The organism is Rhizobium sp. CB2179 (genome assembly GCF_057653455.1).
The window spans coordinates 1,290,164-1,405,506 of sequence record NZ_CM172781.1 but is presented as its reverse complement, the minus strand read 5'-3'; the positions used below and the strand labels follow the sequence as shown (position 1 = coordinate 1,405,506).

The 115,343-nt window shown below is 60.9% G+C and carries 102 protein-coding genes, 4 tRNA genes and 1 riboswitch (1 of these 107 cut by a window edge); of the genes, 44 read left to right on the top strand and 62 right to left on the bottom strand.

Annotation, left to right across the window (positions count from 1 at the left end; translation table 11 throughout):
* Positions 1-64: 64 nt before the first annotated feature.
* The 3 genes from prfB to AC244Q_RS06980 form a co-directional block, all read right to left on the bottom strand.
* Positions 65-1,196, bottom strand: a protein-coding gene (prfB, locus tag AC244Q_RS06990; RefSeq protein WP_012756997.1) for a peptide chain release factor 2 whose coding sequence is annotated in 2 segments (ribosomal slippage) — positions 65-1,126 and positions 1,128-1,196 — 1,131 coding nt in all. Because the reading frame shifts where the segments join, the coding sequence is not laid out codon by codon here.
* Between the two features lie 103 nt (positions 1,197-1,299).
* The gene (locus tag AC244Q_RS06985) at positions 1,300-3,759 is read right to left on the bottom strand and encodes a penicillin-binding protein 1A (protein WP_017993637.1); all 2,460 of its coding nucleotides are present in this window, start codon (positions 3,757-3,759) and stop codon (positions 1,300-1,302) included.
* A 360-nt stretch (positions 3,760-4,119) separates the two neighbouring features.
* The gene (locus AC244Q_RS06980) at positions 4,120-5,376 is read right to left on the bottom strand and encodes an N-acetylmuramoyl-L-alanine amidase (RefSeq protein ID WP_017993635.1); all 1,257 of its coding nucleotides are present in this window, start codon (positions 5,374-5,376) and stop codon (positions 4,120-4,122) included.
* 624 nt (positions 5,377-6,000) lie between these two features.
* Here AC244Q_RS06980 and AC244Q_RS06975 point away from each other — a divergent pair.
* The gene (locus AC244Q_RS06975; RefSeq protein ID WP_012756994.1) at positions 6,001-8,862 is read left to right on the top strand and encodes an Rne/Rng family ribonuclease; all 2,862 of its coding nucleotides are present in this window, start codon (positions 6,001-6,003) and stop codon (positions 8,860-8,862) included.
* A 407-nt stretch (positions 8,863-9,269) separates the two neighbouring features.
* Here AC244Q_RS06975 and AC244Q_RS06970 read toward each other — a convergent pair whose 3' ends face one another.
* On the bottom strand, positions 9,270-10,928 hold the full coding sequence (locus AC244Q_RS06970; protein WP_017993634.1) for an acyl-CoA dehydrogenase family protein: 1,659 nt from the start codon (positions 10,926-10,928) through the stop codon (positions 9,270-9,272).
* A gap of 179 nt (positions 10,929-11,107) precedes the next feature.
* Between AC244Q_RS06970 and AC244Q_RS06965 the strand changes: the two genes are divergently transcribed.
* From AC244Q_RS06965 to rpmG, 9 genes are all read left to right on the top strand, one after another.
* A complete protein-coding gene (locus AC244Q_RS06965; protein ID WP_012756992.1) occupies positions 11,108-12,064 on the top strand; it encodes an aspartate carbamoyltransferase catalytic subunit in 957 nt (318 codons plus the stop codon).
* Positions 12,061-13,350, top strand: coding sequence for a dihydroorotase (locus AC244Q_RS06960; RefSeq protein WP_012756991.1), 1,290 nt, complete (start codon positions 12,061-12,063; stop codon positions 13,348-13,350). Before AC244Q_RS06965 ends, AC244Q_RS06960 begins: the two co-directional genes overlap by 4 nt.
* Positions 13,351-13,428: 78 nt before the next feature.
* Positions 13,429-14,049 (top strand): glycerol-3-phosphate 1-O-acyltransferase PlsY, encoded by a 621-nt coding sequence (plsY, locus tag AC244Q_RS06955; RefSeq protein WP_012756990.1) that lies wholly within the window; start codon positions 13,429-13,431, stop codon positions 14,047-14,049.
* Positions 14,049-15,191, top strand: coding sequence for a DNA-processing protein DprA (gene dprA, locus AC244Q_RS06950; protein ID WP_012756989.1), 1,143 nt, complete (start codon positions 14,049-14,051; stop codon positions 15,189-15,191). Before plsY ends, dprA begins: the two co-directional genes overlap by 1 nt.
* 248 nt (positions 15,192-15,439) lie before the next feature.
* Positions 15,440-18,094: a type I DNA topoisomerase gene (gene topA / locus AC244Q_RS06945; RefSeq protein WP_113545954.1), complete on the top strand. Its 2,655-nt coding sequence runs from the start codon at positions 15,440-15,442 to the stop codon at positions 18,092-18,094.
* A gap of 1 nt (position 18,095) precedes the next feature.
* A complete protein-coding gene (rnr, locus tag AC244Q_RS06940) occupies positions 18,096-20,468 on the top strand; it encodes a ribonuclease R (protein WP_113545955.1) in 2,373 nt (790 codons plus the stop codon).
* Positions 20,469-20,591: 123 nt separating this feature from the next.
* Positions 20,592-21,044 carry a DUF983 domain-containing protein gene (locus tag AC244Q_RS06935; RefSeq protein ID WP_113545956.1) on the top strand — a complete coding sequence of 151 codons (453 nt, stop codon included), beginning with the start codon at positions 20,592-20,594 and terminating at the stop codon, positions 21,042-21,044.
* Positions 21,045-21,298: 254 nt separating this feature from the next.
* Positions 21,299-22,483: an MFS transporter gene (locus tag AC244Q_RS06930; protein WP_017993630.1), complete on the top strand. Its 1,185-nt coding sequence runs from the start codon at positions 21,299-21,301 to the stop codon at positions 22,481-22,483.
* A gap of 92 nt (positions 22,484-22,575) precedes the next feature.
* Positions 22,576-22,743, top strand: coding sequence for a 50S ribosomal protein L33 (gene rpmG, locus AC244Q_RS06925; protein WP_003547442.1), 168 nt, complete (start codon positions 22,576-22,578; stop codon positions 22,741-22,743).
* A gap of 747 nt (positions 22,744-23,490) precedes the next feature.
* On the opposite strand, the gene AC244Q_RS06920 is transcribed toward rpmG, so the two are convergent.
* Together AC244Q_RS06920 and AC244Q_RS06915 are read right to left on the bottom strand one after the other, a co-directional pair.
* The gene (locus AC244Q_RS06920; protein ID WP_113545957.1) at positions 23,491-24,864 is read right to left on the bottom strand and encodes a PleD family two-component system response regulator; all 1,374 of its coding nucleotides are present in this window, start codon (positions 24,862-24,864) and stop codon (positions 23,491-23,493) included.
* An 18-nt stretch (positions 24,865-24,882) separates the two neighbouring features.
* Complete coding sequence (locus AC244Q_RS06915; protein WP_003547430.1) at positions 24,883-25,254, bottom strand: response regulator; 372 nt, start codon at positions 25,252-25,254, stop codon at positions 24,883-24,885.
* Between the two features lie 132 nt (positions 25,255-25,386).
* Between AC244Q_RS06915 and AC244Q_RS06910 the strand changes: the two genes are divergently transcribed.
* Together AC244Q_RS06910 and AC244Q_RS06905 are read left to right on the top strand one after the other, a co-directional pair.
* Positions 25,387-25,695 carry a DUF3572 domain-containing protein gene (locus AC244Q_RS06910; RefSeq protein WP_003558471.1) on the top strand — a complete coding sequence of 103 codons (309 nt, stop codon included), beginning with the start codon at positions 25,387-25,389 and terminating at the stop codon, positions 25,693-25,695.
* A gap of 2 nt (positions 25,696-25,697) precedes the next feature.
* Positions 25,698-26,372, top strand: coding sequence for a hypothetical protein (locus AC244Q_RS06905; RefSeq protein ID WP_113545958.1), 675 nt, complete (start codon positions 25,698-25,700; stop codon positions 26,370-26,372).
* On the opposite strand, the gene AC244Q_RS06900 is transcribed toward AC244Q_RS06905, so the two are convergent.
* Complete coding sequence (locus AC244Q_RS06900; RefSeq protein ID WP_032996306.1) at positions 26,347-26,934, bottom strand: GNAT family N-acetyltransferase; 588 nt, start codon at positions 26,932-26,934, stop codon at positions 26,347-26,349. The two genes, AC244Q_RS06905 and AC244Q_RS06900, sit on opposite strands and share 26 nt — an antisense overlap.
* Positions 26,935-27,010: 76 nt before the next feature.
* Here AC244Q_RS06900 and AC244Q_RS06895 point away from each other — a divergent pair, with 76 nt between their 5' ends.
* Together AC244Q_RS06895 and AC244Q_RS06890 are read left to right on the top strand one after the other, a co-directional pair.
* Complete coding sequence (locus tag AC244Q_RS06895; protein WP_026157318.1) at positions 27,011-28,303, top strand: DNA polymerase IV; 1,293 nt, start codon at positions 27,011-27,013, stop codon at positions 28,301-28,303.
* Between the two features lie 92 nt (positions 28,304-28,395).
* Positions 28,396-29,655 carry a L,D-transpeptidase family protein gene (locus AC244Q_RS06890; RefSeq protein WP_017993626.1) on the top strand — a complete coding sequence of 420 codons (1,260 nt, stop codon included), beginning with the start codon at positions 28,396-28,398 and terminating at the stop codon, positions 29,653-29,655.
* Positions 29,656-29,666: 11 nt separating this feature from the next.
* Here the strand turns inward: AC244Q_RS06890 and dnaE are convergent, their stop codons facing one another.
* A complete protein-coding gene (dnaE, locus tag AC244Q_RS06885) occupies positions 29,667-33,164 on the bottom strand; it encodes a DNA polymerase III subunit alpha (RefSeq protein WP_017993625.1) in 3,498 nt (1,165 codons plus the stop codon).
* Positions 33,165-33,668: 504 nt separating this feature from the next.
* Between dnaE and AC244Q_RS06880 the strand changes: the two genes are divergently transcribed.
* Together AC244Q_RS06880 and AC244Q_RS06875 are read left to right on the top strand one after the other, a co-directional pair.
* Positions 33,669-34,133 (top strand): DUF5680 domain-containing protein, encoded by a 465-nt coding sequence (locus AC244Q_RS06880; RefSeq protein WP_113545959.1) that lies wholly within the window; start codon positions 33,669-33,671, stop codon positions 34,131-34,133.
* 272 nt (positions 34,134-34,405) lie between these two features.
* The gene (locus AC244Q_RS06875) at positions 34,406-35,335 is read left to right on the top strand and encodes an IS110 family RNA-guided transposase (protein WP_113545960.1); all 930 of its coding nucleotides are present in this window, start codon (positions 34,406-34,408) and stop codon (positions 35,333-35,335) included.
* Between the two features lie 203 nt (positions 35,336-35,538).
* Here AC244Q_RS06875 and AC244Q_RS06870 read toward each other — a convergent pair whose 3' ends face one another.
* From AC244Q_RS06870 to AC244Q_RS06750, 25 genes are all read right to left on the bottom strand, one after another.
* Positions 35,539-36,222 carry an ABC transporter ATP-binding protein gene (locus AC244Q_RS06870; protein WP_012756976.1) on the bottom strand — a complete coding sequence of 228 codons (684 nt, stop codon included), beginning with the start codon at positions 36,220-36,222 and terminating at the stop codon, positions 35,539-35,541.
* Between the two features lie 14 nt (positions 36,223-36,236).
* On the bottom strand, positions 36,237-37,541 hold the full coding sequence (locus AC244Q_RS06865) for a lipoprotein-releasing ABC transporter permease subunit (protein WP_012756975.1): 1,305 nt from the start codon (positions 37,539-37,541) through the stop codon (positions 36,237-36,239).
* A gap of 15 nt (positions 37,542-37,556) precedes the next feature.
* Positions 37,557-38,879: a proline--tRNA ligase gene (gene proS / locus AC244Q_RS06860; RefSeq protein WP_012756974.1), complete on the bottom strand. Its 1,323-nt coding sequence runs from the start codon at positions 38,877-38,879 to the stop codon at positions 37,557-37,559.
* A gap of 590 nt (positions 38,880-39,469) precedes the next feature.
* A complete protein-coding gene (locus AC244Q_RS06855) occupies positions 39,470-39,745 on the bottom strand; it encodes a DUF1467 family protein (protein WP_012756973.1) in 276 nt (91 codons plus the stop codon).
* 113 nt (positions 39,746-39,858) lie between these two features.
* Positions 39,859-40,263, bottom strand: coding sequence for a methylmalonyl-CoA epimerase (gene mce / locus AC244Q_RS06850; RefSeq protein ID WP_012756972.1), 405 nt, complete (start codon positions 40,261-40,263; stop codon positions 39,859-39,861).
* 2 nt (positions 40,264-40,265) lie between these two features.
* Positions 40,266-41,936, bottom strand: coding sequence for a ribonuclease J (locus tag AC244Q_RS06845; protein WP_012756971.1), 1,671 nt, complete (start codon positions 41,934-41,936; stop codon positions 40,266-40,268).
* Positions 41,937-41,953: 17 nt separating this feature from the next.
* Positions 41,954-42,718, bottom strand: coding sequence for a biotin--[acetyl-CoA-carboxylase] ligase (locus AC244Q_RS06840; RefSeq protein ID WP_012756970.1), 765 nt, complete (start codon positions 42,716-42,718; stop codon positions 41,954-41,956).
* Positions 42,718-44,163: an NADH-quinone oxidoreductase subunit NuoN gene (gene nuoN / locus AC244Q_RS06835; RefSeq protein ID WP_128406373.1), complete on the bottom strand. Its 1,446-nt coding sequence runs from the start codon at positions 44,161-44,163 to the stop codon at positions 42,718-42,720. Before nuoN ends, AC244Q_RS06840 begins: the two co-directional genes overlap by 1 nt.
* An 18-nt stretch (positions 44,164-44,181) precedes the next feature.
* Positions 44,182-45,693 carry an NADH-quinone oxidoreductase subunit M gene (locus AC244Q_RS06830; RefSeq protein ID WP_017993623.1) on the bottom strand — a complete coding sequence of 504 codons (1,512 nt, stop codon included), beginning with the start codon at positions 45,691-45,693 and terminating at the stop codon, positions 44,182-44,184.
* Entirely contained in the window at positions 45,693-47,693 is a 2,001-nt protein-coding gene (nuoL, locus tag AC244Q_RS06825) for an NADH-quinone oxidoreductase subunit L (RefSeq protein WP_012756967.1), read from the bottom strand. The genes AC244Q_RS06830 and nuoL overlap by 1 nt, the downstream gene beginning before the upstream one ends.
* 7 nt (positions 47,694-47,700) lie before the next feature.
* Positions 47,701-48,009 (bottom strand): NADH-quinone oxidoreductase subunit NuoK, encoded by a 309-nt coding sequence (nuoK, locus tag AC244Q_RS06820; protein ID WP_003547388.1) that lies wholly within the window; start codon positions 48,007-48,009, stop codon positions 47,701-47,703.
* A gap of 23 nt (positions 48,010-48,032) precedes the next feature.
* Positions 48,033-48,647 (bottom strand): NADH-quinone oxidoreductase subunit J, encoded by a 615-nt coding sequence (locus AC244Q_RS06815; RefSeq protein ID WP_003547387.1) that lies wholly within the window; start codon positions 48,645-48,647, stop codon positions 48,033-48,035.
* Positions 48,648-48,791: 144 nt separating this feature from the next.
* On the bottom strand, positions 48,792-49,283 hold the full coding sequence (gene nuoI, locus AC244Q_RS06810; protein ID WP_003547385.1) for an NADH-quinone oxidoreductase subunit NuoI: 492 nt from the start codon (positions 49,281-49,283) through the stop codon (positions 48,792-48,794).
* 40 nt (positions 49,284-49,323) lie between these two features.
* Positions 49,324-50,367: an NADH-quinone oxidoreductase subunit NuoH gene (gene nuoH, locus AC244Q_RS06805; protein WP_012756965.1), complete on the bottom strand. Its 1,044-nt coding sequence runs from the start codon at positions 50,365-50,367 to the stop codon at positions 49,324-49,326.
* A gap of 12 nt (positions 50,368-50,379) precedes the next feature.
* Positions 50,380-52,461 (bottom strand): NADH-quinone oxidoreductase subunit NuoG, encoded by a 2,082-nt coding sequence (gene nuoG / locus AC244Q_RS06800; RefSeq protein WP_113545963.1) that lies wholly within the window; start codon positions 52,459-52,461, stop codon positions 50,380-50,382.
* A 218-nt stretch (positions 52,462-52,679) separates the two neighbouring features.
* Positions 52,680-53,360 carry a 5' DNA nuclease gene (locus tag AC244Q_RS06795; protein ID WP_012756963.1) on the bottom strand — a complete coding sequence of 227 codons (681 nt, stop codon included), beginning with the start codon at positions 53,358-53,360 and terminating at the stop codon, positions 52,680-52,682.
* Between the two features lie 2 nt (positions 53,361-53,362).
* The gene (gene nuoF / locus AC244Q_RS06790) at positions 53,363-54,667 is read right to left on the bottom strand and encodes an NADH-quinone oxidoreductase subunit NuoF (protein WP_003547378.1); all 1,305 of its coding nucleotides are present in this window, start codon (positions 54,665-54,667) and stop codon (positions 53,363-53,365) included.
* 10 nt (positions 54,668-54,677) lie between these two features.
* The gene (locus AC244Q_RS06785) at positions 54,678-55,844 is read right to left on the bottom strand and encodes an NADH-quinone oxidoreductase subunit E (RefSeq protein ID WP_017993620.1); all 1,167 of its coding nucleotides are present in this window, start codon (positions 55,842-55,844) and stop codon (positions 54,678-54,680) included.
* Positions 55,845-55,860: 16 nt separating this feature from the next.
* Positions 55,861-56,133 carry a hypothetical protein gene (locus AC244Q_RS06780; RefSeq protein WP_012756961.1) on the bottom strand — a complete coding sequence of 91 codons (273 nt, stop codon included), beginning with the start codon at positions 56,131-56,133 and terminating at the stop codon, positions 55,861-55,863.
* Positions 56,133-57,323, bottom strand: coding sequence for an NADH-quinone oxidoreductase subunit D (locus AC244Q_RS06775; protein ID WP_012756960.1), 1,191 nt, complete (start codon positions 57,321-57,323; stop codon positions 56,133-56,135). The genes AC244Q_RS06780 and AC244Q_RS06775 overlap by 1 nt, the downstream gene beginning before the upstream one ends.
* 64 nt (positions 57,324-57,387) lie before the next feature.
* Entirely contained in the window at positions 57,388-57,990 is a 603-nt protein-coding gene (locus tag AC244Q_RS06770; protein ID WP_128406372.1) for an NADH-quinone oxidoreductase subunit C, read from the bottom strand.
* Between the two features lie 18 nt (positions 57,991-58,008).
* The gene (locus tag AC244Q_RS06765) at positions 58,009-58,593 is read right to left on the bottom strand and encodes a NuoB/complex I 20 kDa subunit family protein (RefSeq protein WP_012756959.1); all 585 of its coding nucleotides are present in this window, start codon (positions 58,591-58,593) and stop codon (positions 58,009-58,011) included.
* Positions 58,584-58,949: an NADH-quinone oxidoreductase subunit A gene (locus tag AC244Q_RS06760; RefSeq protein ID WP_010055493.1), complete on the bottom strand. Its 366-nt coding sequence runs from the start codon at positions 58,947-58,949 to the stop codon at positions 58,584-58,586. Before AC244Q_RS06760 ends, AC244Q_RS06765 begins: the two co-directional genes overlap by 10 nt.
* Before the next feature lie 246 nt (positions 58,950-59,195).
* Positions 59,196-59,272 (bottom strand) — tRNA-Asp (locus AC244Q_RS06755).
* Between the two features lie 84 nt (positions 59,273-59,356).
* Positions 59,357-59,433: transfer RNA gene (locus AC244Q_RS06750), tRNA-Asp, on the bottom strand.
* 403 nt (positions 59,434-59,836) lie between these two features.
* On the opposite strand from AC244Q_RS06750, the gene AC244Q_RS06745 reads away from it, so the two are divergent.
* The 3 genes from AC244Q_RS06745 (at position 59,837) to AC244Q_RS06735 (ending at position 60,942) form a co-directional block, all read left to right on the top strand.
* Positions 59,837-59,912, top strand: a tRNA-Val gene (locus tag AC244Q_RS06745).
* Positions 59,913-60,013: 101 nt separating this feature from the next.
* Positions 60,014-60,412: a hypothetical protein gene (locus tag AC244Q_RS06740; RefSeq protein ID WP_012756958.1), complete on the top strand. Its 399-nt coding sequence runs from the start codon at positions 60,014-60,016 to the stop codon at positions 60,410-60,412.
* A 317-nt stretch (positions 60,413-60,729) separates the two neighbouring features.
* Positions 60,730-60,942, top strand: a complete 213-nt coding sequence (locus AC244Q_RS06735; RefSeq protein WP_012756957.1) for a hypothetical protein — start codon at positions 60,730-60,732, stop codon at positions 60,940-60,942.
* Between the two features lie 111 nt (positions 60,943-61,053).
* Here AC244Q_RS06735 and AC244Q_RS06730 read toward each other — a convergent pair whose 3' ends face one another.
* The gene (locus AC244Q_RS06730) at positions 61,054-61,602 is read right to left on the bottom strand and encodes a glutathione peroxidase (RefSeq protein WP_012756956.1); all 549 of its coding nucleotides are present in this window, start codon (positions 61,600-61,602) and stop codon (positions 61,054-61,056) included.
* A 130-nt stretch (positions 61,603-61,732) separates the two neighbouring features.
* Complete coding sequence (locus AC244Q_RS06725; RefSeq protein ID WP_012756955.1) at positions 61,733-62,086, bottom strand: hypothetical protein; 354 nt, start codon at positions 62,084-62,086, stop codon at positions 61,733-61,735.
* Between the two features lie 168 nt (positions 62,087-62,254).
* Here AC244Q_RS06725 and AC244Q_RS06720 point away from each other — a divergent pair, with 168 nt between their 5' ends.
* The gene (locus AC244Q_RS06720) at positions 62,255-62,860 is read left to right on the top strand and encodes a class I SAM-dependent methyltransferase (RefSeq protein ID WP_011651366.1); all 606 of its coding nucleotides are present in this window, start codon (positions 62,255-62,257) and stop codon (positions 62,858-62,860) included.
* A 5-nt stretch (positions 62,861-62,865) separates the two neighbouring features.
* Here the strand turns inward: AC244Q_RS06720 and AC244Q_RS06715 are convergent, their stop codons facing one another.
* Entirely contained in the window at positions 62,866-63,267 is a 402-nt protein-coding gene (locus AC244Q_RS06715) for a (R)-mandelonitrile lyase (protein ID WP_012756954.1), read from the bottom strand.
* A gap of 237 nt (positions 63,268-63,504) precedes the next feature.
* On the opposite strand from AC244Q_RS06715, the gene AC244Q_RS06710 reads away from it, so the two are divergent.
* Positions 63,505-64,491 (top strand): aldo/keto reductase, encoded by a 987-nt coding sequence (locus tag AC244Q_RS06710; protein ID WP_012756953.1) that lies wholly within the window; start codon positions 63,505-63,507, stop codon positions 64,489-64,491.
* Between the two features lie 74 nt (positions 64,492-64,565).
* Here the strand turns inward: AC244Q_RS06710 and AC244Q_RS06705 are convergent, their stop codons facing one another.
* The 6 genes from AC244Q_RS06705 to clpP form a co-directional block, all read right to left on the bottom strand.
* Complete coding sequence (locus AC244Q_RS06705; protein WP_171815678.1) at positions 64,566-66,776, bottom strand: esterase-like activity of phytase family protein; 2,211 nt, start codon at positions 66,774-66,776, stop codon at positions 64,566-64,568.
* A gap of 73 nt (positions 66,777-66,849) precedes the next feature.
* Positions 66,850-67,770, bottom strand: a complete 921-nt coding sequence (gene ribN, locus AC244Q_RS06700) for a riboflavin transporter RibN (protein WP_431674246.1) — start codon at positions 67,768-67,770, stop codon at positions 66,850-66,852.
* An 82-nt stretch (positions 67,771-67,852) separates the two neighbouring features.
* A riboswitch (FMN riboswitch) is annotated at positions 67,853-68,007 on the bottom strand.
* Positions 68,008-68,129: 122 nt separating this feature from the next.
* Positions 68,130-68,405 carry a DNA-binding protein HupB gene (hupB, locus tag AC244Q_RS06695; RefSeq protein ID WP_003547346.1) on the bottom strand — a complete coding sequence of 92 codons (276 nt, stop codon included), beginning with the start codon at positions 68,403-68,405 and terminating at the stop codon, positions 68,130-68,132.
* Positions 68,406-68,611: 206 nt separating this feature from the next.
* Positions 68,612-71,029, bottom strand: a complete 2,418-nt coding sequence (gene lon / locus AC244Q_RS06690) for an endopeptidase La (protein WP_012756950.1) — start codon at positions 71,027-71,029, stop codon at positions 68,612-68,614.
* Positions 71,030-71,430: 401 nt separating this feature from the next.
* Positions 71,431-72,708, bottom strand: coding sequence for an ATP-dependent Clp protease ATP-binding subunit ClpX (gene clpX / locus AC244Q_RS06685; protein ID WP_003547337.1), 1,278 nt, complete (start codon positions 72,706-72,708; stop codon positions 71,431-71,433).
* Positions 72,709-73,011: 303 nt separating this feature from the next.
* Complete coding sequence (gene clpP, locus AC244Q_RS06680; protein WP_012756949.1) at positions 73,012-73,641, bottom strand: ATP-dependent Clp endopeptidase proteolytic subunit ClpP; 630 nt, start codon at positions 73,639-73,641, stop codon at positions 73,012-73,014.
* Positions 73,642-73,930: 289 nt separating this feature from the next.
* On the opposite strand from clpP, the gene AC244Q_RS06675 reads away from it, so the two are divergent.
* Both AC244Q_RS06675 and AC244Q_RS06670 read left to right on the top strand, forming a co-directional pair.
* Positions 73,931-75,346, top strand: a complete 1,416-nt coding sequence (locus AC244Q_RS06675; protein ID WP_206641072.1) for a GGDEF domain-containing protein — start codon at positions 73,931-73,933, stop codon at positions 75,344-75,346.
* A gap of 61 nt (positions 75,347-75,407) precedes the next feature.
* A complete protein-coding gene (locus AC244Q_RS06670) occupies positions 75,408-76,652 on the top strand; it encodes a cytochrome P450 (RefSeq protein ID WP_128406370.1) in 1,245 nt (414 codons plus the stop codon).
* Between the two features lie 25 nt (positions 76,653-76,677).
* On the opposite strand, the gene pstB is transcribed toward AC244Q_RS06670, so the two are convergent.
* The 8 genes from pstB to AC244Q_RS06630 form a co-directional block, all read right to left on the bottom strand.
* Entirely contained in the window at positions 76,678-77,484 is an 807-nt protein-coding gene (gene pstB, locus AC244Q_RS06665; RefSeq protein ID WP_128406369.1) for a phosphate ABC transporter ATP-binding protein PstB, read from the bottom strand.
* The gene (gene pstA, locus AC244Q_RS06660) at positions 77,481-78,338 is read right to left on the bottom strand and encodes a phosphate ABC transporter permease PstA (protein ID WP_113545968.1); all 858 of its coding nucleotides are present in this window, start codon (positions 78,336-78,338) and stop codon (positions 77,481-77,483) included. The genes pstB and pstA overlap by 4 nt, the downstream gene beginning before the upstream one ends.
* Positions 78,339-78,340: 2 nt before the next feature.
* Positions 78,341-79,318 (bottom strand): phosphate ABC transporter permease subunit PstC, encoded by a 978-nt coding sequence (pstC, locus tag AC244Q_RS06655; RefSeq protein WP_012756944.1) that lies wholly within the window; start codon positions 79,316-79,318, stop codon positions 78,341-78,343.
* Between the two features lie 87 nt (positions 79,319-79,405).
* Positions 79,406-80,428, bottom strand: a complete 1,023-nt coding sequence (gene pstS / locus AC244Q_RS06650) for a phosphate ABC transporter substrate-binding protein PstS (RefSeq protein ID WP_113545970.1) — start codon at positions 80,426-80,428, stop codon at positions 79,406-79,408.
* A gap of 349 nt (positions 80,429-80,777) precedes the next feature.
* The gene (locus AC244Q_RS06645; protein WP_128406368.1) at positions 80,778-82,907 is read right to left on the bottom strand and encodes a bifunctional diguanylate cyclase/phosphodiesterase; all 2,130 of its coding nucleotides are present in this window, start codon (positions 82,905-82,907) and stop codon (positions 80,778-80,780) included.
* A 228-nt stretch (positions 82,908-83,135) separates the two neighbouring features.
* Entirely contained in the window at positions 83,136-83,480 is a 345-nt protein-coding gene (locus AC244Q_RS06640; protein WP_128406367.1) for a cupin domain-containing protein, read from the bottom strand.
* Positions 83,481-83,503: 23 nt separating this feature from the next.
* The gene (locus AC244Q_RS06635; protein ID WP_128406366.1) at positions 83,504-84,787 is read right to left on the bottom strand and encodes an O-acetylhomoserine aminocarboxypropyltransferase; all 1,284 of its coding nucleotides are present in this window, start codon (positions 84,785-84,787) and stop codon (positions 83,504-83,506) included.
* 116 nt (positions 84,788-84,903) lie between these two features.
* Positions 84,904-85,332 (bottom strand): CoA-binding protein, encoded by a 429-nt coding sequence (locus AC244Q_RS06630; protein ID WP_017993605.1) that lies wholly within the window; start codon positions 85,330-85,332, stop codon positions 84,904-84,906.
* A gap of 120 nt (positions 85,333-85,452) precedes the next feature.
* Between AC244Q_RS06630 and AC244Q_RS06625 the strand changes: the two genes are divergently transcribed.
* Positions 85,453-85,776: a hypothetical protein gene (locus AC244Q_RS06625; RefSeq protein WP_026157315.1), complete on the top strand. Its 324-nt coding sequence runs from the start codon at positions 85,453-85,455 to the stop codon at positions 85,774-85,776.
* A gap of 476 nt (positions 85,777-86,252) precedes the next feature.
* Positions 86,253-87,089, top strand: coding sequence for an EamA family transporter (locus tag AC244Q_RS06620; RefSeq protein ID WP_113545972.1), 837 nt, complete (start codon positions 86,253-86,255; stop codon positions 87,087-87,089).
* Here the strand turns inward: AC244Q_RS06620 and AC244Q_RS06615 are convergent, their stop codons facing one another.
* Both AC244Q_RS06615 and AC244Q_RS06610 read right to left on the bottom strand, forming a co-directional pair.
* Positions 87,090-87,920: an enoyl-CoA hydratase gene (locus AC244Q_RS06615; RefSeq protein WP_128406365.1), complete on the bottom strand. Its 831-nt coding sequence runs from the start codon at positions 87,918-87,920 to the stop codon at positions 87,090-87,092.
* A gap of 95 nt (positions 87,921-88,015) precedes the next feature.
* Positions 88,016-88,246, bottom strand: coding sequence for a DUF1127 domain-containing protein (locus tag AC244Q_RS06610; protein ID WP_128406364.1), 231 nt, complete (start codon positions 88,244-88,246; stop codon positions 88,016-88,018).
* A gap of 94 nt (positions 88,247-88,340) precedes the next feature.
* Between AC244Q_RS06610 and AC244Q_RS06605 the strand changes: the two genes are divergently transcribed.
* The 7 genes from AC244Q_RS06605 to AC244Q_RS06575 all read left to right on the top strand — a co-directional run bounded on the left by AC244Q_RS06605 (position 88,341) and on the right by AC244Q_RS06575 (position 95,110).
* Positions 88,341-89,219 (top strand): LysR family transcriptional regulator, encoded by an 879-nt coding sequence (locus AC244Q_RS06605; protein ID WP_128406363.1) that lies wholly within the window; start codon positions 88,341-88,343, stop codon positions 89,217-89,219.
* A gap of 315 nt (positions 89,220-89,534) precedes the next feature.
* Positions 89,535-89,999, top strand: a complete 465-nt coding sequence (gene rplM, locus AC244Q_RS06600; protein WP_003558420.1) for a 50S ribosomal protein L13 — start codon at positions 89,535-89,537, stop codon at positions 89,997-89,999.
* A 1-nt stretch (position 90,000) separates the two neighbouring features.
* A complete protein-coding gene (gene rpsI, locus AC244Q_RS06595) occupies positions 90,001-90,468 on the top strand; it encodes a 30S ribosomal protein S9 (RefSeq protein ID WP_003558419.1) in 468 nt (155 codons plus the stop codon).
* 306 nt (positions 90,469-90,774) lie between these two features.
* Complete coding sequence (gene cml, locus AC244Q_RS06590) at positions 90,775-91,962, top strand: CmlA/FloR family chloramphenicol efflux MFS transporter (protein WP_128406362.1); 1,188 nt, start codon at positions 90,775-90,777, stop codon at positions 91,960-91,962.
* A gap of 216 nt (positions 91,963-92,178) precedes the next feature.
* Complete coding sequence (speB, locus tag AC244Q_RS06585; protein WP_113546003.1) at positions 92,179-93,141, top strand: agmatinase; 963 nt, start codon at positions 92,179-92,181, stop codon at positions 93,139-93,141.
* Positions 93,142-93,201: 60 nt separating this feature from the next.
* Positions 93,202-94,134, top strand: a complete 933-nt coding sequence (gene argC, locus AC244Q_RS06580; protein ID WP_128406361.1) for an N-acetyl-gamma-glutamyl-phosphate reductase — start codon at positions 93,202-93,204, stop codon at positions 94,132-94,134.
* A 184-nt stretch (positions 94,135-94,318) separates the two neighbouring features.
* The gene (locus AC244Q_RS06575) at positions 94,319-95,110 is read left to right on the top strand and encodes a sulfite exporter TauE/SafE family protein (protein ID WP_003558410.1); all 792 of its coding nucleotides are present in this window, start codon (positions 94,319-94,321) and stop codon (positions 95,108-95,110) included.
* A 25-nt stretch (positions 95,111-95,135) separates the two neighbouring features.
* On the opposite strand, the gene AC244Q_RS06570 is transcribed toward AC244Q_RS06575, so the two are convergent.
* Positions 95,136-96,239: a COX15/CtaA family protein gene (locus AC244Q_RS06570; protein WP_012756930.1), complete on the bottom strand. Its 1,104-nt coding sequence runs from the start codon at positions 96,237-96,239 to the stop codon at positions 95,136-95,138.
* A gap of 114 nt (positions 96,240-96,353) precedes the next feature.
* Between AC244Q_RS06570 and AC244Q_RS06565 the strand changes: the two genes are divergently transcribed.
* A complete protein-coding gene (locus AC244Q_RS06565; protein ID WP_012756929.1) occupies positions 96,354-96,563 on the top strand; it encodes a DUF2842 domain-containing protein in 210 nt (69 codons plus the stop codon).
* A 223-nt stretch (positions 96,564-96,786) separates the two neighbouring features.
* Positions 96,787-98,028 carry a GNAT family N-acetyltransferase gene (locus AC244Q_RS06560; RefSeq protein WP_128406360.1) on the top strand — a complete coding sequence of 414 codons (1,242 nt, stop codon included), beginning with the start codon at positions 96,787-96,789 and terminating at the stop codon, positions 98,026-98,028.
* 4 nt (positions 98,029-98,032) lie between these two features.
* On the opposite strand, the gene AC244Q_RS06555 is transcribed toward AC244Q_RS06560, so the two are convergent.
* A complete protein-coding gene (locus AC244Q_RS06555; RefSeq protein ID WP_128406359.1) occupies positions 98,033-100,213 on the bottom strand; it encodes a GumC family protein in 2,181 nt (726 codons plus the stop codon).
* 189 nt (positions 100,214-100,402) lie between these two features.
* On the opposite strand from AC244Q_RS06555, the gene AC244Q_RS06550 reads away from it, so the two are divergent.
* The 4 genes from AC244Q_RS06550 to AC244Q_RS06535 are packed head-to-tail and all read left to right on the top strand — an operon-like array spanning position 100,403 to position 105,012.
* Positions 100,403-100,978 carry a polysaccharide biosynthesis/export family protein gene (locus tag AC244Q_RS06550; protein ID WP_012756926.1) on the top strand — a complete coding sequence of 192 codons (576 nt, stop codon included), beginning with the start codon at positions 100,403-100,405 and terminating at the stop codon, positions 100,976-100,978.
* A 3-nt stretch (positions 100,979-100,981) separates the two neighbouring features.
* Entirely contained in the window at positions 100,982-102,151 is a 1,170-nt protein-coding gene (locus AC244Q_RS06545) for a glycosyltransferase (RefSeq protein ID WP_012756925.1), read from the top strand.
* 57 nt (positions 102,152-102,208) lie between these two features.
* Positions 102,209-103,771, top strand: coding sequence for an undecaprenyl-phosphate glucose phosphotransferase (locus AC244Q_RS06540; RefSeq protein WP_128406358.1), 1,563 nt, complete (start codon positions 102,209-102,211; stop codon positions 103,769-103,771).
* The gene (locus tag AC244Q_RS06535; RefSeq protein WP_128406357.1) at positions 103,768-105,012 is read left to right on the top strand and encodes an O-antigen ligase family protein; all 1,245 of its coding nucleotides are present in this window, start codon (positions 103,768-103,770) and stop codon (positions 105,010-105,012) included. Before AC244Q_RS06540 ends, AC244Q_RS06535 begins: the two co-directional genes overlap by 4 nt.
* A 27-nt stretch (positions 105,013-105,039) precedes the next feature.
* On the opposite strand, the gene AC244Q_RS06530 is transcribed toward AC244Q_RS06535, so the two are convergent.
* From AC244Q_RS06530 to AC244Q_RS06520, 3 genes are all read right to left on the bottom strand, one after another.
* Positions 105,040-105,873: a carbohydrate ABC transporter permease gene (locus tag AC244Q_RS06530; protein ID WP_003558393.1), complete on the bottom strand. Its 834-nt coding sequence runs from the start codon at positions 105,871-105,873 to the stop codon at positions 105,040-105,042.
* A complete protein-coding gene (locus tag AC244Q_RS06525; protein WP_113545979.1) occupies positions 105,873-106,766 on the bottom strand; it encodes a carbohydrate ABC transporter permease in 894 nt (297 codons plus the stop codon). The genes AC244Q_RS06530 and AC244Q_RS06525 overlap by 1 nt, the downstream gene beginning before the upstream one ends.
* A 125-nt stretch (positions 106,767-106,891) precedes the next feature.
* Complete coding sequence (locus AC244Q_RS06520) at positions 106,892-108,229, bottom strand: extracellular solute-binding protein (RefSeq protein WP_128406356.1); 1,338 nt, start codon at positions 108,227-108,229, stop codon at positions 106,892-106,894.
* A gap of 177 nt (positions 108,230-108,406) precedes the next feature.
* Here AC244Q_RS06520 and AC244Q_RS06515 point away from each other — a divergent pair, with 177 nt between their 5' ends.
* The 4 genes from AC244Q_RS06515 (at position 108,407) to AC244Q_RS06500 (ending at position 111,342) form a co-directional block, all read left to right on the top strand.
* Positions 108,407-109,021 carry a GNAT family N-acetyltransferase gene (locus AC244Q_RS06515; protein ID WP_113545981.1) on the top strand — a complete coding sequence of 205 codons (615 nt, stop codon included), beginning with the start codon at positions 108,407-108,409 and terminating at the stop codon, positions 109,019-109,021.
* A 547-nt stretch (positions 109,022-109,568) separates the two neighbouring features.
* Complete coding sequence (locus tag AC244Q_RS06510) at positions 109,569-110,750, top strand: ROK family transcriptional regulator (RefSeq protein WP_012756919.1); 1,182 nt, start codon at positions 109,569-109,571, stop codon at positions 110,748-110,750.
* Positions 110,751-110,823: 73 nt separating this feature from the next.
* On the top strand, positions 110,824-111,117 hold the full coding sequence (locus AC244Q_RS06505) for a helix-turn-helix domain-containing protein (protein ID WP_003547265.1): 294 nt from the start codon (positions 110,824-110,826) through the stop codon (positions 111,115-111,117).
* Positions 111,118-111,192: 75 nt separating this feature from the next.
* The gene (locus tag AC244Q_RS06500) at positions 111,193-111,342 is read left to right on the top strand and encodes a hypothetical protein (protein ID WP_012756918.1); all 150 of its coding nucleotides are present in this window, start codon (positions 111,193-111,195) and stop codon (positions 111,340-111,342) included.
* Positions 111,343-111,345: 3 nt separating this feature from the next.
* Here the strand turns inward: AC244Q_RS06500 and AC244Q_RS06495 are convergent, their stop codons facing one another.
* Complete coding sequence (locus tag AC244Q_RS06495) at positions 111,346-111,558, bottom strand: hypothetical protein (protein ID WP_012756917.1); 213 nt, start codon at positions 111,556-111,558, stop codon at positions 111,346-111,348.
* Between the two features lie 197 nt (positions 111,559-111,755).
* On the opposite strand from AC244Q_RS06495, the gene AC244Q_RS06490 reads away from it, so the two are divergent.
* Positions 111,756-111,989 (top strand): DUF982 domain-containing protein, encoded by a 234-nt coding sequence (locus AC244Q_RS06490; protein WP_113545982.1) that lies wholly within the window; start codon positions 111,756-111,758, stop codon positions 111,987-111,989.
* Between the two features lie 6 nt (positions 111,990-111,995).
* On the opposite strand, the gene AC244Q_RS06485 is transcribed toward AC244Q_RS06490, so the two are convergent.
* Complete coding sequence (locus tag AC244Q_RS06485) at positions 111,996-112,214, bottom strand: hypothetical protein (RefSeq protein ID WP_113545983.1); 219 nt, start codon at positions 112,212-112,214, stop codon at positions 111,996-111,998.
* 536 nt (positions 112,215-112,750) lie between these two features.
* Between AC244Q_RS06485 and AC244Q_RS06480 the strand changes: the two genes are divergently transcribed.
* Positions 112,751-113,383, top strand: a complete 633-nt coding sequence (locus AC244Q_RS06480) for a class I SAM-dependent methyltransferase (protein WP_113545984.1) — start codon at positions 112,751-112,753, stop codon at positions 113,381-113,383.
* A 185-nt stretch (positions 113,384-113,568) separates the two neighbouring features.
* Here the strand turns inward: AC244Q_RS06480 and AC244Q_RS06475 are convergent.
* The 3 genes from AC244Q_RS06475 to AC244Q_RS06465 all read right to left on the bottom strand — a co-directional run.
* A tRNA-Pro gene (locus AC244Q_RS06475) sits at positions 113,569-113,645 on the bottom strand.
* Between the two features lie 98 nt (positions 113,646-113,743).
* Complete coding sequence (locus AC244Q_RS06470) at positions 113,744-114,412, bottom strand: HAD family hydrolase (protein WP_012756913.1); 669 nt, start codon at positions 114,410-114,412, stop codon at positions 113,744-113,746.
* A gap of 113 nt (positions 114,413-114,525) precedes the next feature.
* Positions 114,526-115,343, bottom strand: partial view of a tetratricopeptide repeat protein gene (locus AC244Q_RS06465; RefSeq protein ID WP_128406374.1) — the final stretch only. Its footprint extends 1,558 nt past the window's final position; only the last 818 of its 2,376 coding nucleotides appear in the window; its start codon lies beyond the right edge, outside the window; its stop codon occupies positions 114,526-114,528.

Below are 115,343 nucleotides of genomic sequence, written 5' to 3'. Positions count from 1 at the left end.
AGCCTTCCAAAACAAAAAAGCCCCGTCTCCGGGGCTTTGTTACTTCAATCTATCGTCAATCCGATCAGTCGACATCCTCGACGACCGCATCGGCGGCGCCGCTGATGCGATGGGCAAGTGCTGCTTCCATGAACTCGTTCAGGTCGCCGTCGAGAACGTCGTCCGGCGCGCTGCTGGCGACGCCGGTGCGCAGGTCCTTGACCATCTGATAGGGCTGCAACACGTAGGAGCGGATCTGGTGGCCCCAGCCGATCTCCGTCTTGGAAGCGGCTTCGGCACTGGCGGCGTCCTCACGCTTCTTCAATTCGGCTTCATACATGCGGGCACGCAGCATGTCCCAGGCCTTGGCGCGGTTCTTGTGCTGCGAGCGCTCCTGCTGGCACTGCACGACGATGCCCGTCGGGATATGCGTGATGCGCACGGCCGAGTCGGTGGTGTTGACGTGCTGGCCGCCGGCGCCCGACGAACGATAGGTATCGATGCGGCAGTCGCTTTCGTTGATCTCGATCTGGATCGAGTCGTCGACAACCGGATAGACCCAGATCGACGAGAAGGAGGTGTGGCGGCGCGCATTGCTGTCGTAGGGCGAGATGCGCACCAGCCGGTGTACGCCCGATTCCGTCTTCAGCCAGCCATAGGCATTATGACCCTTGACGAGCAGTGTCGCGGACTTGATGCCCGCCTCTTCGCCATCATGGACTTCGAGAAGCTCGACCTTGAAGCGCTGGCGTTCGGCCCAGCGGGTGTACATGCGCAAAAGCATGTTCGCCCAGTCCTGGCTTTCGGTGCCGCCGGCGCCGGAATGGACTTCGAGATAGGTGTCGTTGCCATCGGCTTCGCCGGAGAGCATGGCTTCCACCTGGCGGCGCGCGGCCTCGGCCTTCAAGGCCTTCAGCGTGTCTTCGGCTTCCTTGACGACGCTCTGGTCGCCCTCTTCCTCACCAAGCTCGATCAGCTCGATATTGTCGTTCAGCTGCTGTTCGAGCTGCTTGACGCCGTTGATGCCGTCATCGAGCTGCTGGCGTTCGCGCATCAGCTTCTGCGCTTCGGAAGCGTCGTTCCAGAGGTTCGGATCCTCTGCCTTGTTGTTCAACCAGTCCAGCCGTCTTATCGCTTGGTCCCAGTCAAAGATGCCTCCTCAGCAGGGTGATAGCCTGCTTGGTTTCATCGACCACGTTTTCGATTTCCGCTCGCATTTTCCTGCTTCTCTGTCTCGGTCTTCTTCAGGTGCTGGTGACATAGAGACGCCCGCCGCGGATGTAAAGGGCCGCAGCGGGCGTATAAAATTCAGGCCCTCGGTCAGAACAGGCCGGGCGTGCCGGTCTGGACGGCCTGGTTCGCCTGCGGCGAAGTCTTCAGGATTTCCTCCGGCGCCATGGTGCTGTCCATGCCGATCACGGAGAAGCTGTCGGCCGGGCCGGTGCCGGGCTTGAAGGCCTCGATGATGGTGTTCGGATCGCCTTCGCCGGCCGCCATGCCGGTCTTGCGGTCGATCGAAATCAGGTTCATGCCTGATGGAATGACGAACTTCGATTCCGGCGTGTCCTTGACGGCTGCCTGCATGAATTCGTTGAAGATCGGGGCGGACAAGACGCCACCGGTGCCGCCGCGGCCGAGCGGGGCCGGCGTATCGAAGCCCATATAGAGGCCTGCGACCAGATCCGGCGTGAAGCCGACGAACCAGGCATCCTTCTCGTCATTGGTGGTGCCGGTCTTTCCGGCGACGTCGCGACCGCCGAGATCGATCTTGCCGGCAGCGGTGCCGCGCTGGATGACGCCCTGCATCATCGAGGTGATCTGGTAGGCGGTCATCGGGTCGAGAACGGTTTCGCGATTGTCGACGATATTCGGCTCTTCCTGGTTCTGCCAGTCGCCGGCGTTGCAGCCCTCGCAGAGACGCTCCTCATGCTTGAAGATCGTCTTGCCGTAGCGGTCCTGGATGCGGTCGATCAATGTCGGCTTGATCTGCTTGCCGCCATTGGCGATGACCGAATAGGCCGAGACCATGCGCAGCACCGTCGTGTCGCCGGCGCCGAGCGACATGGAGAGAACCGGCAGCATGTGATCATAGATGCCGAAGCGCTCGGCATATTCGGCGACGATGTTCATGCCGAGATCGTTGGCGAGGCGCACCGTCATCAGATTGCGCGAATGCTCGATGCCCGAACGCAGCGTCGACGGGCCGCCGGATTCGCCGCCGTAGTTTTCCGGCCTCCAGACCTGGCCGCCCGAGACGATCTCGATCGGCGCGTCCATGATGACCGAAGCCGGCGTATAACCATTGTCCATCGCCGCCGCGTAGACGAAAGGCTTGAACGAGGAGCCCGGCTGACGCATCGCCTGGGTGGCGCGGTTGAACTCGGACTGGGCGTAGGAGAAGCCACCGACCATGGCGAGCACGCGGCCGGTCTTCGGATCCATGGCGACCAGACCACCTTGCACCTTCGGCGGCTGCTGCAGGCGATAGGAGGTCGACGCGTTGTCACCGAGCTTTGCGACATAGACAACGTCACCGGGGGACACGGCGCCGACCGGCGATTTCGTGGTCTTGCGGGCGCCGTCGGCCGAACGGAAGGCCCACTGCATGTTCTTGGCGTCGATCGTGCCGCGCTGGCGATCGGCCTCAACCTTGCCGCTTCCATCCTTGCCCGGCTGTAGGCCGATGTCGACGTTCGAGTCGGATACGGCGAGTACCACGGCAAGCCGCCATTCCGGCACATCGGACAGTGCGGGAATATCGGCAAGCGCTTTGCCCCAATCACCGCTCGCATCGATCTGCTTGATCGGGCCGTGGAAACCGCGGCGCTCGTCGTAAGTGACCAGACCGTCCTGCAGCGCCTTGCGGGCAGCGAGCTGCATCTGCGGATCGAGCGACGTGCGCACCGAAAGGCCGCCCTCATAAAGGACCTTTTCGCCGTACTGGTCGATCAGTTGGCGGCGCACGGCTTCGGCGAAAAAATCCGAAGCAAAGAGCGAGGGGCCGGTGGTGCGGGCGGTGACGCCGAGCGGCTGCTTCTTGGCTTCCTCGCCGTCAGGCTGGCTGACATAGCCGTTCTCGACCATCCGGTCGATCACCCAGTTCCGACGCTCGAGCGCAGCTTCCGGATGGCGGAACGGATGGTAATTGGCAGGACCCTTCGGCAGCGATGCCAGATAGGCGGCTTCGGCGACGGTCAGTTCGGTGACGGATTTGTTGAAATAGGTGAGTGCTGCGCCGGCGATGCCATAGGAATTCAGGCCGAAAAAGATCTCGTTCAGGTAGAGTTCGAGGATCTTGTCTTTGCTGTAGGCCTGCTCGATACGGAAGGAGAGGATCGCTTCCTTGATCTTGCGGTCGATCGTCTGGTCCGAGCTCAAAAGGAAATTCTTGGCCACCTGCTGGGTGATTGTCGAGGCACCGACCGGGCGGCGGCCGGAACCGAAATTCTGCAGGTTGACGAGGATTGCGCGGCCGAGACCGGTGAGATCAACGCCCGGGTGATTGTAGAAATTCTTGTCTTCGGCCGACAGGAAAGCGGCCTTCACGCGGTCGGGAATAGCCTGGATCGGCAGGAAGAGACGCTTTTCCTTGGCGTATTCGGCCATCAGAGCGCCGTTGCCGGCGTGCACGCGGGTGGTCACCGGCGGCGCATAGCTGTTCAGAACGGCATAGTCCGGGAGATCCTTCGCGACATTGGCGAGATAGATGGCAATACCCGCCGCCGCGACCAGAAACAGGACGCAGGCCATTCCGAAGAAATATCCAAGAAGTCTAACCATATTTCAGCTACCGGTCTCTTCGATCTTCAATCGGCGCAGCCGCAACGATTGCACAGATCAAGGCAATTTGCACGTTGCGCGGCTTACTCTATGAGCGCTACCGCCACAAGCCGAATTCCGCGCCTCAGGCTGCGAAACATAAGCCGGAGTAACGGCGTGAATGTGAGCAAAATAGGGCTGTCTGCGCCGCATTCACCGCTGCGGCCGCGTTTCATTAGAACTGTCACATCCAAGCAACGCCCGGCGCCGCCGTCAATCTGAGGTATCTTGCTCAGAATTTGATTCATGCGGCGCACTTAAATCTTTGTTTTCATGCATGTCGCCGTACTGCAACCGCTACAGATCTTTAGGCGGCGGCCGTCAGCCGCCATTCGCCATGACGGCGGCGCGGTATCGCTTGACTGCGTCGGTCAAGAGACCGGCGATCTTGCCGCGCCAGGCCTCGTCGAGCAGCAGTTTCTCGTCCTCGGCATTCGAGAGGAAGCCGATCTCGAGAAGGATCGACGGCACGTCAGGCGCCTGCAGCACGCGGAAGCCGGCATGACGGTGCGGATTGTTGATGGTGCCGACCTGATCCTTGAAAGAATTCAGCACGCTCTCGGCCAGCGAGATCGAGAAGGCCTGCGTCTCGCGCCGCGTCAGATCGAGCAGGATGTCGGCAACCTCCGGCGGCTCGGCGACCGTCTCCTTGCCGGCGATCTGGTCGGAGAGGTTTTCACGTTCAGCAAGGTCGGCGGCGAGCTTGTCGGATGCCTTGTCGGAGATCGTGTAGACGGTCGCGCCGCGGATATCCTTCTGCTTCAGCGTGTCGGCATGCAGCGAAATGAAGAGGCCGGCATGATTCTGGCGGGCGATCAGCACACGCTGCGAAAGCGACAGGAACTCGTCATCTTCGCGCGTCAGGAAAGCCTTGATGCCCGGTTCCTTGTTCAGCCGGTCGGTCAAGGCCTTCGCGAAGGCAAGCGTCACCTGCTTTTCCTCGGTCTTGGTGTCGACGCCGATCGCGCCGGTGTCGATGCCGCCATGGCCGGCGTCGACGGCGATGACGAAATCGCCGGGCGCAGCCTTTTGCGGTGCCGGAATGGCGCTCGTCGTCTGAGCCGCCTCAGTCCGGTCGCTCCAGGATTGCGTCTTCACCAGTTCGGCAAAGGCCTTCTTGTCGATCATCTCTGCATCGAGCACGAGGCGATGGCCGTTGCCCGTCTCATCGGCCTGCACCTTGGCAAGCGCCAGCTTCACCGGCCCTGTCGTCGTCAGCACGATGCGGGCGCTCTCTTCGTCCATCTTGCCGTAGCGGATATCCTTGAACAGGCCGCGGGCGGCAAGATCCTTCGCCGCAAAACCGAAGGCGGTCGCCGGCAAGTCGACGACGATGCGTTCCGGATTGGCGATATAGTGGACGGAGAAACGCGGCTCGCGATCGAAATCGATGACGATGCGGGTCCTTGCGTCGTCGCCGACGATGCGCGCGCCATAGGCAAGCAGCGGATCCTTGGCCTCGACGGAGCTGGCAGCTGCCGGCAGCAGACTAACGACCAGAAGCGCCGCCAGAACCCGCCTTGCGAATGTCGATCGCCGCGCTGCGGATTTCGCCGCGATCCGAGCCCTCTTAAACAATAAACCGCCACACCCTATCTGTATTGCGATGGACCCGACGCGGCTGCGGCCAACGTCCCTGTGACGAAACACCCGCTGCAGCCTGCCGAATCGCGATCACTTTATCCCCAGCTTCTATGCGTTGCGAAATCCATCAATATTATGGCACATTTGGCTTTTCCCTTGCTATTGTGACACAGAAAACATACAACGAATTTCAGGGTAAAGTGTTGACGGGATAGAGTCGCCGCGAAGGCTGCCAGCCAGATCAGGACCTGGCGCCACACCGGTCATCGTCCGCCGTCTCATGCGCTTAATCCCTAGAACTGGATCCTGATTTTCCGGCTTATTGTCGGAATTCATTGGTGGATCAGCCACCACGCTCTCAGGGAGCAAACTCATCGGACCCGAACGGGTCTTCGTATTTGTCGATCACGCTTGGTTGTTGATGGTTTCGCAGCAGGTTTTATCTGAAGTGTACAGGCCCCGGACCGAAATGGTTCCGGCTGCGGTCTGGCTGCTGCCCTCCCCCTCGCATCAGGCGCGACTTTCATTATCCGGCGCGGCTACAGTGGACCGCATTCTTTCTGTCTCAACAGCAGTCGGGAATGCGCTCTCGCGGCCACGCCGAGGAGCACAGCTTACATGGCAGACAAAATGCTTATCGATGCGTCTCACGAGGAAGAGACGCGCGTCGTTGTCGTTCGCGGGAACCGCATAGAAGAATTTGACTTCGAGTCCCAGCACAAGAAGCAGATCCGCGGCAACATCTATCTTGCAAAGGTAACGAGGGTCGAACCCTCGCTGCAAGCCGCCTTCGTCGATTACGGCGGCAACCGGCACGGTTTCCTGGCCTTCGCCGAAATCCATCCCGACTATTATCAGATACCGCTTGCCGACCGTCAGGCGCTGCTTCGGGCCGAAGCCGAGGAGCATCGCCGCGACGAAGACGTCGAGCATGTCGAAACCGCGCCGATGGTCGATCTTTCCAAGCAGGATCAGCCGGATGTCGGCATCGCGCCGGAAGCGGCTGCCGTAACGGAAGAGACCGCAGCGGTAGAGGCCGCGGCATCGCCCGAGGCCGCCGAGGAAGCGCCGGCCAAGAAGGCAAGGCCGCGTCGCAGCCGCAAGAAGGCAGCCGAACCGGTTGCCGAAACGACCGCGACCGAGGACGCTGTTCCCACAGACGTCGAAGCCGAAGGCGCGTCGAGCGTCGACAATGAGGATGACGGTTCGACCGGCGGCGCGATGGCCGCGATGGTGGAAACCGACTCGATCTCCGAGGACGTCGATACCAGCAAGCGTCGCCACGATGACGACGACGATGATGACGATCACGGTGAAGAAGAAGTCATCGAATCCGTCGGCGCCGAAGACGCGATGGAAGAAGTGCCGGACCGCGTGCAGCGCAAGCCGCGCAAGCAGTACCGCATCCAGGAAGTCATCAAGCGCCGCCAGATCCTGCTCGTGCAGGTCGCCAAGGAAGAGCGCGGCAACAAGGGTGCAGCCCTTACCACCTATCTCTCGCTCGCCGGCCGCTATTCGGTTTTGATGCCGAACACGGCGCGCGGCGGCGGCATTTCCCGCAAGATCACCAATCCTGCCGACCGCAAGCGCCTGAAGGAAATCGCGCGCCTGCTCGAGGTGCCGCAGGGCATGGGCGTCATCCTTCGCACCGCCGGTGCCAACCGCACCAAGGTGGAGGTCAAGCGCGACTTCGAATATCTGATGCGCCTTTGGGAGAACGTGCGCACGCTGACGCTGGCGTCCACCGCTCCCTGCCTCGTCTACGAGGAAGGCTCGCTGATCAAGCGTTCGATCCGCGACCTCTACAACAAGGATATCAGCGAAGTCATCGTTTCCGGCGAAGAAGGCTATCGTGAAGCGAAAGACTTCATGAAAATGCTGATGCCGAGCCATGCCAAGGTGGTTCAGCCCTATCGCGACATCCATCCGATCTTTTCGCGTTCCGGCATCGAGGCTCAGCTCGACCGCATGCTGCAGCCGCAGGTGACGCTGAAGTCCGGCGGCTATCTGATCATGAACCAGACCGAAGCGCTGGTTTCGATCGACGTCAACTCCGGCCGCTCGACCCGCGAACATTCGATCGAGGACACCGCGCTGCAGACGAATCTGGAGGCTGCAGACGAAGTCGCCCGCCAGCTTCGCCTTCGCGACCTTGCCGGCCTGATCGTCATCGACTTCATCGACATGGAAGAGAAGCGCAACAACCGCGCCGTCGAGAAGAAGCTGAAGGAATGCCTGAAGAACGACCGTGCCCGCATCCAGGTCGGCCGGATCTCGCATTTTGGCCTGCTCGAAATGTCGCGCCAGCGCATCCGCGCTTCGGTTCTCGAATCGACGACGCAGGTCTGCTCGCATTGCGGCGGCAGCGGCCATGTGCGTTCGCAGTCCTCCGTCGCCCTGCATGTCCTGCGCGGCATCGAGGAATATCTGCTCAAGAACACCACGCACAACATCACCGTGCGCACCACGCCTGACATCGCGCTCTACCTGCTCAACCACAAGCGCCAGACGATCATCGATTATGAGAGCCGCTTCGGCGTTGCGATCATCATCGATGCGGACGGCTCGGTCGGCGCGCAACATTTCGCGATCGATCGCGGCGAGCCGGTGGAAAACCCGGTCAAGATTGAAACCCTCTTCAACTTCGCAGCCATTCCCGAGGATGACGACGACGACATCGTCATCGAAGTGGATGAGGAGGAAGACGAGGAACTCGAGGAAAAGCCGGCCGTTTCCGAGCGGCCCGTCGCGGCCCGCGCGGAAAGCGAAGCCGACGGCAATCGCAAGCGCAAGCGCCGCAGGCGCCGCCGCGGCCGCAACGGCAATGCCGAACAGCCGCTATCAGCGACAGGCGAAGCCGGCGACGAGGATGAGGACGGCGACGACGAGGGTGGCGAAGGTGATGAAAACACCGAAGCCACGCCCGAGACACGTGCCGAAAGCGAGGAATCGCAGCGCCGCAAGCGGCGCCGTCGCGGCAAGCGGGGCGGCCGTCGCAATCGCGCCGAGGATGGTTCGGAACTGACGGCTGGCGAAGCCGGTGAAGACAATGGCGGCGACGAGGACGAAGGCGACGACGTTTCGAACGACGGCGCTCCGAGCGAAGCCGTAGCGGTCGAGGCGATTGCCGAACAGGCCGACGAAGGCCAGGCCGCGATGGCAGCCGTCGAGAGCGCGCCTGTCATAACCGAAGAGGTGAAGCCCGCCCGTGCCCGCGGCCGCCGCAAACCGGCCGCAGCGCCGGTTGAGGAACCGGTTGCAGAGACGGCCCCTGCGGTCGAGGCCGAACCCGAACTGGTAGAAGCCTCCGCCGATCTCGAAACATCGGTTCAGGAAGAGGCAAAGCCGGTTCGCGCCAACCGCGAATCCAACATCTCCTCCTCCGAGCCGACGGTGAAATCCACCCGCGTCGAGAATGTCGAAGGCGATGACGGCAAGCCGAAGAAAGCCGGCTGGTGGCAGCGCCGTGGCTTCTTCTGAACGCTGATTTTTGGACGTAAACACTGAAATCCGGCCGCGGCGACGCGGCCGGATTTTCGTTTATGGCGATGACATCGTCGCCGAGCTTGAACTGCCGTGACGTGGATGTGTATCTCTATGATAATCATACTCATGGGGCGCGATCATGCGGACGAATATCGGTATCGATGATGCCTTGCTCGACGCAACAATGACCACCACGGGACAAAAAGGCCACCGTCGACCAGGCTTTGCGAAGCCTCGTTGAGAGGCACCGCCGGAAAAATGCGATCGTAGATCTTGCAGGGATAGGCTGGGAAGGCGACCTCGGCGCGATACGTCGCGACCGGCCGGACGATAAACGATGATCGTCGTAGGACAATCCGATGGCCGAGCGTCTTGGCCCCGGGATCGCCTACCCGCTGCGGTCAGGCCGCTGGCGGATAGAGCAGGTCGACGATGTAGCTGGCGTCGAAGCGGGAATCGAGCATGCCGTAGGTGGATCGCCAGCCGCCGGCAAGACGCGTCTCGATGAAGGCATCGGCAATGCGCCCTGCCCCAAGGCGATAGAGTTCGGCTGCACCGGCGGCGAGCGCCAGTTGCTCGACGAGCAGGCGCGCGGCGCCCTCGTCCTGTTCGCAAAGCGCGATTGCAGCGCGCAGCACGTCGATCGTCTTCTTGCCGGCAGGGCCGAGATCGCGGGCAAGGCCGGCGAAGACCGTTTCGAACAGATCCTTGCCGCGGTTCAGCACGCGCAGCACGTCGAGCGCCATGACGTTGCCGGAGCCTTCCCAGATGGCGTTGACCGGAGCCTCGCGGTAATGGCGGGCGATCGGACGCTCTTCGATGTAGCCGTTGCCGCCGATGCATTCCATCGCCTCGTAGATCAGCGCCGGTGCGATCTTACAGCACCAGTATTTGGCGACAGGCGTCATGACGCGGGCATAGGCCGCGTCCTCGGCGTTGCCGCGCGCCTTGTCGAAGGCGTCGGCTAGACGGAAGGACAGTGCCGTCGCGGCGGCAACATCGAGCGCCATGTCGGCGAGCACGCGCGTCATGATCGGCTGGTTGACGAGCATTTTGCCGAAGACGCTGCGGCCGCGGGTGTGGTGCACGGCTTCGGCGAGCGAGGCGCGCATCATGCCTGACGAGGCCAGCGCGCAGTCGAGCCGCGTCAGCGTCACCATGTCGAGGATGGTGCGGATACCGGCATCCGGACCACCGAGCAGAAAACCGAACGTGTCTGTAAACTCGACCTCGGAGGAGGCGTTGGAGCGGTTGCCGACCTTGTCCTTCAGCCGCTGGAATTGCAGCCCGTTGGCGGAACCATCCTCCAGAAGGCGCGGCACGAGGAAGCAGCCCATGCCCTCCTTCGTCTGCGCCAGCATGATGAAAGCATCGCTCATCGGTGCCGACATGAACCACTTGTGCCCGGACAGCCGGTAGATGCCCTCGCTGACCTTTTCGGCAGCGCTCCTGTTGGCGCGCACATCCGTGCCGCCCTGCTTTTCCGTCATGCCCATGCCGATGGTCACGGCGGATTTTTGCATGGCGGGCTTGTTCGACGAATCATATTTGCGCGAGAGAATTTTGGGCGCCCAGTCCTTCTGGACCGCGGGCGAAGCCGAGAGCGCCGCAACGGAAGCGCTCGTCATCGTCAGCGGGCAGAGATGGCCGGATTCCAGCTGCGACGTCAGATAAAACCGCGCGGCGCGAACCTTGTGGGCCTCGTCCTTGGCCTCGGTATCGGCCTGGGGATCCCAGACGGAGGAATGCAGGCCGACCGACATCGAGCGCCGCATCAGCGCATGCCAGGCAGGATGGAATTCGACGACGTCGAGGCGCTCACCGCGTGGACCATGAGTGCGCAGCTGCGGCGTGCCCTGGTTTGCCATGCGCGCCATCTCCTGCGCCTCTGGCGAGGTGACGTAGCGGCCCATGTTTTCCAGGTCTTCGCGGATGCCGCGCGGCAGGGCCGCCGTCAGATCGACGATCAACGGATCAGATCGATAGGCATTGATGCCGGACCACAGGCTCGGCTGGTTGAGTTCTGCGAGTTTGTCATCAGTCCGGTTGGCGGAGGTCATAATTCGCTTCTAGTGTAAGAACCCGGCAAAGGGAAACCGGAAGTTATGATTCGGTTCATTCTGCTCTATCGGAATTCGGGCGAAAATGCATGGGGACATAAGCCTTTGCCCACAGCACATGCTTGCCCCGGCGGGCAGCACTCTTTATAGACCCGCCAGAGACAGCAAGAGGCAGGGTCATGGTCTTTTTCCCCCACCGCCACCTCATCGGCATCAAGGGCCTCACCGAGCAGGATATCACCTATCTTCTCGACAAGGCGGACGAGGCCGTCAAGATCAGCCGCCAGAGAGAGAAGAAAACGTCGACGCTGCGCGGACTGACGCAGATCAACCTCTTCTTCGAGGCATCAACCCGCACACAGGCCTCCTTCGAGCTTGCCGGCAAGCGGCTCGGCGCCGACGTGATGAACATGTCGGTTGGCAATTCCTCGGTGAAGAAAGGCGAAACGCTAATCGACACGGCGATGACGCTGAATGCGATGCGCCCCGACGTGCTGGTGATCCGCCATTCGAGCGCCGGTGCCGCCGCCCTTCTCGCCCAGAAGGTCTCCTGCTCGGTCGTCAATGCCGGCGACGGGCAGCACGAACATCCGACCCAGGCACTGCTCGACGCGCTGACGATCCGCCGCGCCAAGGGCAAACTTTCGCGCATCATCGTGGCGATCTGCGGCGACGTGCTGCATTCGCGGGTGGCGCGCTCCAATATCCTGCTGCTCAACGCCATGGGCGCCCGCGTGCGTGTCGTCGCGCCCGCGACCCTCCTGCCGGCCGGCATCGCCGAGATGGGCGTCGAGGTCTTCCATTCGATGAAGGAAGGGCTGAAGGGCGCCGACGTGGTGATGATGCTGCGGCTGCAGCGCGAGCGCATGTCCGGCGCCTTCGTGCCTTCGGTGCGCGAATACTATCACTTCTACGGGCTCGACGCCGAAACGCTGAAAGCGGCGAAGGAAGATGCGCTCGTCATGCATCCCGGCCCGATGAACCGCGGCGTCGAAATCGCTTCGGAAGTGGCGGACGGGCCGCAGAGCGTCATCGCCGAACAGGTGGAAATGGGGGTCGCGGTGCGCATGGCCGTCATGGAGACGCTGCTCGTCTCGCAGAACCAAGGCCCCCGAAGCGATGGAATGATGGCATGAGCAACCCGATAGTCCTCAAGAACGTCCGCATCATCGACCCGTCGCGCAATCTCGACGAGGTGGGGACGATCATTGCCGAAAACGGCGTGATTCTCGCCGCCGGCGGCAAGGCGCAGAACCAGGGCGCGCCTGATGGAGCCGTCATCCGCGACTGCACGGGCCTTGTCGCGACGCCCGGCCTCGTCGATGCGCGCGTCCATGTCGGCGAACCCGGCGGCGAACACCGTGAGACGATCGCCTCGGTGAGCCGGGCGGCCGCCGCCGGCGGCGTCACCTCGATCATCATGATGCCGGACACCGATCCCATAATCGACGACATCGCACTCGTCGAATTCGTCAAGAAGACGGCGCGGGATACGGCCGCCGTCAACGTCTATCCGGCAGCCGCCATCACCAAGGGCCTTGCCGGCGAGGAGATGACGGAGATCGGCCTGTTGATGCAGGCAGGCGCCGTCGCCTTTACCGATGCCCATTCCAGCGTCCACGACACACAGGTGCTGCGCCGGATCATGACCTATGCGCGCGAATTCGGCGCCGTCATCTGCTGCGAAACACGCGACAAATATCTCGGCGCCAACGGCGTCATGCATGAGGGGCTTTTCGCCAGCTGGCTCGGGCTTTCCGGCATTCCAAAGGAAGCCGAGCTCATCCCGCTCGAACGCGATCTGAGGATCGCGCAGCTGACGCGCGGCCGTTATCACGCCGCGATGATCTCGGTGCCGGAATCGGTCGAGGCGATCGAGCGCGCCCGCAGCCGCGGCGCCAAGGTGACCTGCGGCATCTCGATCAACAATCTGGCGCTCAACGAAAACGACATCGGCGAATACCGCACCTTCTTCAAGCTCTATCCGCCGCTGCGCCCGGAAGACGACCGGGTGGCGATGGCCGACGCCCTTGCGAGCGGCGCGATCGATATCATCGTCTCCTCGCACGACCCGCAGGATGTCGATACGAAGCGCCTGCCCTTCGGCGAGGCGGAGGACGGCGCGATCGGCCTCGAAACCATGCTAGCGGCAGCCCTCAGGCTTCATCATGGCGGCCAGGTGAGCCTGATGCGTCTGATCGACGCCATGTCGACCCGTCCCGCTCAGATTTTCGGCCTGAATGCCGGCACGCTGAAGCCGGGCGCTGCGGCTGATATCGCGTTGATCGATCTCGATGAGCCTTGGCTTGTCGCCAAAGACATGCTTCTCTCCCGCTCGAAGAACACTCCGTTCGAGGATGCGCGCTTCAGTGGGCGGGCGGTTGCGACATACGTCTCGGGAAAGCTTGTCCACGCAATTTAGAACCGACACTATCGCCGTCCATCCCCCAGCGGGAGAAGGCTGACTCGAGGATAGGCCACGTAGAGGCTGAGGGGGCAAATGTTATCCAATCTCATGTCATGGCAGATCACGCTGCCGATCGCGCTTGCCGCCGCCATTATCGGCTATCTCTTCGGCTCGATCCCTTTCGGCCTGATCCTCACGCGCGCCGCCGGCCTCGGCGACGTGCGCAGCATCGGCTCCGGCAATATCGGCGCGACCAATGTGCTGAGAACAGGAAACCGGACGCTCGCCGCAGCGACGCTGCTGCTCGATGCGCTGAAGGCATCGGCCGCGGCCTGGGTCGTCGGCTATTTCCTCGGCGAGGAGGCCGCGATCATCGCCGGCTTCTTCGCCTTTATCGGCCATCTCTTCCCGGTGTGGATCGGCTTCAAGGGCGGCAAAGGTGTCGCCACCTATATCGGTACCCTGCTCGGCGTCGCGCCGATCATGGTCGTGCTCTTCGCTGCCGTCTGGCTGGCGGTCGCTTTCACCACCCGTTACTCCTCGCTGTCGGCGCTGGTCGCCATGCTTGTCATTCCGATTGCGCTATGGATACTGGGTAACGAAAAGGTTGCGGCTGTCATGGCGATCATGACCCTCATCTCCTACTGGAAGCACAAGGCGAATATTTCCCGCCTGATGAGCGGGACGGAAAGCAAGATCGGGGCAAAGGGATAATGGATGCGCTGAGCGCCGGACCAAAAGGCGTCGCGCTGACCGAACGGCAAAGAATTGCCTGGCTGCGCCTTATCCGTTCCGACAATATCGGCCCTGCCACCTTTCGCGACCTCATCAATCATTTCGGCTCGGCCGAGGCAGCGCTAGCCGCACTGCCGGAGCTTTCGGCGCGCGGCGGCGCCACGCGGGCAATCCGCATAGCCAGTGAGGCCGAGGCGCATCGGGAACTCGAGGCGGCGCGTCGCTTCGGCGCCCGCTTCGTCGGTATTGGCGAACCGGACTACCCGCAAGCGCTGAAGCAGATCGACGGCGCGCCGCCGCTTCTGGCCGTCAAGGGCGCGCTTGCCGCCGCCAATCGGCCGGCCGTCGGCATCGTCGGCTCGCGCAACGCCTCGATCGCAGGCGCGAAATTCGCGGCGATGGTGGCGCGCGACTGCGGCCGGGCGGGTTACACAGTGGTCTCCGGCCTGGCGCGCGGCATAGACACCGCTGCCCACCGGGCAAGCCTCGACACAGGCACGATCGCAGCGCTCGCCGGCGGCCTCGACCAGCCCTACCCGCCGGAGAATATCGGCCTTCTCGAAGAGATAACAGGCGGCAATGGCTTGGCGGTGAGCGAAATGCCCTTCGGCTGGGAGCCGCGCGCCCGCGACTTCCCGCGCCGCAACCGGCTGATCGCCGGCATCGGGCTTGGCCTCGTCGTCATCGAAGCGGCGGCGCGTTCAGGCTCGCTGATCACGGCGCGGCTTGCCGGCGAGTTCGGCCGCCTGGTGTTTGCCGTGCCCGGCTCACCGCTCGATCCGCGCTGCCATGGCACCAACGGCCTGCTGAAGGACGGCGCTTCGATCGTCACCGCTCCCGCCGATGTCGTCGAGGCCTTGGCGCCGCTTGCGCAATTCGACCTGTTCCCGTCATCGATGGCGGAGGAACCCGCCCCTGATGGCAAGCCGATGTCGGTGCCGCCCGGGGATTCCGATCGAAACCGCATCATCGATGCGCTCGGGCCGACGCCGGTCGAGATCGACGACGTCATCCGCCATACCGGCCTATCGGCATCCGCGGTCTATCTCATCCTTCTGGAACTCGATATATCAGGCAGGCTGCACCGGCATCAGGGCGGCCTCGTCTCGCTTTCCGATTGAACCTGGGCACGACATCGGGCGGCGGCTTTCGAATTGCCGAACTCTGAGTCGAAAACCTTCGATAGCATATCTAAAATTGTATTTTGCCGATAATCTTCCTTTGGCTGCAGCGGACACAAGAGGTAAAATTGTAGCAAACCCCTTGACCGCAGCGATTTCCCTGTCCATGTCGGAGGGCCGATATCCATGTTGCGGTGTGTGTCGCGCTGGCTTCAACGCTGGCGTCGTTTCCTTTTTAGAGAATCATCATGAATGTTGTAGTGGTGGAATCGCCTGCCAAGGCCAAGACGATCAATAAGTATCTGGGTCCGGGATACAAAGTGCTCGCCTCCTTCGGCCATGTGCGCGATCTGCCTGCCAAGGACGGCTCCGTTCTTCCTGATCAGGATTTCGAAATGCTTTGGGAGGTCGATAGCGCCTCCGCCAAGCGGATGAAGGACATTGCCGACGCGGTGAAGTCCGCCGATGGCCTGTTTCTCGCGACCGACCCGGATCGCGAAGGCGAAGCGATTTCCTGGCACGTTCTCGACATGCTGAACAAGAAGCGCGTGCTGAACGGCAAACCGGTCAAGCGCGTCGTCTTCAATGCGATCACCAAGAAAGCGGTGCTCGACGCGATGGCCGATCCGCGCGACATCGACGTGCCGCTGGTCGATGCCTATCTCGCGCGCCGCGCGCTCGACTATCTCGTCGGCTTCAATCTTTCGCCGGTGCTGTGGCGCAAGCTGCCCGGCGCACGTTCGGCCGGCCGCGTCCAGTCTGTGGCGCTGCGTCTCGTCTGCGACCGCGAATCCGAGATCGAGCGCTTCATTTCCGAAGAGTACTGGAACATCTCAGCGCTCCTGAAGACGCCGCGCGGCGACGAGTTCGAGGCAAGACTGGTTTCGGCGAATGGCAAACGACTGCAGCCGCGCGCAATCGGTAACGGCGAGGATGCCGGCCGGCTCAAGGCCTTGCTCGAAGGCGCGAGCTACGTCGTCGACTCTGTCGAGGCGAAACCGGTCAAACGTAATCCCGGACCGCCCTTCACGACCTCGACGCTGCAACAGGCCGCCTCCTCCAACCTCGGCTTCTCGGCCTCGCGCACCATGCAGGTTGCCCAAAAGCTCTATGAGGGCGTCGATATCGGCGGCGAGACGGTCGGTCTGATCACCTATATGCGAACCGACGGCGTGCAGATGGCGCCCGAGGCGATCGACGCGGCGCGCAGTGCCATCGTCGACCAGTTCGGCGAACGCTACATGCCGGAGAAGCCGCGCTTCTATTCGACCAAGGCGAAGAACGCCCAGGAGGCGCACGAGGCGATCCGTCCGACCGATTTCGACCGCTCGCCCGACCGTGTCCGCAAATTCCTCGATGCCGACCAGATCCGGCTCTATGAGCTGATCTGGAAGCGCGGCATCGCCAGCCAGATGGCGTCGGCCGAGATCGAGCGCACGACGGCTGAAATCACCGCCGACAACAAGGGCGAGAAGGCCGGGCTTCGTGCCGTCGGTTCGGTCATCCGATTCGATGGTTTCATCGCCGCCTATACCGACCAGAAGGAAGATGGCGAGCAGAGCGACGATGCAGACGAGGATGGCCGTCTGCCGGAGATCATTGCGCGCGAGGCGCTCGCCAAGCAGAAGATCAATTCGACGCAGCATTTCACCGAACCGCCGCCGCGCTATTCGGAAGCGACGCTGATCAAGAAGATGGAAGAGCTCGGCATCGGCCGCCCCTCCACCTATGCCGCGACGCTGGCAACGCTGCGCGACCGCGACTATGTGACGATCGACAAGCGCAAGCTGATCCCGCAGGCCAAGGGCCGGCTGGTGACGGCTTTCCTCGAGAGCTTCTTCACCAAATATGTCGAATACGACTTCACCGCCGATCTCGAAGAGAAGCTTGACCGGATTTCCGCCGGCGAGTTGAACTGGAAGCAGGTGCTGCGCGATTTCTGGAAGGATTTCTTCGCCCAGATCGAGGACACCAAGGAACTGCGCGTCACCAACGTGCTGGATTCGCTGAACGAGGCGCTGGCACCGCTCGTCTTCCCGAAACGGGAGGACGGCAGCGACCCCAGAATCTGTCAGGTCTGCGGCACCGGCAACCTGTCGCTGAAGCTCGGCAAATACGGCGCCTTCGTCGGCTGCTCGAACTATCCGGACTGCAACTACACCCGCCAGCTCTCCTCCGAAAACGGCGGAGATGCGGATGGTGCTGCGCTCAACGAGCCGAAGAACCTCGGCACCGATCCGACCACCGGCGAGGAACTGACGCTGCGTTCCGGCCGCTTCGGCCCCTATATCCAGCGCGGCGACGGCAAGGAAGCCAAACGGGCCTCGCTGCCGAAGGGCTGGAAACCCGAGGACATCGATTATGAAAAGGCGATGGCGCTGATCTCGCTGCCGCGCGATATCGGCAAACATCCCGAATCGGGCAAGATGATCTCGTCAGGCATCGGTCGCTATGGGCCGTTCCTCCTGCATGACGGTTCCTATGCCAATCTGGAAACCGTCGAGGACGTGTTCTCGGTCGGCCTCAACCGCGCCGTGACTGTTATCGCCGAAAAGGCGAACCAGGCACCCGGCCGGGGCGCGCGCGGCACACCGGCGGCACTAAAGACGCTCGGCGATCATCCTGATGGCGGCGCCATTACCGTTCGCGACGGCAAATACGGCCCCTATGTCAACTGGGGCAAGGTCAACGCCACACTGCCGAAGGGCAAGGATCCCCAGGCGATCACCGTCGAGGAGGCGCTCGCCTTGATCGCCGAGAAGGCCGGAAAGACACCTGTGGGCAAAGCGGCCAAGACGAAAGCCAAGCCGAAGGCAGCGGCCGCCGAAGCCAAGAGCACCAAGACGGCCGCCAAACCGAAGGCAACGAAGGCGAAGGCGCCTGCGAAATCGAAAAAGAGCTGACGTGAGCAGGATACCGCGCCAGAGAACGAACCCTGCGGGCAAGCGCCCGGGCAAGACCGGACACGCCGGCAAGGATGCTCCCACCGTCGAGCCGCTCAACATCGTCCATGGCGCGCTGCCTTCGCGCGAGGTGGTTCTGCGCTTCATCGCCGATCATCCGCAGAAAGCGTCCAAGCGTGAACTGGCCAAGGCTTTCGGTCTGAAAGGCGATAGCCGCGTCGAACTCAAGCAGATGCTGCAGGAGCTTGAGCAGGAAGGCATGCTGCAGAAAAACCGCAAGTCGCTAATCCGGCCCGGTGCGCTGCCGCCTGTCACCGTTCTCGATATCACCACGCGTGACAAGGACGGCGATCTGATCGGCCGGCCGGCGGAATGGCCGGAGGACCAGGGCGTAGCACCGGCTGTCGCCATCCGCCAGCAATCGCCCGCAGGCCGCCAGGGCAAGGGGAAGGCGCCCGTCGCCGGGCTCGGCGACCGTATCCTGGCAAAAATCTTCCCGGCCGTCGATCGCGGCGGGCCGGCCTATACGGCGCGGATCATCAAGGTGATCGACAGGCGCCGCGGCGCCTCGATGGGCGTTTTCCGCACTGCACCTGATGGTGGCGGCCGGCTGCTGCCGATCGAACGGCGCGGCGAGGAGATGGTGATCGATCCCGACTTCACCGGCGGCGCCACGGATGGCGATCTGGTCGAAGTCGAAATCGCCCGTCTCGGCCGTTTCGGCCTACCGCGCGCCAAGGTGCTTTCCGTCGTCGGTTCCGTCGGTTCGGAAAAAGCGCTCTCGATGATCGCAATCCATGCCCACGGCATTCCGCATGTCTTCCCGCCGGCCGTCATCGCCGAAGCGGAAGCTGCAAGGCCCGCCACCATGTCGCATCGCGAGGATTGGCGCGACGTACCGCTGATCACCATTGACCCGGCCGATGCCAAGGACCATGACGACGCTGTCTATGCCGAGCTCGATCCCTCGCCCGACAATCCCGGCGGCGTCATCGTCACCGTCGCGATTGCCGACGTCTCCTGGTATGTCCGCCCCAATTCACCGCTCGACCGTGAGGCACTGAAGCGTGGCAACTCCGTTTATTTCCCCGATCGTGTCGTGCCGATGCTGCCGGAGCGCATCTCCAACGATCTCTGCTCGCTGAAGCAAGGCGTCGACCGCCCGGCACTCGCCGTGCGCATGAGCTTTTCCGGGGAAGGCCGCAAGATCGGCCATATCTTTCATCGCATCATGATGAAGAGTGCAGCCAAGCTCTCCTACCAGCAGGCGCAGGCGGCGATCGACGGAAAGCCGGACGATCAGACCGGGCCGATGCTCGAGCCGATCCTGAAGCCGCTCTGGCACGCCTATGAGGTGATGAAGCGTGGACGCGACCGGCGCCAGCCGCTGGAACTCGACATGCCGGAGCGCAAGATCCTCCTGAAGCCCGACGGCACGGTCGACCGGGTCGTCGTGCCGCCACGGCTCGATGCGCATAAGCTGATCGAAGAGATGATGATCCAGGCGAACGTCTGCGCCGCCGAGACCTTGGAAAAGAAACGTCAGCCGCTGATCTACCGCATCCATGATGGTCCGACGCTTGCCAAGCAGGAGATCCTGCGCGAGTTCCTGGCCACGCTCGGCATCTCGCTTGCCAAGGGCGGCAACATGCGAGCCAACAACTTCAACGGCATTCTGGCGAAGGCGGACGGCACGCCGCATCAGACCATGGTGAGCGAGATGGTGCTGCGTTCGCAGAGCCAGGCGATCTATAGCCCGGAGAATATCGGGCATTTCGGCCTCAACCTGATGAAATACGCCCACTTCACCTCGCCGATCCGCCGTTATGCAGACCTCATCGTGCATCGCGCCCTCGTCGGCTCGCTCGGCTTCGGCGAAGGCGGCATCACGCCCGAAGAAGAGGCAGCGCTCGACGATATCGCCGCCGAAATCTCGACCTTCGAGCGCCGGGCCATGGCAGCCGAGCGCGAAACCGTCGACCGGCTCATCGCGCACCACCTCAGCGGCCGCGTCGGCGAGGAATTTGCCGGGCGGATCTCGGGCGTGACTAAATCGGGACTTTTTGTTTCCCTGCCGGACTATGGCGCCGACGGTTTCGTCCCTATATCCACGCTCGGCAGCGATTATTTCATCTATGACGAGGCGCATCAGGCGCTTTCCGGTGAAAAGACGGGGCTCGGCTATCGCCTGGGCGATAGCGTCACCGTCAAGCTTGCCGAAGCGATCCCGCTTGCCGGCGCGCTGCGTTTCGAAATGGTCAGCGAGGGTCGCGGGATGCCGGCGGCAGTGCGCTCCTTCCACAAGGCGGGCCGCCGCGACAGGGGCCAGGTCCGCAAGAAGCCCGGAACGAGGCCGCCGCGCGGACGGCACTAAAGCGCGTCGCAATCGTTCAGATTGGCTCCCCGCGCCGTAGGTCCTTGTTTTTACGCATGTCGTTATCGCGAAACCGCAGCACAGTTTCGCGCGACATGCTTTAGATCCGAAGAGGAACATGCGATGAGCACACCGACCGATCCGGTTGCCCGCTACGGGGATACGCCCCAGGTCGAGCGTCCGCTTGGGCGCTCCATTATGCGCGGGTTGATGAACCGCTGTCCTGCCTGCGGCAACGGCAAGCTCTTTCGTGCCTTCCTGAAGCCGGTCGATCATTGCGCGGCCTGCGGCGAGGCGATGCATCACCAACGCGCCGACGACCTGCCACCCTATATCGTCATCCTCGTCCTCGGCCACGTCGTGGTCGGCGGCTATATGCTGACCGACATGACCTTCGTGCTGCCGGTCTGGGTCCATCTGGCCATCTGGGCGCCGATCACCGTTATCGCCGCGCTTGCCTCGATCCAGCCGATCAAGGGCGGGGTCATCGGTCTGCAATGGGCACTGCGCATGCACGGCTTCGGCGGCGAGAGTGATGGTCCGGACGATTATGACATCCCCGGCCGGCCGAATTAGCCCCTTCACCTTCCAGACATATTTAACGTGTAGTGCCAGCCCTCCACCGACCACCACCCAAATGCGGGAGCCAAGGATCCTCAAGACCTGACATGGTTAGCATTTCTTGCCCGAACGGGCTTTACATTCCGCAGATGGTCACTCACATCGGAAATACTGCGAAGCGGCATCCGTCACCTGGATTTGGCACGTCCGTGTCTATCTATCTGACGGGATCGGCCGATTCGTTCGCGCACCTCTCTAAGGATGGATAAATGTCTCAGCCGAGAACCGGCACACCGGGCGATGTCGAAGAAATCCATTGGCCTTCTCTGGTGGCAGCCATCTCGTCCATATCAGCCGTTGGCATAGCAATCGGCCTCGGTCTGCCCCTCCTCAGCATCATCCTCGAAAAACGCGGTATCTCGTCCACCCTGATCGGACTCAACACGGCGATGGCCGGGGTCGCGGCGATGGCCGCCGCACCGATCACCACCAAGCTCGCCCATAAATACGGCGTTGCGCCGACGATGATCTGGGCTGTGCTGATTTCGGCGCTGAGCGCGCTTGGTTTCTATTACGCCCAGGATTTCTGGATGTGGTTTCCGCTGCGTTTCGCCTTCCACGGCGCGACGACGACGCTGTTCATCCTCTCCGAATTCTGGATCAACGCCGCTTCGCCGCCTTCCAAGCGCGGCTTCGTGCTCGGCATCTATGCGACGGTGCTTTCCCTTGGCTTCGCGGCCGGACCGCTGCTGTTTTCGATCCTCGGCAGCGACGGCATCTTCCCCTTCCTGATCGGCGCCGCCGCCATCCTGCTTGCCGCCATCCCGATCTTCATCGCCCGCGACGAAAGCCCAGTGCTCGAGGAAAAACCGGAGCTGCATTTCATGCGCTACGTTTTCCTGGTGCCGACGGCGACGGCGGCGGTCTTCATCTTCGGCGCCGTCGAAGCGGGCGGGCTGTCGCTTTTTCCGATCTTTGCCGTGCGCGCCCATTTCACCGAATCGCAGGCCGCACTGCTGCTCACCATGATGGGTGTCGGCAACGTCATCTTTCAGATCCCGCTCGGCCTGCTTTCCGACCGCATCGCCGACAAGCGGCCGCTTCTGGCCGGCATGGCGCTGATGGGCTTCATCGGCTCGATGATGTTACCGCTGTTGCTCGACAACTGGCTTCTGATGGCCGGGCTCCTGCTTTTCTGGGGCGGCTGTGTCTCAGGCCTTTATACGGTCGGCCTCAGCCATCTCGGCTCGCGGCTGACCGGCTCCGATCTTGCGGCGGCCAATGCTGCCTTTGTCTTCTGTTATGCGATGGGAACCGTGGCCGGGCCGCAGGCCATCGGCGCGGCGATCGATGTCGCTGGAAATAACGGTTTTGCCTGGGCGATTGCGGCTTTCTTCGGTCTTTACGCCCTACTTTCCGGCATCAGACTGATGTTCATTCGAAAACGGGCTTGACTTTTCGGGCGGGATTCGTAGTTTCGCGCCAGGATTTGCCGTGGAGCCCATCCGGCTTCCACGGCTTTCATTTTCTTAAAGGCAGGACGACCATGGCCAAGGCTACAACAATCAAGATCAAGCTGCTGTCGACAGCCGACACCGGTTTCTTCTACGTCACCACGAAGAACAGCCGTACGATGACGGACAAGATGACGAAGACGAAGTACGACCCGGTTGCGAAGAAGCATGTCGAGTTCAAGGAAACCAAGATCAAGTAATCACTTGGCCTGACGGATTTCAAAAAAGCGCGCGCCTTCGGGTTGCGCGTTTTTTATTGCCCGGATTGATCGTCTTTAAAAGATGATAGCGCAAACAGAAAAACGCCGCCCTTCCATCTTCGGGAAGTGGCGGCGTTTTCTTGAAAGGGGGTCGGCCAGCATGCAAAACGGCACGAGGAACCGCTATAACTTGCCTACTAGCCGACCGACCCCACGACCCAGGAGATGCGGCGGACCTGAGCATCATGGGGTATCGACAACTCCTCAACGGGAGCGCTTCTCTTATGAGCCGATAATTTGCGCAAAAATGAAAGAAAATCAACAAATTCTTAATGGTGAATGTTTGCAGCTTGATTCTATGGTTAAAAGTCCAGATTTGGGACATACAAAGATTTGTCGGCTCTGCTTGGACTCGAAGCGTAGCGCCTGACCTTTCGAAGAAATTCGACAATATAACTGAATAACTTACGCCTCCCCTCCCCTACGTGAGGTGACGTCGCCGCAATCTATTTGCCCCTGTTGGCGGCAGGCAGTTTTTATATTTTCCATTTCATTTTGAGCTACGGGCTGATGCTCTCAAGACTGTCGCGCGGCAACACATCCGCAGCAACGCAGCGAGTCCATTTTTGGGCTATTGAACTGCAAATTTTTCGTTCCGCCTTGCACAGGCGAAGATTAAAAATCGGTAACAATTGGCTTACCGCGGTGGAAAACCCGCAAATGGCGCGTATGGCGGCAAATGATTCGTCACGCGGCCGCGGCGACCACACGGTTGCGGCCGGTATTCTTGGCCTCGTAAAGAGCCAGATCCGCCTGTTTCATCAGCTGGCCCGGGGTCAGCACCGACGCAATACGCGAGGCGATGCCGAAGGAAGCAGTGACGTTCAGCGCTTCCCCGGAGTGTTTCAGCATGAAGGGAGCACTTTCGATCGCCGCGCGCAGGCGCTCGGCGACGGCGGCGGCAATTTCCGGGGAGGTGTCGGGCATCACGACGACGAATTCCTCTCCACCGTAGCGGCAGGCGAGATCGGCACCGCGGATGGTCGAACGGACGCGACTTGAAAATTCCCGCAGCACCTCGTCGCCGCCGTCATGGCCATAGGTGTCGTTCACATGCTTGAAGCGGTCGATATCGGTGATCAGCACCGAAAGCGGCCGGCCGCGCGCCATCGAACGATTGAAGAGCACGTTCAGGTGATTGTCGAGATAGCGCCGGTTATAAAGGCCGGTCAGCGGATCGGTCACAGCAAGCTCGATCGTCTGCTTGACGCTGGCGCGCAGGCGGTCGTTGTAGCGCTTGCGGCGGATCTGCGTCAGGCTGCGCGCGACCAGTTCGTTGGGATCGACCGGGCGGATAATGTAGTCGTTGACGCCGAGATCGAGCGCGCGCACCACCATGTCGTCAGCGCCCTGCTCGGTGATGATCAGGATCGGCAGGAAGCGTGTGCGCTCCAGCGAGCGCAGCTGTGAGCAGAGGCGAAGCGGATCGTAATCGTCGAAGTTGGCGTTGACGATAACGAGATCGAACGCGCTTTCGGCCGCTTCGAAGAGGGCGGCCTGCGGATCGGAGAGGGCAAGCACGTCGGCGACGGGCTTCAGCGCCTTGATGATGCGCTCCTGCGAATTGGCGCGGCCGTCGACGAGCAGGACCTGAGCCGTCTCGTCGGCGCGGCCCTCGCCTGCCCGCGTGAGGTCGTCGATGCCCATCGTATGAGCAGTGTCGGCTCGGATGCGCAGCTCATCGCTCAACGACTTCAGCCGTAGCAGGCTCTTCACCCGTGAGATCAGCTGCAGATCGTTGACCGGCTTGGTGAGAAAATCGTCAGCGCCAGCCTTCAGGCCGCGTACGCGGTCGGTCGGCTGGTCGAGCGCGGTGACCATGACGACTGGAATATGGGCGGTCTTCTGGCTGGCCTTCAGGCGCTCGCAGACCTCGAAACCGTCTATGCCGGGCATCATGATGTCGAGCAAGATGAGATCGACCTGGTTGCGCTCGCAGATCGCCAGTGCCGTATAGCCGTCGGCGGCGGTCATCACGTCGAAATACTCCGCAAGCAGCCGCGCTTCGAGCAGCTTCACGTTGGCCGGAATATCGTCAACCACCAGTATTCGCGCAGTCATCAGCGTCTTTCCGATGCGTCAGGCATCGCCCAGATAGGTCTTGATCGTCTCGATGAATTTCGGAACGGAGATCGGCTTGGAAACATAGGCCTCGCAGCCGCCCTGGCGGATCCGCTCCTCGTCGCCCTTCATCGCGAAAGCCGTGACGGCGATGACGGGAATCACGTGCAGCTCGTCGTCTTCCTTCAGCCATTTCGTGACTTCGAGGCCAGAGACCTCGGGAAGCTGAATATCCATCAGGATGAGGTCGGGGCGATGCTTGCGCGCCAGATCGAGCGCCTCCATACCGTTTCTGGTCTGGATCGTCGTGTAGCCGGACGCCTCGATGAGGTCGCGAAAGAGCTTCATGTTGAGCTCGTTATCTTCTACAATCATCACCTGTTTGGGCATGACAAGCTGTCCCTACGTCCGTTCGCGCAGCGGTTCGTCCCATGAGAAAGGCACATGCGGACAAATAGCTCGTGAAACCGATAGCGCACGCTACCGGTATTTGGTTGAAGAAAAGGTAACTTACCCAGCGAAATGCAAAGCAACTTCAAGACTTCGAAACAACAGGCCGCCGACCCGCACGAGACAGCGATCGCCGTGCTCGGCTGGCTTGCCGACGATCCCGACATGTTCGGCCGCTTCCTCGCCCTGACGGGTGTGGCGCCCGGCCAGGTGCGCAACGCCGTAAACGATCCGGGATTCCTTGCCGGCTTGATGGATTTTCTGATGAACCACGAACCGACGGCCATGGCCTTCTGCGCGGCGAGCGGAATCAGCCCAGAGACCGTGACGGCGGCCTGGCGGCATTTCTCGTCACCGGGCCTCGATTCCGGAGAATACTGACCGTGACCTCCGGGGAATTCGACATCTCGCATATCCGCCTCGGCGAACGGCCGTTGATCGTCTGCGACGTCGACGACGTCGTGCTGCAGTTCATAGGTCCCTTCCAGCTTTTCCTTCAGAGCCAGGGTCACGCGTTTCTGCCGCGATCGTTCCGGCTGCACGGCAACATCGTCTCGCAAGCCGACGGCGTGGAGATCGAGGATCAAGAGGTCAGCCGGCTGATCGAGGAATTCTTCGAGGCACAAGAGCTGTGGCAGACGCCGCTCGACCGCGTCGTCGAAACACTCGACCGGCTTTCGGAAGAGGCCGATGTGCTTTTCCTGACAGCCATGCAGCCGCGGTTCCAGAACCAGCGCCGTCGCCTGCTCGACAGGATGGGCCTGCTCTTTCCGCTGCTTGCCACCGAACAACCCAAGGGGCCGATCGTTCACGCATTGCATGCCAGCCGCTCCCTTCCCGTCGTCTTCATCGATGATATGGCGCGCAATCTGCATTCCGTTAGGGATCACGTCGCCGATTGCCTGCTGATTCACCTGATGCCGAACTCGCCCGTCCATCGTTTCGCACCGGTCGCCGCTGACGACATCACCCGCGCCACCGACTGGACGCATGCGGCCGAGCTGATCGAGGCGCATTTTGTTTCCGGCACCTTCACGCACGCAGTTCCAGCCGCATGAGCGGCCGACCGTCCTTGCGCCGTGCTATCGCCTCGAAACCGGCGGCATGGAAGATCGCCGTCGAGCCGATGCAGAGTGTCACGGATTTCGACTGCTTCACATGATCGATCGGACAGGCTTCGAGCAGCCGCGCTCCCTGGCGCCGCGCATGGTCGATCGCGCCGGCGAGCAGACGGTGGCTCATTCCCTTGCCGCGCAGTTTGGGCAGCAGGAAGAAGCAACTGACGGCCCAGATGGATGGATCATGCGCATCGCCCTCCTCCAGCGGCCGCGAGACGGTGCGCGGCGAATTGAACTGCGACACGTCGTGGCGCGGCCCGACCTGCACCCAGGCGACCGGCGCGCCTTCGGCATAACAGAGGATGCCAGGCGGCGGACCCGCCTTGATCCGCTCCCGCATATGCGCCTTGCGTTCGTCGGCCGCCATCTTCGTCCTCACCGCATGCGGCAGACGCAATGCGACGCACCAGCAGTTATAGAAGGCACCCTGCGGCCCGAACAGGGTTTCGAAATCGTCCCAGCGTTCTGCTGTCACCGGCTCGAAACGAAGGTCGTTATCCAAAGGCAAAGCTTCCACCCTCTCTTGTGACTCGGAAGCTTAAGGCGTAATCTCAGAATGTTCAATCTTTGTTCCCATGATGACGCCCACGCCTGACAAGACACCCGGCTTCTGTCGCGACTGCCTTGCCGAGCAGAAGAGCGAGGCGCGCCGTTGCGTTTCCTGCGGCAGCCCGCGCCTCGTGCGCCATCGCGAACTCTACGCATTGACGCTTGCGCATATCGACTGCGACGCCTTCTACGCAGCCGTCGAGAAACGCGACAATCCCGAGCTTGCCGACAAGCCTGTCATTATCGGCGGCGGCAAACGCGGCGTCGTCTCCACCGCCTGCTATATCGCCCGTATCCATGGCGTGCGGTCGGCCATGCCGATGTTCAAGGCGCTGGAAGCATGCCCTCAAGCGATCGTCATCCGCCCCGACATGGAGAAATATGTCCGGGTCGGACGGCAGGTGCGCGCCATGATGCAGGATCTGACGCCGCTGGTGCAGCCGCTATCGATCGACGAGGCCTTCCTAGAGCTCGGCGGCACCGAGAGGCTGCATCACGATCCGCCGGCGCGCACGCTGGCCAAATTCGCCCGCCGTATCGAAAGGGAGGTCGGCATCACCGTTTCGGTCGGGCTTTCCTATTGCAAATTTCTCGCCAAGGTCGCCTCCGATCTGCAGAAGCCGCGCGGCTTTTCGGTCATCGGCCGCGAGGAAGCGGTCGAGTTCCTGGCGCCGCGTCCCGTCACCACGATCTGGGGCGTCGGCAAGGCCTTTGCGGCGACGCTGGAGGCGGACGGCATCCGCACCATCAGCCAGTTGCAGCAGATGGAAGAAAACGACCTGATGCGCCGCTACGGCAGCATCGGCCAACGGCTCGCACGGTTGTCGCGCGGCATCGACGACCGCGAAGTGCATCTCAACGATGCCGCCAAGAGCGTTTCGTCGGAGACCACCTTCTTCGATGACATCTCGCGTTATGACGATCTGGTGCCGATCCTGCGCAACCTCTCCGAAAAGGTCTCCTGGCGGCTGAAGAAAAACGGCATTGCCGGCCAGACCGTGGTTCTGAAGATGAAGAGCGCCGATTTCAAATCGCGCACCCGCAACCGCAAGCTCGAAGACCCGACCCAGCTTGCCGACAAGATTTTCCGCACCGGGCTCGAGCTTCTTGAAAAAGAGACTGATGGTACGAAGTTCCGTCTGATCGGCATCGGCGTCACCGATCTCGGCGATGCCGCCCGCGCCGATCCGCCGGATCTGATCGACCAGCAATCGGGCCGGCGTGCGGCGGCCGAAGCGGCGATGGATAAGCTGCGCGACAAGTTCGGCAAGAAGACGGTCGAGACCGGCTATACGTTCGGCAACAGCAAGCGCGATCACTAACGCGTGAGGCCTGCCAGCCAGGCGGCCCATAAAATCTTCCTTAAACTTCGTCCCATAATGTGCCGGGCAAGTATTGCGTATGGTTGGGTCTCATGTTCTCGCGTCTCGTCTTCGGCCTCGGCTTGCTGTCGGCCACCGCACTCGTGCACCCCGCTCTTGCCGCGGATGCTGCGCGCACGCTGCAGATCTTCGTCTCGAAGGACAAGCAATCGCTTGCGGTCTATGATGGCACCGAGGTCGTCGCGACCTCGAAGGTCTCGACCGGCAAGGACGGCCACACGACGCCGAGCGGCATCTTCTCGGTGCTGGAAAAGCAGAAATACCACGAATCCAATCTCTATTCGGCGGCGCCGATGCCGTTCATGCAACGGCTGACCTGGTCCGGCATTGCGCTGCATGAATCCAATTCCGTGCCGCGTTATCCAGCCTCGCATGGCTGCGTGCGTATGCCCGGCGCCTTCGCAAAAATGCTCTATGGCATGACCGACCTCAGTGTCCCCGTCATCATCAGCGACGGTGAGCTGGTGCCGCGGCCAATCGAGCATCCGACCCTTTTCCGTCCAGATACGCCGACGGCAATGCCGCTGCTTTCGGATGTCGAACTGCGGCCCTCGATGCTCGACAGCCCCGAGAAGCCGGTGCAGGTGGCGATGAACGATACCGCTGCGATGCCGATGCCGGCAGTGCAGCCGATTGCAGCGACAGAACCAGAGCCGCCGTCCGAGCCGATCAGCATGCTCGTCACGCGCCGGACGCTGCGCGAGACGGTGATCGACATCCAAACCCTGCTCAACCAGCTCGGCTTTTCCGCCGGCAGTCCGGACGGCTTGCTCGGTCCGTCGACGGTGCAAGCGATCAAGGCTTTCAAGACGCTGCGGCCGGCGGAATTTGCCGCCGACAGGAGCCTGGTTTCCGACACGCTCCTCAGAGAAGCCTATGCCGCGGCTGGCAAGGGAGAGCCGCCCAACGGCGTTATCATGGTGCGGCAGTCCTTCAAGCCGATCTTCGAAGCGCCGGTGACGATCGCCGATCCGGGACTGGCGCTCGGCACACATTTCTTCACGCTGCATGCAGTCGATGAAAAGGCCGGCACCGCCGACTGGCTCGGCATCACGCTCGAGAACAATCTCTCCCGAGAAACGATGAAGCGGCTCGGCATCACCAATCAGGAAAGCTCGATCATTACAGGCAAGCCGATCGCCCGTTCGCTCAGCCGGATTACCATCCCCGATGAGACCCGCCGCAGGATCGACGCCCTCATCGCGCCCGGCTCGACGCTGACGATCTCCGATACAGGCCTCGGCCGGGAAACCGGCGAAGGCACGGATTTCATCACAATCACCCGCGGGTGACGCGGGGCTGATCAAACCAGTTCGACGTCGACGACGCCGGGGGCGGCACGAAGGGCGGCGGCGATCTCCGGCGTGATGCGGTATTTCTCCGACAGCGCCACTTCCACCTCGCGTTTGCCATCCTCCTTGATGACGATGAAGGAAACGAGGCCGTCGCCCTTGGCGTTCAGATGGCCGGCAACCATCCGCAGCGGTCCGGAATCGCGGACATAGACGCGCAGCGCCTTCTGCATCTGCAGCGACTTTTCCTCCAGCGACTGGATCGTCTGGATGCGCAGGCCGATGCCCTCCGGCCGCTCCTCGCCTGTCGCGGTCAGCACGAAGGATTTTCCCGACTCGAGAACGTCGCGATACTGGTTCAGCATTTCCGAAAACAGCACCGCTTCGAACTGGCCCGAAGAATCGGAGAAGACGATGATGCCCATCTTGTTGCCGGTGCGGGTTTTGCGCTCCTGCTTCGAGATGACGGTACCGGCAAGGCGCGCATTGGCCGCGCCCTGTTTGATGGCGGCGGAAAATTCGGCAAAGGTCTGCACCCGCATCTTCTGCAGGATGTTGTTGTAGGAATCGAGCGGGTGGGCCGTCAGATAGAAGCCCAGCACCTGGAATTCCTTGAGCAGCCGCTCGGAGGGGAGCCAGGGCGAGAACGGCGGCAGGGAGATCTTCTCAGGCCCCGACGTCAGCGTGCTGCCGAAAATGTCCGACTGGCCGCTCAGCTTGTTCTCCTGGGCACGCTGGGCATAACCGAGAACACGGTCGAGGCCGGCTGCCAGCTGGGCGCGGTCCATGTCGAAACAATCGAAGGCGCCGGCATAGATCAGGCTTTCGAGCACGCGACGATTGACCTGACGCGGATCGATGCGCAGGCAGAAATCCTCAATGCTGGCAAAGGGCTTGTCGCCGCGCACCTCGACGATATGGTCGACGGCGGATTCGCCGACACCCTTGAGGGCGGCGAGCGCGTAATAGATGCGGTTGTCGCCGGTCTCGAAATGGCGGAAGGAGCTCTGCACCGAGGGTGCGATCACCTCGATGCCGAGGCGCTTGGCATCCTGGCGGAAATCATTGACTTTTTCGGTGTTGGACATGTCGAGCGTCATCGAAGCGGCGAGGAATTCGACCGGGTAATGCGCCTTCATGTAGGCCGTCTGGTAGGAGACGATGGCATAGGCGGCGGCATGCGACTTGTTGAAGCCGTAATTGGCGAACTTCGCCAGCAGTTCGAAGATATTGTCGGCCTGCGGCTTCGATACGCCATTCCTAACGGCGCCAACGACGAAGCGTTCGCGCTGCTGGTCCATCTCAGCCTTGATCTTCTTACCCATGGCGCGACGCAGAAGGTCGGCTTCCCCCAGCGAATAGCCTGATAGTACCTGGGCGATCTGCATCACCTGTTCCTGATAAACGATGACGCCCTGGGTTTCCTTGAGCAGGTGGTCGATCATCGGATGGATCGATTCCAGCTCTTCGTCGCCGTGCTTGCGGGCATTGTAGGTCGGGATGTTCTCCATCGGGCCGGGACGATAGAGCGCCACCAGCGCGATGATGTCCTCGATGCAGTCCGGCTTCATGCCGATCAGCGCCTTGCGCATGCCGGCACTTTCCACCTGGAACACGCCGACCGTCTCGCCGCGCGACAGCATCTCGTAGGTCTTCTTGTCGTCGAGAGGAATGGCCGCGAGATCAACCTTGACGCCGAGCTTGGCGACGAAATCGACGGCGACCTTCAGCACCGTCAGCGTCTTCAGGCCGAGGAAGTCGAATTTGACCAAGCCCGCCTGCTCGACCCATTTCATGTTGAACTGGGTGACCGGCATATCGGAGCGCGGATCGCGATACATCGGCACCAGCTTGGAAAGCGGCCGGTCGCCGATGACGATACCGGCGGCGTGAGTCGAGGCGTGGCGGTAAAGCCCCTCGATCTTCTGGGCGATATCGAGCAGGCGCGCGACAACAGGTTCCTTCGCCGCCTCCTCCTGCAGCTTCGGCTCCTCCTCGATCGCTTTGGACAGCGGCGTCGGATTAGCCGGGTTGTTCGGTACGAGTTTGCAGATCTTGTCGACCTGGCCATAGGGCATTTCCAGCACACGGCCGACGTCACGAAGGGCGGCGCGCGCCTGCAGCGAACCGAAAGTGATGATCTGCGCCACCTGCTCGCGGCCATACTTGGCCTGGACGTAGCGGATCACCTCTTCGCGGCGGTCCTGGCAGAAATCGATGTCGAAGTCCGGCATCGAGACGCGTTCCGGATTGAGGAAGCGCTCGAATAGCAGCGAAAAACGCAAGGGATCGACGTCGGTGATCGTCAAGGCATAGGCGACCAGCGACCCGGCGCCCGAACCACGGCCGGGACCGACCGGAATGTCATGCTGCTTGGCCCATTTGATGAAGTCGGCAACGATCAGGAAGTAACCGGGAAACCGCATGCGCTCGATGACGCTAAGCTCGAAATCCAGCCGTTCGCGATAGTCCTTTTCCTCGTAACCCGCCGACATGCCGAGCGTTGCAAGCCGCATGTCCAGCCCTTCGACCGCCTGGCGGCGCAGCTCGCTCGCCTCGGCGCGTTCGGCCTCCTCGGCATCGTCGGTCGCACCGGTGAAGCGTGGCAGGATCGGCTTTCTGGTCTTCAGCACGAAGGAGCAGCGCGTGGCGATCTCGATCGTATTTTCCAGCGCTTCCGGCAGGTCGGCGAAGAGCTTGACCATCTCGGCCCGGCTCTTCAGATAGTGATCCGGCGTCAGGCGAAAGCGGCTGTCGTCGGAGACGATGGCGTTGTGCGCGACCGCCATTAGCGCATCATGGGCGTCGTAATCGTCGCGGGTCGGAAAGAAGGCCTCGTTGGTCGCAACCAGCGGCAGGTCGTGGGCATAGGCGAGCCCGATAATCTTCTGCTCGTGCCGCTTGTCATAGGTGCCGTGCCGCTGCAGCTCGACATAGAGCCTGTCGCCGAAGAGACGCTTCAGCGTGAGCAGCCGGGCTTCCGCCTGAGCGGGATGGCCTTCCTTGATGGCCACGTCGACCGGCCCGGTCAGCGCGCCGGTCAATGCGATCAGCCCTTCCGTGCCTGCCTCCTCCAGCCAGGAGGCACTGATATGAACGGCCTGGTTGCTTTCGCCGCCGAGATAGGCCCGACTGACGAGATCGACCAGCCGTTCGTAACCGGCATCCGTCGCAGCGAGAAGAACGATCGCCGGCAGCTTGACCAGGGCCTGCTGGCCGCCGCGCTTTTCCGTTTCCAACCCGTCTCCCATGTCGATCGAGACCTGGCAGCCGATAATCGGCTGCAGGCCTTCCTCCATCGCCTTCTGGGAGAATTCGAGGGCGACGAACAGATTGTTGGTGTCGGTAATTGCAATCGCCGGCTGGCTGTCGCCGGTCGCCTTATAGAGGATCTTCTTCAGCGGCAGAGCGCCCTCGAGAAGCGAATAGGCGGAATGGACCCTCAGGTGGATGAAACCCGGCGTACCGCCGATCGCCTCACCCGTTGAACCCTTTGCCGTATCCGCCATGACATGCCTTCCCAATCACCCGAATGAATCGGACGCATTGTCGGCATAGAGGGCGATGATGTCCAGAAGAAGTCCCGCGTCCGGACCGCATGATTGCCATGCGGTCCCCTGAAAACTTTAGAGCGCCATGACGATGAGCGAGAAGCTGGCAACGAACATTGCGATGGAGGTGAATGCTGCGATATCACGGATCATGTCAGTCATCGGGCTCTCCTTTACTCGTTATGTTTTCAATTTGTTCCATGTATGTTCTATTGTCAACAGGAATCTTTTCCTCCTTTCTTGTGTTTGAAGATCCCAGGAAATAGGCGACGAATCGGCTAGAGGGCCGGCGATCGAGGTGATCGGCAGCAGCCTTGCCCTTTCCCGATCCGCCGCTGATCGGTCATGGTGCTCAGGCGGCAGCCCTCCTCAGAGCGACTCCACTACTCCCGGCCTATGTTCACTTTCTGTTCTTTACATGCCAGGGATTATTTGCCAACATCGGGCCGAGAGGAGAATGACATGCTCGATATTGCGATGCTGAACGAATTCATCGTGGAGGCGAAGGCTACGACCTATGTGGGCGGCGGCGCGGCGCGCGCGCCCTGCCGGCCGAGCTCCCACGATATCGGTTACGAACGCGGCGACTGGCGCTATCTCGACAGCTATTTCGGCGGCACGGATTTCGCCGGACAGGAAGTGGTGTGGCTTGCCGACGAGCCCGTCTGGGCGATGAATTATTTTGGCTGCGTCATTGCGCCTGATCTCATCGACGGCGCAGCAGCCGGGACGGTGATCAAGACAGCACTTTCGGCGATGTATCGAGAGGGGCAGTTTCTTGGCGGAATGGAATTCGACCATCCGCTCGGCCGCTATATCGACCGCAGCGAAGGCAGCTGCGAGCGGTTCAGCGGCAGTGAATGCATCATGGTCGATGGCCAGAAGGCCTATATGCTCGACTACCGCGGCGGACTGGTTATCCCCTGATCGTGGCCCACTGCTGTCCTGTTAAGTGCATAATGTCCCGCCAGGAGGTCGGCGAGATCAGCCACTCGTCCGGCTGCCGCCACCTTTGTAACTTCCCTTTATCCGCTCCTGGCGCTGTAATGCCTCTTGCGGTGGCGGATGGAAGACCGATGCACCTTTGGGACACCAAGCCCGTGGGAGAGCGTGGGTCTCCATCCGCTGTTCCATTGAACCCGAACAGTCGCCAGGGCCGCTTGCGAAGGCAAAGCCCGATTAGGCAAGGATGGGATCAGATGGAGATTGTTGTTGGAATCGACGTTTCGAAAGAGCGCCTGGATGTTGCGATCCTGCCGCAAGGTGAGGTCTTTGCCGTCGGCAACGACCATGCCGGCATCGATGAACTGGTCGAGCGGCTCAAAGGCATCGGTGTTGATGCGATTGGGTTGGAGGCGACCGGCGGCTACGAGATGCTGGCGGTGGCTGGGCTGTCGGCCGCCGGATTAACCGTCCTCGTCATCAATCCAGCGCAAGTGCGCGCCTATGCCCATGCGATCGGCCGCAGGGCCAAGACCGATCCGATCGATGCCGCCGTCATCGCCGCCTTCGTTTTGGCGACGAAGCCCGAGATCCGGCCGTTGCGCGATGCCGAGACACAGGCTCTTTCCGAGCTTGTGGCTCGCCGGCGCCAGATCGTGCAGATGGTCGTAGCCGAGGAGAACCGGTTGCGCATGGCGCTGGCAAAGCAGGCGCAGAAAAGCATCAAGCGCTTGCTGAAAGCCTTGCGGCGCGAGCTCGAAAGCCTCGATGCCGATCTCGACAGCCACATCCGCAAGTCGCCGGTCTGGCGGGTGCGCGAGGCGCTGTTGACCTCGGTGCCGGGTGTCGGAGCGACGACAGCGCGCACGCTGCTGGCCGAACTGCCGGAGCTCGGCAGCCTCGACCGGCGCGAGATCGCATCGCTGGCTGGCCTTGCCCCATGGACGCGGCAGTCGGGAAAATGGAAAGGCAAGAGCTTCATCGGCGGCGGCCGAGGCAAAGTGCGCGCCGTCCTATTCATGGCCGCCCTCGTCGCCAGCCGATACAACCCCGACCTCAAGGCCTTCCGCGACAGGCTGGTCGCGGCCGGCAAGCCCAAGATCGTCGCCATCGTCGCAACCATGCGCAAGCTACTCACCATCCTCAACGCCATCATCAGGGACGGACGACCATGGCAAACCGCTTGACAAACAAGACAGTCGCTCTCCCCGTAAACGGGGCGATGAGGATATGCCGCGACCCTTCAGTTCCTCGCCAATCTCTCGCATGGCACGTCCCCTCGCCCCATTTACGGGGTCCGAAAGACGGGGCGAGGCCAGTGGCTCGACCCCGGTAGGTTAGTTCTGAGGGGCAATCATCGGCGTCAACCGGACAGCCATGGACCGCAGTCTCAGAAATCGACGATCTTGCCGTCAGAGATCGTCACACGCCGATCCATGCGGCGGGCGAGCTCGTGGTTATGGGTAGCGATAAGGGCAGCAAGGCCCGACTGGCGCACCAGCGCTTCCAGCGCCTCGAACACGTAGCTTGCCGTTTCCGGGTCGAGATTGCCGGTCGGCTCGTCGGCAAGAAGCAGGGTCGGCGCATTGGCGACGGCACGGGCAATCGCAACGCGCTGCTGCTCGCCGCCGGAAAGCTCGCCGGGGCGATGCGAGCCACGATGGCCGATGCGCATGTAGTCGAGAAGCTGGCCGGCCCGCTCTCCGGCTTCCTTCCAGGAAAGCCCGGCGATCAGCTGCGGCATCATGATATTTTCGAGTGCCGAAAATTCCGGCAGCAGGTGGTGGAACTGGTAGACGAAGCCGATTTCGCTGCGGCGGATGGCGGTGCGTTTCTCATCGCTCAAGCCGTCGCAGGCATGGCCGTTGATGTTGACTTCACCGCCGTCCGGATGCTCCAGCAGGCCGGCGATATGCAGCAGTGTCGACTTGCCGGTGCCGGAAGGGGCGACGAGAGCGACAGTCTCCCCTTTCGATATCGAAAAATCTGCGCCCTTCAGGATCGAGAGCAGCGTATCGCCCTGCCCGTAATGGCGCTCGACGCCGGTAAGCTTGAGAACGACGTTGCGTTTCATGAAGGCGGCATTCCTTATTCGTAGCGCAGGGCCTGCACCGGATCGAGCCTGGAGGCACGCCAGGCCGGGAAGATGGTCGCGATGAAGGAGAGCGTCAGCGCCATGGCAACGATCGAGATCGTTTCGCTGAGATCCATCTCGGCGGGCAGCTGGCTGAGGAAATAGACCTGCGGATTGAAGAGCACGGTGCCTGAAATCCAGGAGAAGAACTGGCGGACGGATTCGATGTTGACGCAGACGAGAACGCCGAGCAGCACACCGGCAACGGTGCCGACGATGCCGATCGCCGCGCCGGTCATGAAGAAGATGCGCATGATTGCGCCGGCGCTGGCACCCATGGTGCGCAGGATGGCGATATCGCTGCCCTTGTCCTTCACCAGCATGATGAGGCCGGAGATGATGTTCAGCGCCGCGACGAGCACGATCAGCGTCAGGATCATGAACATGACGTTGCGCTCGACCTGCAGCGCCGAGAAGAAGGTCTGGTTGCGCTGGCGCCAGTCGGTGATGGCGATCTGGCGGCCGGCCGCCTCCTCCACCTTGGGCCGCAGATTGTCGATATCGTCAGGGTGATCGACGAACAGCTCGATCGACTGCACCAGTCCCTCGGCATTGAAATAGAGCTGCGCTTCCTCGAGCGGCATGAAGATGATCGAGGAGTCATATTCCGACATGCCGATCTCGAAGAGGCCGGAGATCTTGTAGGATTTGATGCGAGGGCTGACGCCCATCGGCGTAATGTCGCCATCCGGTGACGTCAGCGTAATGAGGTCGCCGACGCGCAGACCGAGCTGATCGGCCATGCGGGTGCCGATCAGCACACCCTGGCCGGAGGCATAACCCACCATGTCGCCTGATTTGATGTTGTCAGAGATCGTCTTAAGCTTGGTCAGGTCCTCGGCGCGGGCGCCGCGCACCAGAGCGCCGGTGCTGCCGCCGGCCTGGGCCGAAGCGAGCACCTGACCTTCCACCAAGGGGAGCGCCATCTTGACGCCCGGCACCGCGGCGAGCTTGCTGCTGAGGACAGGATAATCGGTGAAGGGGCCGTCGACCGGCTGGACGATCATGTGGCCGTTAATGCCGAGGATGCGCGAGACGAGCTCGGTTCGGAAGCCGTTCATGACGGCCATGACGATGATCAGTGTCGCAACGCCCAGCATGATGCCGACGAAGGAGAAGCCGGCGATCACCGAGATGAAGGCCTCCTTGCGACGGGCGCGCAGATAACGCCACGCCACGAGGCGTTCGAAGGTGGAAAATGGCTTGCCAGCCGGACCCAAGCCGGATTTTGAACTCCGGTCCACTGCTGCGTCTGCCATTTCGCCTCCGTTTCCTTAAGCCACGAACCGGTTGATCGCCGCTTCGATGGTCATCGTTTCGCGGGCGCCGGTCTTGCGGTCCTTCACTTCAACTTCGCCGTTGGCGACCGCGCGCGGGCCGGCGATGATCTGGACGGGCACACCGATCAGGTCGGCGGTCGCGAATTTCGTACCGGCCCGATCATCGGTATCGTCGTAGAGCACATCCTTGCCGGCCTTGGTCAGCGCGGCATAGATCAGCTCGCAAGTATCGTCACAGGCCTGATCGCCCGCCTTCATGTTGATCACAACGATATCGAAGGGAGCGACCGATGCCGGCCAGATGATTCCGTTGTCGTCATGCGATGCTTCGATGATGGCGGGAACAAGGCGTGTCGGGCCGATACCGTAGGAACCCATGTGAACGAAGTGTTCCTTGCCATCAGGTCCCTGCACTTTCGCACCCATCGGCTCGGAATATTTCGTGCCGAAATAGAAGATATGGCCGACCTCGATGCCACGCGCCGACAGGCGGTCGCCTTCCGGAACGGCGTTGAAGGCCGCCTCGTCGTGCATTTCCGAGGTCGCAGCATAGAGCGAGGTCCATTTGTCGAAGATCGCCTGCAGGCCCTCGACACTGTCGAAATCCGTGTGTGCACCAGGAATATCGAAATCGACGAAATCCTTGTGGCAGAAGACTTCGGATTCGCCGGTGTCAGCGAGGATGATGAACTCATGGCTGAGCTTGCCGCCGATCGGGCCGGTGTCGGCGCGCATCGGAATGGCGCGCAGGCCGAGCCGGTCGAACGTGCGCAGGTAGGCGGCGAACATCTTGTTATAGGAATGCTCCGCCCCTTCGCGCGTCAGGTCGAAGGAATAGGCATCCTTCATCATGAATTCGCGCGAGCGCATGGTGCCGAAGCGCGGGCGGATCTCGTCGCGGAACTTCAGCTGGATGTGATAGAGATTGAGCGGCAGGTCCTTATAGGATTTGACGGAAGAGCGGAAAATATCCGTCACCATCTCTTCATTGGTGGGACCATAGAGCATCGGCCGATCCTGGCGGTCCTTGATGCGCAGCATCTCCTTGCCGTAGGCGTCGTAGCGGCCGCTTTCCTGCCAGAGTTCGGCCGATTGCAGGGTCGGCATCGACAGCTCGATGGCGCCGGCGCGGTTCTGCTCGTCGCGGATAATGGCGTTGACCTTGTCGAGCACGCGCTTGCCGAGCGGCAGCCAGGAATAGATGCCCTGCGACTGCTGGCGGATCATGCCGGCGCGCAGCATCAGCCGGTGGGAGACGATTTCCGCTTCCTTGGGGTTTTCCTTGAGGATGGGCATGAAATAGCGGGACAGACGCATGGCGGATTCCGGAGCGGTTGAGATCCCGCAGCAGGCGGAATCGAAAGACCATTGTTAATGTCGGGAGCGTTCATAGCCGCTTCGCGGCAGGAAGGAAACCCGCAACGGATGCCGGCAACCTCCCGGAAGCGCATGTTCGCACCCGCAAAATGAAAGGGCATAAAAAAGCGCGTGTTTATAAGGACTTGAACCAAAATCTTGTCAACAGAAAAATTTTGCTAGAGTGTAGCAAAAATGCAAAAAAAGCTGATGACAAAGCCCAATGTTTGAGCTAGTTTTAGCTCACAAAACAGGCAGGAAGTTAAATTCTTGCCGAATTCGCGGTCAAGTCTTGGGAGGATCAGATCTTAGGCGCGCTCGTCGCAGCCCCGGCAACGGTTACAGATCACGCGATACTTAAAACAAGGCTTTTAGCCTTGTTTTTTTTTGGCTTTTCGGCCCCATCCCATCCAGAAATCCAGCCGACTTCCGTAAGGGGATGGCCATCATTCCGTTACGAGAGCTCTTTGCCGCAACAGTATGACACTGGTATGACGAAATTTCGCTTTCAATAAGTTTACATCTGCTCAAAGTTTGAGCAAAAGCCACGCTTAATAGAAGCTCGGGCCGAGTTGCGGCAGCGCATCGAAGCCCCAGCCGAAATAGGTGTCGCAGACGTACCAGAGGCCGTAGACCACGGCCGAAATCAACGTTGTCAGCGAAAACACGAAAGCGGCGCGAAACCGGGTTGGCGCGCTCGGAACCGTGCCGAGCACGACGTCGTTGTCGTCCGCCTGGGTGCGCAGGCCGATCGGCAGGACGGCAAAAAGCGTCATCCACCAGATGATGAAGTAGACGGCAAATCCCTGAAGAACGATCTGGAGCATTATGGTTCCCGTTGATGCCGCGCTGATATCGCGTCCTTATACGGCGGAATGGCGACCAATTCAAAGCCGGCGAAACGTTTAGCCGCCCTCGGGTCACTCTGCCGCAGCAGGGCTCAGGCCTGTTCGAGTTCGATCAGCGTGCCGAAGAAATCCTTGGGGTGCAGAAAGAGTACCGGCTTGCCATGCGCGCCGATCTTCGGCTGGCCATCGCCAAGCACCCTTGCGCCCGCCGCGACCAGCCGGTCACGGGCAAGAAGGATATCGTCCACCTCGTAGCAGATGTGGTGCATGCCACCGGATGGGTTCTTTTCGAGGAAGGCTGCGATCGGCGAAGTATCGCCGAACGGTTGCAGCAATTCGACCTTGGTGTTCGGCAATTCGACGAAGACGACGGTGACGCCGTGTTCCGGCAGAGTCTGCGGCTGCGATACGGCAGCGCCCAGCGTATCGCGATAGGCGGCCGTCGCCGCGGCCAGATCGGGCACGGCGATGGCGATATGGTTGACCCGGCCGAGCATGGTCAGACCTTGGTGACGAAGGCGGTGACAAGAGGTTTCTTGCCCCAGGTGTTGTTCGCGGCCGAGCGGATGGCGCGGCGCACGGCCTCCTGCAGCATGTCGATATCCTTGCGGCGGGCGCGCGGAATGCTCTCGATGGCGCTGACCGCCGCGTCGAAGAGCGTATCCTCCATATCCTCGCCCTCGTCATCGTAGGTCGGCAGGCCGATCGAAATGAGGTCGGGTTCGCCGACGATGTCATAGCGGGCGTCGAGCACGACGTTGACCGCGACATGGCCGACATAGGAGAGCTTCTTGCGCTCGCCGATGCCCATCTCGTCGAAATCGCCGATCAGCGTGCCGTCCTTATAAATCCGGCCATGCGGCGCCTCGCCGATCACCTCGACGGGACCCGGCGCCAACCGTAGGATATCGCCGTTGCGCACTCGCGGCACCAGTGCGATGCCGGATTGCTCGGCAAGTTCCTTATGCGCCGTCAGATGTGTTGCCTCGCCATGCACCGGCACGACGATCTTCGGCCGCGTCCACTCATACATCCGCTGCAACTCGTTGCGGCGCGGATGACCGGAAACGTGGACCAGCGCCTCGGTATCCGTGATGATGTGCACACCCTGCTCGACGAGGCCGTTCTTGATGTCCTGGATCGCCTTCTCGTTGCCGGGAATGGCGCGCGAGGAAAAGACGACGATATCGCCTGCCGCAAACGCCACATTGCGCATCTCGTCGCGCGAGAGCTTGGCAAGGGCAGCCCGCGCCTCGCCCTGGCTGCCGGTCAGGATGACGACGACCTTGTCGCGCGGGATGTAGCCGTATTCGTCCTCGGAGATGAAGGGCTTCACGCCTTCCATCAGGCCGATATCCTGGGCGACGTTGACGACGCGCTTCAGCGAACTACCGAGCAGCAGCACTTCGCGGCCTGCCGCCTCGGCAGCTTCGGCAACGGTGCGGATACGCCCGACATTCGACGAGAAGGTGGTGATCGCCACCCGGCCCTCGGCATTCTCGATGATCTTGCGCAGGCTTTCCGACACATCCTTCTCGGAGGGCGAAACACCGTCGCGCAGCGCATTGGTGGAATCGCACATCAGCGCTAGCACGCCCTCATCGCCGAGCTGGCGGAAACGTGTCTCGTCGGTCAGCGGCCCGAGCGAAGGCTCGTGGTCGATCTTCCAGTCGCCGGTATGGATGACATTGCCGACCGGCGTGCGGATCATCAACGACATCGGCTCGGGGATCGAATGGTTGACGGCCACACCTTCGATGCTGAAGGGGCCGACATTAATCGTATCGCCGGCCTTGAACGGCGTCACCGGCACTTCGCCGATCTTAGACTTCTCGAAATTACGCTTGGCTTCAAGCAGACCTGATGTAAAACCAGAGGCATAGACCGGCACGTTGAGGCCGGGCCAGAGGTCGGCGAGCGCACCATAGTGGTCTTCATGCGCATGGGTGATAATGATCGCCTTGAGGTTCTTTCGTTCGCTGGCGAGGAAGCGGATATCGGGCAATACGAGGTCGACGCCCGGCAGGTCAGGCCCAGGAAAAGTGACGCCACAATCGACCATGATCCACTGGCGATGCTCGGGCGGGCCGTAGCCGTAGAGAGCGAGATTCATGCCAATCTCACCGACACCGCCCAGAGGCAGGAATACCAGTTCGTCCTGTTTCGCCATAATTTTCGTTTTTTCCGCTAACCAAAAAACACATCACCGGCAGCAATGGGCATTATCCTGCCAGCGCCGGTATCGAGCATCAACAAGCCATTATCATCAATTCCGGCGAATTGTCCGGAAATCGATCGGTCCGGCAAATTGACCGTAATCTTTTCGCCGATGCCGCAGGCGATGGCGCGCCAGAGCGTCGTGATCTCGCCGACGCCACGGCCCTGATCCCATATTTCAAGCACTTCCGCCGCGGCGGCGAAGAGATGCGCGAAGAGTTCTTCCGGCGAAGCCGCACTTCCCTGCTGACGCAGACAGGTAACGGGGTAGAGCGGATTGTCGGGCATTACCGAGATATTGATGCCGATGCCGACGATCAGCGCGTAACGGCCATCCGGGAGCCCCTCGCCTTCAACGAGAATGCCGCAGGTCTTCTTTCGGCCGATGAGGATATCGTTCGGCCATTTGACCTCGAGCGGTTCGGCGCCCAGTGGCAACACCCTGCGGATCGCCTGGTGCACGGCAACGGCGATCGCCAGCGGCAGCGAGCCCAGTCGCTCCATAGGCGCCGGGTCGATCAGGAGAAGAGAAGCGTAGAGATTGCCGCGCTCGGAAACCCAGAGCCTGCCGCGGCGGCCGCGACCGCCCGTCTGCCTCTCGGCGGTCACCCAGAGATTACCGCCATCGCCCGCCCGAGCCCGGGCGAGGCATTCGCTGTTGGTAGACGATGTTTCCGACAGAGCCTCGTGCCTGAAATCGCCGAGCGATATCCGGCGCCGTCCGTCGGAAGCCATCAAAAGAGCGTCGCAGCGGCAAGCTCTGCCGCGCCGCCGATCGGGCCGCCGATGAGGACATAGGCGGTGACGAAGAAACCGGAGAGACCGAAGACCAGACGCAGCGCTCCGGAGACACGGGCGAATTCGCCGGTCGCCTCATCGAACCACATCAGTTTGATGACGCGCAGATAGTAGTAGGCGCCGACGACCGAGGCGAGAACGCCGATGATGGCGAGCGCATAGAGCTTGGCTTCGATAGCGGCAACGAAGACGAAGTACTTCGCGAAGAATCCGGCGAGCGGCGGGATGCCGGCGAGCGAGAACATCAACGCCGTCAGCACCACGGCCATGAACGGGTTGGTTGTGGAGAGGCCGGCGAGATCATCAACATTTTCGACAACGGTGCCGTCCTTGCGGCGCATCGACATGATGATCGCGAAGGTGCCGAGCGTCATGACCATGTAGATGACCATGTAAAGCATGACGCCGGTGACGCCGGTCTGGTTGCCGGCGGCAAGACCGACCAGCGCATAACCCATGTGGCCGATCGAGGAATAGGCCATCAGTCGCTTGATATTCTTCTGGCCGATCGCAGCAAACGAGCCGAGCAGCATCGAGGCGATCGAGATGAAGACGACGACCTGCTGCCAGTCCGCCAGAATCGGCTGGAAGGCGGTGATGACGATACGGGTCATCATCGCCATGGCAGCAACCTTGGGTGCTGCGGCAAGGAATGCGGTGACCGGTGTCGGCGCGCCTTCGTAAACATCCGGCGTCCACATATGGAAGGGAACGGCCGAGATCTTGAAGGCGATGCCGGCGAGGATGAAGACCAAGCCGAAGATCAGGCCGAGCGAACGCGCGCCCTCGACGGACAGCGCCTGGGCGATTTCGGAGAAGTGGGTGTGGCCGGTGAAGCCGTAGACCAGCGACATGCCATAGAGCAGCATGCCGGAGGAAAGCGCGCCGAGGACGAAATATTTCAGACCGGCTTCGGTCGACTTCAGGCTGTCACGGTTGATCGCTGCGACGACATAGAGCGCCAGCGATTGCAGTTCCAGCGCGAGATAGAGCGAGATCAGGTCGTTGGCCGAGATCATCAGCAGGATGCCAAGGGTCGCGAGCACCAGGAGAACCGGGAACTCGAACTTGTCGAGCTGATTTTCACGGGCGTGGCCGATCGACATGAATATGGCGACCAGCGAACCGATCAGCGCCACCAGCTTCATGAAGCGCGAGAAGCCGTCGGCCATGTAGACGCCGCCATAGGCAAGGCCTTCTGCGGGCACGAAGAGCAGCCACAGGCCGGAGGCCAGGAGCAGGACGATCGCCAAGCCGGTGACGACAAGGCCCGACCGCTCGCCTGAGAAGACGCCGACCATCAACAGGACAAGGGCGCCGACCGCGAGGATGAGCTCCGGCACGGAAAGATGCAGACTGAGGAGAATTGTTTCAGCGGTCATGTCCAATAAGTCCCGTCATCATTTCATAGACAGCGCAACATTCTGCGCTGCGTGCACGGCGGCCGTGTAGTTGTTGACCAGCAGATCCACCGAGGCGGCCGTCGCATCGAAGACCGGAGCCGGATAAACGCCGAAGAAGATGGTCAGCGCGACCAGAGGGTAAAGGATCAGCTGCTCGCGTGGAGAAAGATCGAGCAGCGCCTTCAGCTTTTCCTTCTCCAGCGCGCCGAAGATCACCCGGCGATAAAGCCAGAGCGCGTAGGCAGCCGAGAGGATGACGCCGGTGGCGGCAAAGAGCGCTACCCAGGTGTTGACGCGGAAGACACCGATCAGCGTCAGGAATTCGCCGACGAAGCCCGACGTGCCGGGAAGCCCGACATTGGCCATGGTGAAGACCATCATCGCCACGGCATATTTCGGCATGTTGTTGACGAGGCCGCCATAGGCGTTGATCTCGCGGGTATGGGTGCGATCGTAGACGACGCCGACGCAGAGGAAGAGCGCGCCGGAGACGATGCCGTGCGAGAGCATCTGGAAGATCGACCCCTGAACACCCTGCATGTTGGCGGCAAAGATGCCCATGGTCACATAGCCCATGTGCGCCACCGAGGAATAGGCGATCAGCTTTTTGATATCGTCCTGCATCATCGCCACCAGAGAGGTGTAGATGATGGCGATCACAGACAGTGCGAAAACCAGTGGCGCGAAATAATCGGACGCCACCGGGAACATTCCGAGCGAGAAGCGGATGAGACCGTAGCCGCCGAGCTTCAGCAGCACACCGGCCAGGATTACCGAGCCAGCCGTCGGCGCCTGAACGTGGGCATCGGGAAGCCAGGTATGGACCGGCCACATCGGCATCTTCACCGCGAAGGAGGCGAAGAAGGCAAGCCATAACCAGGTCTGCAGCGCCGGCGGGAACTTGTAGGCGAGCAGCGCGGTGATATCGGTCGTGCCGGCCTGCCAGTACATCGCCATGATGGCGAGCAGCATCAGCACCGAGCCGAGCAGCGTATAGAGGAAGAACTTGTAGCTCGCATAGACGCGGTCCTTGCCGCCCCAGACGCCGATGATCAGGAACATCGGAATGAGGCCCGCCTCGAAGAAGACGTAGAAGAGCACGATATCGAGCGAAACGAAGACGCCGATCATCATCGTTTCGAGGATGAGGAAGGCGATCATGTATTCCTTCAGGCGCTTCTCGATCGAGAGCCAGCTCGCCAGCACACAGAAGGGCATGAGGAAGGTCGACAGGATGACGAACAGCATCGAGATGCCGTCGACGCCGAGGTGGTAGCCAATGCCGGTGCCGAGCCAGTCATGCTTCTCGAGCATCTGGAAGCCCGGATTAGCATTGTCGAAGCCGATCCAGATGAAGAGCGAGACGACGAAGGTGAAGACGGTAGTGATCAGCGAGATCCACAGCACGTTCTTCCGGCCGGTTTCGCTCTCGCCGTTCATCAATAGCAGGAGCACCACGCCGACGAGCGGCAGGAAGGTGACCGTTGAAAGAATAGGCCAATCGGTCATCAGAAGGAACTCCCGAGCATCATCCAGGTAACGAGCGCCGCAATGCCGATCAGCATGGCGAAGGCGTAGTGATAGAGGTAACCGGTCTGCAGGCGGACCACGCGATCAGTGACGGCGACGACGCGAGCGGCGACGCCGTTCGGGCCATAGGTATCGATGACTCCGACATCACCTTTCTTCCACAGGAAGCGGCCGAGCGCCTTGGCGGAGCGGACGAAGAGGAAGTCGTAGAGTTCGTCGAAATACCACTTGTTCAACAGGAACTGGTAGAGCACGCGGTGCTGCTGCGCCAGGATGCGCGGCGTCTGCGGCGAGCGGATATACATGTACCAGGCGGTGACGAAACCGAGCACCATGGCGATGAACGGGCTCAAAGCCACGAGCGCCGGAACATGGTGGAACTCTTCGACCAGTTCGTTCTCGGCGCCGGTAAAGAGCGCCCCCTTCCAGAACTCGGCATATTCCTCGCCGTAGAACCGGCCTTCAAAGATCACGCCAGCAAGCACTGCGCCGATCGCCAGCAGATAGAGCGGCACAAGCATGACCTGCGGCGACTCATGCACGTGGTGCATCACCTCGTGCGAGGCGCGTGGCTTGCCGAAGAAGGTCATGAAGATCAGGCGCCAGGAATAGAAGCTGGTGAACAGAGCCGCGATGACCAGCAGTGAGAAGGCAAAGCCCGAGACCGGCGAATGCGATGCATAGGTCGCCTCGATGATCACGTCCTTGGAGAAGAAGCCAGCGAAGCCGATCGGCGTGAAGGGAATGCCGACGCCGGTGATCGCCAGCGTGCCGATGATCATCATCCAGAACGTCACCTTGATGTGCGGCCGCAGGCCGCCCATGTAGCGCATGTCCTGCTCACCATCGACGGCATGGATGACCGAGCCGGCGCAGAGGAAGAGCAGCGCCTTGAAGAAGGCGTGCGTGAAAAGATGGAAGATCGCCGCGCCATAGGCCCCTACCCCGAGCGCTACGAACATGTAGCCGAGCTGCGAGCAGGTGGAATAGGCGATGACGCGCTTGATGTCGTTCTGCACCAGGCCGACGGTTGCCGCGAAGAAGGCGGTGATCGCGCCGATCACGGTGACGACAACCAGCGCATCCGGCGACAATTCGAAGAGCGGCGACATGCGGGCGACGAGGAAGACGCCGGCGGTGACCATGGTGGCGGCATGGATGAGGGCCGAGACCGGGGTCGGGCCTTCCATGGCGTCAGGCAGCCAGGTGTGCAGCAGGAACTGCGCCGACTTGCCCATCGCGCCCATGAAGAGCAGCAGGCAGATGCCGGTCAGCGCATGCGCCTTGTCGAGCTGCATGCCGAAGAGATTGAGGATCACCTCGCCCGCTTCGCCGCCGCCTTCATGCGGGGCGAAGTTCGAGGCATTGGCGAAGATCGTGTCGAGGTTGATCGAGCCGAACAGTACGAAGACGCCGGCAATGCCGAGCACGAAGCCGAAGTCGCCGACGCGGTTGACGATGAAGGCCTTCATCGCCGCGGCCGTCGCCGACGGCTTCTTGAACCAGAAGCCGATCAGCAGATAGGAGGCGAGACCGACGCCTTCCCAGCCGAAGAACATCTGGGCAAGGTTGTCAGCGGTCACCAGCATCAGCATGGCGAAGGTGAAGAGCGAGAGATAGGCGAAGAAGCGCGGGCGATGCGGATCGGTATGCATGTAGCCGATCGAATAGACATGCACCAGCGTCGAGACCGTGTTGACGACGATCAGCATGACGGAGGTCAGCGTATCCACACGCAGCGACCACGAGACGTCGATGCCGCCGGACTGGATCCAGCGCAGCACCTCGACCTTGATCGGGCCGCCTTCGGCATGACCCATGCCGACGGTGAAGAAGACGACCCAAGACAGGATGGCGGCGATGATCATCAGGCCGCTGGTGACATATTCCGAAGCCTTGGCGCCGATGGCGCGGCCGAAAAGGCCGGCGACGATCGCACCGATCAAGGGAAGAAAGACGATAGCCTTATAGAGGAACATGAGCCACTCAGCCCTTCATCATATTGACGTCTTCGACCGCGATCGAGCCGCGGTTGCGGTAGAAGACAACGAGAATTGCAAGACCGATCGCCGCTTCGGCAGCCGCGACCGTCAGGATGAACAGCGCGAAGACCTGGCCGACGATGTCGTTCAGGAAGGAGGAGAAGGCGACCATGTTGATGTTGACGGCGAGCAGGATCAGTTCGATCGACATCAGGATGACGATGACGTTCTTCCGGTTCAGGAAGATGCCGAAGACGCCGAGCGTGAAGAGGATGGCGCTGACCGTCAGGTAGTGGGAAAGTCCGATGACCATGTTCTTTGTTCCTTGACCTGCCTTTAGACGCCCTGCCCGGGCTTGACCGAAACCACCTCGACGGCGGTGGCGGGCGTGCGGGCAACCTGCCTGGGAATATTCTGCCGCTTGATGTTGGTGCGGTGTCTCAACGTCAGCACGATCGCACCGATCATGGCGACCAGAAGCACCAGACCGGCGATCTGGAAGAAATAGACGTAGTTAGTGTAGAGCACGTCGCCGAGGGCGGCCGTATTGGTGCGCTCGCTTAGCGCCGGGATCGGCATGGCGACTGATTTGGCGATCTCAGGCGAGATGACGCTGCCGCCGATGACGACGATCAGCTCGGCTGCGAGGATCACCCCGATCAGCCCGCCGATCGGCGCATATTCGAGAACGCCGGCCCTCAGTTCGGTGAAGTCGATATCGAGCATCATCACCACGAAGAGGAAGAGGACGGCGACGGCGCCGACATAGACGACAAGCAGGATCATCGCCAGGAATTCGGCACCGAGCAGCAGGAAGAGGCCAGCCGCATTGAAGAACACCAGGATCAGGAACAGAACCGAGTGAACCGGGTTCTTCGCCCAGATAACCATGAACGCCGACGCCACCGCGACAAAGGCGAAAAGATAGAAAAATAGAGCCTGCAGACCCATGTTGGTGCCTTTTTCATCTTCCCCCGGGCAGCCGGGAGTTTCCCTGCCCGATGGAGCTTTCGCTGGCGCTAACCGGCAAAGCTCCTGTGCATATTGACCGCGACAGGAGCAACTGCGCTCCACCGCGGCATTTCAAAATCTCAATCAGCGGTACGGCGAGTCGATCGCGATGTTGCGAGCGATTTCGCGCTCCCACCGGTCTCCGTTGTCCAGAAGCCGCGCCTTGTCGAAGTAGAGCTCTTCGCGGGTTTCCGTCGCAAATTCGAAATTCGGGCCTTCGACGATCGCGTCGACCGGGCAGGCTTCCTGGCAGAAGCCGCAATAGATGCACTTCACCATGTCGATGTCGTAGCGCACCGTGCGGCGCGTGCCATCATTGCGGCGCGGACCGGCCTCGATGGTGATCGCCTGGGCAGGACAGATCGCCTCGCAGAGCTTGCAGGCGATGCAGCGTTCTTCGCCGTTCGGATAACGGCGCAACGCATGCTCGCCGCGGAAACGCGGGGAAACCGGACCCTTTTCGAAGGGATAGTTGATCGTCGCCTTCTGGCGGAAGAAATAGCGCATCGACAGAAAGAACGCGCCGACGAATTCCTTGAGAAACAGCGAGCTGATGGAGCCGGACAAGCTTGCCATCTTCAACCTCCAATTTTGCCGGAAACGAGAGTGGGCATGATCATGCCCAACCCATCAGTTTCAGCACGAATGCAACGATGACGACCATGGCGAGCGACAGCGGCAGGAATACCTTCCAGCCGAGGCGCATGAGCTGATCGTAGCGGTAGCGCGGAACGAAGGCCTTGACCATCGCGAACATGAAGAACACCAGGCAGGCCTTCAGCGTGAACCAGATGATGCCTGGGACCCAGTTGAGGATCCAGATATCGACCGGGGGCAGCCAGCCGCCGAGGAAGAGGATCGTCGTCAGCGCGCACATCAGGCAGACGGCCGCATATTCGCCGAGCATGAACATCATGTATGGCGAGGAGCCGTATTCGACCATGAAGCCGGCGACGAGTTCCGATTCGGCTTCCGGGAGGTCGAAGGGCGGGCGGTTCGTTTCGGCGAGCGCCGAAATGAAGAAGATGATGAACATCGGGAAGAGCGACAGCCAGTGCCAGTCGAGGAACGACGCCGGCAGGCCGAGCATGGTGCCGAGGCCGGTATGCTGCGCATTGACGATATCGGTCAGGTTCAGCGAGCCGACGCAGAGAAGCACGGTGACGATGACGAAGCCGATCGAGACTTCATAGGACACCATTTGCGCCGCCGAGCGCAGCGCGCCGAGGAACGGATACTTCGAGTTCGAAGCCCAGCCGCCCATGATGATGCCGTAAACCTCGAGCGAGGAGATCGCGAAAATATAGAGGATGCCGACATTGATGTTGGCGATCACCCATCCGTCGGCCAGCGGCACCACCGCCCAGGTGGACAGCGCCAGAAGCACCGTCACCAGCGGGGCAAGCAGGAACACCGCCTTGTTGGCGCCGGCCGGAATGACCGGTTCCTTGAAGACGAACTTCAAAAGGTCGGCGAAGGACTGGAACAGGCCGAAGGGACCGACGACGTTCGGGCCGCGGCGCAGTTGCACGGCCGCCCAGATCTTGCGGTCGGCGAGCAGTACATAGGCGATGAAGACGAGCAGGCAGACGAGAAGCAGCAGCGACTGACCGATCATGATGATCGCCGGCCAGACATAGGTCGAAAAGAAAGAATCCATAGTCCCCTGCCCTTACTCTGCCGCGACTTTGAAGTTGTTGCGGGCCAATGCCGAGCACTCCGCCATGACAGCCGAGGCACGCGCTATCGGGTTCGTCAAATAGAAGTCTTTCACCGGCGACGCAAACCCGGATTTGTTCATCTTGCCGGCTTTTTTCGCAACTGCGGCAATTTGGGCGCTATCGGTTTCGGCGATCTCGTCGATGGCAGCGAAATGCGGGAAAGCGGCATAGAGCCGGACACGCAATTCGCTGAGCGAATCGAAGGGAAGCTTCTTGCCGAGCACGTCGGAAAGGGCGCGGATGATCGCCCAGTCCTCGCGGGCATCACCCGGCGCAAAACCTGCGCGGTTGCCCATCTGGACGCGGCCTTCGGTGTTGACCCAGGTGCCGGACTTTTCGGTATAGGCTGCCGCCGGCAGGATGACGTCGGCATGGTGCGCGCCGTTATCGCCATGCGAGCCGATATAGACGGTGAGCTTGGCCTTCTTGGCGGTGAAGTCGAGTTCGTCGGCACCGAGCAGGAAGAGCACGTCCATCGCCGTCAGCATCTCGGCGGCATTGACGCCCTTGGCGCCCGGCACGAAGCCGAGGTCGAGACCGCCGACGCGCGAGGCAGCGGTATGGAGGACGGCAAAGCCGTTCCAGCCTTCGGCGACCACGCCGACCGAGCCGGCGAGCTTGGCAGCACTGGCGAGAACGCCGGCGCCGTCGGTGCGCGCCAGCGCACCCTGGCCGATGATGATCATCGGCTTGGCGGCATTCTTCAGCACGTCCGCGAAGGCGTGGGTACCGTCGACCAGATCCTTCAGCGTGTCGGGACCGCCGCCGAGGTAATCATAGCTGTAGCGCAGTTCAGCCGGCTCGCCGATGACGCCGATCGGGAACTTGCCGCGGCGCCAGCGCTTGCGGATGCGGGCGTTGAGGATGGCTGCCTCGAAGCGCGGATTGGCGCCGATGATCAACAGCGCGTCGGCCTGGTCGATGCCCGAGATCGTCGGGTTGAACAGGTAGCTAGAACGGCCGAGCGACGGATCGAGTGCCGCCCCATCCTGGCGACAGTCGAGATTGACCGACCCCAGCGACTTCACCAGTTCGGAGAGCGCATACATTTCCTCGACGGAAGCGAGGTCGCCTGATATCGCGCCGATCTTGTCGCCCGAGGTGGCGCCGACGGCGGCCTTGATTGCGCCGAAGGCTTCGGCCCAGGTGGCGGGCTGCAGGCGGCCGTCGCGGCGAACATAGGGCCGGTCGAGGCGCTGGGTCTTCAGGCCGTCCCAGATGAAGCGGCTCTTATCGGAGATCCACTCCTCGTTGATCGCTTCATTGACGCGCGGCAGGATGCGCATGACCTCACGGCCGCGAGTGTCGACGCGGATTGCCGAACCGACGGCGTCCATGACGTCGATCGATTCGGTCTTGTTCAATTCCCACGGGCGCGCGGTGAAGGCGAAGGGCTTCGAGGTGAGTGCGCCAACCGGGCAAAGGTCGACGACGTTGCCCTGCAGCTCGGAGGTCATCGCCTGTTCGAGATAGGTGGTGATCTCGGCATCCTCGCCGCGGCCGATCAGGCCGAGTTCGGAAATGCCGGCGACCTCGGTGGTGAAGCGGACGCAGCGCGTGCAGTGGATGCAGCGGTTCATCACCGTCTTGACGAGCGGGCCGATATACTTGTCCTCGACGGCGCGCTTGTCTTCCTGATAGCGCGAGGTGTCTATGCCGAAGGCCATCGCCTGGTCCTGCAGGTCGCATTCGCCGCCCTGGTCGCAGATCGGGCAATCGAGCGGATGGTTGATCAGCAGGAATTCCATCACACCTTCGCGGGCCTTCTTGACCATCGGGGTGTTGGTGAAAACCTCAGGCAGTTCGCCGTTCGGGCCGCCGCGGATGTCGCGCACGCTCATGGCGCAGGAAGCCTGCGGCTTCGGCGGGCCGCCCTTCACCTCGACAAGGCACATGCGGCAATTGCCGGCAACCGACAGGCGCTCATGGAAGCAGAAGCGCGGAACCTCGGCACCGGCATCCTCGCACGCCTGCAATAGCGTGAAATGATCCGGAACTTCGATCTCGTTGCCGTCAATCCTCAGTTTTGCCATCGTCGCTCAGTCCTGTTTCCCGTTTGCCTGATGACGGCAAACAAACCTATTTTTGCAACACTCTCATTGCCAAGCCGGATCTTTCGTCCTGCCGACATCTGATGTCGCCCAAATTCTCTGTCGCGCATTCCAGATCCGGAACCCGCACCGGCATCTTCAGGCCCCCGCCCGTCCGCCGACCTGCCCATCTTTCCGGCCGATCGACACGGCCGGATAGTTCATTTCTTTCTGCGGCTCCGCCCCGCCAGAACTTTCGCCTGGCCGGTCCAGTCGTCACGGCCGATGCGGCCGTTGAAGCCGAGTTCAGCGTCGAACCGGGCGATTTCCTCGTCGGTCCAGGCAGCGATCTCGGCAAAGCTGCGAACGCCCTTGGCGTTCAGCACCTGCTCCAGCTTCGGGCCGATGCCGGCAATCAGCTTGAGATCGTCGGCCTTCCCCCGCGCAACCGGTTTTGCCTTCACCGCCGGCTTTGGCTGGCTGGCCTTCGTTTGGCTGGGTGGGATCGACTCGCTGACCGGCTTGACGACAGTCAATGTCGGCCTTGCCTTCTTGTCGGCCCGCGGCTTGGTGAAAGCCTTGACCTCCGAGCGAATATTCTCCGGCCGGATATCGACATCGGGCTTCAGTTCGTCCGGCGGCGTGTCATCGAGGGCGGCGGCGACCTTGCCGGTCGTTTCCAGGGCGCTCTGCCAGGCACCGAAGAAAGCGCCGGCCATCTGGGTCGAGAAACCAAAGCCGATCGCCGTTGCGGCGGCAAAGGCTGCCGCGGGCTGCGCCATCAGCGGATGCACCGGCATCGCCCGTGCATTTTCCAGCATCTCGGCGGCAAGACGGCCGAAACCGGCCGCGAAATCGGCGACTTCTTCCTTCTTCCCACTCTTGGATGCGTTGTCCGCCATGATTATTCAGCCGCCTCCAGAACCGCACCGTGATCAAGCGCGCTCGCCGTATACTGGTCGATGCGCTTTTCGATCTCGGGACGGAAGTTACGGATCAGACCCTGCACCGGCCATGCCGCGGCATCGCCGAGCGCACAAATGGTGTGGCCTTCGATCTGCTTCGTCACCTGGAACAGCATGTCGATTTCGCGCTTCTGGGCATTGCCCTTGGCCATGCGCTCCATCACACGCCACATCCAGCCCGTGCCTTCGCGGCAGGGCGTGCACTGGCCGCAGCTCTCATGCTTGAAGAAGGCGGAGATACGGGCGATCGCCTTGATGACGTCGGTGGACTTGTCCATGACTATCGCGGCGGCCGTACCGAAGGAAGAGCCGACGCCGCGCAGGCCGTCGAAATCCATCGGGCAATCGATGATGTCCTTGGCCGGAACGATCGGGCAGGATGCCCCGCCTGGAATGACGGCAAGCAGGTTGTCCCAGCCGCCGCGAATGCCGCCGGCATGGCGGTCGACCAGTTCGCGGAAGGTGATGCCCATTTCCTCTTCAACCGTGCACGGCTTGTTGACGTGGCCGGAGAGCATGAACAGCTTGGTGCCGACATTGTTCGGACGGCCGATGGCCGAGAACCAGCCGGCGCCGCGGCGCAGGATGGTCGGCGCAACAGCGATCGATTCGACGTTGTTGACCGTCGTCGGGCAGCCGTAGAGGCCCATATTGGCCGGGAACGGCGGCTTCAGACGCGGCTGGCCCTTCTTGCCTTCAAGGCTTTCGAGCAGCGCGGTTTCCTCGCCGCAAATATAGGCGCCGGCGCCGTGATGGACGAAGATATCCATGTCCCAGCCGAGCTTGTTGTTCTTGCCGAGCAGGCCATAATCATAGCATTCGTCGATCGCCGCCTGCAGCGCTTCGCGCTCGCGGATATATTCGCCGCGCACGTAGATGTAAGCCGCATTGGCGCCCATCGCGAAACTCGCGATGACGCAGCCTTCGATCAGCGTATGCGGATCGTGGCGCATGATGTCGCGGTCTTTGCAGGTGCCAGGCTCGGATTCGTCGGCGTTGACGACGAGATAATGCGGCCGGCCGTCGCTTTCCTTCGGCATGAAGGACCATTTGAGGCCGGTCGGGAAACCGGCGCCACCACGACCGCGAAGGCCTGACGCCTTCATCTCATTGATGATCCAGTCGCGGCCCTTTTCGAGGATCTGCTTGGTGCCGTCCCAGTGGCCGCGACTCATCGCGCCCTTCAGGGATTTGTCCTTGAGGCCGTAGATGTTGGTAAAGATGCGGTCTTTATCTTGTAACATGCTTCACCTCTTACCGCGGCTTCTTGCCGAAGACCTTGATATATTCCGCTTCCCCGCCCTTGGCGAGCGCCTTGGCCTGCTTGACCCAGTCATCGCGTTCGATGCGGCCGCGGAAATTCAAATAGCCATCGACCCATTCGCGTTCGGCCTTCTTCCAGCCTGCGACCTGCGCGAAGGTGAAGATGCCGATTTCGTTCAACGTCGCCTCGATCTTCGGGCCGACACCCGAGATCATCTTCAGATCATCAGGTGCGGCGGGCTTTTCGATGCCGGCCGGCCGATTCTTGTCGGTCAGAGCAGGCTTTTCCGCCGAGGCGGCTTCAGCCTTGACGGCAGCTTTCGGCGCCGGTTCGGCAGCCGCCGTGCCTGATATCGGCTGCTGCTCGGCTGCCTTTGCGTTTTTCGCAGCCGCCTTCGGCGCCGTCGCCGGAGTCTTCAGGGCAGCATTGGTCTCGGCATCGGTGCTCTTCGGGCGGGCGGCCTCGGAGGGAGGAACCGGCGCGGCGTCGACTGGAGCCGATACGGTTTCGGCATCGGCCTTCTTGGCGCGGGTCCTTGCCTTCGGCTCTTCCGTCGTCAGCGAGGTCAGGCCGCCTTCGGGCGCCGAAAACACCCGGTCGATCTGGGTGCCGGGCTTGATGCTGGCGCCATTGCCGGCGGCAAAGACGTCGATGATCTCTTCGAGACGCGCGGGCGTCAGGTCTTCATAGGTGTCCTTGCCGATCATCACCATCGGGGCGTTGACGCAGGCCCCGAGACATTCGACCTCTTCCCAGGATAGCGTGCCTTCGGCATTGCGCTCGAAGGCATGGGCATGGATCTTGCTCTTGCAGACCGACATCAGCGCTTCCGAGCCGCGCAGCATGCAGGGCGTCGTACCGCAGACCTGGACATGGGCGCGGGTACCAACCGGATGCAGCTGGAACTGCGTATAGAAGGTCGCGACCTCGAGCACGCGGATATAGGCCATATCAAGCATGTCGGCGATCTTTTCGATCGCCGCGCGCGTGACCCAGCCGTCCTGCTCCTGCGCCCGCATCAACAGCGGAATGACCGCCGATTGCTGGCGGCCGGCGGGGTATTTCTGGATCGTCTTGTCCGCCCAGACCGCATTCTCATCGCTGAAGGCGAATGCGGCAGGCTGAAATTGATCTTCGGCTAATCGACGAACGGACATTCTTTCTCACGCCTTGTCAGTTTAAGGTTCCACACCGCGAAGCGGTCAAAGACTGCATTTCGCAGGCATAGGCCGACTGGTCTTTTTGCATAAACACTACGAATTTGCTGCCGTTCGGAATGGCAGCCTTGATCTGATAGCCCTTGGACAAAAGCTCACCCATGGACGATTGCTGCGCCGGCGGCGTCTCTTCCTTATGGCCGAGCGGCGTGCCGAGGCTATCGGATTCCTGAGCCGAAACCCCGGATGCCGAAAGAAGGATAACGACGGCCAGCGGCAGAAGCTGCATCAGCGATCCACCTCGCCGAAGACGATGTCGAGCGAGCCGAGGACGGCCGCGACGTCGGCAAGCTGGTGGCCGCGGCACATGAAGTCCATCGCCTGCAGATGGGCATAACCGGGCGCGCGGATCTTGCAGCGATAGGGCTTGTTGGTGCCGTCGGAGACGAGATAGACACCGAATTCGCCCTTCGGCGCCTCGACGGCGGCGTAAACCTCGCCGGCCGGCACATGGTAGCCTTCGGTATAGAGCTTGAAGTGGTGGATCAGCGCTTCCATCGAGCGCTTCATCTCGCCGCGCTTCGGCGGCACGACCTTGCCGTCGATCGACGAGAAAGGACCGGTCCTGGCATCCGAGAGCAGGCGGTTGACGCATTGCTTCATGATGCGGACCGATTCGCGCATCTCGATCATGCGGATCAGATAACGGTCGTAGTTGTCGCCATTCTTGCCGATCGGGATATCGAATTCGAGATCGGAATAACATTCATAGGGCTGGGCGCGACGCAGATCCCAGGCCGCACCCGAACCGCGCACCATGACGCCGGAGAAGCCCCAAGCCCAGCATTCCTCCAGCGAGACGACGCCGATATCGACGTTGCGCTGCTTGAAGATGCGGTTGCCGGTCAACAGGTTGTCGATGTCATCGAGCGCCTTCAGGAACGGATCGCACCAGGCGCCGATATCCTGCACGAGCTGTTCGGGCAGATCCTGGTGGACGCCGCCCGGACGGATATAAGCGGCATGCATGCGCGAGCCGCTGGCGCGCTCGTAGAACACCATCAGCTTTTCACGCTCTTCGAAGCCCCAGAGCGGCGGCGTCAGCGCGCCGACGTCCATGGCCTGCGTCGTGACGTTCAGAAGGTGCGACAGGATGCGGCCGATTTCCGAATAGAGAACACGGATCAGCTGGCCGCGAATCGGGATCTCGATGCCGAGCAGCTTTTCGACGGCCATCGCATAGGCATGTTCCTGGTTCATCGGTGCGACGTAGTCGAGGCGATCGAAATAGGGCACGGCCTGAAGATAGGTCTTGGTCTCGATCAGCTTCTCGGTGCCGCGATGCAAAAGGCCGATATGCGGATCGACACGCTCCACAATTTCGCCGTCAAGCTCCAGGACAAGACGAAGAACGCCGTGCGCCGCCGGATGCTGCGGTCCGAAATTGATATTGAAGTTGCGGACGTTATGTTCTGTCATGGCGATGGGCTCGCGTTCTCAGATAACTAGTGAATGGCGGGCTAAGCCCACCAACCACCTTGAATTATTGCTTCGCTTTTTCGTCGCCCGGCAGCACATACTCCGTGCCTTCCCATGGCGACATAAAGTCGAAGTTGCGGAATTCCTGCTTCAGCTCGACCGGCTCGTAGACGACGCGCTTTGCCGCGTCGTCGTAGCGCACTTCAACGAAGCCGGTGGTCGGGAAATCCTTGCGCAGCGGATGACCTTCGAAGCCGTAGTCGGTCAGGATGCGACGCAGGTCCGGATGGCCGGTGAAGAGCACGCCGTACATGTCCCAGGTCTCGCGCTCGAACCAGTCGGCGCCCGGATAGACGGGGCAGGCCGACGGGACCGGCGTATCTTCATCCGTTGCGACCTTGACGCGGATACGCAGGTTCTTCTTCGGCGACAGCAGGTGGTAGACGACATCGAAACGCAGCTCGCACTGCGGCCAGTCGACGCCGCAAATATCGATCAGGTTGACGAAACCGCATTTGGCGTCGTCGCGCAGGAAGGTCAGAAGTGCGACCAGGTTTTCACCCGTCGTCGTCAGCGTCAGTTCGCCATACTTCATCTGCGATGCGGCGATCAGGTTGCCGCGCGCTTCGCCAAGGTAGGACGCAAGCTCAGTCAGGGCTTCACTCATATGCCTTGTCCTTAACCCTTAGCGTTCGATCGTGCCGGTACGACGGATCTTCTTCTGCAGCAGAAGCACGCCGTAAAGCAGCGCCTCTGCCGTGGGGGGACAGCCCGGCACGTAGATGTCGATCGGCACGATGCGGTCACAGCCGCGCACCACCGAATAGGAATAGTGATAATAGCCGCCGCCATTGGCGCAGGAGCCCATCGAGATGACATAACGCGGCTCGGGCATCTGGTCGTAGACCTTGCGCAGCGCCGGCGCCATCTTGTTGGTCAGCGTGCCGGCGACGATCATCACGTCGGACTGGCGCGGCGAGGCGCGCGGCGCAAAACCGAAGCGCTCGACGTCATAACGCGGCATGGACAGCTGCATCATTTCGACGGCGCAGCAGGCAAGCCCGAAGGTCATCCACATCAGCGAGCCGGTGCGGGCCCAGTTGATCAGTTCGTCGGTCGAGGTGACGAGAAAACCCTTGTCGGCGAGCTCGTTGTTGATCTCACCGAAAAATGGGTCGTTGCTGCCGACCGGCTTGCCGGTCGAGGGATCGATGATCCCCTTCGGCTGCTGGGCGACGAGCGGCTGATTGCTCACAGGGGCTACTCCCATTCCAGGGCTCCCTTCTTCCATTCATAGATAAAGCCGATGGTCAGCACGAGAAGGAAGACCATCATTGACCAGAAGCCGAACCAGCCGATGGCACCGAAAGACACGGCCCAGGGAAAGAGGAAGGCGACTTCGAGATCGAAGATGATGAAGAGAATCGACACGAGGTAAAAGCGGATGTCGAACTTCATGCGGGCGTCATCGAAAGCGTTGAAGCCGCATTCGTAAGCCGAGAGCTTTTCCGAATCAGGCGCTTTGAAAGCCACGGCGAACGGCGCGATGAGCAGCGCCAGGCCGATGACGAGCGCAATAGCAATGAAGATAGCGATCGGAATATAAGAACTGAGCAGTTCAGTCATCATGTTCATCCCTGCTTGCCGGTGACGCCAGGCGGCGCATTTGGGCAAATGCCCGGCAAGCGAACGTGCGTTGCAACAAGCCGTGGTTAGCGCAGCCGAGGCCCCGGCGCAAGACTTTTACAGAGGCAATTCGACGCGTGTCGCGCGGACATTATCAAGCAGATGCAACGATGTCGCGACAAATCCGTGCAAGCCGTTTGAACCTGCATGCCTGACCATTGGAAACTGCATGGCTTTCGGAAGAAATGGCGCGAGTGACGGGGCTCGAACCCGCGACCTCCGGCGTGACAGGCCGGCACTCTGACCGACTGAGCTACACCCGCGCATTGATCGGCCATTTTGCGGCCGCGAGGATAAAGACAACCGGACAAACGACAAATCGCATTTGCGTTTTACAAGACTTGAAATGGCGCGAGTGACGGGGCTCGAACCCGCGACCTCCGGCGTGACAGGCCGGCACTCTAACCAACTGAGCTACACCCGCAATTCATTTCAAGCAGTCCGGAAGCCTTCGCACCCCTCCAAAACGGCTGCCCGTTTCGATGAGCGGCTAACTACGGGGTTCGCCTTTTAGTGTCAAGCAGGTTTGGAGACAAAACCATGACAGTTCGCGAATTGTTTCGGCGGGTTGGGTGCCAGACGAACAAAAGCCGGCACTTCCGTCTTCTGCAGCGATGCTCAGGCGCAGACGCAGCGCCTTCGAAACGAAGATGCTCGCCACCCTCCCCTCACTTTTCCACAGCCGAGCCGAACCTGAGCGGCATTGCAAGACGCGGGACACCACCAAAAAAAATCAGAAAATCTTCACAAACACTCTTGCGGTTTTGCCGCGATCCGCATAGATCACGGCCACCAACGCGGCAGGCCGATCCGGCTTCGTTTGCGATGGGCGATTAGCTCAGTTGGTAGAGCGCCTCGTTTACACCGAGGATGTCGGCGGTTCGAGTCCGTCATCGCCCACCATTTCCAAACCTTCCTGCTGCTTGTTCATCAGACTTAGGCTCCCGAATTAGCTCGCTAATCCGGTCACGATCTGCGCAAGGTGTTTCGTCAGGAGACACCTCATGAAAACCGTTGCGATCATCTCTGCGCTGCTTCTCGCCAGCGTGGCTGCGCCACCGTGCATTGCCAGAGAGCCGGCGCTAGAGGTTTTCCTGTCTGCCGCAAACCAGACGATCACGACCTCGGGAGAAACCCCGGCGCGTGAAGCCAGGACCTATCTCCTGAGAATGCCGTCAGATCTGCCGATTAATTTTTCGGTCGATGCCGACAATTCAGCCTGCAGCCTGGAAATCAAGAAAACCAGCCAGCGCGGCGTCTTAAGCACAATCAGCCGATTCCCCGCGTCTTTCAAAGACAGCGGTCAAAGCGGCGATGAATATACGTTTTCGTTTTTCCAAAACCGCGTTTCATTTATGAGCGGCGCCCGATGCGCCTTCTCATTTTCTCTGACGCAGATGTGACATCGTGATCGCTATGCGTCGCCTCCTACGAGGCCTCGCGACAGGGTTGGCTCCCACACGTTCACCTACATCTGCAGAGACTGTCGACCACGAATTCGAGGCAGCGTTCGGCAACACGTTCCAGCGCAGCAAGGCGTCACGCCGGCAAGTTCAGATGCGGCCCGCCGCCTGAAAAGCCAGCGCTCTACCAAAACGGACTACTCCCGGCCGCCGCGCCACCTCCTATTGGGCGAATGGATAGGGGCCGGCAAAAGTGGGAATATTCGCGGCCCGGAAAGTCTCCGCGCTTGAAGGTTCATCACGCCTGGAGGTGTGCCATGAGGACCCTGCGCTCCGCATTGATGCTGTGCATCGCGATTGCCCTTGGCGCGCCAAGCGCCACATACGTCACCCTGCCCGGATATGCATTCAAGACGAATCCGCAATGTCAGCGCCACGAACCAAAGACGAAATTCGACAAGAGGTGTGACTGGCCGAGAGTGGGCTTCAAGGACTTTACGCCCCCGCTTGTGACCGTGCTTGGGATCTGAGGATCTTGGAACGGCGCCGGATGCGCTTTCTCGTTTTCTCCGACTGAGATGTGAGAGCGTGATCGGGGCGATGAGCATCCCGCTGTCCGGTGGGTGCTCATCGCCCTCCATTCATGCCTTCGCGAGTTCTTTATCCACAGCGGAAACCAGCCGCGAATCATCCGCCGTCACATCCGGCGCGAATCGGGCGGCGACTTTGCCGTCGCGGCCGATCAGGAATTTTTCGAAGTTCCAGAGGATGTCTTCCTCATCTCCGCCGGTCAGCCCATGGGATTTCAAGCGTTCGCGCATTGGTCCGTCACCCGTCGTCTTCACGCCCGACTTGGTCAGTTGCCGGTAAAGCGGGTGCTGGGCCTCGCCCTTGACCGAGATCTTCGAGAAGATCGGGAAGGTGACGTCGTAGGTGCTGGTGCAGAAATCGAGGATCTCGGCGTCGGTGCCGGGCTCCTGGCCCTTGAAGTCATTGGCGGGAAAGGCAGCGATGACAAAGCCGCGCTCGCGCTTTTCCCCATAGAGTTTTTCCAACCCCTCATATTGGACGGTCAGCCCACATTTCGAGGCGACATTGACGACCAAGAGCACTCTGCCCTTGTATTCGTTGAGCGCGGTCTCACGACCATCCACAGTCTTGACCGGGATATCCAGCACATTGCCCGTCACGGGAACCTCCAATTTCGTAAGGATATGGGTCGCCAAACTTAGCGATATCGCCGCCGTTGTCATCAGCGGCGGGATCAACTCGGCGTCAACAGAAGACCGGTGCCGTGGCCGGCACCGGATCTGAGCAACATCAAGCGGGGGATGTTTCCTTCACGTCATCGAGCAGGAAGTGCACGACGAGATAATCCGTCTTGTAATGGCGGCCGCTGTCCGACACGGAATCGACGCTGCCGCCGTCCTTCGGGTGCCAGGCGTGGTAATGGGGATTGGTGGTGATCAGCGTGACGGCCTTGCCATCTCTTTCGCCAAGCCGGAAGCGCATTTCGGCGAGCGGCCAGATCCGCTCGTAATCCTGCATGGTGATTCGCGCCTTCAGCGCCTTGCGCTGCAGCGGCGCTTCGCCGGCCTCGGCTGGTGTTTCCAACATCACCTCCTCAGCTCCGCTGATGATGGCGTTGAATTCTTCAGGCCACATGCGTTTCATGAAATCGCTCCTCCCGAGGCTTTTTCGTCAGTTCACAGATGGAACTTAGCGGTTTGTTCGAAAGAAGCAAATTCCTGTCATGCGGTTGTCATCGGTGCCGGCTGCTCCTACCTTCCCGTCAAACCGCATCAGGGCCGCCGTCAGTCGCCCGCAATCCCGAGATCAGAGATGAAGACACGTGAAGAAAGGCAGGCGCTCCGGGCGAGCATGCCGCGCACCCCGCTCAGCGCCCACCACATGGAAAATGCCCGTCTGCTGCCGGATCGCGGCGAGCTGCTCTATCGGATTCCGAACGGCGGCATCGGCGTCGAGGTGGGAGCAGCCTTCGGCGAATATACGGCGGAGATCCTGGAAAAGAACCGCCCGGCGCAACTCTACCTCATCGATCCCTGGTCGATGGATCGCTACAGCTCCGGGCTCGACTCGATCCACACGAATTTCGCGGCCGAGATCGAGGCCGGCCGGCTGCACCTGATGCAAGGGACCTCACTCGAAAAGCTTGCCGAATTCGAGGACGATTTCCTCGACTGGGCCTATATCGATACCGATCATTCCTTCGAGCTCACCTGGCAGGAACTGCTGCTCTGCGAAAAGAAAGTGAAGCGGACGGGGCGCATTGCCGGGCATGATTTCTGCACCGGCAATACGGTCAAGCCGATCGTCTACGGCGTCGTCGAGGCGGTCACCAAGTTCTGCAAGGATTACGGCTGGCAATTCGAGTTCCTGACGGTCGAATCGCACGCGCATTTTTCCTATTGCCTGAAGCGACTCTGATCAGCTCAAATTTTACCGGAATATTGCTCGTCGCTGACCTTTTCCATCCAGTCGACGTGGCTGCCGTCCAGCGCTTCATGGATGGCGATATGCGTCATCGCCGTATCCGGGGCAGCACCGTGCCAGTGTTTTTCGCCCGGCGCGAACCAGACGGTATCGCCGGCGCGGATCTCGCGGATGTCCCCACCCCAACTCTGGGCGAGGCCCTTGCCTGATGTCACGATCAGCGTCTGGCCGAGCGGGTGCGTATGCCAGGCCGTGCGGGCGCCGGGTTCGAAGGTGACGGAGACCGCCCTCGCCCGTGCCGGCGCCGGCGTTTCCATCAGCGGATCCTGGCGAACGGCGCCGGTGAAATAATCGGCCGGTGGCTTCGTCGAGGGGCGAGAGCCGGCGGGTTTGATCTCCATGATCTGTCCTTTTCCATCCATTGCGGTTGAAGCCTTATATCGCGACGTTATTTCATCGAGGCGACCAATCAAAGCCGGATCGACAATTGCCGCAAAGTCACCCGGCTGATAGTGCCATTGTCTTTCATCAGTGCGTCGCATCTTGCTTGAATCATCCGACGCGCTTTGGCTCTTTGTTTTTATGCATGTCGTTGTCCCCACACACTTCCGGGCGACATGCTGTAGGGAGGATTTTTCATGAAACACCATGCTTTTGGCCGCATGCCTTTCACCGTCACCAATGTCGGCTTCGGGGCCTGGCAGATCGGCGGCTCCTGGGGCGATATCAGCGAGGCGGACGGACGCGCGGCGTTGAATGCCGCGCTCGATGCCGGCATGACATTCATCGATACGGCCGATGTCTATGGCGACGGCCGCTCGGAAAAGATCATCGCCGACGTGCTGAAGACGCGTGGCGGTGAACGGCCGATGGTCGCCACCAAGGTCGGCCGCCGCCTCAACCCGCATGTCGCCGAAGGCTACACAAAGGCTAATCTCGAAGGCTTTATCGACCGCAGCCTGACGAATCTTGCCGTCGACAGCCTCGACCTCGTGCAGCTCCACTGCCCGCCGCGCGACGCGCTTTACCGGCCGGAGATCTTCGAGGGCCTGAACGCGCTGCAGAAGGCCGGCAAGATCAAGGGTTACGGCGTCAGCGTCGAAAAGGTCGAAGACGGGCTGAAGGCAATCGAATATCCCGGCGTCGTCAGCATCCAGATCATCTACAACATCTTCCGCCAGCGCCCCGACCATCTGTTCTTCCAGGAAGCACGCCGCAGCAATGTGGCGATCATCGCCCGTGTGCCGCTCGCAAGCGGTCTTCTCTCCGGCAAGATCACCCGGGACACACATTTTGCCAGCGACGACCACCGCAATTTCAACCGCAACGGCGAAGCCTTCGATGTCGGCGAGACCTTTGCCGGCGTTCCCTTCGAGGTCGGCCTGCAGGCGGTGGAAGAGGTGCGCAAGCTGGTGCCCGAGGGCGCGACCATGGCTGCCTTCGCGCTCCGCTGGATCCTGATGAGCGACGCCGTCACCGTCGTCATCCCCGGCGCCCGCAATGCCGAGCAGGCCAAGGCCAACGCGGCCGCCGCCGACCTTGCGCCGCTTTCGGCCGATGTCATGGCCGCAACGCGCGAGATCTACGAGCGGCTGATCGCGCCGCATGTGCATCAGCGCTGGTAGGAATCCAATACTCCGAAACGAAAAAATGGCCGGGTTTTACCCGGCCATTTTCATGTGGTGGAACCGTCAGAAGCTCAGTTCGTGCCGACCAGGTCGACCGGGAAGAACAGGGTCTCGCCGGAGGAGTCGCTGACGCCGTCATTGTCGGTGACCGCGTAGGGCTTGCCCGATGCGTCGAAGGTGAAGCCTTCGAGCTTGTCCAACACATAGCCGTTGGTGGCAGACTTCAGCTCGCCGAGGAAGTCGTGGGCTTCGGTCTTCTTGACGACCGGCAGCTCACCGCCGAGCTTGGCGGGCTTCAGCTCTGATATCGCGACCTTGTAGAGCTTCTTCAGCCTGGCGGCATCGCCGACGAGGTTGTCGCGCTCGATGATGTAGACGCTGTCGCCCTCGGCCGAAATTTCCGACAGACCGACCCAGCCGCTTTCCGTCTTGTCGAGCGGATAGCGAACGGCACCCCATTCCTTCTTCTTCGGATTGTAGGAGACGAGCTTGACGAAGCCCTTCTCGTCGTCGCTCCACTCGCGCTGGACCGCCATCCAAAGCGTGGTGTCGTCGCCGGTGCCGACAATGGCCACGCCTTCGAAGCCGTAGCGGATTTCGTTGGCGACGAGCTCCTTCGGCAGCGCGATCTCGGCCTTGATGTCGCCCTTGGCATTGACGTTGTAGAGGGCGTGCGGGACGAGACGCTCGCTGTAGCCTTCCGAGGCGAGCCAGAAGGAGCCATCGGCGGCAGCCGCGATGCCTTCGATGTCGAGCTTCTGAGCCGGGGCACCGTCACGCTTGACGACGAGGGCGTCGGTGATGACGGCCGGCTTCTTGCTGGCGTCGATCGTGTAGATCGTCGGCTGCGAGCCCAGAACGCTGTCGCTGACGGCGTAGAGCATGCCTGGCTTGCCCGGAACGGCGGCGAGACCCGAAAGGGCAGCAAAGCCGATCGGATTGCCATCCTTCTCGGCGGAGACGATCTGCGGATAGGCCTTCTCGCCTTCCGAACGCTCGTAGATCATCACATGCGAGCGCGTGCCGCCGTCCTTGCCGAGATCGAGCTCGTTGGCGGTCGCAAGAAGATTGCGGGCGGGAATGGCGATCGCGCCTTCCGGCGAAATGCCTGATGGCAGCAGCTGGACGAGTTCGGGATCGGCGCCGGTATCCTTATAGACGCCGACGACCGAGGCACGTTCGGCGAGCAGGAAGAAATACTTGTCGTCGCCGAACTTGGCGGCTTCGAGGCCTTCCGGCTCGACGCCCTTCGATCCCGAACGGCTTTCCGGATAGTGGCCGATATGGGCGACGGCGCGTTCGAAGGATGCGCCCGATTCGTAGAGAAGCTTGCCCGTCCTGTCGAAAATGGTGAAGCCGCGCGAGCCGCCCTGGTAGTCGCCTTCATTGGCGACGACGAGGCGGTTGTCGTCAAGCCACTTCACGGCATCGGGCTCGCGCGGCACGCCCTTGGCTTCGCCCGAGAATTTCAGGGCGCCGTCACGCTTGGTGTCGATGCCGGTGAGATCGACGCTGCCGGCGGAGAAATGCGTCTTCACTTCAGCCGTGTTGGCGTCGATGATGACGATCTCGTTGTTTTCCTGCAGCGTCAGGGCAATCTCGTTCAGGCTGTTGAAGGCGACGAATTCCGGCTCCGGATCTTCAGGGGCGACGCCGGTAAGCCCGGCCAGCGTCACGTGCTTGATAGTGCCGCAATCGACGGTGCCGTTCTTGACCTGGAAGACGACGAGATCGCCGGCCGGCATCTGCGGGATCTTGCCGTCATTGATGTCTTCGTCGCGTTCATTTTCGATTGCGATGGTGCCTAGCGTCTTGTCCTTGTTGAGGGCGATCGAATCCGGCTGACCACCGAGATCGCAGGTGTTTTCGATCTTCTTGGTCGCCACGTCGACGATCGCGAGACGGCCCGAGGGCTTGGCCTTGCTTTCGGAGGTGTTGACGGCAACCAGTGCCTTGCCGGCGCTCCAGGTGACCGATGTCGGCTCGCCGTCCATCATCAGCGCGCCGCCGGCCTTCGGGGCCTTGGCATCGGTAATGTCGATAAAGCCGATCGCGCCGAGCGGGCTGTCGCTATAGATCAGCGTGTTGCCGTCTTCGGTCGCGGTGATGATCTCGGCGGAGCTCACCGAAAGCTTGTCCTTATCAACAGGCAGGTTCTCTGCGACCGGGAAGGAAGCGATGCGGTTGAAAACCGGCTCGGCCGCGGCCGGAAAGGCGACGGATGCGAGAAGCACGGCAGCGAGCGCTGCCTTGCGCGATGAAATTGTCATGAAATCCCCCATGTGTCGAACATTCGAAACATGAGTTTTCTGCGCGAGCGGCATGACAGAGGCATGACAGATGCGGCATTTTGCGTCAGATCATGTCAGGCTCTGGTTTGCGCTCCCGGCGCATCTCGTTTCGCATGATGAACAGCGAAGCAGACAAGATGAGAGCCGCTCCCAGCCAGAGATAACCCGCCGGCGCATAACCGAAGAACAGCCAACCGGCCAGCACGTTCAACGGCAGCTTCAGATCGTCGAACGGCTGGACATAGGCGGCATCCGCTGCGGCATAGGCTAGCGTCAGGAAATACTGCGCTACCGCGGTCAGCAGCCCCGCCAGCAGGAACAGGGCAAGGGTTGCGCCCGTCGGCACTGCAAAGCCTGCCGCAAGCGCCAGCCCGCCATTTATCGGCGTCAGCAGAACGAGCAGCCAGACGGTGATCGTCTCTGGCCGTTCGATGCCTGTCAGGCTCTTGGTGATCAGCGACGAGGCGCCCCACAGCAGCGCCGAAAGCACAGGCAAGAGAGCCGCCCAGCCAAAACCATCAGACCATGGCTGCAGAATGATCATCGCTCCGGTGAAACCCGCTGCCGTCGCGGCCCAGCGGGCCGGGCCCACGCGCTCCCCGAGGAAAAGCCGGGCGCCCAGAATGATGAAGAAGGGCGAGGTCATCACCAGTGCGATCGCCTGCCAGATCGGCACCGTGGCAAGGCCGGCGACCCAGGCCTCGACGCCGAGCGCGGCAAGCGCGACGCGCGCGAGGTGACGCCAAGGATAATGCGTGCGCATCGCCGCAAGGCCGAGCCTCTTCAGGAACGGCAGCGAAAACAGGAAGGCGAAGCCATATTGCCAGAAGGCTGCGGACGCCGAGGGAAAGGCAAGCTTCATCGTCAGCCATTGGGTGACGACGTTGAGAAGCGAAAAGGCAATGCCGGCAAGGACCATCCAGATGGCACCGACAACGGCGCGGGACGGCTCGACGGCAACAGAAGTCTGATTCATGTCTTTCATCCAAAACAGGGACCAACATAAATCAGGACGCATGAGCCACGACCAAGCGACACAGGGCAACCCTGCCCTCCGCGTGGCCGACACTCATTCTCTTCCATCCGGACTTTAACCGTCGGCTCCGGAATCACACCGGATCTGCTGACCCCTCCTCCGCATGGGCGCGAAAGAAGGCGCTCGCGGGCTCAGGCCGAAACCCTTACCGCCGGTGGGGAGTTTCACCCCGCCCTGAGAACAGAACTGTCGTAGATCAAAGCCCCCGCGACGGCAAGATCCGCCCAAACAAAAGGGGTCCGGCAAAGCCGAACCCCTCTCAAATCCTACACAACCGGTCTCGTTTCCGGCTGGCGGATAATCTCAGATCAGCCGTTGACGGCGTCCTTCAGGCCCTTGCCGGGCGTGAATTTCGGCACGTTGCGAGCCGGAATGTCGACTTCAGCGCCCGTCGACGGGTTACGGCCCTTCGATGCGGCACGATGAGAAACGGTGAAGCTGCCGAAACCCGCGAGGCGAATGTCGCCCTTGTTCTTGAGTTCAGCCTGGACAACGTCGAAAACCGCGTCAACAGCGGAAGCCGCGTCAGACTTCGTCAGTCCTGCCTTTTCGGCTACTGCGGACACGAGTTCATTCTTGTTCATGTTTCCACCCCTTTCTAAATGGTATGAAACGACTCAAAAGTAAGCTAGGCGCAGAATAGGTTTCATCAGGCCCGCCGAAAACCCAAAAGCCCTGCAAATCAAGGAAAAGCAAGCGTCTACATGACGTTTTCACAAAAAAGGCTGGCGTTTCCGCCAGCCTTTTTCCGTGTTTTGGGCCAATTGGGCATAAATGTGGCAAAGGCCACTCAATGCGCTATGGTTGCGCCTGTCTCATCGAGGCCTTCGACCGATGTGATGACCGGCGTTTCCACCGTGCCATCCCATTCGATTGGCTCCGGCCGCCGGATCAGCGCGTGCTTGATCACCTCGCCCATGCGGGATACCGGGATGATCTCCATGTTGTTCTTCACGTTGTCAGGAATCTCCGCCAGGTCCTTGGCGTTTTCCTCCGGAATCAGCACCTTCTTGATGCCGCCGCGAAGCGCTGCGAGCAGCTTTTCCTTGAGACCGCCGATCGGCAGCACACGGCCACGAAGCGTGATTTCACCGGTCATGGCCACATGCCTGTCCACGGGGATGCCGGTCATGATCGAGACGATCGCGGTTGCCATGGCGACACCAGCCGAGGGACCATCCTTCGGGGTTGCGCCTTCCGGCACGTGCACGTGGATGTCGCTCTTGTCGAAGCGCGGCGGCTCGATGCCGAAATCGACAGCGCGCGAGCGGACATAGGAGGCCGCTGCCGAGATCGATTCCTTCATGACTTCCTTCAGATTGCCGGTGACCGTCATGCGGCCCTTGCCCGGCATCATCACACCTTCGATGGTCAGCAGCTCGCCGCCGACTTCCGTCCAGGCAAGACCGGTCACGACGCCAACCTGATCCTCGCCCTCTGCTTCGCCATGGCGGAAGCGCGGGACGCCCAGATAGTCGGAGATGTTGGCAGCCGTCACGTGAACGGCCTTCGTCTTGCCCTTGATGATCTCGGTGACCGCCTTGCGGGCGAGTTTCATCAGCTCGCGCTCGAAGTTGCGGACGCCGGCTTCGCGGGTGTAATGCTGGCTGATCGACATCAGGGCGTCGTCACTGACCGAGAATTCTTCCGGCTGCAACGCATGTTCCTTGATGGCCTTCGGCAACAGGTGCCGCTTGGCGATTTCGCGCTTTTCATCCTCTGTGTAGCCGGCGATACGGATGATCTCCATGCGGTCCATCAGAGGCGCTGGAATGTTCAGCGTATTCGCCGTCGTGATGAACATCACATCCGACAGGTCGTATTCGACTTCCAGATAGTGATCCATGAAGGTCATGTTCTGCGCCGGATCGAGCACTTCGAGCAGAGCCGAAGACGGATCGCCGCGATAGTCCTGGCCGAGCTTGTCGATTTCGTCGAGCAAGAATAGCGGGTTGGACTTCTTAGCCTTCTTCATCGACTGGATGACCTTGCCGGGCATAGAGCCGATATAGGTGCGGCGGTGACCGCGGATTTCGGCTTCGTCACGAACGCCGCCAAGCGCCATACGCACATACTCACGGCCGGTCGCCTTGGCGATCGACTGGGCGAGCGAGGTCTTGCCGACGCCCGGAGGGCCGACGAGGCAGAGGATCGGGCCCTTGATTTTGGTGGCGCGGGCCTGCACAGCCAGATATTCGACGATGCGCTCCTTGACCTTGTCGAGACCGAAGTGATCGGCTTCGAGGATCTTCTCGGCATTGTTGAGATCGGCCTTGATCTTCGACTTCTTGCCCCAGGGAATGCCGAGCAGCCAGTCCAGATAATTGCGCACCACGGTGGCTTCCGCCGACATCGGGCTCATCTGGCGCAGCTTCTTCAGCTCCGCATCGGCCTTTTCACGGGCTTCCTTGGACAGCTTGGTCTTGGAGATGCGCTCTTCCAGTTCGCTCATCTCGTCGCGGCCTTCTTCGCCGTCTCCGAGTTCCTTCTGGATCGCCTTCATCTGTTCATTGAGGTAGTATTCGCGCTGGGTCTTTTCCATCTGGCGCTTGACGCGCGAACGGATGCGCTTTTCGACCTGCAGGACCGAGATCTCGCCTTCCATGAAGCCGAGAGCCTTTTCGAGGCGCTGCTTGACGCTGGTGGTCTCCAGCATCTCCTGCTTCTCGGTGATCTTGATCGACAGATGCGAGGCAACCGTATCGGCGAGCTTGGAATAGTCGTCGATCTGGCTGGCGGCGCCGACCACTTCGGGCGAAATCTTCTTGTTGAGCTTCACATAGCTCTCGAATTCGGAGACGACCGAACGCGACAGGGCTTCCAGTTCGACCGGATCGTCGTGCGGCTCCTCGAGCACATGGCCGAGCGCCTCATAGAAATCCTCGCGGCTGGTATAGGTGTCGATCTCGGCGCGGGCGCGGCCTTCCACCAGAACCTTCACGGTGCCGTCGGGCAGCTTCAAGAGCTGCAGCACGTTCGCCACGGTGCCGACATTGTGGATCGCGGAAGGATCCGGATCGTCGTCGCTAGCATTGATCTGCGTTACCAGCATGATCTGCTTGTCGGAACCCATGACCTCTTCGAGCGCACGGATCGACTTTTCCCGTCCGACGAACAGCGGCACGATCATATGCGGGAAAACCACGATGTCGCGCAGGGGCAGAACAGGGTAGGCAGTGCTGCTCGCTACAGACGTTTTCTTCGTCATTTTATGTCCTTTCCATCGTCCCGTTGCCGGGCTCTCTGCACGGCCGCTTGGGACCGGCCGGCAATCTCACTTGTTGCTACAAGTGGAGGTTCTGACTACGCTTTTCAAGCCACGCTAACGCCCGCGTCCCTCGGATGTGACAGCTTTATTACAACGGAACGCCAACACTATGAAGCGCGTGGCTGGACCGGCGCTTACCACTTCCGACCCGGCTAAAATGCAAACGCCAGCAAGAGGCTTACGGATCATTGCATCATTGCCAAGCACGACCCCTTCCGCAACATCGGCAAAGGCAATTTCGGTTCCCACCGGCAAATACTAACAGCGCTTCGCATGGTTTTTCAAATAGAAAGGGGCCTGCCAATGGCAAGCCCCCAAAATAATCACACGAAAGCCCAAGCTCACGCCGAAGCGTTGGCCTTTTCTTCCTGGCGATCGGCATAGATGTAAAGCGGACGGGCCGAACCGCGCACCACTTCCTCGGAGATGACGACCTCGCGCACGCCTTCCAGCGTCGGCAGTTCGAACATCGTGTCGAGCAGGATCTTCTCCATGATCGAGCGAAGGCCGCGGGCGCCGGTCTTGCGCACGATCGCCTTGCGGGCGATTTCGCGAAGAGCGTCCTCGTGGAAGTTCAGTTCCACGTCTTCCATCTCGAACAGGCGCTGATACTGCTTGATCAGCGCATTCTTCGGCTCGGACAGGATCTGGATCAGCGCGTCCTCATCGAGGTCCTCGAGCGTCGCCAGAACCGGCAGACGGCCGATGAACTCAGGGATGAGGCCGAACTTGACCAGATCTTCAGGCTCCAGTTCGCGCAGGACCTCGCCGACGCGGCGGTCATCCTGCGACTTGACCGAGGCGCCGAAGCCGATCGAGGTCTTCTCGCCACGGGCAGAGATGATCTTGTCGAGGCCGGCAAAAGCGCCGCCGCAGATGAACAGGATGTTCGTCGTGTCGACCTGCAGGAATTCCTGCTGCGGGTGCTTGCGTCCGCCCTGCGGCGGAACGGAAGCGACCGTACCTTCCATGATCTTCAGCAGCGCCTGCTGCACGCCCTCGCCCGAGACGTCACGGGTGATCGACGGGTTGTCGGACTTGCGCGAAATCTTGTCGACTTCGTCGATGTAGACGATGCCGCGTTGCGCACGCTCGACGTTGTAGTCGGCCGACTGCAGCAGCTTCAGGATGATGTTTTCGACATCCTCGCCGACATAACCGGCCTCGGTCAGCGTCGTCGCGTCGGCCATGGTGAAGGGAACGTCGATGATGCGGGCGAGCGTCTGAGCAAGATAGGTCTTGCCGCAGCCGGTCGGGCCGACGAGCATGATGTTCGACTTCGCCAGCTCGACTTCGCCGTTCTTGGAGGCGTGCGCCAGGCGCTTGTAATGGTTGTGAACGGCAACCGACAGGATCTTCTTCGCCTGCCGCTGGCCGATGACGTATTCGTCGAGGACCTTGATGATGTCCTGGGGCGTCGGAACGCCGTCGCGGGACTTGACCATCGAGGACTTGTTCTCCTCGCGGATGATGTCCATGCACAATTCGACGCATTCATCGCAGATGAAGACGGTCGGTCCGGCAATCAGTTTCCGGACTTCGTGCTGGCTCTTTCCGCAGAACGAACAATAAAGAGTGTTCTTGGAGTCGCCGCCGTTGCTGCCGCTGACCTTGCTCATATCACTTTCCTTCCAGCACGCCGCATTTCAAGGCGAAATCGCGGTCCACTCTATCAGCTCCTGGCGGCACTCCGTTTCCGGAGCCTTTGCCGAGAAGGGCTTCAGGGGCTACGAACCGGGCCCAACCAATCATGTCCTGGTCCCGGCGGCAACGAACTCCCCTTCGAATGCCGAATGCTATGTCATAAAAATTCAACATAGCATTAATAGCTACTATTAGCGTCTTCGTCGCCGTATGAAAGCCCTTGTTCAATCACAAATGGGATAGAACTGTGGCGAGGAAAACACCATCCCTATTAATTACTAGGCCTGTTCGCCTTCCATTTCGAGGCGCGACGTCAGAACCTTGTCGATCACGCCCCAGCTCTGGGCTTCGTCCGCATCCATGAAATGGTCACGATCGAGCGTCTTTTCAACTTCCTCGTAGGTGCGGCCGGTGTGCTTGACGTAGACCTCGTTCAGGCGGCGCTTCATCTTGAGGATGTCGCGGGCATGACGCTCGATGTCTGACGCCTGGCCCTGGAAGCCGCCCGATGGCTGATGCACCATGATGCGGGAGTTCGGCGTGGCGAAGCGCATGTCCTTGTGGCCGGCCGCCAGCAGCAGCGAGCCCATGGACGCGGCCTGGCCGATGCAGAGCGTCGAAACCGCGGGCTTGATGAACTGCATCGTATCGTAGATCGCCATACCGGCGGTGACGACGCCACCGGGCGAATTGATGTAGAGGGCGATCTCCTTCTTCGGGTTTTCGGCCTCGAGGAAGAGCAGCTGGGCGCAGACGAGCGTCGCCATATGATCCTCGACGGTACCTGTCAGGAAGATGATGCGTTCCTTCAACAGGCGGGAATAGATGTCGTAGGAGCGTTCACCGCGGTTGGTCTGTTCCACGACCATCGGAACGAGGGCCATTGCGGTATCGACTGGGTTTCTCATGTGCGTCCTTTGTCAACGTCTCGCCGGCCGGCGCCGGGAATCAAAGAAAAAATATCTTACCCCTACATAGAGTGTCCCGGCCCTCCTCTTCAAGACACGCATGAGGATAACGTTAAGAAGGCGGGCAAGGTGGCTAAGCTCCTTCTTTTCATACTGTCGTTATCCCGGAACCGCTGCACACTTCCGGGCGATATGCATTGAACTTCGGCTCCTGGTAGCCTCTTTCCCCCAAACGCCTGTTAACGGCGAGCCCTTGGTACGGTCTCCCCCGGCTTTTCTCCATGACAGGATGAAGGAAGGCTTACTCTATTCGACTGTGCTCATACACGTTTACCCAACGGAAAGCCTACCCGCAGATATCGGCCTAAAACAATGCCGCAGCGCAGCAGCATTAAGGAACTGGCGAGCTTCCTCGGCAAGGATGCGAACTGACCGACAAGGGGTTGCTGCCGTGTTCAATATCGCTACAGGTCTCGCCATCTGGTGTTCCGAGGCCATGACGCTCGCTTTGGTGCTGTTCGTCGCCTGGCGCCACAACGTCAGGAACGAGGCCTATCTCTATTGGGGCCTGGGCTTCTTCCTGACTGGCATCGGCTTTGCGATGGTCGCGCTGCGCGGCGAAATCCCCAGCGTGCTTTCCATAGAAGCGGGCAATGCCATCGCCCTGCTCGGCCAGAGCGCCTGGGTGGCGGGTTTTCTGGCGCTCGACCGCAAGCGGATCGAATGGTGGGCACTGCTGCCGCCGGCAATCTGGCTCGCCGGGGTCTTCCTGCCCTGGGTCAACAGCGATTATTCAAACCGGGTGGTGCTCTACAACCTTGCTTCGGCGACGGGTGCAACGGCACTCGCCATGGCGGTCGCCGCCGGCGACATGCGCCGTGAGCGTACCCGCATCAAGCTGATGGGCGTGTTCGTCATCCAGGGCTGCCTGTGCTTCGGCTCGGCAGTGACGATGGCGCTGACGCTGCCGAGCGATATCGAGGCGACCAATCTCGGCGGCGCCTCCGCCATGGCCAGCGCCTTCCTGCTGACCATCGCCTTCGCGTTCACCTGCCGGCTGATCATGGAGCGTTCCGAACGGCACCTGCGTGCCCTCACCCTGACCGATTCGCTGACCGGCGTGCTGAACCGCCGCGGCCTGCTTGGCTATTTCGACGGCATCCAGGAAAGAGCTCATAACGAGCAGCGCCAGGTCGCGGTGATTCTCTTCGATCTCGACCATTTCAAGCGCGTCAACGACCGTTTCGGCCACCAGTCCGGCGATGCCGTGCTCACCGCCTTTGCGCACATGGCCCGCCAGTATATTCCAAACAACATCTTCGGCCGCATGGGCGGTGAGGAATTCGCCGCCTTCGCCGCAGTCGCGGACCAGACGGAAGCCGAGGCGATCGCGGAAGCGATCCGCACCGAATTCTGCCGTCTTCCCGTCAGCACCGGCGAAGCGATCGTTCCGGTCACGGTCAGCATCGGCATCGCGCTCGCCTCCTCGATCGAAGCCAATATCGACAAGCTGATCTCGGCCGCCGACCGGGCGCTCTATGCGGCGAAGGCCGCCGGTCGCAACTGCACGGTCACCTTCGGCGAAGCGGAGGCCGCAACCCCTGCACCGGCCACGCCGAGCAGCACTGCCGGCGAACTTGTGCCGACGGTCGACGACCAGGTCGAGGCGCTACGACGCATGGGCACGCTGTCACGGGCCGGGTAGTCCGGGATCCCTCGCGCCTCACATCTTTCCGAGGTCCGGCAAATCCGATAAGGCTCGGGGCATGATGATCCCATCCTTTCTCTCGATCGACCGCGCCAACCGTCATGTCTCGCTTGATAGCCGCAACCCGGCTTTCTACGGCGACCCGAACGCCGTCTATGCCGCACTTCACGCCCACTGCCCGACCTTCTACTGGAGCGAGCAAAAACAGTGGTTCTTCACCGGTTACGACCATGTGAACGGACTGCTGCGCGACCGGCGCTTCGGCCGGCAGATCCTGCATATCGCCAGCCGCGAGGAGCTCGGGCTTGCCGAGCCGATGCCGCATCTTGCCAGTTTTGATCTTTCGGAACGGTATTCCCTGCTCGAACTCGAACCGCCGGAGCACACGCGGCTGCGCACGCTCGTCAACCGCGCCTTCGTTTCCCGCCATGTGGAGAAGATGAAGCCGGAGCTTGCCGAACTCGCCAACCGGTTGATCGACGGCTTCGCGGAGAAGCATGAGGTCGAGCTGCTCTCGGCCTTTGCCGACATCATCCCGGTGACGATGATCGCCCGGATGATCGGCATCCCCGAGGAGATGGGGCCGCAATTGCTTACCTGGTCGCACGCCTATGTCCGCATGTACATGTTCGGCCGTACGCGCGAGCAGGAGGAAGAGGCCGAACGGGCATCGAAGGAATTTTCCGACTACGTGAAGACGGTGATCGCCGAACGCCGCGCCGAACCGCGCGACGACCTGCTGACCCACATGATCCACACCGAGCACAAGGGCCAGTATCTGACCGAGGAGGAGCTCGTGTCGACGACGATCGTGCTGCTCAATGCGGGACATGAGGCGACCGTGCACCAGATCGGCAACTCCGTGCGCACCATTCTCGACAGCGGCGGCGATCCGGCAGAACTTTTCCGGGACGAGGCCACGACAGAGCGCACCGTCGAGGAAACCCTGCGCATCTGCGCGCCTGTTCATATCTTCCAGCGCTGGGCCCTGGAGCCGGCCGAAATCGACGGCATCTCCTTCAAGCGCGGCGACAAGGTCAGCCTCATCCTCGCCGCCGCCAATCTCGACCCGGCAAAATTCACCGATCCCCTCACCTTCAAGCCCGACCGCAACGAGGCGGCAAACCTCTCCTTCGGCGCCGGCATCCATTTCTGCATCGGCGCGCCGCTGGCGCGGCTGGAACTCAACGTCGTGCTGCCGATCCTGTTCGAACGGCTGGCCGGTCTGAGGCTGGCAAAGACACCTGTGGTCAAGGATGTCTACCATTTCCACGGGCTGGACCGGCTGGATCTGCAATGGTGATCCATTCCTCCCCCGGGGTCGCAGATCAGCCGTAGCGGCCGGTGATGTAGTCTTCCGTGCGCTTGACCTTCGGCGACTGGAAGATCTCGGCGGTCGGGCCGTATTCCACCAGTTCGCCCAGATACATGAAGGCGGTATTGTCGGAAATGCGGCTTGCCTGCTGCATGTTGTGGGTGACGATGACGATAGTGAACTCCGTCTTCAGCCGGGCGACCAGCTCTTCCACCTTGGCAGTCGAGATCGGGTCGAGGGCGGAGGTCGGCTCGTCGAGGAGAAGCACCTCGGGGCGAAGCGCCACGGCACGCGCGATACAGAGGCGCTGCTGCTGGCCGCCGGAAAGGCCGAGGCCACTGCCATTCAATTTGTCCTTGACCTCTTCCCAGAGCGCTGCCGAGCGCAGCACCTGCTCGACGCGGACGTCCATCTCGGCCTTGGAGATGCGCTCGTGGTGGCGGATACCGTAGGCGATATTGTCGTAGATCGACATCGGAAAGGGCACCGGCTTCTGGAAGACCATGCCGACGCGGGCGCGCAGTTCGTTCATCGAATAGCCAGGGTCAAGGATGTTCTGGCCGTCGAGCGTGACGGAGCCGGTGGCGCGCATCTTCGGGTAGAGCATGTAGATGCGGTTGAGGATGCGCAGCAGCGTGGACTTGCCGCAGCCGGACGGGCCGATGAGAGCCGAGACCTGACGCTCGGGAAAGCTCAGGGTGACGTCGCGGATCGCGTGGGTTTCGCCGTAATAGAAGTTGACGCCGGTCAGCGCCATCTTGTCGACTCTTGTGGCCAGGTGGGCGGGACGAGGTTCGAAGGCTTTGTTCTCAAGCATCATTTCGCATTCCTGCGGTTGAGGATGGCGCGGGAGCCGACGCTGAGGAGAAGCACGATCGCCGTCATGACAAAGGCACCTGCCCAGGCAAGATTCTGCCATTGCTCATAGGGGCTCATAGCGAACTGGAAGATGACGACGGGAATATTCGCCATCGGCTGCGACATGTCCAAGCTCCAATACTGGTTGTTCAGAGCCGTAAAAAGGAGCGGCGCGGTTTCGCCCGAAATGCGGGCGATCGCAAGGAGGATACCGGTCAGGATACCTGTGGAGGCAGCGCGGTAGAGTATGTTGACCGTTACCTTCCAGCGCGGGATGCCGAGCGAAAGTGCTGCCTCACGCATGACATCAGGAACCAGCCGCAGCATCTCGTCGGTCGTGCGCACCACGACCGGCAGGAAGATGAAGGCGAGCGCGATGCCGCCGGCAAAGCCGGAGAAGCGTGACGTCGGGCGGACGACCAGTTCATAGACAAACAAGCCGATGATGATCGACGGCGCCGAAAGCAGGATATCGTTGACGAAGCGGATTGCCTCGCCAATCTTCTTGCCGCGGCTGAACTCCGACAGGAAGGTGCCGGCCAGCACGCCGATCGGCGTACCGATGATAACAGCGAGAGCGACCATCATCAGGCTGCCCATGAAGGCGTTGGCGAGACCGCCGCCATCTTCGCCGGGCGGCGGCGTCATTTCCGTGACGAGACTGGGGCTGAGCGCGGACAAGCCGTGTATCAGCGTCGTCCAGAGGATCCAAACCAGAAAGACCAGGCCGACCACGGTGGCGATGCCGCAGAGCGACAGTGCGATCATGCTGCCGATCTGGCGACGACGGTATAGGGAACCCGAATGAGTGGTCATGATTACTCTCCCCTCTGTCTTGCCATGCGCACCAGCATGAGCTTGGCGGCCGCCAGAACGATGAAGGTGACAACGAAGAGGATGAGACCGAGCGCCGAGAGCGACGACCTGTAGAGGTCATCCGAAGCTTCGGCAAATTCGTTAGCGAGCGTCGCAGCGATCGACGTGCCGGGCTCCATCAGCGACACCGCGATGTTATGGGTGTTGCCGAGTACGAAGGTGACCGCCATGGTCTCTCCGAGCGCGCGGCCGAGACCAAGGAAGATGCCGCCGACGACCGCGGTGCGGGTGTGCGGGATGACGATGTCGCGCACCACTTCCCACTTGGTCGAACCAAGCGCATAGGCCGATTCCTTCAACTGCGCTGGGACGACCAGGAAGACGTCGCGCGTGACCGAGGAGACGAAGGGGATGATCATGATTGCCAGCACGATGCCCGACGTCAGCATGCCGATGCCGAGCGGGGCGCCAGTGAACAATGCGCCGATTACCGGGATCGGGCCTAGCCAGTCGATCAGCACCGGCTGGACGTAGTCCGACATGAAGGGGGCAAAGGTGAAGAGACCCCACATGCCGTAAATGATGCTGGGGATACCGGCGAGAAGCTCGATGGCACCGCCGATCGGGCCGCGAATGGAGCGCGGCGCAACTTCGGTAATGAAAACGGCGATACCGAGGCTCACGGGAACGCCGATGATCATGGCGAGCGCCGAGGTGACCAGCGTGCCGTAAATCGGTACTAGGCCCGAGAACCGCTGGGCAACCGGATCCCATTCCATGCCGGTCAGGAAGCCAAAGCCGAAGGTTTGGAACGCGAGAAACCCGTCCCAGACCATGGAGAACGCCGCTGTGAACAGTGCGACAAGAACAAACAGGCCGCAGCCGAAAACTATCCAGTAAAAAATACGATCGCCTGCGGCGCCGTCGCGGCGCTTCACGCCCGCGGTTGTGGCGGGCAGCGATGCCATTGCTTCGCTCATGTCCGTACGCTCTGATGCTTTGAGGGGTGTCAAAGACATTCGGGGCGGAAAGCCTCGCTTCCCGCCCCGACCGCAGTTTCGTCAGGATCAGCCCTTGAACGAGGCCGTCCAGTAATCCTCGATCTGCTTCACCAGGGTTTCCGGAAGCGGAACGTAATCGAGGGCAGAGGCTTCCTTCTGGCCGTTTTCGAGCGCCCACTTGAAGAAGGCGAAGGCAGCCTTGGAGCGAGCCGCATCTTTCGGCTCCTTGTACATGATCGCCCAGGTCGTGGCGGTGACCGGCCAGGCCTTTTCGCCCGGAGCATTGGTCATGATCAGGTAGAAGTCCTGAGCCTTGGTCCATTCGGCGCTGGCGGCAGCAGCCGAGAAGCTTTCCGCATTTGGCTTCGGATACTGGCCTGCGGCGTTCTGGATCAGAACGTAGGGCAGCTTGTTCTGCAGAGCGTAGGCGTATTCGACGTAGCCGATCGAATCCTTGACGCGGGTGACGTAAGCGGCGACGCCTTCGTTGCCCTTGCCGCCGATGCCGACCGGCCAGTTGACGGCGGTCCCTTCGCCGACCTTGCTCTTCCAGTCTTCGTTGACCTTGGAGAAGTAGTTGGTCCAGTTGAAGGAGGTGCCCGAACCGTCCGAACGGTGGACGACGGCGATCTGGCTGTCGGGCAGTTTCAGGCCGGGATTCAGATCGGCGATGGCCTTGTCGTTCCACTTGGTGACATTGCCGAGGTAGATGTCGGCGAGAACCTTGCCCGTGAGCTTCAGTTCGCCCGACTTGATACCCTTGACGTTGATGACGGGCACGATGCCGCCGACGACGAGCGGGAACTGACCGAAGCCGCCAGTCGTCAGGTCTTCCGGCTTCATCGGAGCGTCGGACGCGCCGAAGTCAACCGTTGCAGCCTTGACCTGGGCGATGCCACCGCCCGAACCGATCGACTGGTAGTTCAGCTTGTCGCCGGTCTGCTTGTTGTAGTCCGCAGACCATTTGGACAGGACGGGATAGACGAAGGTGGAGCCGGCGCCGGTGATGTCGGCGGCGGACGCCGAAACCGCCAGAGCGGCAACCAGGCCGGCGCCGAGGCAGGCCGAAAGAAGTTTATTGCTGAGCATATGAAGCGCTTCCCTAATGGATTTGAAAAACAACGAGACCAGCGCCATGGAGGGGGTGTCCATTGTCTGGGGCGCTGAAATTCCCGTCACAGCAGGCGGGCTAGGCGCGTTTTATTACAGTTTGATGACGGAATTTGACGGTCGCAACCAACCGTGGGCCGTGCCGCGAATGCTGCAGTTACGGCCTTTTCATTGAATCGCGGATTTAACAAAGCCTTAGCAAAAACATCGGGATAGATTGACGCATGGCTGTGGTGGATTGCCGCAGCGATGCCTGGAAATGTCGTTTTCAGGATTTCGATATGCCGGGCCGCTCAGGCCCGATGCCGAATTCGTGGCCTTTACGAGATCACGCGGCCGACTCTTCTCGCAGCCTGCTGGATATGTCGCATGCCGACATGGGTTTTCCGAGCATATAGCCTTGAAGCTGGTCGCAGCCGGCGTCTCGCAAGATCGCCGCCTGACGGCTATTCTCAATACCTTCCGCGGTCACGGGAATCTGCAGAGCAGTCGCCAGGGAGATGGTTGCCCGAAGAATATCGGCGCCATTTGCGGTTTCATCGAGAGCGGACACCAGCGAGCGGTCGATCTTCATGCGATCAAACCCAAACTGCCGCAATGCACCGATGCTGGCGTAGCCGCAGCCAAAATCATCAAGAGCAAACTTTATGCCGACGCGCTTGAGCTGGTCTATCGACCGACGGGCCTGATCCGGATTTGTCATCAGAACGCCCTCAGTGATTTCCAGTGTCAGGCGGTTTGGATTGAAATCCAACTCCTGCAGGATCGTGATCACTTGGGCAGCAAATTCCGGATTGCAGAGCTGGATCGGCGAAACATTCACCGACAAAGTCAGACCGGGCCAGCTCTTGGCATGCCCGATCGACGTTCTCAGCATATGGACGCCAAGGGCATCGATGAGGCCGCATCTTTCAGCAAGAGGGATGAATATTTCCGGGCTGATGTTTCCCGTTGCAGTTTTCCAGCGCGCCAGTGCTTCAAGACCGGTGACAGCACCGGTCGAAGCAGAGACGAGAGGCTGGAAAACGGCTTCGATTGCGCCGCTGACGATGGCGTTTTTCAAGAGACCTTCCAGCTCGGCGACCCGTATGCGTTCCCGGTCCAGTTCGGGGTCGTATTCAATCGCCTGACCTTTGCCATTTGCCTTGGCACGATAGAGGGCCATGTCGGCTCTGCGAAGAAGCTCCAAAGGCGATATGTCTCCATCGCGCGCCGCAGCTCCGATGCTTGCGCCAACTTCGATCGTTCGCCCGTCAATTTTGAAGGGCTCGGCAAACAGCGCCAGAATCGCCTCTTCGATCTCTTCGCCTGCAGTGGATCCAACGTGCACCAGCGCGAATTCATCGCCTCCCAGCCGGGCCGCGGCCAGGACTTCGGGATGACTGGTCATCAGCGCGTTCGAGACGATCCGGATCAAATCATCCCCAACCGCATGTCCCCAAGCATCGTTGACCGCCTTGAAGCCGTCGAGGTCAACCAAGTAAAGCCGCGGCGATGAAGGATCCCGGCTCTCCAGATCCTCCAGCAGGCGGAGAAGCCCCTGTCTGTTCAACAAGCCACTCAAGCTGTCATGGCTCGCTTCGAAGCGAGCTGTTTGCGCCAGTTGGCGCAGGCGCCGCGCCTCGGATGCGCCAACCAACAGAACGCCGATCAAGAATAGTGAAAGGATGACGGTAGAAGCTGCAACATAGGGATAGACCTGATGAAACACGGCGCTTCCGGGGGCTTTGCTCGGCCAAACGAGATAGCCGATGACGGCTCCCTTCATGTCGGTGATCGGCGTGTTCAGGGATCCCGGCTTGGGGGTCGTCTCGAGGCTCAGCCCCTCGAGTTCATGTTCGTTGGAGAGAGTGTCGAGAACCTCCGACGTAAACTCCTTATAGAAACTCAGCACGCTGAACTTCGGAACCTCGGCGGCGGTCTCGAACGGCTGGATCGCCTGCGAGGCGATCAGCGCTATACCGCTTTCGGTCTTGATGAAATTGACCACCGGCGCCTTCGCCGGAGCGGCAGCAGCATTGATCTGCTGATAAAAAGCTTCCCCGAAAAACGTGCTCGGCTGGAAGGGCTTGCCTTTGGCATAGGCCGAGACGATCGAAGACCGGTCAGGGCCGGTCACGATCGCGCCGTCATAAAGCGCATAATCCTCGCTGGTTTTTCCCCAATTCTCATAGGCCCAATCCGCAGCGGCCGGAGATGAGACCGCACTATAAGCATCGTCCCATATGGCATTGTCCGTCGTTGTCCCGCTCAGGCGAGCCACAAAGGCTGCGACCGCCGCGCGGGCGGCGCGACTGGCCCTGGCATCGTCGATCTCGTTCACTGAGCGGGTCATGGTGACGACGACATGCGCCATCAGGCCAGTCAATACGAGGGCGACGACAAGGAAACAGACGGTTGTCGCAATGATGGAAGACGTTTGAGTCCGAACGTGCCTGGCTGCAAGATTCGACGACATGCAAATTCCGCAAAGATTAATTGCAAGGCCATGTCTGTGGGACGGCAGGAGACATCATGTCCGCAATGCGCTGCAGATAAGGTTTAGCATTTGCCGATGTAGGCCCGATTAATGGGTTTGGTTAAAAGCGTGCTATCCGGGAAAGAGGCGCCGCCATTCGCAGAAACGGGCCGTCATCGCCGCAAATCGGGACCGTCCGCCATCGTCAGCGTCGGTCTGCTGGCCCGCTCAAACCTTGATCACATAGTCCTTGCGAGTCGTTTCAACGACTTCCCACGTTCCCTTGAAGCCGGGTCTGAGGATCATCCGGTCGCCCGCCTTCAGATGAACCGGCTCACCGCTGTCCTCCGTCACGATCGAGTGGCCGGACAGCAGGCTGAAATATTCCCACTCCTCGTAGACGATCCGCCACTTGCCCGGTGTCGCCTCCCAAATACCGGAATAGAGGCCGCCTTCGACCTCCTCCAGATTCCAGGTACGGAAATGCGGATCGCCGGAGATAATCCGATCGGCTTCAGGGGCGCCGAACTCGGGTTCGACGCCGTCGATGCTGAAGGTGAGAAAGTTTGTCATGGTCACCATAGACTTCGTTGATCTCAGATCTTCGAGAGCGCCTGTTCGAGATCGGCGATGATGTCCTTGACGTCCTCGATGCCGACGGAAAGGCGAACCACGTCAGGCCCCGCGCCGGCAGCGAGCCTCTGCTCGTCGGTCAACTGCCGGTGCGTCGTCGAGGCCGGATGGATGACGAGCGAACGGGTATCGCCGATATTGGCGAGATGGGAGAAGAGCTCCAGCCCCTCGACCAGCGTCTTGCCCGCCTCATAACCGCCCTTGACGCCGAAGGTGAAGACGGAGCCGGCGCCCTTCGGCGAGTAGCGCTGCTGCAGGGCGTGGTTCGGATCATCGTCGAGCCCGGCATAGTTCACCCAGGCGATCTTGCTGTGCGCCTTCAGCCACTTCGCAACGGCGATCGCATTGTCGCTGTGGCGCTGCATCCGAAGCGGCAGCGTCTCGATGCCGGTCAGGATCAGGAAGGCATTGAAGGGCGAGATCGCCGGCCCGAGATCGCGCAGACCGAGCACGCGGGCAGCGATCGCAAAGGCGAAATTGCCGAAAGTGGCGTGCAGGACCATGCCGTTATATTCCGGCCGAGGGCTCGACAGCATCGGGTAATTGCCGGATTTCGACCAGTCGAACGTGCCGCCGTCGACGATGAGGCCGCCCATGGAATTGCCGTGGCCGCCCAGAAACTTCGTCAGCGAATGCACGACGATGTCGGCGCCGTGTTCGATCGGACGGATGAAATAGGGTGTCGCCATCGTGTTGTCGACGATCAGCGGCAGGCCATGGCGATGCGCGACGTCGGCGATGGCGGCGATATCGACGAAGGTACCGCCGGGATTGGCCAGGCTTTCGATAAAGATGCCGCGCGTCTTGTCGTCGATCTGGCTTTCGAAGCTTGCCGGATCGGCGGCATCGGCCCAGCGCACCTGCCAGCCGAAATTCTCGAAGGCGTGGCCGAACTGGTTGATCGAGCCGCCGTAGAGCTGGCGGGCAGCGATGAAATTCTCGCCAGGACGCATGATATTGTGGAAGACGATCACCTGCGCCGCATGGCCGGAGGCGACGGCAAGGGCTGCCGTGCCGCCCTCGAGCGCTGCGACACGCTCCTCGAGTACCGCCTGCGTCGGGTTCATGATGCGGGTGTAGATGTTGCCGAAAGCCTGCAGACCGAAGAGGGCGGCGGCATGATCGGAATCATTGAAGACGAAAGCGGTCGTCTGGTAGATCGGCGTTACCCGCGCGCCGGTCGCCGGGTCGGGCTGCGCGCCGGCGTGGATCGCCAACGTGTTGAATCCCGGATCATTCTTGGCCATGTCGTCCTCCCGTTATTGCTGACGGGAGGATCATAGCCTCTCGCGAACGAAAGTTAATCGCGATCCGTTTCAACCCATGGGCGTTCCGTGGAAAATCCGTCTCCGCGGACCGCAACTCAGGCAATAAGACGGGGATACTCGATCGCCGGGCAGCGGTTCATCACCACCTGGATGCCGGCAGCCTCCGCCTTTGCCGCAGCCGCATCGTCGCGGACACCAAGCTGGGACCAGATGATCTTCGGCAGCGGGCTCAGCGCCAGTGCCTCCTCGACGACCCCATCCAGATATTCGGAGGCGCGGAATACGTCGACCATGTCGATCGGCACGGGAATGTCGGCGAGCCGGGCATAAACGGTGCGGCCCTGGATCTGTTTGCCCGCCTGCCCCGGATTGACGGGAATGACCTCGTAGCCGCGCGACAGCAGATAGCCCATGACGCCGTTGCTCGGCCGGGCCGGATTGGGCGAGGCGCCGGTCAGCGCTATGGTCTTTATCGAATGCAGGATTCCGGCGAGGTAATCATCCGTGTAGGCGTCGTGATTCATGTCCGCTTCTCCAACTCCCGAGAGCCCTTCGGCACGGCCGGCATGTTTTTTTGGGTTTCCATGAAACCGGCTGCTGTCTTTCCCGTATATATGAATTGGATACTTCCTGAGGATGATTCGATGAAAAAAATCGCTCTTGCCCTCATGCTCGTGCTCGCCGCATCGCCGGCGTCGGCGATCTCGCGCTACAATCCGCTCACCATGAGCTGTGCCAGCGTGCGTGCCGCCATCCACAATCAGGGCGCGGTCATCTTCCGCTACCAGTCTCCCCGTGGCTTGCCGCTCTACGATCGCTATGTCCGCAACAGCAATTATTGCGACGCGACCGATTATGCGGAATGGACGCATATCCCTTCGAAAGACACTCCTCGCTGCCAAGTGCTGAACTGCCAGAACATCGACAACCTTGACGGGATGCTCTTCGTTCCCAATCATCAGCTCTGATGTTTTTCGCCGTCATGGCGGACGCAGGAACTGCGCGCCTTTCGCGGTTGCGAAAGGTTTGTGATCAATCCCGCGGTGCGATTTCGTAACGATTGCACAATCAGGAGCTTTAATTTTCCCGTATATCAAAGTTATAGAATAATATCTATATTTCAGTACCATAGAATAAACAGTTCTCGCATTCCTCTAGAGATTTTCTCTTTTTGTTCGCGATACCATCGCTCTTTGTTCCCGCATCCATTAGAAACAGCTCATAGTTGAAAGGATCGCATGGATTGAACGCATGTCGCGCGCACGTAAAAATTGCTAAAATGAGTCGCCATTGTTCACATACTGAAAGAATGCTATTCGACATATGAACGCATAAGCGACCGCCGCCGCGCATTTTCGTGCAAATCCAAGTTGTCTTTTCAGGAATTTGAAACGCCGAAGGCGAGGTGTGTTCCTCTTCCTCTCATCCTTTCCGGATTACTCCCTTGCCTCTCGACGTCATCCTGCTCGTTCTCTTCGGCGCACTGCTGCACGCGACATGGAACGCCATCATCAAGGCGGGGAGCGATAAGTCCCTCGATGCGGCGCTGATCTCGGCCGGCGGCGCGGTTTCGGCACTGCCGTTCCTGCCATTCCTGCCGTTGCCGGACGCCTCGGCCTGGCCGTTCATCGGCGCCTCTGCCATCCTGCAGTTTGCCTATTTTCAACTGGTCGCCGCCGCCTACCGGGCTGGCGATATCGGCCTTGTCTATCCGCTGATGCGTGGCTGCGCGCCACTCCTGATCGCCGCGACAAGCGGTTTCATCCTGAAGGAAAATCTTTCCGGCGGCGCCCTTGCCGGCACGATGACGATCTCGGCCGGCGTGCTGACACTCGCCCTGGAGGCGCGGCGCGGCAGCAGCCGGGCCGTCATCCTCTCGCTTGCCAATGCCTGCGTCATCGCCAGCTACACCTATGTCGACGGAATCGGCGCGCGCATCTCCGGCAATGCGATTTCCTACACTTTGTGGATGTCGCTGCTGCCGCCGGTGCTGCTGTTTTCCTGGGCAGCGTCCCAGCGCGGCGCTTTCGCTGTGATGCGTCACGTTCGTCGCAACTGGTGGCGCGGCCTTATCGGCGGCGCCGGCTCGATCGCTTCCTACGGGCTGGCACTCTGGGCGATGACGAAAGCCCCGGTCGCGACCGTCGCAGCCTTGCGCGAAACCGCAATCCTGTTTGCGCTGGTGATCTCGATCACCGTCTTCAAGGAAAAAGCCAGCATCTGGCGCTACGTCGCCGGCGTCGTCATCGCGATCGGCGGGCTGCTTCTGAGACTGGCGTGATCACTCGCCTGTCCATTCGGCCTTGCGCTTGCCAAGGAAGGCGCCGATCCCTTCCTGCGCATCCTCAGTCAGCATGTTCTCGACCATCACCCTGGCGGTATAATCATATGCCGCCTCCACGGGCAGTTCGAGCTGCCGGTGGAAGGCTTCCTTGCCGATCTTCAGCGTCAGCGGCGACTTGCTGGCGATCACAGCCGCATATTTGGAAACCACCTGCGCCAGATACTGCTTCGGCACGATACGGTTGACGAGGCCGAAATCCTTGGCGGTCGAGGCGTCGATCGTCTCGCCGGTCAGCAACATCTCCATCGCCTGCTTGCGGTGCGCGGCACGGGAAACGGCCACCATCGGCGTCGAACAGAACAGGCCGATGTTGACGCCCGGGGTGCAGAATGTCGAACTGTCCGTGCAGATCGCCAGATCGCAGGAAGCAACGAGCTGGCAGCCCGCAGCCGTTGCAAGCCCGTCGATCTCGGCGATGACAGGCTTCGGCAGATGCGCGATCTTCAGCATCAGATCGGCGCAAAGCCGGAAGGATCTTTCGAAGAAACCGACCCCCTGATCTTCATCGGCGCGATGGGCGGTGAGTTCCTTGAGATCATGCCCGGCGGAAAAGACATTGCCGGTCGAGGCGATGACGACGACGCGCACGTCCGGCTCCGCCCCGGCCGTTTCGAGCTCTTGCAGCAGCGCTTCGAGAAGCGCGATCGAAAGCACATTGGCCGGCGGGTTGTTGAGCACGAGCCGCAGCACGCCGTCGCGCAGCGAGCGGGTCAGCAAGCCGCCCTCTTCCGCTCCGGCGTCCTTCCGGAAGGATACGATTTCGGCCATGCTGCTCTCCCTGCGCTCGATTCCAGGCAGACGTTTTGCCACAAGGCGCCGGAAATTTCGAGCAGGATCCGCACTCCACGCAGAGACCGCTGCCGTCAGGACCAGAACCACGACTTCGATGTTTCTGCCCTCGCCTGCGCACGGGTCAGACCGACATCGCAAAGCTCGTCGTCGGTGAGTTCCAAAAGCGTGCGGCGGCTGCGGCGCTTTTCGAGGTGATGTTCGATCGTCATCAGCAGCCGCAGGCTCCATCGCGCCATCCCGCGAAGTCTCGACCGAACGATATCGCGAGGTGTGTCAAGGATCCCGCTTAATTCCAAGGCCATCTCTTCTTCCTTTCTTCAACGGATGAAAGATGCGCTGGAAGATGCCGCGAAAGAAGCTTATTGATATTATGATATGCATAAGGATTTCTTTTGTATGCCTCTCCACCTCGATCAGCTTGCCGCCTTCGTCAACGTCGCCGATCTCGGAAGCTTTACGGCCGCAGCCGACAAGGAAGGCCTGACGCAACCGGCCGTCAGCCTGCAGGTGAAGGGGCTCGAGCAGCGGCTTGGCGTACGCCTGATCGAGCGTGTCGGGCGGCGGGCGCAGCCGACCGCTGCAGGCCTCGACCTCCTCGTGCATGCAAGGCGGCTGCTCCAGGAATCGGCTGCCGCGGAAGAAGCGATGATGCCGTACAGAGATGGCGCCAGCGGCCGTGTGCGCATCGGCAGCGGCGGCACAGCGTCGATCCATCTGCTTCCTCGCGCCATCGCCGTTGCGAGAAAATCCATGCCCGGCCTCGAAATCACCGTGCGCATCGGCGATGCCGACGACATTCTGCGTGATCTGGAGGCCAACAGCCTCGACATCGCCGTCGTCGCCCTGCCGGCATCGGGACGGAACTTCGAGATCGAGCCGTTCTACGAGGAGGAATTGCTGGCCGTCGCCCCTGCGGGCAGCGTGATGCCCGAAGGCGGGCCGGACGCCGCCTTCATGCGCGACAGGACGCTGCTGCTTTATGAGGGAGGCAATACCAGGCGGGCGATCGACGCGTGGCTGGCTGCACTGGATACCAGGATCCGGCCTGCGATGGAGTTCGGCAGCATCGAGGCGATCAAAGAGCTGGTCGCCGTGGGGCTCGGCTGGTCGATCCTGCCGGGGCTGGCGCTGAAGCGCGACCGCGCCGGCCTGGTGACGACTTCATCGCTGAACCCGCGGCTCACGCGCCGCCTCGGCATGGTGCTGCGCCGGGACAAACATCTGACACGCGGCCTTCGCGAAATGATGAAGTGTCTGCGCGCGTTCAAAGGTTAAGAGCCGCTTTCGACCGTCGGATGCTATTTCAAACCGGCAGAGACGACGTGAAAAACGTCAAGCGCAGCAGTCCGCGACCGCGGAAATGTGAGGTATCAAAATACCACATATCTAAGTATCTGTTTTTGCTACAAAATTTTTCTAAACCTTCGGGAAGTCGATATTGACCCGATATCACATTCCCTTTATACACCGCGCCAGAACGCAGCCTATCCGGGCTGCTTTCTTTTTGGCATGCCTCGTGCCTGCCAATCCAAGCAACAAGAAACGCCCTTCAAGCCTTCGGGCCAAGGGTCCCAAAAGAGAGTATTCACTATGGCAACCTTCTCCCAGAAGCCTGCAGAGGTGGAGAAGAAGTGGGTGATCATCGACGCCGAAGGGCTGGTCGTTGGCCGTCTCGCTTCCATCATCGCTATGCGCCTGCGCGGCAAGCACAAGGCAACCTTCACGCCTCACGTTGACGACGGCGACAACGTCATCGTCATCAATGCCGAAAAGGTCGTTTTCACCGGCAAGAAGTATTCCGACAAGGTCTACTACTGGCACACCGGTTATGCCGGCGGCATCAAGGAACGTAGCGCACGCCAGATCATCGAAGGCCGCTTCCCGGAGCGCGTCCTCGAAAAGGCCGTCGAACGCATGGTTCCGCGTGGCCCGCTCGGCCGTCGCCAGATGAAGAACCTGCGCGTTTACGCCGGCTCCAACCATCCCCATGAAGCCCAGCAGCCGGTCGCCCTCGACGTTGCCGCGCTCAACAAAAAGAACGTAAGGAGCGCCTGATATGGCTGACCTCTCCTCCCTGAAGGATCTCGGCACGGTTTCCGAAGCTGCTGCTCCGGCCCACGTCCGCAAGGTCGATTCGCTCGGCCGCTCCTACGCGACCGGCAAGCGCAAGAACGCCGTCGCCCGCGTCTGGGTCAAGCCGGGCTCCGGCAAGATCACCGTCAACGGCAAGGAATTCGCGGAATATTTCGCACGTCCGGTGCTGCAGATGATCCTGCGCCAGCCGATCGTCGCGGCTGCCCGTGACGGCCAGTTCGACATCGTCGCAACCGTTGCCGGCGGCGGCCTCTCCGGCCAGGCCGGTGCGGTTCGCCATGGCGTGTCCAAGGCGCTCACCTACTTCGAACCGGGCCTGCGCGCGGTGTTGAAGAAGGGCGGCTTCCTGACCCGCGACAGCCGCGTCGTCGAACGCAAGAAGTACGGCAAGGCAAAGGCCCGCCGCTCGTTCCAGTTCTCCAAGCGTTAACCGCTTCGGACAGACGGAATTTACGAAGGCCGGGGCAACCCGGCCTTTTTGTTTGCGCTGTTTAAACCAAGGGGAAGCGTGCCGGCATGCCATTGTCGCGTTCCAGCTCCGCTGGTAGAAACTTGGCAAAGCGCTTCGGAAATGAGCGAAGCCGCAGTCAGGGTCGCATCATGGGTACAACCAAGTCCGCAGACAAATAAGCCGCAACAACTCTGCCCTGTTGTTGCGGCGTCTGTCCGGTCAATTCCGATACTGATGAAGAGACAGATCGCCGCCGAATGAAATCATTTGAGCGGGTTCTTTCCCATGTCTTATCCCAAAATCCAGCAATGGACCTATTCCCTGCCGGCAGCCTTGCTGCTTATGGCACCTTTCGACATCCTGGCCTCGCTCGCCATGGATATCTATCTGCCGATCGTGCCGGTCATGCCGGAGGCGCTCGGCACTTCGCCGGCGGTCATCCAACTGACCCTCAGCCTCTACATGCTCGTGCTCGGTGTCGGCCAGATCGTCTTCGGCCCAATTTCCGATATTATCGGACGACGGCCTGTCCTGCTTGGCGGTGCTGCACTCTTTGCCGCGTCATCCTTCCTGCTTGCCGGCTCCTCGTCGGCGCCGGTCTTCGTGGTCTTGAGATTGCTGCAAGCAGTCGGCGCGTCGGCGACCCTCGTCGCGACTTTCGCAACCGTGCGTGATGTCTACGCCGGGCGTCCCGAAAGCAGCACGATCTATAGCCTTCTCGGCTCCATCCTCTCTTTCGTGCCCGCACTCGGCCCGATCATCGGAGCCGTGATCGCGGATCGCTTCGGCTGGCGCGCCATCTTCCTCGTCATCGGCCTCCTTTCGGTTGCCGCGCTTTTCAACGCCGGCATGCGATGGCACGAAACCCGCCCTGCCGTTACTGCGAAGATCGATGTCCGCCCGATCCTGACAAGTCTTCCCTTCTGGGTTTATACGGGCGGCTTCAGCACGGCGATGGGCGCCTTCTTCGTTTTCTTCTCGACGGCACCCCGTATCCTGATCGACAAAGCCGGTTTTTCCGGCATCGCCTTCAGCTTCATCTTTGCCACGGTGGCGCTGGTGATGATCGTGACGGCGCGTTTCGCCAAAGGCTTCGTCATGCGCTGGGGCATTGCAGGCAGCCTTGCCAGAGGCATGGCAATACTGCTTCTCGGCGCCGTGCTGCTTGCCTTTGGAGAGTTGTTTCTGCTGCCTTCCCTCGTCAGCTTCGTCGTGCCGATGTGGATCATCGCGATCGGCATCGTCGTTGCGACGGCGGTCACCGCCAACGGCGCGCTCGACGCCTTTGGCGACACGGCGGGAACGGCGGTCGCGCTCTACTTCTGCGTCCAAAGCATCATCGTCGGCTTTGCCGGAACCTTCTTCGTGATTCTGCTCGGCGGCGACAGCGCCTGGCCACTCGTGGGCTATGTCTCAGCGACCGCGCTGACGACGCTGGCTGGATTGTGGTGCCTGCGGGAGCCGGTCCGATAGGCAGCGAGCGAATGACGGTCGCTCGACGATAACGAGCGGCCGTCGTCCGAACGATTGCTTGAAATCCGTCCGCACCTCGCCTACGCCTTTCTGCGCGCGGGGGATCGGCCAATTCCTTCGCAAGAGACCCGACGCTCTGGCGTCGAACGGCGATCCTGCAATGCAGCGTCCGTATCGAACGCGACTATGATTTTGCGACCGAAAAAGGAGCATGATTTGGCGAACAGATCGATTGACCACGCCTTTACGGCGACCAGCCTCACCTCCGCTGCCAGCGACCCGACCTTTGCCGGCGCCCTGTCCTTCATGCGCCGCCGCTTCACCAAGGAGCTCGCCGGCGTCGACGTCGCCGTCTGGGGCATTCCCTTCGATGCCGCGACATCGAACAGGCCGGGCACACGCTTCGGGCCGCAGGCGATCCGGCGCGCCTCGGCGATCTTCGACAATGATGCGCAATACCCCTTCAACCGCGAGCTCTTCGCCGACATGGCGGTGATCGACTACGGCGATTGCCTGCTCGACTATGGCAATCATCAGGACACGCCAGCCGCTATCGAACGCCAGGCGAATGTCATCCTCGATAGCGGCGCCTTCCTGCTGACGCTTGGCGGCGATCATTACGTCACCTGGCCGCTGCTGAAAGCCCATGTGGCAAAACATGGCCCTCTCGCGCTCGTGCAGTTCGACGCCCATCAGGACACCTGGTTCGACGAGGAACGGCGCATCGACCATGGCTCTTTCGTGGCGCGAGCCGCCCGCGAAGGCATCATCGATCCAGACCGGTCGATCCAGATCGGCATCCGCACCCATGCGCCTGAGGATTGCGGCGTCAATATTCTCTACGGTCATCAGGTCGAGGAGATGAGCGCCAGCGATATCGCCTCGGCGATCATCTCCCATACGCGCGGGGCGCCGGCCTATCTCACCTTCGATATCGATTGCCTCGATCCGGCCTTTGCGCCGGGCACCGGCACGCCGGTTTCAGGCGGACCTTCGAGCGCCAAGATCCTCTCGGTGCTGCAGCGTCTGCACCAGCTCGATATTCGCGGCGCCGACGTCGTCGAGGTATCGCCGCCCTACGATCACGCCGATATCACCGCCATTGCGGGGGCAACGGTGGCGATGTATATGCTGGGGCTTCATGCCGAGCGACGCGCCATCGCCGTGTCACAAGGCTGACCTATCATCCTCAAACTGAATCCGGAAACCTTCAGAACCCATTGAAAGCGCAGGTTTAACATGGCACCGAAAATCTTCATCGACGGCGAACACGGCACGACGGGTCTGCAGATCCGCACGCGCATGGCCGGCCGCCGCGATGTCGAACTTCTGTCCATACCCGAAGCCGAGCGGCGCAACGCCGCCTTGCGCGAGGATATGCTGAACGGCGCCGACATCGCCATTCTCTGCCTGCCCGACGATGCGTCGAAGGAAGCGGTGCAGATGGTTTCGGCCAACAACAATGTGCGCGTCATCGACACCTCGACCGCCTTCCGCATCAATCCCGGCTGGGCCTATGGTTTTGCCGAAATGGACAGCGCCCAGGCCGACAGGATCAGGGCCGCCCGTTTCGTCGCCAATCCTGGCTGCTATCCCACCGGAGCGATCGGCCTCATCCGGCCGCTGCGCGCCGCCAGCATCCTGCCGGACGGCTATCCGGTTACGGTCAACGCAGTCTCCGGTTATACCGGCGGCGGCAAGCAGATGATTGCGCAGATGGAAAACCCGGATCACCCGGATGCGATCACCGCGCCGCATTTCCTCTACGGCCTGCCGCTCACCCACAAACATGTGCCCGAAATGACCGTGCACGGCCTGCTCGACCGCGCGCCGATCTTCTCGCCGTCCGTCGGCAAGTTTGCTCAAGGTATGATCGTGCAGGTGCCACTGCATCTCGACGATCTCGCCGAGGGCACGACGATGGAAAGCATCCATGCGGCCCTCGTTGCCCATTATGCCGGCCAGGATATCGTCAGTGTCGTGCCGCTGACAGAAAGCAGGGCTCTGCCCCGCGTCAATGCCATCGAGCTCGAAGGCAAGGACACGATGAAGCTCTTCGTCTTCGGCACCGCAGGCACTTCGCAGGTGAACCTCGTGGCGCTGCTCGACAATCTCGGCAAGGGCGCATCGGGCGCCGCCGTCCAGAACATGGACCTGATGCTCGCCTCGTAAGGCGCAGACGACGGCATCGACGTGATGCCGCTCGAGCTTTGTGTCGATGTCTTCATCATGATCTTTCCCGCGGCCGCCTCCCTCGGCGGCCGCAGCATCGCTTTCGGCTCGATCATCGGCGACGATTGGGCTATGAGAGCAGACCTTCCTTGCCCGCCATTCCCGAATCACGGAGCCTGATGTCATGACGCTCGATGCGCTGGTCGATGGCGTGCACGCATGGTTTACGGCTGCCCTGCCCGACCACGGCATCTATGCGCTGATGGCCTTTGCTTTCATCGCCGGGCTTGCCCGCGGCTTTTCTGGCTTTGGCGCCGCGCTGATCTTCGTTCCGCTCGGCGGCGCGATCGTCGGCCCGAAGCTGATCTCACCGATCCTGCTCGTCATCGACGGCATTGCGTCACTCGGGATGATCCCGCCGGCCTGGCGCGGCGCCAACCGACCCGAGGTTTTCGTCATGGCGGCAGGTGCTGCGCTCGGCATCCCAGCCGGCACGGCGATCCTGACGTTGCTCGATCCGCTGCTCTTGCGCTGGAGTATCACGATCATCGCCATCTGCCTGCTTGCGCTGCTGGTATCGGGATGGCGCTATCACGGGGAGGCGTCCGCACCACTCACCAGCGGCGTCGGGCTGATTGCCGGGCTTTTCAGCGGCGCTGCGCAGCTCGGCGGGCCGCCGGTTGTCGCCTATTGGCTCGGCGGCAAGAGTAATTTCACCCGCGTCCGGGCGAATGTGGTGCTCTATTTCTCGATTTCGTCCGTCTTCAGCGCCATCAGCTATTATTTCGGCGGACTGTTCGTGCCTGCCGTCTTCGCGCTCACCGCCGTCATTCTGCCGAGTTATGCGGTCGGGCTCTATGGCGGCTCGAAATTGTTCGGGCTTGCCGAAGAACGGACCTTCCGCATCGCCTGCTACGTCCTGATCGCCGCCGCCGCCATCATCGGCATGCCGCTGCTCGACAGCGTACTGCGGTAGATCCCCCGAGCTACGGCCACTCGCCTCAATCGCGCTCGGCGATCATCGTCCCACGCGGATATTCGCCGTAAAAACCGCGCCAGTTGGCGACGGCGAAACCGAAAACTACCAGCGCACCGGCCTGATGCAGCAGGCCCCAGTGAAGCGGCACCTGCATCAGCAGCGTGGCGATGCCGATTGCCGCCTGCAACGTCACCAGCGCGAAAAGCACGATGGCGCGGCGTGCGTGGGTGGTCCAAGGTGCTGCGCGAAGGGCGATCATCATGTTGATCAGCGTCAATGCGAAGAGCGTATAGGCGCCGATGCGGTGGATGAACTGCACCGTCTTCGGGTTCTCGAAGGCATTGATCCAGAAGGGCTGCTGGATCAGCAGATCGGAGGGGATGACGGCACCATCCATCAGCGGCCAGGTATTGTAGGAGAAACCGGCGTCGAGCCCCGCCACCAGCGCGCCAAGATAGATCTGGAATAGCGCGAAAATGGCGATCGCCGCGGCAAAACCGCGCGAGCTTCCGGTCGGCGCCGGATCGTCGGAATGTCTGGAGAGACCGCGCATGATCCACATGCAGCCGGCAAAGATCAGGCAGGCCATGACGAGATGCGTCGCCAGCCTGTACTGGCTGACGTCGGTGCGGACGGAAAGGCCCGAGGACACCATCCACCAACCGATAAAACCCTGCAGGCCGCCGAGCGCCAGGATGCCGACGAGCGGCCAGCGCAGACGCTTTTCGATCCGCCCCGTCAGCCAGAAATAGATCAGCGGCAGCGCGAAGATCACGCCGATGCCGCGGGCGATCAGCCGATGCGCCCACTCCCACCAGAAGATGCCTTTGAACTCATCGACGGTCATGGAACTGTTCAACTGCTGAAATTCGGGAATGCGCTGATAGAGGCGGAATTCCTCCTCCCATTCGGCAGCCGACAGCGGTGGGATGACGCCGTGGATCGGTTTCCACTCGGTAATCGACAGGCCGGAATTGGTCAGCCGCGTGGCGCCGCCGACGAGCACGAGACAGAAGAGCGCCAAAAGCACGAAGCCCAGCCAGAAGCGCAGGGCGCGGCGGTCGCGATTCTGCCTGCGCATTTCGCTCAGGATCGCCTGTTCCGTGGTCAGGTTTGCGACGGCCATGATGTCTCCTTCTATCCGGCAGTTGATTTGCCCCACCGGCTCATGCAAAACAAGCCCCGAACCTTTGCGGCATGCCGTCGCGCCGGTTCCCCCCTCCATGCCGAGAGATAACCGATGCCCGTCCGCCTCCGCAAATTCATCGGCACGATCCTGATCATCGTGCTCGTGCTCGTTTATGCGCTGGTGGCGAATACGATCGCGGTGGCGACGCTCGGCAACGCGCCCTGGTGGGGACATCTGCTCTATTTCCTGCTCACCGGCCTGCTCTGGGTGTTGCCGGCGATGGTTATCATCAAATGGATGGCCGGCCCCCCGCTGCGCTAAAGCGCGTCGCGATCTTTCAGATTCGCTTGTCGCGCTTTAGGTCTTTGTTTTTACGCATGTCGTTGTCGCAAAACCGCGGCACACTTTTGCGCGACATGCTTTAGGGCCATTAACGGCCGAATAACCGTGATCCGCGGAAAACCTCGCCCAGCGCGTGCGGTTAAACCAAATATACGTCTGGCATACCTACCTTCCCGTTCAGCATTCTTGACCGGAGAAAATCGTGCAGACGCAAAAGCTCGATGTCCATGAACAGCCGTCCGACGACGTGGCGCTGGCCGATACGGCCATTTCGCGCCTGCGCCAGCTGAGCATGAAACTCGCCATGGCTGAAATCGACATCGAAGTCTTCGATACGATGCAGCCGCTGGAGGATGAGTGGAGGGCGCTGGAGCGCGACAATCTCCAGTCCCTGCATCAGAGCTACGACTGGTGCGCCGCCTGGGTGAGCGCCTTCCAGCGGCCGCTTGCGATCCTCAAAGGCACTCATGCGGGTCAGACCGCCTTCATTCTGCCGGCCGAGATCGTCAAGTCTCGCGGGCTCACGACGGCGAAATTCATCGCCGCCGATCACAGCAATATCAATACCGGCCTATTCGCAGAGAGCTTTGCCGAAGCCGGCAGGATCATCGCCCCCCATGAGTTCGCCGGCCGGCTCCGGCATGCGCTGAAGGGCCGCGCCGATCTGCTGCTGCTGCAGAACATTCCGCTGGAATGGCGTGGGCGCGAGAGCCCGCTCGCCGGGCTGCCGGTGGTGCAGAACCAGAATCACGCCTATCAGCTGCCGTTCCTTCCCGCTTTCGAGGACACGCTGAAGCAGCTCAACGCCAAGAACCGGCGCAAGAAATTCCGTGTTCAGTCGAAGCGCCTCGAGGCGGCCGGCGGCTTCGAATACCTCATTCCTCGGACATCGGAAGAACAGCACGGCCTGCTCGATATCTTCTTCCGCCTGAAAAGCGCCCGTTTCGCCAGCCTTGGCCTGCCCGACGTCTTTGCCGATAGGGAGACGCAGACCTTCCTGCACGGTCTCATCGACAAGCGGGACGACACCAGGCAGTATTTCGGGCTGCAGATGCATATGCTCCGGCTCAAGGGCGAACTTGAGGGTAAGATCGCCGCGATATCAGGCATCTCGCGCAAGGGTGACCATATCATCTGCCAGTTCGGCGCGATCGACGAAGAGCTCGTGCCGGATACTAGCCCCGGCGAATTCCTCTATTGGCAGACCATCTCGGGACTGCATGGCAAGGGTGTCGCACTGTTCGATTTCGGCCTCGGCGACCAGACCTACAAGCGTTCCTGGGCGCCGGTCGAGACCGCGCATTATGACGTGGTGCTGCCGGTATCGCCGTTCGGCGTCGTCGCCGGCGCCGCTCACCGGATCGTCACCCACGGCAAGGCGCACATCAAGGCGCGCCCGAAGCTCTATAAATTCGCCCAAGGCATCCGGGCACGGATCGGCTAGCCGTTCAAGCAGCCCGGCCGAGGGTCTGTTCGGCCGCTTCGCCGCCCGACATCAGCACGACGCGCTCATAGCCGGCAGCCTGGAATTCCGTCATCAGTGCAACGAAAATGGTCTCCTCGACCTCAGGCAGCGAGAGAATGATCTCGACGTCCCGGCTGCGCGTCAGCCGCGAGACGCCGGCGACATCGGCCGAACCGCATTCGACCACCACGAGGTCATAGGCGGCGGCGAGTGCATCGAGCAGCAACGACAGTCGGTCGACACCACGCATGGCGCGGCGCACGTCGCTCTGGCCCCGGGGAATGAGATGGGCATCGGAAAGGCGGTCGCCGTGGATCGTATCGCCGAAGGCAGCCTCGCCGCAAAGCAGATCGGTGACACCAAGGGCGGCCGGGTCCTCGGCCATCAGTTCCGTGGGGTAGCCGGAGCCGGTCATATCGATCAGGATGACGCGGTGACCGGCATCGGCGAGCATGCGGGTCAGCGAAACCGTCGCCGCCGAGCCGCTGTCACCAGTCGGAGATATGGCGATTGCCAGCGGCGCGCGGCTGCCGGTGAGATAATCCGCAACTGAGGCGACGGAGAATTCGTTGTCATCCTCCGGCTCGTCCTCTGGCGCCTCATCGGCAACCTTCACGTCCTCGATCGTATCCTCTTCCTCCGCGACGACGGCGAGCATACTCGGCTGAACGGGTTTTCCGGCGGTAGCGGCGATCGGAGTGGCCTGCGGTATATGTTTTTCCTCGACGACCGCTTCTGCCTCGATTGTCTCTGAAGCCAGATCTGTAGGGCGGAGCGCCCGGCCGCTGAAGAGTTCGGCCAGCATGATGACGATGGCGCTCATGATCAGCGTCGCGACGGCAGCGACGACGACGATCGGCACCACCTTCGGGAAATAAGGATCGACCGGCTCGACGGCCTTGGAAACGATCCGGGCATCGGCTGGGCTCGAATTGCTGTCGGCGCGGGAGGCGGCCTCGCGGTAGCGCACCAGATAGGTTTCGAGCAGTTGGCGCTGGGCGTTCGCCTCACGCTCCAGCGCGTTGAGACCGACCTCGTCCTCACCGGCGCGGGCGCTGGTGGCCTGCACCGTGTCCGATTGGCGCTCGAGTTCGCTCGCGCGGAGATCCGCGACCTTGGACTCGTTTTCGATGCTCGCCAGGATCTTCTGCGTCTCCTGGCGGATCTGGGTACGGATATCGGAGAGCTGGGCGCGCAGGCTTTTCAGCCGCGGATGGTTGTTGAGAAGGCTGGTCTGCAGATCGGAGATCTGCGACTGCAGGCCGGATTCCGTCCCCTTCAGCCGCTGGATCGCCTGGGAGGACATGATGTCGGGCAGCGTATCGGAGGCTTCGCCCGAAGACAACGCATTGCGCACCGCCTGCGCCCTCGCCTCGGCATTGGCCTTGTCGCCCCGCACGCGTGTCAGTTCGGCGGAGATATCGTTCAGTTGCTGGGCCGGAAAAGTGGTCGTGCCGTTCGTCTGCAACAGCCCGTGCGCGGTACGGTATTCGGCGACCTTCTTCTCGGCTTCACTGACCTTCCGGCGCAGGCCTTCGATCTCCGGCTCCAGCCAGCGGGTCGCCTCGGAGTTGGAATCGAGCTTGGCGCCGCTCTGGGTCGAAAGATAGACATTCGCCATCGCGTTCGGGATGGCGGCGGCGAGCTTCGGGTCCTTGGAGGTGAAATTGATGCCGATGACGCGTGAACCCGGCACCTGATAGACCTGCAGGCGTTCGACGAAGGCGTCGATGACGCGCTCTTCCGGCGGATTTTCCAGCGGGTTCTTCTTCAGGTGCAGCTTCACCAGGATGCTGCTCATGGCTGAACCGCTGGCGGCATCGTCGAATTCCGGCAGGTTATAGAGCTTCAGATCGTTGATGACCTTCTTGAGGAGATCGGCCGATTGCAGAAGCTGCACCTGGCTAGCGATGTTCAGCTCATCCATCAGAGGGCCGGCGCTGGCGTCGTTGATCTGCTGCGTGCTGGCGAAGGCCGGCGCCCGAGGTTCGATGAGGATACGTGTTTCGGTGCGATATTGCGGCGACATGATCTTGGCGCCGGCAAAGGCGACGCCCGCCCCCACGAGGGTGATTGTCAAAATCCGCAGACGGCGCGCCCAGACCGCACGGACCAACTGGCCGAGGTCGATGTCCACATCCTGATCACGAGCTACGCCGGACATGCTCTTACTCCACAACAAAGGTGCCGTAAGCGTAAACGACCATGGTAACTCAACGGTTAATGGCGATCTCACCGGCAAAGAGCGATGATCGATGAAGGAAACCGGGAAATTGCACGCACCCTTTACCGGGCATTAACCCTAACGGATCGATAACGACTGCACCGAGTTCATTTTTGTGAGCACAAGCGGATGTCTGTCGTCCAGCCCAAGATCCTTTTGGCCCTAAGCCTTGCAGCCATGACGGCAGCATTGGGCGGCTGCACGACGTACAAGCCGGCGCCGAAGGCCTTCAACGAGGCCACCATCCAGCCCTATACACTGGATAGCGGCGATCGGCTGCGCATCACCGTCTTCGACCAGCAAAGCCTGACCAACACCTATACGGTGGATCAGGCCGGCTATGTCGCCTTCCCGCTCATCGGCCAGGTCCCTGCCCGCGGCCGAACCCTGCAGCAACTCTCAGGCCAGATTGCCCAGAAACTGCAGCAAGGCTATCTTCGCGATCCCGACGTCACCATCGATGTCGATCGCTACCGTTCGGTCTTCATCATGGGTGAAGTCGGCCAGCCCGGCCAGTATGCCTATGTTCCCGGCATGACGGTGCAGAATGCGATCGCGATTGCCGGCGGCTTCACCAGCCGCGCCAACCAGCGCATGGTCGATGTTACCCGCAAGATCAACGGACAGGTGCTGACAGGCCGCATCAACATATCGGGACCGATCATCGCAGGTGACACGATCTACGTTCGCGAACGGCTTTTCTGAGCGATGGCAGAACAGCAGCCGCTCCGCATCCTCCATTGCTTCAGGTCGCCGGTCGGCGGAATTTTCCGCCATGTCCGCGATCTCGTCGAGGAACACAGCAAGGCCGGCCATGAAATCGGCATCCTCTGCGACAGCTCGACCGGCGGCGAGTACGAGGACAGCCTGTTCGACGATATCCGTCCCTATCTCTCGCTCGGCCTGACACGCGTGCCGATCCGGCGGTCGATCAGCCCGTCCGATATTGCGACGATGTGGGATACATACAAGAAAATCAAAAGTTTGCGGCCGGATGTGCTGCACGGGCACGGCGCCAAGGGCGGTGTGCTCGCGCGACTTGCCGGCTCAGCGTTGCGGGTGAACAGGTATCGCGTAGCCCGCCTCTATACCGCGCATGGCGGAAGCCTGCATTATTCGCGCTCCTCGCTCAGCGGACAGTTCGTCCTCAGGATGGAGCGCCTGCAGGAATATTTCACCGATGCGCTGGTCTTCATCTGCGAATATGAGCGCGACATCTATGCGCGCAAGGTGGGTAAGCCGCGGACGAAGACGAGACTGATCTACAACGGCATTGGCGAGCGCGATTTCGAGCCGATCCCGACCCGCTCGGATGCCGTGCATTTCATCTATGTGGGAATGCTGCGGGACCTCAAAGGTCCCGATCTGTTTGTCGATGCCTTCGCCAAGACCGAACGGCTGCTCGGCAGGCCACTGTCGGCGCTGATGATCGGCGACGGGCCGGATCGCGACCGCTACCGTGAGATGATGGTCGAACGCGGCCTTGGCAAACGCATCGGCATGCTGCCGGCAATGCGGGTCCACGAAGCCTTCTCCATGGCGCAGAACCTCGTCGTTCCCTCGCGCGCCGAAGCCATGCCCTATATTGTGCTCGAGGGGCTAGGCGCCGGCAAGACGATCATCGCAAGCCGTGTCGGCGGCATTCCAGAGGTGCTCGGCGCCGAAAGCGCAGCACTGGTGGAGCCCGGCAATTCCGACGATCTCGCCCGCGTCATGGCTGAAACGCTGAGCACGCCCGACTGGCACGCCAGGACGATGCCGAAGCCCGAGGCGGTGAAGGCGGTGTTTTCCTCCGCCGTCATGGCGCGTGATGTCCTGAAATTGTACCAAGAGCTCGTCAATCCCGCTGCCGGCCAAGTATTGCCTGTGGCCTCGTAAATGTTTCTTAGGGGCTTTCTGCTATTTCGCTTGGGTAACAACGAGCGATGAAACCCCATGAACAAGCTGGAAAAAGGCGATCAATTCGACGTGGACGCACTGCGCAAGCAGGTTTCCGACATCGAGGTGCGCGGCGAAGCGGGTCAGGAGAAGCCTTCCGATCCGACTGAGATCAACCCCTATGCCCGGCAGATCGCCGAACAGTTCCGTGACGGAACCCGTTCGCCAACGATCATCATCGGGCAATTGCGGCTGCTCGAATTCCTGGCGCTCTTTGCGATAGCTCTGATCACCTATTATTTCAGCCCAGGCGACGGCGGCGATTCCCCGTTGATGCGGGCGGGCATGGCGGCGATTGCCTCGGCCTTGACCGTCATCAGCCTGCAGCTTGCCGATACTTACACAATTCCGGCACTTCGCTCCAAGCTGCGTCTGATACCGCGCATCCTCGTTGCGTGGACGATCGCGTTTGTCCTCACCACCGGCCTGTTCGCACTTCTTCGCGGCACGACATCGGCGATGGTCGATGCCTATATCGTCTGGTTTGCTGCGGGCGCTCTCTTCCTCGCGGCCGAGCGCTTCCTCGTCGCCTACGGCGTCCGCAACTGGGCGCGCAACGGCATCATGGAACGCCGTGCCGTCATCGTCGGCGGCGGCGAGCCGGCCAAGGATCTGATCCGCGTCCTCGAACAGCAGGCCGACAACGACATCCGCATCTGCGGCATCTTCGACGACCGCGGCGAGAAACGCTCGCCGATCATGGTCGCCGGTTATCCGAAGCTCGGCACCGTCGCCGAACTCGTCGAATTCGTGCGGCTAACGCGCATCGACATGCTGATCATCGCCCTGCCGCTGTCGGCCGAGGCCCGTATCTACGACCTTTTGAAGAAGCTTTGGGTTCTGCCGGTCGATATCCGCCTTGCCGCGCATGCCAACCGGCTGCGCTTCCGGCCGCGCGCCTATTCGCATGTCGGCTCGGTGCCGATGCTCGATATTTTCAAGAAGCCGATCCGCGACTGGGATTCCGTCGCCAAGCGCGGTTTCGACATCTTCTTCACGATCGTCGCACTTGCGCTGCTCTGGCCGATCATGGTCGCGACCGCGATCGCCATCAAGGCAACGTCGGAAGGCCCGATCTTCTTCATGCAGAAGCGCCACGGCTTCAACAATGAAATCATCAACGTCTTCAAGTTCCGCTCGATGTACACCAACATGGCCGACCCCACCGGCAAGGCAGCGGTGACCAAGGGCGATCCGCGTGTCACCCGCGTCGGCCGCTTCATCCGCAAGACCTCGATCGATGAACTGCCGCAGCTTTTCAACGTGCTGAGGGGAGATCTCTCGCTCGTCGGCCCGCGTCCGCACGCCGTTCTCGCTCAGGCGCGCGACCGCGCCTTCGGCGATGTCGTCGAGGGTTATTTCGCCCGCCATCGCGTCAAGCCGGGCGTCACCGGCTGGGCGCAGATCAACGGCTGGCGCGGCGAAGTCGACAATGACGAGAAGATCAAGTTCCGCACGGCCTACGACCTCTATTACATCGAGAACTGGTCGCTCTGGTTCGATCTCAAGATCCTGTTCCTGACACCGATCCGGCTGCTCAACACGGAAAACGCCTATTGACCGCGATCGAGGCGACATATCCCCGTGTCGCCCAACCGCAGCGGATGACGCTGCGCCTGATCGGCTCGGCCTTCGTCGCCTTCGGCGTCTTCCTTTCCGGTTTCGTGATCGACGAGCCGGCACCTTATGAACTCTGGATGGCGGGGCTGATCGGCCTCTGGTTCATCCTGGGCCTCAGGATTTCGCGCGGCGTGGCGCCGCTGCTGGCCCTGCTGCTGACCTTCAATATCGGCGGCATGCTGTCGCTGACGCAGATGAAGGACCTGGCAACCGCGCCGATGTATATCGCGGTGTCGACCTTCCTGGCGCTGACGGCGGTCTTCTACGCGGCAATCATCGAGGACAGCCACAAGCGGTTGCCGCTGATCTTCAATGCCTGGACCTTTGCCGCCGTCGCCACCTCCGCGCTCGGCATACTCGGCTATTTCCACGCCTTTCCGGGCGCGGAAATCTTCACGCTCTACGACCGTGCCAAGGGCGCCTTCCAGGACCCCAACGTCTTCGGCCCCTTCCTGGTGCCGCCATCGCTCTATCTCGTCCACGGCATCCTGGTCGGCGACCTGAAGAAATCGCCGCTGAAGGCCGCCGCCCTGCTGGTGCTTGCGCTCGGCATTTTCCTCTCCTTTTCTCGCGCCGCCTGGGGGCTCTTTGCGCTCGGCGTGGTGCTGCTGATCTTCATCATGCTGTTGAAGGAGCGCAGCGGCGCCTTTCGCTTGCGCGTCTTGGTCCTGTCGCTGGCGGCGATCATCATGCTGATCGCGTCGCTGCTGGTGGCGCTGCAGATCCCGAAGGTCGCCGAACTGTTTTCGGCGCGCGCCCAGCTGGTACAGCAATATGACGGCGAACATCTCGGTCGCTTCGAGCGCCACCGGATCGGCTTCACGATGATGATGGAGCGGCCGCTCGGCATCGGCCCGCTGGTGTTCGGCACGATGTTTCCCGAGGACGAGCACAATATCTGGCTGAAATCGCTCACCTCCTATGGCTGGCTCGGCTTCGTCAGCTATGTCGGCATGCTTCTCTGGACGCTCGCTCTCGGCTTCCGAAACCTGCTACTGGACCGGCCGTGGCAACCCTTCCTGATGATCGCCTGGATCTCGGTTCTCGGCCATGCGACAATCGGCAACGTCATCGACATCGACCACTGGCGCCATGTCTATCTGCTGCTTGGCACGGTCTGGGGCTGCGCGGCGCTGGAAGTGCGCCACAAGCGCGAACGAAGAATGAGGGGAGCGGCGTAGGGTCTTGCCGCCGACCGAATCGGCTGTCTATTTCGTCGCTCCTGCCGTCAGGCCGGCAATGAACCGTCGCTGGAAAACCAGATAAGTCACGATGAGCGGGAAAATGACAATCACCGCGCCGGCGGTCAGAACCGGCGTGTTGACGGTGTAACGTCCCTGGAAAAACAACATGCCGAGGGGCAGCGTCCGATAGGCGTCGTCATTGACCAGAATGAACGGAATGAGAAACTCGTTCCAGGTCCATATGAACAGGAACAGCGCCAGTGTCGACATTGCCGGCACCATGAGTGGGATAACGATCTTGCGCAGGATATAGAAGCGTCCGGCGCCATCGAGAACCGCCGCTTCGAGAACTTCTTCCGGCAGTTGCTGCATCGCGCTGGCGAGGAAGATCGTCGAGAACGGTATCGACATCGCGATCTGCGGCAAAATCAGAGCCGCATAGGTATTGATCAATCCCAGATACCTCATTTCATAATAAAGCGGGATGATGAAGGCTTCCGCCGGCACCATCATGCCGAGCGTCAGAATAGCGAACAGCGTACGCCGGAGCGGAAATGACAGGTAGGCGAAGGCAAAACCGGTCAGCAGGCCTAGAAAGACGCTTGCAGCAACGACGGGTATGACAACGATGATCGAATTCCAGAAGTAGATATTGAAATGTCCGGCATTCCAGGCATCGACGTAATTTTCGAAATGCGGATATGCCGGCAGCGCGAACGCACCCTGCAGAACGTCGGCCTTGCTCTTTATTGAGGTTAGAAGCAGCAGCAGGAACGGCGTGATCGTCACGAAAGCAAGAAGCCAGAGGACAATGCGAAGGAATAGCGTACCGGCGGGGATGTTAGACCAACGGCTCATCAAGCCCGTCCTTTGTTCTGCGAGCCCACCAGCCGGTGAATTGCGTAGTTGATGACGAATGTGAGTATAGCGCCGACAATGGCGATGGCCGCCGCAGCGCCGAACCGATTAAGCTCGAAGCCAAGCTGATACATGTAGATGTTCGGGACGAGCGTCGCGTTGGCGGGTCCGCCCCGGGTCATTGTAAAAATCAGGTCGAAGCTTTTGATTGACGCGATGACCGTCAGCAGCAAAACCACCCTTATTTCAGGCAAGAGAAGCGGCAGCGTTATCCAGAAAAAGGTTTTTCGCCCCGAAGCGCCATCGACCTTGGCAGCGTCGAAAAGAGACGGGTCGATGCGCTGAATTCCGGTCAGGAAGATGACCATGCAAAAACCGAAGAAATACCAAGTGGCAACGATCCCGACCGCGGGAAGCACAAAATTGAAATCGCCCAACCACGGGAGCGCGAAGGCGCCCAACCCCACCGCTCTCAGAAACTGATTGAACGGGCCAAATGCGGGATTGTAGAGCCATGCCCAGATGATGCCCAACACGGCAGTCGGCATGATATAAGGCAGGAACAGGAAGGTGCGCAGGGCGAGTTGTTCGCGCTGCTTCAGATTCCAGACGCAAGCGGCAAGAGTTATGCCGAGCACGAGCGGCAGGACACAATAGAAGATCATAAGCTCGGCATTGTTACGCAAGGCAATATAAAAACGGCTGTCAGAAAAAAGATCGGCGTAATTGCCCAAACCAACCCACTTGGGCATGCTCAAGCCGTCCCAACTGGTCAGGCTCAAACCCAAAGCCGCGACGATCGGTCCAAAGACAAAAGCCGCGTAGAACAGCAATCCAGGCAATAAATAGATAAAATTGGTCCGTTGCGAGCCGTCAAGTGCGGAGCGTTTCATCCATTACTCCATAAAGCCAAAGCTGTGGTCATCGCGCAGCAAGCCGATCGCAGTGCTCATTTATTTGGATCGACCCGACTGAGGCCACGACCGCCAGGGACGGCCGTGACCAGCGCCCGCAATTTTTATTTCTTGTCCTTCAGGTACGCCTGATAATCCTTGTCCATAGCATCGACAAAGGCTTCGGGCGTGATATTGCCGGACAGAAGAAGCGGCGTGTTGTCGTCTATTGTCTTCAGCATCGTTGGGCTCGACCAATCGGGGTAATGGCCGAGAGCGTCGTTTGCGTTGAGTGTCTTCCACATTTCGATGCCGGAAGTGAGGAGCGGCGTGAGCTTTGGCTTTGCGTCAGCCGCGAGCGAAGTAGCCGGAAGATAGCCAGCATTGGCCCAGGTTTCAGCAGCCTTTTCTGAGACCATATAATCGATATATGCGCCGGCTAGGTCCTGTGTCGGCTTGCTTTTGGCAAGGCTCGTTATCGCCCAGGCAAGATCCACGCCCCCGACACTCATGGGTTTGGAAACACCCTTCGGAGCGGGAATCGCCATGAAGCCGATATCCGGATTGTGTTGCATGTCACCGAAATACCAGGTCCCGGAGATCAGGAACGCGCCCTGCCCGGAAATGAAAAGCTGGACGGCGTCGTCACCCGAGATGCCTTCGAAACCGGGGAAAAAATAACCGCCCTGTGCCCATTGCTGCACGAGTTTGGCGGATTCGATGTTCCCCTTGGTGTTCCAGGAGCCGCCACGTCCGTAAATCAGATCGTCAAGCTCGGCGCGATTGCTGGCGTCGATATGCGCTTGGTCGATGGCGCCGATCATGTGCAGGGCCAGATGTTGCTTTGCAGAGCCCATCATGAAGGGCGGAACGCCCTTTTCCTTCAGCTTGTCGAGACCGGCCAACAGCTCCTCGAAGGTTTGCGGCAGCGCTACTCCCGCATCGGCGAGGATTTTTTTATTGTAGTAGAGGCCAACGATCTCGGCGAGACCTGATATGCCGTAGGTCTTACCGACCCCAAATTTTCCATCCTCCCAGCGGTCTCGAGCAAGCACGGAATCCGACTGGAGTTTATCCCAGCCATATTTTTTGATGTCGTCGTCGACCGGCAGAAGCAATCCCTCCTTGACCATCGCCCCCATGTCACCGGCACCCTGGTTGACTTTGGTGATGACAGGGCCATCACCTGCCGAAACCGCAAGCTTCAGCGTCAACTTCATGTCATCAAAGGTGCGGGCGGTGCGTTTGATCGTGACGCCGGGATGGGCAGCTTCAAACTCCTTGTTGAGCTGCTCTATGACCGCACTCTGACCTTCATAGGTTTGGTCATCCCACACGGCCAGGTCGTCGGCGCGCGCGGCTGTCGAAAGGCCAAAACTCAAAAGCGCCGCGCCAGCAAGCGCGACAGCTGCTTTCAATCCGTATGCCGGCAGTATGCTGATCGATTTCACGGTTCTTGTCATCTGCTCCACCTCATCTGGTTTATTTTCCACTCCCCGCTCAGGCCTTGCACCAAGCAGCGGCCGAACGTTTTCTTCCCCCAGAGCTTTGCCTGGCTGGCGAATCTGAGGTAATCGTCAATGCATCCGCTCCTCTCGCGACCCAAAATGACAAAGCGCCACGCAGGAGGTGGCAAAGTGATGGACACCAGCTGCTTCATCCGCCCCGCGATTGAAGCGGATATCGATGCCCTTTTCGACATCTGCCTGAAAACCGCGAATGGCGGTGAGGATGCCAGCGCGCTTTATAGCGACCCGCATCTGCCCGGCTACATCTGGTCGGTACCCTACCTCAAATTCGCCAAAGACTTTGCCTTTGTTCTCGTTCAGGACGACCGGCCGGTCGGCTATGTCGTAGGGGTGCCGGACACCAGTAGGTTCGACAGAGACTTGCAGACAAACTGGTGGCCGTTCGTCCGCCAGCAGATTTCGGGACTGGCACCCACCCGTCCGCGCGACGCCGACGTGATGGAGCGAATTCAAAATCCGCGCAGCGGAACGGCATGGCTTCAAGACCAGTATTCCGCGCATCTCCACATCAACATCCTTCCCGGACTGCAGGCAAGCGGTTGGGGGCGCAGGATGATCGGCACGGAGCTTCAAGCCCTTCGGAATCACGGGGTCGGCGGCGTGCATCTCGGGGTCGACCCGAACAACGAACGCGCCAAGGGTTTTTACCGTCGCCTCGGCTTTTCCGAATTCGAGCGGGATGGCTCCGTCGCCTTCGCAATGCGGATCGATGCAGGATTGGGTTGAAGCATTTCCTGGCTCCTCCGAGGCACGGAAAGGCCCTGTCTCATGGGTGTAAGTACCCTCGATTGGAGAAAATCTTACACGCCCAAAGCTGCCTGCTCCCCACACGGTGAGGTCAGCGTGCCCATCCGGATAAACGTCCGCCTGAAGGCATGATGCTATTGGCAGTAAAACAGGCTGCTCGGCGAAAAGCTGTCCATCAGTCGAGGGCTTCATCATGAGCAAATCCTCGGAAGCCGGGTTTAAGGAGTCGGCGGCACGCGAAAGAGGAAATAGCCAGATAAGCCCAGGCCAGTTCCTCTTTGGACGATCTTGGCGGGCGCACGGCTAATCAGACGATACCTATGGCGCATACTTCTCATCGACCCTCTTTATTGCATCGCGCATTTTCATCGCACGTTAATTCAAGCCTACAGTTGGTCTCTCATTTGTCAAGGACATAGACAAATGGCCTGCTTCGATGTATTGAATCTCGGCTATTCGCGATGGTTGTGATCCAATATCGCCCCATTAAGTATGCGCTCCGAACTAATTGGACTGAGCTAGCCGGATGGCAATGACATCTTCTGTCGCACAGACTCCGATCGCACGAAAAATTTCAACCAATGCCGTCATCCGAACCGTGTTCGCGAACGGGTCGATCTCCCGCGCCGATATTGCCAAGCTAACCGGCTTATCAAAGCAGACGATTTCCGATGTCGTGCGCGACCTTGAGGATGACGGATGGCTGAAACCAGTCGGGCAGACTGATGGTCGTCCGGGCCGGAATGCGATCACCTATGAAATCAATGCCAGGGCGGGACTGGCGGTCTCTATCGATCTCGGGAGCACCAAGATTGCTGCGGCTATTTGCGATCTATTGGGGAACGTGGTTGCTGAAACCAAAGTACCCACCGACCCGCGCGGCGGAGTGCATCTCGTCAATCAGTTCAGCGATCTTATCGTGGAACTCGCGTTTGCGGCCGGGACGACTGCCGACAAACTCCGTCTCGTCGTTCTAGGCAGTCCTGGTGTGCTCGATCCGGCCACCGGGCATATCAACGTAGCGCCAAGCATCCCCGGCATCGATGCCATAAATCTGCGGCAAGTCTTCAGCGACAGAATGGGGATACCGGTGATCGTTGAAAATGACGTCAACCTGGCCGCGCAAGGGGAGAGATGGCGGGGACACGGTATCGAAACCAGCAATTTTGCTTTCGTTGCTCTCGGAACGGGCGTCGGCATGGGCATCATCGCCAACGGAACGCTATTGCGCGGCGCGCGTGGGGCAGCCGGCGAAATCGCCTATCTTCCGATCGGCGGAGATGCTTTTGATCCTGGCGGATTTACGCTTGGAACCTTTGAGAGTGCGGTCGGCAGCGTCGCGATGTTGCGCCGCTACGTCGGTTTCGGCGGGCGTAACGCCTCCACCGTGGCCGATCTCTTCGCCGCGTTTAATGCAGGAGAAACAAGTGCTGCGGCTGCCATCGAAGAGACGGCACGGCTGGTCGCAGTCGCTATTGCTGCAATCGGAGCGGCACTCGATCCTGAACTGGTGATCACCGGCGGCAGCATCGGCGCAAGACTGGAACTCGTCAATGCCATCCGCGGTTTCCTGCCGCGTTGTACGCCTTATCCGCCGCGCATCGAGATCAGTCGCTTTGGGAACCGCGCCGCCCTGATGGGAGGAATGGGGATCGCGGTTGAGCGCATGCATGACGATCTATTTGGTGTAAAATTGAGGGAAGTTTGAAGAGCCCGTGCCTGAGAGCCAACGTGCAGCGCCGCCACTTGAGAAGCGCTGGAAATGCGCTAGATTTTCTATCATGATAACAGCAACGCAGATACGCGGCGCCCGCGCCATGATCGGAATGAGCATCGAAGAGCTCGCCGCCGCCAGCGGCCTGCCGGTCGAGACCGTGATGGCGCTGGAAAACGGCGAATTCGCGGGTGAGCCGCACGCGCTGTTCGACGTGCGCAGCACGCTCGAGGCGAACGGCATCATCTTCCTGTCGAGCGGCAATCAGGATGAAGGCGGCCCCGGTATCCGGTTACGAGCACGCACCTCCAGCGATGACGGCATCCGGCCGGAAAATCTCAACGCCGCCAACGACGACTGACGGAACCAATCGGACGCCCGCGCGTTTCGCTGTCCCACAACATATCGGGGCCTATAACATATCGGGGGCAGTTTCTTGAACCGCAGCAATGGTCTCTACGTCATCATCGGTGTTCTTGTCGTCGCCGTCATCGGCCTCGGCGCCTATATCTTCCACGAGGAAAGCAAGCCTCAAGGCATCGAGATGAGCATCGGTAAGAACGGTGTCTCGATCGAGCAGAACTGATCTTTAGAGATAGGTTTTTGCAAGGTCGGCGAGTTTGCCGCCGTCTTTCACGCCCTGCCTGTAGAGCTGGATGATGACCGCACCGATCCGCTCGGCCTCCGGCGTCGTCCTGGCGAGGCCGCGTTCGTCGCATACCTTTTCGAGCACTTGCGAAAGCAGATCGAGATCTTCCGAAAATAACGGCAAATCATGCGGATGAATTGATGATCGTAACATCACGCCGCATCTCCTCCGAGGGCAAACGCATCCACGCTTGCATCGCCGGCCGCCCTCCGCAACCGACCCTAAAGTGATTATGCGGGAGGGTCTGAACTTTAGCAACTACGCAAATTCTTGTGGAACAAAATCATGGAACAAAATTTTATCCCGCGCGTTCTGGCCGCGTTTGGTAGCAGGAATCAGTGAGTGCAGACGTGAGTGAAAAACGCTTTCCCTCCCCCGTCCGGGTCGTTTCTCCAAACAGCAGCCTGATCGTTTCCACCGTCTGGGAGGCCGTCGAATATCTGAAACGGTGGCCGAGCAAGCGCGGGCGCGATTATCGCGTTGCGCGCCAGCACTGCCTGGATGCGCTCGATGGACTGCGCAGCCCAGGCGCAGCACAGGCTTCCTTCATCACGGCAGCGAAGACGGCGGGACTTCTGGTGTAAGAGCGGTTAGCCGTTACGGCCGCCAGCGGCGACCAACTGGGGATGGATGGAGCCCTCCATGATCACCCTGGCGGCAATCTCGACTACCCGCTCCTCGGCGAGCTCGGCAAGCGCGAGGGCGACATCGCCTTCCGACCAGCCGGCTTTGACGGCCTCGTCCGACAGAGCTTGGAACGCGCTGGCGAGGCTCTGCCTGCAAGTTAGATTATGCTTCATATCCGTCATGCTCGACTAGGCTATCTGTGACAGGGACAATGTTAATCTACACATATTCACGAGAATGCGAAGAGGCTTCAGGTTTTTTTCAATCCAAAACTGGGTTGTTAACTTCCAAACTGGGTATAACCTTAACAAACGGCAACAAATACCACCTCTCCCAACTGAGGCAGTACCAAAAAGAACTAAAGGATTTATTTGCGATACACCTTCAAAGGGTATTTCATCACATTATTTAGTTTAAATGGTCGAACCGGGCGGAGCCGGATGTAGCGGCGCTTTGAACCACGAAAATGCGGCAAACCTGAACGCGGGCCGTTTTCAGCATCTTCAGGGCACCCTGTCAATCAGCTTCGGGATCCGGCGGGGGAGCGTCGGGCGTGCTGGAGAATGTCTCGCGCTGTCGGTGCTGCCAATCGGCAGTGACGCTTAGTCGCCACGGACGCCTTCGGCGTTAATCACCGTAATACCACAACGACACCACACTCCCGTCAAAGTCCGCCGTACCATTGGCGGCTCACTTCTTCAGGTTTTCAGGAGGTAAAATGTCTATCGAACTGGACGCTACTACCTATATACACGCCAAACCGGCGACCGCCCATTCCTATATTCTGCCGGCCGTTGTCGATGTTCTCGAGAACAGTTTCCAGGAGGCAAAAGAAACGGCGGTCTTCGACCTCGGTTGCGGCACCGGCGGTGCTGCAGCCGTGCTTGCGGAGAAAGGCTATGACGTCGTCGGCGTCGATCCCTCCCAGGACGGCATCGCAAAAGCGAGAACGGCCCACCCCGATCTTCCGCTGGAAATCGGCTCCGGATACGAAGATCTTTCCAGCCGGTATGGGACCTTCGATGCGGTGATAAGCCTCGAGGTGGTGGAGCATGTTTATGATCCTAAGGCTTTCTCGGCCACCATGTATGATCTGGTAAAGCCTGGCGGCATCGCGGTTATGTCGACGCCTTTTCACGGCTACTGGAAAAATCTGGCATTGGCCGTCAGCGGAAAGATGGACGACCATTTTATGCCCCTCAAGGACCATGGCCACATCAAATTCTGGTCTCCCGAAACGCTCAGCACGCTCCTGGTCGAAACAGGCTTCGAAGACGTCGACTTCGAATATGTCGGGAGAATTCCGCTGCTGGCGAAATCGATGATCGCGATCGCTCAGAAACCGTACTGAAAGCGGTCGAAGCCCCGCCGCCGCTTGCAATGGCGGCGCTAAAGCTCGTCTACAACATGAACAAATGACATTTTCGTTCGGGGCGTTCGGCTCCCGTTTTAGCATTTCTGCCTATGCCTCGTCGCCTTCTCCGCCGGCAGCGGGACGAAAAAGTGACATTCTGACTGGGATTTCAAGGGGATAAATGGTCGGGGCGACTGGACTCGAACCAGCGACCCCTTGACCCCCAGTCAAGTGCGCTACCGGGCTGCGCTACGCCCCGACCTGCCGAAACGGCTTGTTTCGTTTAGTTTTTCAGCGCGTGCAATGCAAGCGGAAAAACCTTGCCTCCAACAAAAAGGGAGTAGTTTGCCGCAATGCTCAGATCGCGGCGAGCTTCAGCCGACCTTCGGCGGTTTGGATGGGCTGCCACGCCTGGTAGTTGGCGATCGAAAAATGCGGCGTTTCGAAGGGCGTGGCGTGCGTTTCGGTGATGACGGTAACGTCGGCGCCGGCGGCTTCGCCGGCGAGAATGCCGGCGACGGCATCTTCGAAGACCAGGCATTTTTTCGGATCGACGCCGAGGCGGCTTGCGCCGAGCAGATATCCTTCGGGGCTGGGCTTGCCTGATTTGACCTCTTGACCGCTGACGATGACCTTCGGCATCGGAATGCCGGCGGCTTCCATGCGGCGCCTGGCGAGCTCGATCGGCGCCGAAGTGACGATTGCCCATCGGCCCTCGGCGATGGCGGAGAGGAAGCGGACGGCGCCGGGGATTTCGACGATGCCGGAGACATCCTCCATTTCCTCGGCGAGCAGCAGATCCGCCTCATGGGCCGGATCGACGCCGGGCAGGCCGAGTCCGCGGATCACATCGGAGGCGCGGATGCCATGGATCGTCTTCAAGAAGACCGCCGGCTCGAAGCCATGGCGTCTTGCCCATTCACTCCAGACGCGTTCGACGACGGCAATAGAATTCAGCAGCGTTCCGTCCATGTCGAAAAGGAAGGCGTCATAGGATCTGTTGAGGATGTCATGGAGAGCGGGCACGGGGCGTTTCCTTGCGTGTCACAGCGCCGCGCGTCTTTGAAGACGTGCAAAGGGACGCTGTGGTATTTAGAAGCTACGCAAGCGACTAGCGGAGAGCGGAAACGGCGTCAACGTCAGTTGTTGGTGTCTGGGTGGGTGACGTTACGGACGTCGGCAAGACCGCGGGCGGCGTCGCGGCTGCCGGTCGCGGCAGCGGCTTCGAAGATACGGGTCGCATCGCCGTACATTTTGAGATTGAGGTAGCAGTAGCCGCGCAGAACCATCAGGTCGATGCGCTCCTGCTGCAGCTGGGCACGCTGATCAAGATAGATGAGGGTTTCGCGGTAACGGCCGGCGTCGAAGGCTGAAAGCGCACGGTCGGCGAGGATCGCCACCTGAAGCTCGGCGGCGCGCTGGCGGTTCTGCGGTGCTTTGGTGGCTGCAACGCCGGCATTGCCGGAGAGGCCGGCGCGCAGATAGGCAAGGCTTTGGCCATAGGCTGCGTCTTCGCGGACCTTGCGGGCCGGACTCTGCAATGCCGCCTCGAAGGCCGAGATCGCCTCCATCGGCCGGTTGATATCCATCAGGCACCAGCCGCGCGACAGCGCGTCGGCCGGCTTAAGCTGCCCCGCATCGATTGTCGTCGAGCAGCCGCGCGTCTGGCGCGGACCGCGTGGGACGTTGACCGTCTCCATAGATGGCCCTGCCGCGCGAACGACTACTTCCGACCCCGGCTGCAGGGTGACGCGGCGCTCGGCCGGAAGCGGCTCGGCCGGGGGACGCTGCGTCGGCTGAGCCGGTTGCTGTGCGGCAAGCCCCCCCTTCGCCGGCGGCTGCGTGACAGCATTCGGCATCAGGGACGACGTGTCTTCGAGGTTGGTGATCCGGCTCGACCGGCCGGTCCAGGCACGCTGGAGGTCGAGTACGCCCTTGCGGTCGCTCAGTTGCTCGC

Coding starts and splice junctions, on each gene's coding strand:
- AC244Q_RS06985 (WP_017993637.1), bottom strand. CDS start 3,759: ATGGTTAGACTTCTTGGATATTTCTTCGGAATGGCCTGCGTCCTGTTT.
- AC244Q_RS06975 (WP_012756994.1), top strand. CDS start 6,001: ATGGCAGACAAAATGCTTATCGATGCGTCTCACGAGGAAGAGACGCGC.
- AC244Q_RS06970 (WP_017993634.1), bottom strand. CDS start 10,928: ATGACCTCCGCCAACCGGACTGATGACAAACTCGCAGAACTCAACCAG.
- AC244Q_RS06965 (WP_012756992.1), top strand. CDS start 11,108: ATGGTCTTTTTCCCCCACCGCCACCTCATCGGCATCAAGGGCCTCACC.
- AC244Q_RS06960 (WP_012756991.1), top strand. CDS start 12,061: ATGAGCAACCCGATAGTCCTCAAGAACGTCCGCATCATCGACCCGTCG.
- plsY (WP_012756990.1), top strand. CDS start 13,429: ATGTTATCCAATCTCATGTCATGGCAGATCACGCTGCCGATCGCGCTT.
- dprA (WP_012756989.1), top strand. CDS start 14,049: ATGGATGCGCTGAGCGCCGGACCAAAAGGCGTCGCGCTGACCGAACGG.
- topA (WP_113545954.1), top strand. CDS start 15,440: ATGAATGTTGTAGTGGTGGAATCGCCTGCCAAGGCCAAGACGATCAAT.
- AC244Q_RS06935 (WP_113545956.1), top strand. CDS start 20,592: ATGAGCACACCGACCGATCCGGTTGCCCGCTACGGGGATACGCCCCAG.
- AC244Q_RS06930 (WP_017993630.1), top strand. CDS start 21,299: ATGTCTCAGCCGAGAACCGGCACACCGGGCGATGTCGAAGAAATCCAT.
- rpmG (WP_003547442.1), top strand. CDS start 22,576: ATGGCCAAGGCTACAACAATCAAGATCAAGCTGCTGTCGACAGCCGAC.
- AC244Q_RS06920 (WP_113545957.1), bottom strand. CDS start 24,864: ATGACTGCGCGAATACTGGTGGTTGACGATATTCCGGCCAACGTGAAG.
- AC244Q_RS06915 (WP_003547430.1), bottom strand. CDS start 25,254: ATGCCCAAACAGGTGATGATTGTAGAAGATAACGAGCTCAACATGAAG.
- AC244Q_RS06910 (WP_003558471.1), top strand. CDS start 25,387: ATGCAAAGCAACTTCAAGACTTCGAAACAACAGGCCGCCGACCCGCAC.
- AC244Q_RS06895 (WP_026157318.1), top strand. CDS start 27,011: ATGACGCCCACGCCTGACAAGACACCCGGCTTCTGTCGCGACTGCCTT.
- AC244Q_RS06890 (WP_017993626.1), top strand. CDS start 28,396: ATGTTCTCGCGTCTCGTCTTCGGCCTCGGCTTGCTGTCGGCCACCGCA.
- dnaE (WP_017993625.1), bottom strand. CDS start 33,164: ATGGCGGATACGGCAAAGGGTTCAACGGGTGAGGCGATCGGCGGTACG.
- AC244Q_RS06880 (WP_113545959.1), top strand. CDS start 33,669: ATGCTCGATATTGCGATGCTGAACGAATTCATCGTGGAGGCGAAGGCT.
- AC244Q_RS06875 (WP_113545960.1), top strand. CDS start 34,406: ATGGAGATTGTTGTTGGAATCGACGTTTCGAAAGAGCGCCTGGATGTT.
- AC244Q_RS06870 (WP_012756976.1), bottom strand. CDS start 36,222: ATGAAACGCAACGTCGTTCTCAAGCTTACCGGCGTCGAGCGCCATTAC.
- AC244Q_RS06865 (WP_012756975.1), bottom strand. CDS start 37,541: ATGGCAGACGCAGCAGTGGACCGGAGTTCAAAATCCGGCTTGGGTCCG.
- proS (WP_012756974.1), bottom strand. CDS start 38,879: ATGCGTCTGTCCCGCTATTTCATGCCCATCCTCAAGGAAAACCCCAAG.
- AC244Q_RS06855 (WP_012756973.1), bottom strand. CDS start 39,745: ATGCTCCAGATCGTTCTTCAGGGATTTGCCGTCTACTTCATCATCTGG.
- mce (WP_012756972.1), bottom strand. CDS start 40,263: ATGCTCGGCCGGGTCAACCATATCGCCATCGCCGTGCCCGATCTGGCC.
- AC244Q_RS06845 (WP_012756971.1), bottom strand. CDS start 41,936: ATGGCGAAACAGGACGAACTGGTATTCCTGCCTCTGGGCGGTGTCGGT.
- AC244Q_RS06840 (WP_012756970.1), bottom strand. CDS start 42,718: ATGGCTTCCGACGGACGGCGCCGGATATCGCTCGGCGATTTCAGGCAC.
- nuoN (WP_128406373.1), bottom strand. CDS start 44,163: ATGACCGCTGAAACAATTCTCCTCAGTCTGCATCTTTCCGTGCCGGAG.
- AC244Q_RS06830 (WP_017993623.1), bottom strand. CDS start 45,693: ATGACCGATTGGCCTATTCTTTCAACGGTCACCTTCCTGCCGCTCGTC.
- nuoL (WP_012756967.1), bottom strand. CDS start 47,693: ATGTTCCTCTATAAGGCTATCGTCTTTCTTCCCTTGATCGGTGCGATC.
- nuoK (WP_003547388.1), bottom strand. CDS start 48,009: ATGGTCATCGGACTTTCCCACTACCTGACGGTCAGCGCCATCCTCTTC.
- AC244Q_RS06815 (WP_003547387.1), bottom strand. CDS start 48,647: ATGGGTCTGCAGGCTCTATTTTTCTATCTTTTCGCCTTTGTCGCGGTG.
- nuoI (WP_003547385.1), bottom strand. CDS start 49,283: ATGGCAAGCTTGTCCGGCTCCATCAGCTCGCTGTTTCTCAAGGAATTC.
- nuoH (WP_012756965.1), bottom strand. CDS start 50,367: ATGGATTCTTTCTTTTCGACCTATGTCTGGCCGGCGATCATCATGATC.
- nuoG (WP_113545963.1), bottom strand. CDS start 52,461: ATGGCAAAACTGAGGATTGACGGCAACGAGATCGAAGTTCCGGATCAT.
- AC244Q_RS06795 (WP_012756963.1), bottom strand. CDS start 53,360: ATGGCGGACAACGCATCCAAGAGTGGGAAGAAGGAAGAAGTCGCCGAT.
- nuoF (WP_003547378.1), bottom strand. CDS start 54,667: ATGTTACAAGATAAAGACCGCATCTTTACCAACATCTACGGCCTCAAG.
- AC244Q_RS06785 (WP_017993620.1), bottom strand. CDS start 55,844: ATGTCCGTTCGTCGATTAGCCGAAGATCAATTTCAGCCTGCCGCATTC.
- AC244Q_RS06780 (WP_012756961.1), bottom strand. CDS start 56,133: ATGCAGCTTCTGCCGCTGGCCGTCGTTATCCTTCTTTCGGCATCCGGG.
- AC244Q_RS06775 (WP_012756960.1), bottom strand. CDS start 57,323: ATGACAGAACATAACGTCCGCAACTTCAATATCAATTTCGGACCGCAG.
- AC244Q_RS06770 (WP_128406372.1), bottom strand. CDS start 57,990: ATGAGTGAAGCCCTGACTGAGCTTGCGTCCTACCTTGGCGAAGCGCGC.
- AC244Q_RS06765 (WP_012756959.1), bottom strand. CDS start 58,593: ATGGGAGTAGCCCCTGTGAGCAATCAGCCGCTCGTCGCCCAGCAGCCG.
- AC244Q_RS06760 (WP_010055493.1), bottom strand. CDS start 58,949: ATGACTGAACTGCTCAGTTCTTATATTCCGATCGCTATCTTCATTGCT.
- AC244Q_RS06740 (WP_012756958.1), top strand. CDS start 60,014: ATGAAAACCGTTGCGATCATCTCTGCGCTGCTTCTCGCCAGCGTGGCT.
- AC244Q_RS06735 (WP_012756957.1), top strand. CDS start 60,730: ATGAGGACCCTGCGCTCCGCATTGATGCTGTGCATCGCGATTGCCCTT.
- AC244Q_RS06725 (WP_012756955.1), bottom strand. CDS start 62,086: ATGAAACGCATGTGGCCTGAAGAATTCAACGCCATCATCAGCGGAGCT.
- AC244Q_RS06720 (WP_011651366.1), top strand. CDS start 62,255: ATGAAGACACGTGAAGAAAGGCAGGCGCTCCGGGCGAGCATGCCGCGC.
- AC244Q_RS06715 (WP_012756954.1), bottom strand. CDS start 63,267: ATGGAGATCAAACCCGCCGGCTCTCGCCCCTCGACGAAGCCACCGGCC.
- AC244Q_RS06710 (WP_012756953.1), top strand. CDS start 63,505: ATGAAACACCATGCTTTTGGCCGCATGCCTTTCACCGTCACCAATGTC.
- AC244Q_RS06705 (WP_171815678.1), bottom strand. CDS start 66,776: ATGGGGGATTTCATGACAATTTCATCGCGCAAGGCAGCGCTCGCTGCC.
- ribN (WP_431674246.1), bottom strand. CDS start 67,770: ATGAAAGACATGAATCAGACTTCTGTTGCCGTCGAGCCGTCCCGCGCC.
- hupB (WP_003547346.1), bottom strand. CDS start 68,405: ATGAACAAGAATGAACTCGTGTCCGCAGTAGCCGAAAAGGCAGGACTG.
- lon (WP_012756950.1), bottom strand. CDS start 71,029: ATGACGAAGAAAACGTCTGTAGCGAGCAGCACTGCCTACCCTGTTCTG.
- clpX (WP_003547337.1), bottom strand. CDS start 72,708: ATGAGCAAGGTCAGCGGCAGCAACGGCGGCGACTCCAAGAACACTCTT.
- clpP (WP_012756949.1), bottom strand. CDS start 73,641: ATGAGAAACCCAGTCGATACCGCAATGGCCCTCGTTCCGATGGTCGTG.
- AC244Q_RS06675 (WP_206641072.1), top strand. CDS start 73,931: ATGAAGGAAGGCTTACTCTATTCGACTGTGCTCATACACGTTTACCCA.
- AC244Q_RS06670 (WP_128406370.1), top strand. CDS start 75,408: ATGATGATCCCATCCTTTCTCTCGATCGACCGCGCCAACCGTCATGTC.
- pstB (WP_128406369.1), bottom strand. CDS start 77,484: ATGATGCTTGAGAACAAAGCCTTCGAACCTCGTCCCGCCCACCTGGCC.
- pstA (WP_113545968.1), bottom strand. CDS start 78,338: ATGACCACTCATTCGGGTTCCCTATACCGTCGTCGCCAGATCGGCAGC.
- pstC (WP_012756944.1), bottom strand. CDS start 79,318: ATGAGCGAAGCAATGGCATCGCTGCCCGCCACAACCGCGGGCGTGAAG.
- pstS (WP_113545970.1), bottom strand. CDS start 80,428: ATGCTCAGCAATAAACTTCTTTCGGCCTGCCTCGGCGCCGGCCTGGTT.
- AC244Q_RS06645 (WP_128406368.1), bottom strand. CDS start 82,907: ATGTCGTCGAATCTTGCAGCCAGGCACGTTCGGACTCAAACGTCTTCC.
- AC244Q_RS06640 (WP_128406367.1), bottom strand. CDS start 83,480: ATGACAAACTTTCTCACCTTCAGCATCGACGGCGTCGAACCCGAGTTC.
- AC244Q_RS06635 (WP_128406366.1), bottom strand. CDS start 84,787: ATGGCCAAGAATGATCCGGGATTCAACACGTTGGCGATCCACGCCGGC.
- AC244Q_RS06630 (WP_017993605.1), bottom strand. CDS start 85,332: ATGAATCACGACGCCTACACGGATGATTACCTCGCCGGAATCCTGCAT.
- AC244Q_RS06625 (WP_026157315.1), top strand. CDS start 85,453: ATGAAAAAAATCGCTCTTGCCCTCATGCTCGTGCTCGCCGCATCGCCG.
- AC244Q_RS06615 (WP_128406365.1), bottom strand. CDS start 87,920: ATGGCCGAAATCGTATCCTTCCGGAAGGACGCCGGAGCGGAAGAGGGC.
- AC244Q_RS06610 (WP_128406364.1), bottom strand. CDS start 88,246: ATGGCCTTGGAATTAAGCGGGATCCTTGACACACCTCGCGATATCGTT.
- AC244Q_RS06605 (WP_128406363.1), top strand. CDS start 88,341: ATGCCTCTCCACCTCGATCAGCTTGCCGCCTTCGTCAACGTCGCCGAT.
- rplM (WP_003558420.1), top strand. CDS start 89,535: ATGGCAACCTTCTCCCAGAAGCCTGCAGAGGTGGAGAAGAAGTGGGTG.
- rpsI (WP_003558419.1), top strand. CDS start 90,001: ATGGCTGACCTCTCCTCCCTGAAGGATCTCGGCACGGTTTCCGAAGCT.
- cml (WP_128406362.1), top strand. CDS start 90,775: ATGTCTTATCCCAAAATCCAGCAATGGACCTATTCCCTGCCGGCAGCC.
- argC (WP_128406361.1), top strand. CDS start 93,202: ATGGCACCGAAAATCTTCATCGACGGCGAACACGGCACGACGGGTCTG.
- AC244Q_RS06575 (WP_003558410.1), top strand. CDS start 94,319: ATGACGCTCGATGCGCTGGTCGATGGCGTGCACGCATGGTTTACGGCT.
- AC244Q_RS06570 (WP_012756930.1), bottom strand. CDS start 96,239: ATGGCCGTCGCAAACCTGACCACGGAACAGGCGATCCTGAGCGAAATG.
- AC244Q_RS06565 (WP_012756929.1), top strand. CDS start 96,354: ATGCCCGTCCGCCTCCGCAAATTCATCGGCACGATCCTGATCATCGTG.
- AC244Q_RS06555 (WP_128406359.1), bottom strand. CDS start 100,213: ATGTCCGGCGTAGCTCGTGATCAGGATGTGGACATCGACCTCGGCCAG.
- AC244Q_RS06550 (WP_012756926.1), top strand. CDS start 100,403: ATGTCTGTCGTCCAGCCCAAGATCCTTTTGGCCCTAAGCCTTGCAGCC.
- AC244Q_RS06545 (WP_012756925.1), top strand. CDS start 100,982: ATGGCAGAACAGCAGCCGCTCCGCATCCTCCATTGCTTCAGGTCGCCG.
- AC244Q_RS06540 (WP_128406358.1), top strand. CDS start 102,209: ATGAACAAGCTGGAAAAAGGCGATCAATTCGACGTGGACGCACTGCGC.
- AC244Q_RS06530 (WP_003558393.1), bottom strand. CDS start 105,873: ATGAGCCGTTGGTCTAACATCCCCGCCGGTACGCTATTCCTTCGCATT.
- AC244Q_RS06525 (WP_113545979.1), bottom strand. CDS start 106,766: ATGAAACGCTCCGCACTTGACGGCTCGCAACGGACCAATTTTATCTAT.
- AC244Q_RS06520 (WP_128406356.1), bottom strand. CDS start 108,229: ATGACAAGAACCGTGAAATCGATCAGCATACTGCCGGCATACGGATTG.
- AC244Q_RS06515 (WP_113545981.1), top strand. CDS start 108,407: ATGGACACCAGCTGCTTCATCCGCCCCGCGATTGAAGCGGATATCGAT.
- AC244Q_RS06510 (WP_012756919.1), top strand. CDS start 109,569: ATGGCAATGACATCTTCTGTCGCACAGACTCCGATCGCACGAAAAATT.
- AC244Q_RS06505 (WP_003547265.1), top strand. CDS start 110,824: ATGATAACAGCAACGCAGATACGCGGCGCCCGCGCCATGATCGGAATG.
- AC244Q_RS06495 (WP_012756917.1), bottom strand. CDS start 111,558: ATGTTACGATCATCAATTCATCCGCATGATTTGCCGTTATTTTCGGAA.
- AC244Q_RS06485 (WP_113545983.1), bottom strand. CDS start 112,214: ATGACGGATATGAAGCATAATCTAACTTGCAGGCAGAGCCTCGCCAGC.
- AC244Q_RS06480 (WP_113545984.1), top strand. CDS start 112,751: ATGTCTATCGAACTGGACGCTACTACCTATATACACGCCAAACCGGCG.